The organism is Rhodococcus sp. Leaf278, assembly GCF_001426085.1.
Lineage (GTDB): Bacteria > Actinomycetota > Actinomycetes > Mycobacteriales > Mycobacteriaceae > Rhodococcoides.
Window position 1 is genome coordinate 1 of sequence record NZ_LMRR01000044.1, and the last position, 115343, is coordinate 115343.

General features: G+C 64.7%; 105 protein-coding genes and 1 pseudogene (1 of these 106 running past the window's edge). 50 read left to right on the top strand and 56 right to left on the bottom strand.

Features of this window, described 5'->3' with window-relative positions:
• From ASG84_RS24415 to ASG84_RS24425, 3 genes are all read left to right on the top strand, one after another.
• The coding region (locus ASG84_RS24415; RefSeq protein WP_057476391.1) for an acyl-ACP desaturase at window positions 1-264 on the top strand (264 nt) is incomplete at its 5' end.
• 28 nt (window positions 265-292) lie between these two features.
• A complete protein-coding gene (locus tag ASG84_RS24420) occupies window positions 293-997 on the top strand; it encodes a M50 family metallopeptidase (protein WP_032405193.1) in 705 nt (234 codons plus the stop codon).
• Between the two features lie 20 nt (window positions 998-1017).
• A complete protein-coding gene (locus ASG84_RS24425) occupies window positions 1018-1980 on the top strand; it encodes an SMI1/KNR4 family protein (protein ID WP_057479557.1) in 963 nt (320 codons plus the stop codon).
• A gap of 218 nt (window positions 1981-2198) precedes the next feature.
• On the opposite strand, the gene ASG84_RS24430 is transcribed toward ASG84_RS24425, so the two are convergent.
• Window positions 2199-2495, bottom strand: a complete 297-nt coding sequence (locus ASG84_RS24430) for a hypothetical protein (RefSeq protein WP_057479558.1) — start codon at window positions 2493-2495, stop codon at window positions 2199-2201.
• A gap of 171 nt (window positions 2496-2666) precedes the next feature.
• Here ASG84_RS24430 and ASG84_RS27685 point away from each other — a divergent pair.
• Window positions 2667-2792 (top strand): annotated as a pseudogene (locus ASG84_RS27685) (M50 family metallopeptidase); the annotation flags it as partial.
• A 21-nt stretch (window positions 2793-2813) separates the two neighbouring features.
• Here the strand turns inward: ASG84_RS27685 and ASG84_RS24435 are convergent.
• Together ASG84_RS24435 and ASG84_RS24440 are read right to left on the bottom strand one after the other, a co-directional pair.
• Window positions 2814-3668, bottom strand: a complete 855-nt coding sequence (locus ASG84_RS24435; protein WP_057479559.1) for a type IV toxin-antitoxin system AbiEi family antitoxin domain-containing protein — start codon at window positions 3666-3668, stop codon at window positions 2814-2816.
• Between the two features lie 99 nt (window positions 3669-3767).
• Entirely contained in the window at window positions 3768-5171 is a 1404-nt protein-coding gene (locus tag ASG84_RS24440; protein ID WP_057479560.1) for a GntP family permease, read from the bottom strand.
• A 137-nt stretch (window positions 5172-5308) separates the two neighbouring features.
• Here ASG84_RS24440 and ASG84_RS24445 point away from each other — a divergent pair, with 137 nt between their 5' ends.
• From ASG84_RS24445 to ASG84_RS24465, 5 genes are all read left to right on the top strand, one after another.
• A complete protein-coding gene (locus ASG84_RS24445) occupies window positions 5309-6265 on the top strand; it encodes a lysophospholipid acyltransferase family protein (RefSeq protein WP_057479561.1) in 957 nt (318 codons plus the stop codon).
• 96 nt (window positions 6266-6361) lie between these two features.
• A complete protein-coding gene (locus ASG84_RS24450; RefSeq protein WP_057479562.1) occupies window positions 6362-7357 on the top strand; it encodes an ABC transporter ATP-binding protein in 996 nt (331 codons plus the stop codon).
• The gene (locus ASG84_RS24455) at window positions 7354-8109 is read left to right on the top strand and encodes an ABC transporter permease (RefSeq protein WP_057479563.1); all 756 of its coding nucleotides are present in this window, start codon (window positions 7354-7356) and stop codon (window positions 8107-8109) included. Before ASG84_RS24450 ends, ASG84_RS24455 begins: the two co-directional genes overlap by 4 nt.
• 15 nt (window positions 8110-8124) lie before the next feature.
• Window positions 8125-8862: a 1-acyl-sn-glycerol-3-phosphate acyltransferase gene (locus tag ASG84_RS24460; protein WP_057479564.1), complete on the top strand. Its 738-nt coding sequence runs from the start codon at window positions 8125-8127 to the stop codon at window positions 8860-8862.
• Window positions 8863-8929: 67 nt separating this feature from the next.
• A complete protein-coding gene (locus ASG84_RS24465) occupies window positions 8930-9688 on the top strand; it encodes an SDR family oxidoreductase (RefSeq protein WP_057479565.1) in 759 nt (252 codons plus the stop codon).
• Between the two features lie 77 nt (window positions 9689-9765).
• Here ASG84_RS24465 and ASG84_RS24470 read toward each other — a convergent pair whose 3' ends face one another.
• The 4 genes from ASG84_RS24470 to ASG84_RS24485 all read right to left on the bottom strand — a co-directional run bounded on the left by ASG84_RS24470 (window position 9766) and on the right by ASG84_RS24485 (window position 13677).
• Window positions 9766-10728 carry a glucose 1-dehydrogenase gene (locus ASG84_RS24470; RefSeq protein ID WP_082521201.1) on the bottom strand — a complete coding sequence of 321 codons (963 nt, stop codon included), beginning with the start codon at window positions 10726-10728 and terminating at the stop codon, window positions 9766-9768.
• A 142-nt stretch (window positions 10729-10870) separates the two neighbouring features.
• Window positions 10871-11719, bottom strand: a complete 849-nt coding sequence (locus ASG84_RS24475; protein WP_327213127.1) for a 3-hydroxybutyryl-CoA dehydrogenase — start codon at window positions 11717-11719, stop codon at window positions 10871-10873.
• Window positions 11720-11724: 5 nt separating this feature from the next.
• Window positions 11725-12882: an acyl-CoA dehydrogenase gene (locus ASG84_RS24480; RefSeq protein ID WP_032378347.1), complete on the bottom strand. Its 1158-nt coding sequence runs from the start codon at window positions 12880-12882 to the stop codon at window positions 11725-11727.
• A gap of 147 nt (window positions 12883-13029) precedes the next feature.
• A complete protein-coding gene (locus ASG84_RS24485; protein ID WP_057479567.1) occupies window positions 13030-13677 on the bottom strand; it encodes a TetR family transcriptional regulator in 648 nt (215 codons plus the stop codon).
• A 90-nt stretch (window positions 13678-13767) separates the two neighbouring features.
• On the opposite strand from ASG84_RS24485, the gene ASG84_RS24490 reads away from it, so the two are divergent.
• Complete coding sequence (locus ASG84_RS24490; RefSeq protein WP_057479568.1) at window positions 13768-15186, top strand: xylulokinase; 1419 nt, start codon at window positions 13768-13770, stop codon at window positions 15184-15186.
• Between the two features lie 63 nt (window positions 15187-15249).
• Here the strand turns inward: ASG84_RS24490 and ASG84_RS24495 are convergent, their stop codons facing one another.
• Genes ASG84_RS24495 through ASG84_RS24525 form a run of 7 tightly spaced genes read right to left on the bottom strand, consistent with a single transcriptional unit; the run spans window position 15250 to window position 22610 of the window.
• Window positions 15250-16323 carry an SDR family oxidoreductase gene (locus ASG84_RS24495; RefSeq protein ID WP_057479569.1) on the bottom strand — a complete coding sequence of 358 codons (1074 nt, stop codon included), beginning with the start codon at window positions 16321-16323 and terminating at the stop codon, window positions 15250-15252.
• Window positions 16324-16369: 46 nt separating this feature from the next.
• Entirely contained in the window at window positions 16370-17107 is a 738-nt protein-coding gene (locus ASG84_RS24500; RefSeq protein WP_082521202.1) for a sulfite exporter TauE/SafE family protein, read from the bottom strand.
• The gene (locus ASG84_RS24505; protein WP_057479570.1) at window positions 17107-18102 is read right to left on the bottom strand and encodes an ABC transporter ATP-binding protein; all 996 of its coding nucleotides are present in this window, start codon (window positions 18100-18102) and stop codon (window positions 17107-17109) included. Before ASG84_RS24505 ends, ASG84_RS24500 begins: the two co-directional genes overlap by 1 nt.
• Complete coding sequence (locus tag ASG84_RS24510) at window positions 18095-19114, bottom strand: ABC transporter ATP-binding protein (protein WP_057479571.1); 1020 nt, start codon at window positions 19112-19114, stop codon at window positions 18095-18097. Before ASG84_RS24510 ends, ASG84_RS24505 begins: the two co-directional genes overlap by 8 nt.
• Window positions 19111-20097 carry an ABC transporter permease gene (locus ASG84_RS24515; RefSeq protein WP_057479572.1) on the bottom strand — a complete coding sequence of 329 codons (987 nt, stop codon included), beginning with the start codon at window positions 20095-20097 and terminating at the stop codon, window positions 19111-19113. The genes ASG84_RS24510 and ASG84_RS24515 overlap by 4 nt, the downstream gene beginning before the upstream one ends.
• A 4-nt stretch (window positions 20098-20101) precedes the next feature.
• Window positions 20102-21031: an ABC transporter permease gene (locus ASG84_RS24520; protein WP_032377499.1), complete on the bottom strand. Its 930-nt coding sequence runs from the start codon at window positions 21029-21031 to the stop codon at window positions 20102-20104.
• Between the two features lies 1 nt (window position 21032).
• Window positions 21033-22610: an ABC transporter substrate-binding protein gene (locus ASG84_RS24525; RefSeq protein ID WP_057479573.1), complete on the bottom strand. Its 1578-nt coding sequence runs from the start codon at window positions 22608-22610 to the stop codon at window positions 21033-21035.
• Window positions 22611-22948: 338 nt separating this feature from the next.
• Between ASG84_RS24525 and ASG84_RS24530 the strand changes: the two genes are divergently transcribed.
• The 4 genes from ASG84_RS24530 (at window position 22949) to ASG84_RS27690 (ending at window position 25130) form a co-directional block, all read left to right on the top strand.
• Complete coding sequence (locus ASG84_RS24530; RefSeq protein WP_082521203.1) at window positions 22949-23944, top strand: 2-hydroxyacid dehydrogenase; 996 nt, start codon at window positions 22949-22951, stop codon at window positions 23942-23944.
• Entirely contained in the window at window positions 23941-24336 is a 396-nt protein-coding gene (locus ASG84_RS24535) for a universal stress protein (protein ID WP_057479574.1), read from the top strand. Before ASG84_RS24530 ends, ASG84_RS24535 begins: the two co-directional genes overlap by 4 nt.
• A 297-nt stretch (window positions 24337-24633) precedes the next feature.
• A complete protein-coding gene (locus ASG84_RS24540) occupies window positions 24634-24969 on the top strand; it encodes a hypothetical protein (RefSeq protein WP_057479575.1) in 336 nt (111 codons plus the stop codon).
• Window positions 24966-25130: a hypothetical protein gene (locus ASG84_RS27690; RefSeq protein ID WP_156399697.1), complete on the top strand. Its 165-nt coding sequence runs from the start codon at window positions 24966-24968 to the stop codon at window positions 25128-25130. The genes ASG84_RS24540 and ASG84_RS27690 overlap by 4 nt, the downstream gene beginning before the upstream one ends.
• 141 nt (window positions 25131-25271) lie before the next feature.
• On the opposite strand, the gene ASG84_RS24545 is transcribed toward ASG84_RS27690, so the two are convergent.
• Window positions 25272-26165 carry a LysR substrate-binding domain-containing protein gene (locus ASG84_RS24545; RefSeq protein ID WP_057479576.1) on the bottom strand — a complete coding sequence of 298 codons (894 nt, stop codon included), beginning with the start codon at window positions 26163-26165 and terminating at the stop codon, window positions 25272-25274.
• Between the two features lie 170 nt (window positions 26166-26335).
• Here ASG84_RS24545 and ASG84_RS24550 point away from each other — a divergent pair, with 170 nt between their 5' ends.
• Window positions 26336-27844, top strand: coding sequence for a SulP family inorganic anion transporter (locus ASG84_RS24550; RefSeq protein ID WP_057479577.1), 1509 nt, complete (start codon window positions 26336-26338; stop codon window positions 27842-27844).
• Window positions 27845-27878: 34 nt separating this feature from the next.
• Window positions 27879-28286: a MerR family transcriptional regulator gene (locus tag ASG84_RS24555; protein WP_057479578.1), complete on the top strand. Its 408-nt coding sequence runs from the start codon at window positions 27879-27881 to the stop codon at window positions 28284-28286.
• An 8-nt stretch (window positions 28287-28294) separates the two neighbouring features.
• Here the strand turns inward: ASG84_RS24555 and ASG84_RS24560 are convergent, their stop codons facing one another.
• Together ASG84_RS24560 and ASG84_RS24565 are read right to left on the bottom strand one after the other, a co-directional pair.
• Complete coding sequence (locus ASG84_RS24560) at window positions 28295-29551, bottom strand: lipase family protein (protein WP_057479579.1); 1257 nt, start codon at window positions 29549-29551, stop codon at window positions 28295-28297.
• Window positions 29552-29672: 121 nt separating this feature from the next.
• Window positions 29673-31382 (bottom strand): ribonuclease J, encoded by a 1710-nt coding sequence (locus ASG84_RS24565; RefSeq protein ID WP_057479580.1) that lies wholly within the window; start codon window positions 31380-31382, stop codon window positions 29673-29675.
• 142 nt (window positions 31383-31524) lie between these two features.
• Here ASG84_RS24565 and ASG84_RS24570 point away from each other — a divergent pair, with 142 nt between their 5' ends.
• Genes ASG84_RS24570 through ASG84_RS24580 form a run of 3 tightly spaced genes read left to right on the top strand, consistent with a single transcriptional unit; the run spans window position 31525 to window position 34501 of the window.
• Window positions 31525-33015 carry a flavin-containing monooxygenase gene (locus tag ASG84_RS24570; RefSeq protein ID WP_057479581.1) on the top strand — a complete coding sequence of 497 codons (1491 nt, stop codon included), beginning with the start codon at window positions 31525-31527 and terminating at the stop codon, window positions 33013-33015.
• Entirely contained in the window at window positions 33012-33854 is an 843-nt protein-coding gene (locus tag ASG84_RS24575; RefSeq protein ID WP_057479582.1) for an SDR family NAD(P)-dependent oxidoreductase, read from the top strand. The genes ASG84_RS24570 and ASG84_RS24575 overlap by 4 nt, the downstream gene beginning before the upstream one ends.
• Window positions 33854-34501, top strand: a complete 648-nt coding sequence (locus ASG84_RS24580) for a TetR/AcrR family transcriptional regulator (protein ID WP_057479583.1) — start codon at window positions 33854-33856, stop codon at window positions 34499-34501. Before ASG84_RS24575 ends, ASG84_RS24580 begins: the two co-directional genes overlap by 1 nt.
• Before the next feature lie 7 nt (window positions 34502-34508).
• On the opposite strand, the gene ASG84_RS24585 is transcribed toward ASG84_RS24580, so the two are convergent.
• From ASG84_RS24585 to ASG84_RS24595, 3 genes are read right to left on the bottom strand one after another with little or no spacing between them, the layout of a single operon-like run.
• Window positions 34509-35777 (bottom strand): glucarate dehydratase family protein, encoded by a 1269-nt coding sequence (locus ASG84_RS24585; RefSeq protein ID WP_057479584.1) that lies wholly within the window; start codon window positions 35775-35777, stop codon window positions 34509-34511.
• Window positions 35777-36703: a 5-dehydro-4-deoxyglucarate dehydratase gene (locus ASG84_RS24590; RefSeq protein WP_057479585.1), complete on the bottom strand. Its 927-nt coding sequence runs from the start codon at window positions 36701-36703 to the stop codon at window positions 35777-35779. Before ASG84_RS24590 ends, ASG84_RS24585 begins: the two co-directional genes overlap by 1 nt.
• A gap of 31 nt (window positions 36704-36734) precedes the next feature.
• Window positions 36735-38333, bottom strand: coding sequence for an aldehyde dehydrogenase (NADP(+)) (locus tag ASG84_RS24595; protein ID WP_057479586.1), 1599 nt, complete (start codon window positions 38331-38333; stop codon window positions 36735-36737).
• Window positions 38334-38619: 286 nt separating this feature from the next.
• On the opposite strand from ASG84_RS24595, the gene ASG84_RS24600 reads away from it, so the two are divergent.
• From ASG84_RS24600 to ASG84_RS24610, 3 genes are all read left to right on the top strand, one after another.
• The gene (locus ASG84_RS24600; protein ID WP_057479587.1) at window positions 38620-39966 is read left to right on the top strand and encodes an enolase C-terminal domain-like protein; all 1347 of its coding nucleotides are present in this window, start codon (window positions 38620-38622) and stop codon (window positions 39964-39966) included.
• Window positions 39966-40919 carry a 2-hydroxyacid dehydrogenase gene (locus ASG84_RS24605; RefSeq protein ID WP_200936669.1) on the top strand — a complete coding sequence of 318 codons (954 nt, stop codon included), beginning with the start codon at window positions 39966-39968 and terminating at the stop codon, window positions 40917-40919. The genes ASG84_RS24600 and ASG84_RS24605 overlap by 1 nt, the downstream gene beginning before the upstream one ends.
• Before the next feature lie 128 nt (window positions 40920-41047).
• On the top strand, window positions 41048-42190 hold the full coding sequence (locus tag ASG84_RS24610; protein WP_327213128.1) for an L-talarate/galactarate dehydratase: 1143 nt from the start codon (window positions 41048-41050) through the stop codon (window positions 42188-42190).
• 16 nt (window positions 42191-42206) lie between these two features.
• On the opposite strand, the gene ASG84_RS24615 is transcribed toward ASG84_RS24610, so the two are convergent.
• The gene (locus ASG84_RS24615) at window positions 42207-43475 is read right to left on the bottom strand and encodes a sensor domain-containing phosphodiesterase (RefSeq protein ID WP_057479590.1); all 1269 of its coding nucleotides are present in this window, start codon (window positions 43473-43475) and stop codon (window positions 42207-42209) included.
• A gap of 287 nt (window positions 43476-43762) precedes the next feature.
• On the opposite strand from ASG84_RS24615, the gene ASG84_RS24620 reads away from it, so the two are divergent.
• Both ASG84_RS24620 and ASG84_RS24625 read left to right on the top strand, forming a co-directional pair.
• Window positions 43763-45076 carry a TrkH family potassium uptake protein gene (locus ASG84_RS24620; RefSeq protein ID WP_057479591.1) on the top strand — a complete coding sequence of 438 codons (1314 nt, stop codon included), beginning with the start codon at window positions 43763-43765 and terminating at the stop codon, window positions 45074-45076.
• Window positions 45069-45734 carry a potassium channel family protein gene (locus ASG84_RS24625; protein WP_057479592.1) on the top strand — a complete coding sequence of 222 codons (666 nt, stop codon included), beginning with the start codon at window positions 45069-45071 and terminating at the stop codon, window positions 45732-45734. The genes ASG84_RS24620 and ASG84_RS24625 overlap by 8 nt, the downstream gene beginning before the upstream one ends.
• Here ASG84_RS24625 and ASG84_RS24630 read toward each other — a convergent pair.
• Window positions 45718-47193, bottom strand: a complete 1476-nt coding sequence (locus ASG84_RS24630) for a mannitol dehydrogenase family protein (RefSeq protein ID WP_057479593.1) — start codon at window positions 47191-47193, stop codon at window positions 45718-45720. The two genes, ASG84_RS24625 and ASG84_RS24630, sit on opposite strands and share 17 nt — an antisense overlap.
• Entirely contained in the window at window positions 47190-48212 is a 1023-nt protein-coding gene (locus ASG84_RS24635; RefSeq protein ID WP_057479594.1) for an NAD(P)-dependent alcohol dehydrogenase, read from the bottom strand. The genes ASG84_RS24630 and ASG84_RS24635 overlap by 4 nt, the downstream gene beginning before the upstream one ends.
• A 115-nt stretch (window positions 48213-48327) precedes the next feature.
• Between ASG84_RS24635 and ASG84_RS24640 the strand changes: the two genes are divergently transcribed.
• The 5 genes from ASG84_RS24640 to ASG84_RS24660 are packed head-to-tail and all read left to right on the top strand — an operon-like array spanning window position 48328 to window position 53633.
• On the top strand, window positions 48328-49353 hold the full coding sequence (locus ASG84_RS24640; protein WP_057479595.1) for a sugar-binding transcriptional regulator: 1026 nt from the start codon (window positions 48328-48330) through the stop codon (window positions 49351-49353).
• Complete coding sequence (locus tag ASG84_RS24645) at window positions 49350-50702, top strand: ABC transporter substrate-binding protein (RefSeq protein WP_442971034.1); 1353 nt, start codon at window positions 49350-49352, stop codon at window positions 50700-50702. Before ASG84_RS24640 ends, ASG84_RS24645 begins: the two co-directional genes overlap by 4 nt.
• Entirely contained in the window at window positions 50699-51649 is a 951-nt protein-coding gene (locus ASG84_RS24650; RefSeq protein ID WP_057479597.1) for a carbohydrate ABC transporter permease, read from the top strand. Before ASG84_RS24645 ends, ASG84_RS24650 begins: the two co-directional genes overlap by 4 nt.
• Window positions 51649-52515 carry a carbohydrate ABC transporter permease gene (locus ASG84_RS24655; protein WP_032377530.1) on the top strand — a complete coding sequence of 289 codons (867 nt, stop codon included), beginning with the start codon at window positions 51649-51651 and terminating at the stop codon, window positions 52513-52515. The genes ASG84_RS24650 and ASG84_RS24655 overlap by 1 nt, the downstream gene beginning before the upstream one ends.
• 11 nt (window positions 52516-52526) lie before the next feature.
• Window positions 52527-53633, top strand: coding sequence for an ABC transporter ATP-binding protein (locus tag ASG84_RS24660; protein ID WP_032374789.1), 1107 nt, complete (start codon window positions 52527-52529; stop codon window positions 53631-53633).
• On the opposite strand, the gene ASG84_RS24665 is transcribed toward ASG84_RS24660, so the two are convergent.
• Window positions 53630-54103 carry a DUF3995 domain-containing protein gene (locus ASG84_RS24665; RefSeq protein WP_200936671.1) on the bottom strand — a complete coding sequence of 158 codons (474 nt, stop codon included), beginning with the start codon at window positions 54101-54103 and terminating at the stop codon, window positions 53630-53632. The genes ASG84_RS24660 and ASG84_RS24665 overlap by 4 nt on opposite strands.
• A 77-nt stretch (window positions 54104-54180) precedes the next feature.
• On the opposite strand from ASG84_RS24665, the gene ASG84_RS24670 reads away from it, so the two are divergent.
• Window positions 54181-55896 (top strand): AMP-binding protein, encoded by a 1716-nt coding sequence (locus tag ASG84_RS24670; RefSeq protein WP_442971035.1) that lies wholly within the window; start codon window positions 54181-54183, stop codon window positions 55894-55896.
• A gap of 177 nt (window positions 55897-56073) precedes the next feature.
• On the opposite strand, the gene ASG84_RS24675 is transcribed toward ASG84_RS24670, so the two are convergent.
• The 3 genes from ASG84_RS24675 to ASG84_RS24685 form a co-directional block, all read right to left on the bottom strand.
• Window positions 56074-56859 carry an alpha/beta fold hydrolase gene (locus ASG84_RS24675; protein ID WP_200936672.1) on the bottom strand — a complete coding sequence of 262 codons (786 nt, stop codon included), beginning with the start codon at window positions 56857-56859 and terminating at the stop codon, window positions 56074-56076.
• 64 nt (window positions 56860-56923) lie between these two features.
• Window positions 56924-58525 carry an ABC-F family ATP-binding cassette domain-containing protein gene (locus ASG84_RS24680; protein WP_057479600.1) on the bottom strand — a complete coding sequence of 534 codons (1602 nt, stop codon included), beginning with the start codon at window positions 58523-58525 and terminating at the stop codon, window positions 56924-56926.
• A 133-nt stretch (window positions 58526-58658) separates the two neighbouring features.
• On the bottom strand, window positions 58659-59204 hold the full coding sequence (locus ASG84_RS24685) for a hypothetical protein (protein WP_057479601.1): 546 nt from the start codon (window positions 59202-59204) through the stop codon (window positions 58659-58661).
• Between the two features lie 91 nt (window positions 59205-59295).
• Between ASG84_RS24685 and ASG84_RS24690 the strand changes: the two genes are divergently transcribed.
• From ASG84_RS24690 to ASG84_RS24700, 3 genes are all read left to right on the top strand, one after another.
• A complete protein-coding gene (locus ASG84_RS24690; protein WP_057479602.1) occupies window positions 59296-61125 on the top strand; it encodes a penicillin-binding transpeptidase domain-containing protein in 1830 nt (609 codons plus the stop codon).
• A gap of 108 nt (window positions 61126-61233) precedes the next feature.
• Window positions 61234-62895, top strand: a complete 1662-nt coding sequence (locus ASG84_RS24695) for an NTF2-like N-terminal transpeptidase domain-containing protein (RefSeq protein ID WP_200936697.1) — start codon at window positions 61234-61236, stop codon at window positions 62893-62895.
• A 36-nt stretch (window positions 62896-62931) separates the two neighbouring features.
• Window positions 62932-63678 (top strand): sulfite exporter TauE/SafE family protein, encoded by a 747-nt coding sequence (locus ASG84_RS24700; RefSeq protein ID WP_057479603.1) that lies wholly within the window; start codon window positions 62932-62934, stop codon window positions 63676-63678.
• Here ASG84_RS24700 and ASG84_RS24705 read toward each other — a convergent pair.
• Window positions 63663-64391: a TetR/AcrR family transcriptional regulator gene (locus ASG84_RS24705; RefSeq protein ID WP_057479604.1), complete on the bottom strand. Its 729-nt coding sequence runs from the start codon at window positions 64389-64391 to the stop codon at window positions 63663-63665. The genes ASG84_RS24700 and ASG84_RS24705 overlap by 16 nt on opposite strands.
• Complete coding sequence (locus ASG84_RS24710) at window positions 64388-65299, bottom strand: fumarylacetoacetate hydrolase family protein (RefSeq protein WP_057479605.1); 912 nt, start codon at window positions 65297-65299, stop codon at window positions 64388-64390. The genes ASG84_RS24705 and ASG84_RS24710 overlap by 4 nt, the downstream gene beginning before the upstream one ends.
• Window positions 65300-65393: 94 nt before the next feature.
• On the opposite strand from ASG84_RS24710, the gene ASG84_RS24715 reads away from it, so the two are divergent.
• Window positions 65394-66746, top strand: a complete 1353-nt coding sequence (locus tag ASG84_RS24715) for an alpha/beta hydrolase family protein (RefSeq protein ID WP_057479606.1) — start codon at window positions 65394-65396, stop codon at window positions 66744-66746.
• Between the two features lie 30 nt (window positions 66747-66776).
• Here the strand turns inward: ASG84_RS24715 and ASG84_RS24720 are convergent, their stop codons facing one another.
• From ASG84_RS24720 to ASG84_RS24780, 13 genes are all read right to left on the bottom strand, one after another.
• Entirely contained in the window at window positions 66777-68093 is a 1317-nt protein-coding gene (locus ASG84_RS24720; protein WP_057479607.1) for an FAD-dependent oxidoreductase, read from the bottom strand.
• A gap of 6 nt (window positions 68094-68099) precedes the next feature.
• Complete coding sequence (locus ASG84_RS24725) at window positions 68100-69152, bottom strand: ArsO family NAD(P)H-dependent flavin-containing monooxygenase (RefSeq protein WP_057479608.1); 1053 nt, start codon at window positions 69150-69152, stop codon at window positions 68100-68102.
• Window positions 69153-69157: 5 nt separating this feature from the next.
• Window positions 69158-69574: an arsenate-mycothiol transferase ArsC gene (locus ASG84_RS24730; protein WP_057479609.1), complete on the bottom strand. Its 417-nt coding sequence runs from the start codon at window positions 69572-69574 to the stop codon at window positions 69158-69160.
• Window positions 69571-69993, bottom strand: coding sequence for an arsenate reductase ArsC (locus ASG84_RS24735; RefSeq protein ID WP_057479610.1), 423 nt, complete (start codon window positions 69991-69993; stop codon window positions 69571-69573). The genes ASG84_RS24730 and ASG84_RS24735 overlap by 4 nt, the downstream gene beginning before the upstream one ends.
• The gene (gene arsB, locus ASG84_RS24740) at window positions 69993-71072 is read right to left on the bottom strand and encodes an ACR3 family arsenite efflux transporter (RefSeq protein ID WP_057479611.1); all 1080 of its coding nucleotides are present in this window, start codon (window positions 71070-71072) and stop codon (window positions 69993-69995) included. The genes ASG84_RS24735 and arsB overlap by 1 nt, the downstream gene beginning before the upstream one ends.
• Entirely contained in the window at window positions 71069-71419 is a 351-nt protein-coding gene (locus tag ASG84_RS24745) for an ArsR/SmtB family transcription factor (RefSeq protein WP_057479612.1), read from the bottom strand. The genes arsB and ASG84_RS24745 overlap by 4 nt, the downstream gene beginning before the upstream one ends.
• A gap of 31 nt (window positions 71420-71450) precedes the next feature.
• The gene (locus tag ASG84_RS24750; protein ID WP_057479728.1) at window positions 71451-72698 is read right to left on the bottom strand and encodes an APC family permease; all 1248 of its coding nucleotides are present in this window, start codon (window positions 72696-72698) and stop codon (window positions 71451-71453) included.
• Window positions 72699-72750: 52 nt separating this feature from the next.
• The gene (locus ASG84_RS24755; protein WP_057479613.1) at window positions 72751-73848 is read right to left on the bottom strand and encodes a serine hydrolase domain-containing protein; all 1098 of its coding nucleotides are present in this window, start codon (window positions 73846-73848) and stop codon (window positions 72751-72753) included.
• Window positions 73849-73889: 41 nt separating this feature from the next.
• Window positions 73890-75137: a Na+/H+ antiporter NhaA gene (gene nhaA / locus ASG84_RS24760; protein ID WP_442971036.1), complete on the bottom strand. Its 1248-nt coding sequence runs from the start codon at window positions 75135-75137 to the stop codon at window positions 73890-73892.
• A 221-nt stretch (window positions 75138-75358) separates the two neighbouring features.
• On the bottom strand, window positions 75359-75733 hold the full coding sequence (locus ASG84_RS24765; protein ID WP_082521226.1) for a DUF3054 domain-containing protein: 375 nt from the start codon (window positions 75731-75733) through the stop codon (window positions 75359-75361).
• 181 nt (window positions 75734-75914) lie between these two features.
• Window positions 75915-76466, bottom strand: coding sequence for a YceI family protein (locus ASG84_RS24770; protein WP_057479616.1), 552 nt, complete (start codon window positions 76464-76466; stop codon window positions 75915-75917).
• A 109-nt stretch (window positions 76467-76575) separates the two neighbouring features.
• Window positions 76576-77706, bottom strand: a complete 1131-nt coding sequence (locus ASG84_RS24775) for a TIGR00374 family protein (protein ID WP_057479617.1) — start codon at window positions 77704-77706, stop codon at window positions 76576-76578.
• A gap of 9 nt (window positions 77707-77715) precedes the next feature.
• The gene (locus tag ASG84_RS24780; RefSeq protein ID WP_057479729.1) at window positions 77716-79191 is read right to left on the bottom strand and encodes an adenylate/guanylate cyclase domain-containing protein; all 1476 of its coding nucleotides are present in this window, start codon (window positions 79189-79191) and stop codon (window positions 77716-77718) included.
• Between the two features lie 73 nt (window positions 79192-79264).
• Between ASG84_RS24780 and ASG84_RS24785 the strand changes: the two genes are divergently transcribed.
• The 4 genes from ASG84_RS24785 to ASG84_RS24800 are packed head-to-tail and all read left to right on the top strand — an operon-like array spanning window position 79265 to window position 82580.
• Window positions 79265-80512, top strand: a complete 1248-nt coding sequence (locus ASG84_RS24785) for an AI-2E family transporter (protein ID WP_057479618.1) — start codon at window positions 79265-79267, stop codon at window positions 80510-80512.
• Window positions 80499-81668, top strand: coding sequence for a MacS family sensor histidine kinase (macS, locus tag ASG84_RS24790; RefSeq protein WP_057479619.1), 1170 nt, complete (start codon window positions 80499-80501; stop codon window positions 81666-81668). The genes ASG84_RS24785 and macS overlap by 14 nt, the downstream gene beginning before the upstream one ends.
• A complete protein-coding gene (locus ASG84_RS24795) occupies window positions 81665-82324 on the top strand; it encodes a response regulator (RefSeq protein WP_057479620.1) in 660 nt (219 codons plus the stop codon). The genes macS and ASG84_RS24795 overlap by 4 nt, the downstream gene beginning before the upstream one ends.
• Window positions 82325-82361: 37 nt before the next feature.
• Window positions 82362-82580: an autophagy-related protein 2 gene (locus tag ASG84_RS24800; protein ID WP_082521205.1), complete on the top strand. Its 219-nt coding sequence runs from the start codon at window positions 82362-82364 to the stop codon at window positions 82578-82580.
• Between the two features lie 2 nt (window positions 82581-82582).
• Here ASG84_RS24800 and ASG84_RS24805 read toward each other — a convergent pair whose 3' ends face one another.
• A complete protein-coding gene (locus ASG84_RS24805; RefSeq protein ID WP_057479622.1) occupies window positions 82583-82972 on the bottom strand; it encodes a hypothetical protein in 390 nt (129 codons plus the stop codon).
• Window positions 82973-83082: 110 nt separating this feature from the next.
• Here ASG84_RS24805 and ASG84_RS24810 point away from each other — a divergent pair, with 110 nt between their 5' ends.
• From ASG84_RS24810 to ASG84_RS24820, 3 genes are all read left to right on the top strand, one after another.
• Window positions 83083-84195 carry a glycosyltransferase gene (locus ASG84_RS24810; RefSeq protein WP_057479623.1) on the top strand — a complete coding sequence of 371 codons (1113 nt, stop codon included), beginning with the start codon at window positions 83083-83085 and terminating at the stop codon, window positions 84193-84195.
• Window positions 84196-84216: 21 nt separating this feature from the next.
• A complete protein-coding gene (locus ASG84_RS24815; protein WP_057479624.1) occupies window positions 84217-84855 on the top strand; it encodes a DUF1707 SHOCT-like domain-containing protein in 639 nt (212 codons plus the stop codon).
• Between the two features lie 78 nt (window positions 84856-84933).
• Window positions 84934-86829, top strand: coding sequence for a DUF2339 domain-containing protein (locus ASG84_RS24820; protein WP_200936676.1), 1896 nt, complete (start codon window positions 84934-84936; stop codon window positions 86827-86829).
• Window positions 86830-86908: 79 nt separating this feature from the next.
• Here the strand turns inward: ASG84_RS24820 and ASG84_RS24825 are convergent, their stop codons facing one another.
• The 4 genes from ASG84_RS24825 to trmB form a co-directional block, all read right to left on the bottom strand.
• Window positions 86909-89062, bottom strand: a complete 2154-nt coding sequence (locus ASG84_RS24825; protein ID WP_057479625.1) for an MMPL family transporter — start codon at window positions 89060-89062, stop codon at window positions 86909-86911.
• Window positions 89063-89196: 134 nt separating this feature from the next.
• Window positions 89197-92367 (bottom strand): MMPL family transporter, encoded by a 3171-nt coding sequence (locus tag ASG84_RS24830; protein ID WP_057479626.1) that lies wholly within the window; start codon window positions 92365-92367, stop codon window positions 89197-89199.
• Complete coding sequence (locus tag ASG84_RS24835; RefSeq protein ID WP_235581850.1) at window positions 92368-93054, bottom strand: NYN domain-containing protein; 687 nt, start codon at window positions 93052-93054, stop codon at window positions 92368-92370. It abuts the gene before it with no gap.
• 14 nt (window positions 93055-93068) lie between these two features.
• Window positions 93069-93827, bottom strand: coding sequence for a tRNA (guanosine(46)-N7)-methyltransferase TrmB (gene trmB, locus ASG84_RS24840; RefSeq protein ID WP_032377552.1), 759 nt, complete (start codon window positions 93825-93827; stop codon window positions 93069-93071).
• 208 nt (window positions 93828-94035) lie between these two features.
• Between trmB and ASG84_RS24845 the strand changes: the two genes are divergently transcribed.
• The 4 genes from ASG84_RS24845 (at window position 94036) to ASG84_RS24860 (ending at window position 99036) form a co-directional block, all read left to right on the top strand.
• On the top strand, window positions 94036-95085 hold the full coding sequence (locus ASG84_RS24845; protein WP_057479628.1) for a hypothetical protein: 1050 nt from the start codon (window positions 94036-94038) through the stop codon (window positions 95083-95085).
• A 17-nt stretch (window positions 95086-95102) separates the two neighbouring features.
• Window positions 95103-96560, top strand: coding sequence for a hypothetical protein (locus ASG84_RS24850; RefSeq protein ID WP_156399699.1), 1458 nt, complete (start codon window positions 95103-95105; stop codon window positions 96558-96560).
• A 34-nt stretch (window positions 96561-96594) separates the two neighbouring features.
• Window positions 96595-96897 carry a DUF6802 family protein gene (locus tag ASG84_RS24855; protein WP_327213132.1) on the top strand — a complete coding sequence of 101 codons (303 nt, stop codon included), beginning with the start codon at window positions 96595-96597 and terminating at the stop codon, window positions 96895-96897.
• Window positions 96898-97206: 309 nt separating this feature from the next.
• Entirely contained in the window at window positions 97207-99036 is a 1830-nt protein-coding gene (locus ASG84_RS24860) for a phosphoenolpyruvate carboxykinase (GTP) (protein ID WP_057479631.1), read from the top strand.
• A gap of 57 nt (window positions 99037-99093) precedes the next feature.
• Here the strand turns inward: ASG84_RS24860 and ASG84_RS24865 are convergent, their stop codons facing one another.
• Together ASG84_RS24865 and ASG84_RS24870 are read right to left on the bottom strand one after the other, a co-directional pair.
• Window positions 99094-99972: an ROK family protein gene (locus ASG84_RS24865; protein ID WP_057479632.1), complete on the bottom strand. Its 879-nt coding sequence runs from the start codon at window positions 99970-99972 to the stop codon at window positions 99094-99096.
• A 9-nt stretch (window positions 99973-99981) separates the two neighbouring features.
• Window positions 99982-100752: a class I SAM-dependent methyltransferase gene (locus ASG84_RS24870; RefSeq protein ID WP_235581834.1), complete on the bottom strand. Its 771-nt coding sequence runs from the start codon at window positions 100750-100752 to the stop codon at window positions 99982-99984.
• A 70-nt stretch (window positions 100753-100822) separates the two neighbouring features.
• Here ASG84_RS24870 and ASG84_RS24875 point away from each other — a divergent pair, with 70 nt between their 5' ends.
• Window positions 100823-102037 carry a glycosyltransferase family 4 protein gene (locus ASG84_RS24875; RefSeq protein ID WP_057479634.1) on the top strand — a complete coding sequence of 405 codons (1215 nt, stop codon included), beginning with the start codon at window positions 100823-100825 and terminating at the stop codon, window positions 102035-102037.
• Here ASG84_RS24875 and ASG84_RS24880 read toward each other — a convergent pair.
• Entirely contained in the window at window positions 101984-103720 is a 1737-nt protein-coding gene (locus tag ASG84_RS24880) for a hypothetical protein (RefSeq protein ID WP_057479635.1), read from the bottom strand. The two genes, ASG84_RS24875 and ASG84_RS24880, sit on opposite strands and share 54 nt — an antisense overlap.
• Before the next feature lie 25 nt (window positions 103721-103745).
• On the opposite strand from ASG84_RS24880, the gene ASG84_RS24885 reads away from it, so the two are divergent.
• Entirely contained in the window at window positions 103746-104957 is a 1212-nt protein-coding gene (locus ASG84_RS24885) for a lipopolysaccharide biosynthesis protein (protein ID WP_200936678.1), read from the top strand.
• 51 nt (window positions 104958-105008) lie between these two features.
• On the opposite strand, the gene ASG84_RS24890 is transcribed toward ASG84_RS24885, so the two are convergent.
• The gene (locus ASG84_RS24890) at window positions 105009-105452 is read right to left on the bottom strand and encodes a hypothetical protein (protein WP_057479636.1); all 444 of its coding nucleotides are present in this window, start codon (window positions 105450-105452) and stop codon (window positions 105009-105011) included.
• A gap of 111 nt (window positions 105453-105563) precedes the next feature.
• Entirely contained in the window at window positions 105564-106697 is a 1134-nt protein-coding gene (locus tag ASG84_RS24895) for a DUF3068 domain-containing protein (protein WP_057479637.1), read from the bottom strand.
• Window positions 106698-106865: 168 nt separating this feature from the next.
• On the opposite strand from ASG84_RS24895, the gene ASG84_RS24900 reads away from it, so the two are divergent.
• A complete protein-coding gene (locus ASG84_RS24900) occupies window positions 106866-108014 on the top strand; it encodes an acyltransferase family protein (RefSeq protein WP_057479732.1) in 1149 nt (382 codons plus the stop codon).
• On the opposite strand, the gene ASG84_RS24905 is transcribed toward ASG84_RS24900, so the two are convergent.
• The 3 genes from ASG84_RS24905 to ASG84_RS24910 all read right to left on the bottom strand — a co-directional run bounded on the left by ASG84_RS24905 (window position 107992) and on the right by ASG84_RS24910 (window position 113003).
• Window positions 107992-112239, bottom strand: a complete 4248-nt coding sequence (locus ASG84_RS24905; protein ID WP_057479638.1) for an alpha-(1->3)-arabinofuranosyltransferase domain-containing protein — start codon at window positions 112237-112239, stop codon at window positions 107992-107994. The two genes, ASG84_RS24900 and ASG84_RS24905, sit on opposite strands and share 23 nt — an antisense overlap.
• A 22-nt stretch (window positions 112240-112261) precedes the next feature.
• On the bottom strand, window positions 112262-112432 hold the full coding sequence (locus ASG84_RS27240; RefSeq protein WP_080730504.1) for a DUF2613 domain-containing protein: 171 nt from the start codon (window positions 112430-112432) through the stop codon (window positions 112262-112264).
• A 103-nt stretch (window positions 112433-112535) separates the two neighbouring features.
• Window positions 112536-113003 carry a universal stress protein gene (locus ASG84_RS24910; RefSeq protein WP_057479639.1) on the bottom strand — a complete coding sequence of 156 codons (468 nt, stop codon included), beginning with the start codon at window positions 113001-113003 and terminating at the stop codon, window positions 112536-112538.
• Window positions 113004-113156: 153 nt separating this feature from the next.
• Between ASG84_RS24910 and ASG84_RS24915 the strand changes: the two genes are divergently transcribed.
• Together ASG84_RS24915 and ASG84_RS24920 are read left to right on the top strand one after the other, a co-directional pair.
• Window positions 113157-114332 (top strand): glycoside hydrolase family 3 N-terminal domain-containing protein, encoded by a 1176-nt coding sequence (locus tag ASG84_RS24915; protein WP_057479640.1) that lies wholly within the window; start codon window positions 113157-113159, stop codon window positions 114330-114332.
• A gap of 62 nt (window positions 114333-114394) precedes the next feature.
• Window positions 114395-115015, top strand: a complete 621-nt coding sequence (locus tag ASG84_RS24920; protein WP_057479641.1) for a TetR/AcrR family transcriptional regulator — start codon at window positions 114395-114397, stop codon at window positions 115013-115015.
• Window positions 115016-115135: 120 nt separating this feature from the next.
• On the opposite strand, the gene ASG84_RS24925 is transcribed toward ASG84_RS24920, so the two are convergent.
• Window positions 115136-115343 carry the end of a MaoC/PaaZ C-terminal domain-containing protein gene (locus tag ASG84_RS24925; RefSeq protein ID WP_032405280.1) on the bottom strand. Its footprint extends 650 nt past the window's final position, so 208 of the gene's 858 nt are visible here — the last part of the coding sequence; its start codon lies off the right edge, out of view — the gene reads right to left on this strand; it ends in the stop codon at window positions 115136-115138.

Here is a 115343-nt window from a genome sequence, read left to right on the forward strand (position 1 = left end):
ATGCCGAACTTCCGCCGCAACGGTGTGCTCATGGCCAAGCACGGCATCTACGACCTGCGTCAGCACCTCGAAGACGTCGTCTGGCCGGTCCTGCGTAAATGGAACGTCTTCGAGCGCACCGACTTCACCGCCCGCGGCGAGAACACACGCGAAGAACTCGCCGCATTCCTCGAAGACCTCGAACGCCAAGCCACCAAATTCGAGGAAATGCGAGACCGCTCCCTGGCCCGCGAACGCGCCAAGGCCGAAGCACGCGCGTCCTAGTGCCTGCGGCGAAGCCGCATACTTGGGTGTGAACGAATTCTGGGACCGCATCTCCGCGGTGAGTCCTGATCCACCGGTGTGGATCGTCCAAGTTGCGGCTCTGGTTGCGCTCGTCATCGTCGTGTTGCCGCAGACGTGGCGGATCGCGCGCAACGTGGTCACCATTGCGCACGAGGGCGCGCACTTGTTCGTCGCGCTGATCACCGGTCGGCAATTGATGGGGTTGCGTCTGCACTCGGACACCTCCGGCGTCGCGATCTCGAAGGGAAAGCCCACCGGCCTCGGCGTCATCGCGATGACCTTCGCCGGCTATGTGGGGCCGTCGCTACTCGGACTCGGTGCCGCCTTCGTGCTCGGCACCCAACATGCGGTGGCGGTGCTGTGGATCGGCGTCATCTCGATTGCGTTGATGCTGTTGATGATTCGCAACATCTACGGCTTGCTGTCGCTCGTCGTCGTCGGTGCTGCCCTGTTCGTGGTGTCCTGGTGGGGCACCGGTGAGCAGCAGGTCGCGGCGGCGTACTTCATCACGTTCTTCCTGTTGATCGCTGGGCCGAGGCCCGTTCTCGAACTGCAGAAATCCCGCAGCGCCGGACGGGCACGGGACTCCGATGCCGATCAACTCGCCCGACTGACCTTCCTGCCCGGCATCGTGTGGGTCGGGTTGTTCCTGCTGGTCACCGTCGGCTCATTGGCACTGGGCGCGTGGCGAATTCTGGTGCCGGTGCAGTGAGGTTCGTCTAGGTTCGAGTCGTGAACCTCACCGAGGTATGGACGGCATACATGGCGACGCTTCGAGAACGCGCGCCCGTCACCGCTGCGTCGATTCGGCCGCCACGAACTGCGGGCGAGCGTGAAGCCGCCGAACGTGCGACGACCCCGTGGACGGAGGAACTGCGCGAGTTCTACGGGTTGCACGACGGACAGCACGAAACTTACGGCGAGGAGTACGTGCCGGTCGGTTCCGTCTTGCCGTACTTCACTCTGTACTCGCTCGACCGGGCGGTGGATCGGCACAGGTTCAGTCTCGAAAATCCGCATCCGATCGATGATCTGGGTGAGGACTGGCCTGTCGAAGTCCTTGCCCAGGAGGCAGGTGAGACGGCGGAGATGTTCGTCCCGGCGTATGTTCCGTTCGCCGAAGACGGTTCAGGCGGAACACTTTACGTCGACACACGCCCGGGTGCCCGGGGAGGTTGTATCCGCAGCTTCTCGTACGATTCCGCTGACCAGGGTGCGCCCTGGTTCGACTCACTGACCGAGTTCATTGCAGCGTTGCACCGCAGCGTCGAAACGGGATCTGCGATTTACGACGACGTGACGCCCTCGTTCGTGGACGGCGTGCTCGAATGGGGCGACCCGGCGTTCTCGGAGGGGTCGATGGCCTACGCCGCTACTCTGCCGGTCGTTCGAGTACCTTTCCCGCTCATTGATTTTCGACCATCGCAGCTGTCGGACGACGACGACCTCCTCGATCTCGACCACGTGCGCCGTACCGTTGTCGATACCGCGCGGAGGCTGCACCCCGGTGCTTTCGTCGGAGACGCCCGAGCGGTATATCGGCAGGTGCCGCGTGTTCGTGGGGCGAACATGAATTGGTGGGTGTCGATGGGTGGAGCGGAAACGGTCTTCACTGCAATCGTCACCGGAGAGGGACACGACGTGATCGTCCTGGAGCTTCCGCCAGGGGGATGCGTGCTCGAGGCCGACGAGTGAACCGAACTGCACGGGCATCTACTTGCGCCCTCGGTATCTGTGCACGACGGTCAGGATGTCCATTCGATGCTGCCGGTGTCGAGGCTTGCTCGATAGCGCTGAGCAAACGGAGTCCGGCCCTCCCATGCACTGTGTAGTTCGCCAAGGAGATCCGCCAGACCGCTCCGACGAACGCTTGATTCTTCGAAGAATGCGCCCGTGTACTCACTGGTGCACCCCTACAACGGCCCGGGTCTGGTGTCGACGGCCAGCGTTGCACCATCGAGGTCCGCTACCGGCACGAAACGGCGGTCGTACGTGCTTGCCCATCCGCCTGCTGTATCGACTTCGGTCGATCCTGAGGGCTTGGGCTCCTCGGGTGAGTCTTGTTCGACCCGAATCCACAGCCGGGGTATGTCGACCCTCCCCGAGGGGCTGAGCGTATCGGTCGACGGTAGAAGGCCCGGATATTTCCAGCAGTCGTGGGTGAACCAGAAGGCGACGGCAGGCAGCGACACCGTCTCGACGAAAATCATTCCTGCAGCGTCGACGTGTTCGATTCCGAATCGCCCGGGCCAATACCATTCAGCCGCAGCAACTCGGTGATCCGTGCCCAGACGGGCTTGTATTCGTCCGGATTCACCGTCACGAACCCGCCCTAACCGACAGCGCCTAGGGCACCACCCCTAGCATCAATGCGACAACGAAGCGGCCCGCGCCCCGTTTTCGAACTCCAGAAATCGCGCAGCGCCGGACGGGCGCGGGACTCCGATGCCGATCAACTCGCCCGACTGACCTTCCTGCCCGGCATCGTGTGGGTGGTCGTCGCGCTGTTCGGGTGCAAAATCCCTCGCTCAGTGAGGGATTCTGCACCGAATCTGGGCCAGGACAGACTCGGGTCGGTCCACCAGATCAGCCCAGGTATACCGCAACACCGTCCAGTCGCGGCTGAGCTCGTTCTGGCGGTGTCGGTCACTCTGAAACGCGGTTGCGTCGCTGTGGAACGCCCACCCGTCGATCTCGATTGCCAACCGCACGGCGGGGAACGCGACATCGATGACGAAACTGCCATAGCGGAAGTTCGCCACCCAGCCGGTGATACCTGCGTCCGTCAGCAGCCGAACGATAATTCGCTCCGCCTCGGACCGAGCGCCACTTTCGGCTGCCTTCAGCAACCGGCCGGCGGCCGCTGAACCGCGCCGGCCCGAATTGCGAGCATGTGCGGCACGAAGCGCGCCGATGCTCGTGTGACGCCCGAGCGCCCGATCCATGACGCCGACGCCGCCCGCTGCACCGACCGCGGCCTCCAGGACGGTGAGCGCAATTGCCGTGACGCGTACGCCTTTCCGGACGATCACATCGGAGAATGCCAGGTTCCGTCGTCGCACACAGGTGCCGGGTAGTGCGTGTGACCGTCCTCGACGTGGAGTGGTGACCTCGAGGATTCCGGGCAGTCTCGGTTCGAGGTCGAGCCAGAAGGCTGCGGTCATCCCGGACGCTGCGGCACCTGCTCCGGATCCCCACACCGCGCACCGCACTCGGGCGCGGTCACTGAACTCACGATCGCAGACGAAGTAGACGTTCGGGGCTCTGCGTTCCCACGAGCCGGAGCGAACGCGTCGCGCCACCTGCTGCCGTGACAGTCCGCATGCGATCGCCTGGGTGCCGGTGATCACGCCGTCCTGGGCACTGAGAACATCGTTGAGCATGTGAGTATGACGGTGTAGTGGCCGCGACGGTTCCCTGACCGGAATTGGGTGCAGAAACCCTCGCTGATCGAAGGTTTTTGCACCGAAGATCCGAGTGGATTAGAACACCACCCACAGCAGTGATGCTACGGCGAAGATAGCCAGTCCCAGTGTCGTTTCCATGACGGTCCACGTCTTGAGGGTCGTCTTCTCGTCCATGCCGAAGAAGCGGCTGACGAGCCAGAAGCCGGAATCGTTGACGTGGGAGAGCACGGTGGCTCCGGCGGCCAGTGCGAACACCAGCAGCGCAATCTTGAAATTGCTCAGATCCAGTTCGGCCACCTGGGTCGAGATCAGTCCGGCGGTAGTGGTCAATGCGACGGTAGCGGATCCCTGTGCCACGCGCAGTGCAGTGGCAATCAGGAAGGCCTGCAGCAGAATCGGCAGTCCGAGGTCCGACAACGAGGCAGTCAGGGACTGCCCGATGCCGCTGGCCCGCAACACCCCGCCAAACATGCCGCCGGCACCGGTGATCAAGATGATCGAGCAGATGGGCCCGAGGGCCTGATCCATGTATTTTGCACCGTCGGCCACCGGGAAGCGTCCGGGCGCGAGGATGAACAAGGCCAGCAGCAGGGTAATGAGCAAGGCGATGGGCGTCTGGCCGATAAGCGTCAGGGCAGCGGCCCAGGTTTCGTCGCCGGTCAGTACACCGGAGGTGGTCAGCGTGTTCACGACGGTGTTGAGCGAGATGAGTACCAGTGGTGTCAGCAGGATGAAGAGCACTGCGGCGAACTTCGGCGCCGGGTCGCGCAGAGCGGCCATCTCCTTGTCGTGTGCCTCGGAATCGGCTGCGCCGTCGGAGAACAGATCGGCGGGTACGGGATTGAATCTCTTCCCGAGTTGGGTACCGACGAGGTACGAGCCGACGAACCAGGACACGATGGCGACGGGAACGCCGACGAGAAGGACCGATCCGATGTCGCCGCCCAGCAATTCGGTGGCAGCGACCGGGCCCGGGTGCGGTGGGACGATGGCGTGCATCGCGGCAAAGGCACCGGCGGTGGGGAGGGCGTACAGCAGAACCGATCCGCCGAATCGTTTGGCAACGGTGAAGATGATCGGCAGAAAGACGACGAGACCGGCATCGAAGAAGATGGGAAAGCCGAAGATGAGCGCGGCCACGCCGAGCGCGAGAGGCGCGCGTTTCGCCCCGAAGCGATTGATCAGGGTATCGGCCAATACTTGAGCGCCACCGGTGATTTCGAGCAGTCTGCCGACCATGACACCGAGGGCGACCAGAAGTGCCACCGACCCGAGCGTGGAACTGAAGCCCGAGAGCAGCGCCGACGGTACATCTGCAAGTGGGATGCCCGCGGCGACGGCGGTGACCGCGCTGACGAGGACAAGCGAGACGAAGGCGTGCAGTTTCACCTTCATGATGAGGAAGAGCAGGATTGCTACGGCAGCGGCGGCGATCAGTAGTAGTGCCGTCGTGCCGTAGGCCGGTTCGATCGGATCCATCGGTGTACCTCGTTCGTTCGGCTCGAATTTCGACCATAACGGACAGGTAAGACGTCGCGTGGGGTAACGAGCGCTGGTTGTCGGTCGCCGGTGGGCGGGTGGAGTACCGTGCGGGTATGAGTGATGGGGATCACGTAATGGGTGGGGACGACACCGGAGGTTCGACGGGGGACCAGGCGAAGGTCCAATTGCGCGAACAGGCACAGCGCTACGCGGCGGCGGCCCGGCTGAAGATGAAGGAACGTCGCGAGAAGACGTCCGGTGGCCTCGGGGCGGTCGTTGCCGAACGCGCGGGCGGCTGGGACCTCGACGATCAGAACACCGTCGCGATGGACCGTCAGCAAAAGCTCTGGAACGGGGTGATGGACCGTTATTTCCGAATGGAGATCGACGGGTGGGAGACCATTCCCGAGTCGCCGGTTCTCGTCGTCGGCGTGCATTCGGGTGCGCCGTTCGTGTGGGATGCGTGGACCGTCGGCGCGCAGTGGTGGCGACACTTCGGCGAGAAGCGCATTCTGCACGGCACCGCGCACGACGCTCTGATGGCGTTCCCGCTGATCGGCAAAGTCTTTCGATCCATGGGTGTGCTTCCTGCCGCCCCGGACTCGATGTCGACCGCATTGGCCGAGGGACGGGACGTCATCGTGTGGCCGGGCGGTGAGGTCGATTCACTGCGGCCGTGGAGCAAGCGCGACGAGGCAACGCTGGGCGGGCGAACCGGCTTCATCAAGCTCGCCATTCGGATGGGCGTACCGATCGTGCCGGTGGCAACAGTGGGCGGTGCCGACGCCATGCCGGTACTCATTCGCGGCGACAAGCTGTCGAAAGCGCTGAAGCTGGACAAGATTGCGCGGTTGAAGGTCTTTCCCATCGCGATCTCACTACCGTGGATCATTGCGCCCGCGGCGCTCCCACAGATTCCGTTGCCCGCAAAGATCCGTACCCGATTCATGCCTCCCGTCGAACTCGACCACGATCCGGCACGATGCGACGACGAGGCCTACATCGACGCGAAGTACGAGGAGGTGCGCGCGAGCATCCAGTCCGGAATGGACGAACTTGCGCGCAAACGTAAGTTCCCCGTCTTCGGCTGATGTCGGGAGTCGTGGCAACGCGGACCGACGCTGACCGCGATCGTTTTTAACGTCTTCGTCGTACGGATTCACTCAGTGCGACGAGGGGCGTCACAGATGATCGAAACATCGGAACTGACCAAGACTTTTCGGCAGGGCAAGAAGACCGTCGAGGCGGTGCGCGGCATCGATCTGGCGATCGGTGAGGGAGAGCTGGTGGCTCTGCTCGGACCGAACGGGGCCGGTAAGTCGACCACTCTGCGCATGCTGACCACGCTGCTCGAACCGACGTCGGGTTCGGCGCGTATCGCCGGATTCGATGTGGCGAAGGATCGGGACCGTGTTCGACGCAGTCTCGGCTATGTCGGCCAGGGCAACGGTGCGGGCCACAATCAGCGGGTCCGAGACGAACTGGTGGTGCAGGGGTTGTGCTACGGCATGACGCGTCGACGATCACGCACTCGCGCAGACGAATTGATCCAGGCACTCGAACTACGCGAGCTCGCGGCTCGCACCGTGTCGACGCTGTCCGGCGGGCAGCGGCGTCGACTCGACATCGCCTTGGGCTTGGTGCACCGCCCACCGTTGCTGTTTCTCGACGAACCGACCACCGGTATGGACCCGCAGAGCCGAGCGAATCTGTGGGATCACATTCTGCGGCTCAGGCGGGAGATGGGCACCACCATCGTGCTCACCACGCACTACCTCGACGAGGCCGATTCGATGGCCGAGCGGGTGATCGTCGTCGATCGCGGCACTGTCATCGCCGACGACACGGCCACGGCGCTCAAATCGGAACTGGCCGGCGACCTGATCGTTCTCACCGTGTCCGACGCGTCAGCTCTGGGTGCGCTCCTCGGTGGTATCGAAGGGGTCAGAGACGTGACGGTTGCGGGTTCGCGATTGAACATTCGGGTCGAGCGGGCTGAGGTGGTTCTTCCGGATCTACTGCGGCTGAGCGGGTCTCATGGAATCACGGTGCACACGGCGGACATGACGCGACCGACACTCGACGACGTGTTCCTCGGCCTCACCGGGCGCAGTCTTCGCGAGAGCGCCGCAGGGGACAGCTCTTCCCTCGAAACTGCAAGCGCAGCCGGAGAACTCCGATGAACGTACTCTCGGGAAGCGTTTTGGTGATGGGCCGGGAACTGCGGCCGATGAAGCGCGATCCGTTCACCGTCATATTCAGTCTCGTGCAGCCGCTGATACTGCTGGCACTGTTCGGCCCGCTTCTCACCGAGGTGCCCGGTCTGGGTAGCGGAAGCGTGTGGGACTGGTTCGTTCCAGGGGTTCTTGCGATGATCACGATCTTCGGAACGTCGATGACGGGCTCGAATTTGCTGGCCGAACTGCAGCAGGGTTCCCACGAACGGATGTTGGTGACGCCGTTACCGCGAGCGGCTCTGCTCGTCGGGCGCGCGTTCAAGGAAATGGTGCCGCTTGCTGCTCAGGCCGTCTTGATCATTCTGGTCGCATTGCCGCTCGGTATGTCGGTGAACGCGATCGGCGCGGTCGTGGGGGTTGTGCTCCTCGGCGTGTTCGGCGTCGGGCTCGGCGCGTTGTCCTACACGCTGGCTTTGGCTGTGCGCGGTCAGGATTGGGTGTTCTGGTCGGTCCAACAGACCCTGATGTTTCCGCTGCTCATCCTCTCCGGCACCATGCTTCCGCTGACCGCGGCCCCGGGATGGATGCAGTTCTTGGTGAACATCAACCCACTCGGATATCTGGTCGACGCCGAACGTGCCCTGTTCGCGGGCGACTTCACGAGTTCGACGGTGACGGCCGGTGTCACTGCCGCCGTAGCTACCGCGGTGGTCGGACTCTGCGTCGGGATCCGGGCTATGGGATCCTCACGGGCGTGAGGCTAAGCTCGCGTCATGGAGCGGCCTGCGGTAATTCTCGAGAACGATGTGACCGTGTACGACTTCTATCTGCGTCACCAACAGAATCGTCAGGTCGCGAGGCTGGCATACGCGGCCCTCGCCCGACGTTTTCGCCCACGCGTGTCGTATCCCGACGGTGCCCGGGAGGAATTGCGGCGTCTGGTGTACGACAACACTCGATTGCTCATCGCGGTCAATCACCTCACCGAGAGTGATCCGTACACCCTCGCAGCGGCGGCGTGGGCGTCGCCGCTGCGTCCGGTGATCGGCCGTACGAGGGTATTGGCCAAGGATGAGTTGTTCCAGGAACCCAAGCAGCGCAAGCGAATCGACATGATGGGTGGCATTCCCGTCTTCCGTGGCAAGAATCATGGAATGCGCGCCGTCAGTGCTGCGGGCAACCGCATGATGGATGTCAGTGCCGAGCGCATGAAGCGGGGCGACGACCTCGCAGTGTTCCCCGAGGGCACCTGCAACCTCGAGGATCCGACGACGGTGCAGCACGTCGGCAGCGGAATCGGCCACATCGCGATGCGAGCCCGGAAACTCGGCGTCGAACCGGTGCTGATCTGCATCGGATTGAGCTACGGCCCCGGCTCGGCGAAAGTGAAGCAGGCGAGCGTCTACATCGACACCCCCGTCACCGATCTGCCCCAGAAGCCGATCGACATCACCCGGGTGGTGGCGGAAGGAATGCAGAAGGCACTCGACGGGGCGGTGGCTGCGTACTGACCGTGTCTTGTGTGTTGGTAGAAACAGATGACAGGTTATTTGGTTCGGCGTCTTTTAGGAGATATTCGTGAGTGATCAGATCAAGACGGCCATCGTCACCGGTAGTGCGCGTGGAATCGGCGCAGCTGTGGCGAAGCGGCTGGCCAAGGACGGTTTCGGCGTCGCCGTGGTGGACCTCGACGAGGCCGCATGCAGCGACACCGTCGGCGCGATCGAGGCCGCAGGCGGGCAGGCAGTGGCCATCGGAGCCAACGTCGCCGACGAGGAATCGGTCCAGACCGCGGTCGATCGCATCGCGAGCGAGTTCGGTGCGCCGACCGTGTTGATCAACAACGCCGGCATCACTCGGGACAATCTGCTGTTCAAGATGACGGTGCAGGATTGGGATTCCGTTCTCGGCGTGCACCTTCGTGGATCGTTCCTCATGACACGCGCGGTGCAGAAGCACATGATCGACGCCAAGTGGGGCCGAATCGTCAACCTGTCGAGCACGTCTGCCCTCGGTAACCGTGGCCAGGCAAACTACTCGGCCGCCAAGGCCGGCATGCAGGGATTCACCAAGACCCTGGCTATCGAACTCGGCAAGTTCGGCGTCACCGCGAATGCCATCGCCCCGGGATTCATCGAGACCGAAATGACGGCGGCGACCGCAGAACGCGTCGGAATGTCGTTCGAGGATTTCAAAGCTGCTGCAGCGTCGCAGATTCCGGTCAATCGTGTCGGACACCCCGACGATATTGCGCACCTCGCCTCGTTCTTCGTGAGCGAGGGAGCCGGCTTCATCTCGGGCCAGGTCGTGTACGCCGCCGGTGGTCCGAAGGACTGATTTCTCCAGATGCGTGAATGGACCATTCACGAGCCCGGACGGGTGTGAACGGTCCATTCACGCAGAACGGGTGCCGACTACGGCGTCGGCATGCCGCCGTTGACGTTCAATGTCTCGCCGGAGACGTAGCCCGATTCGGCCGAGGACAGGTAGACGTAGGCACCGGCGATCTCGGCGGGTTGCCCCGCGCGTCCGAGCGGTGTCTCCTTGCCGAATTCCGGCAGTGCCGAGGTCGGCTGACCGCCGGCTGCCTGCAGTGGCGTCCAGAAGGGGCCCGGCGCAACAACATTGACGCGAATTCCCTTGGGTGCCAACTGCTGGGCAAGAGCCTTGCTGATCGTGTTGATGGCCATCTTCGTCGTCGCGTAATCCACCAGACCGGGCGACGGTGTGTACGCCTGAATGGAACTGGTGTTCACGATCGTCGAACCGGCAGGCATGTGCGGCACAGCTTCCTGGATGATCCAGAACAGCGCGTACACGTTGGTTTTGAACGTCTGATCGAATTGCTCGGACGACAGGTCGGCCAGATCCTCGACGAATTGCTGCTTACCGGCAACGTTGATCAACAGGTCGAGGCCGCCGAGCTCGTCGACAGCGGTGCGCACAATTCCGCGCGCTGCCTGCTCGTCGGTGATATCTGCCGGAGCCAGGACTGCGGTGCGTCCGGCGTCGCGTACCAACTGCGCAACTTCCTGGGCGTCTTTTTCCTCCGACGGCAAGTAGTTGAGAACCACGTCTGCACCTTCGCGGGCGATGGCAATTGCAGCTGCTCGACCGATTCCGGAGTCGGCACCCGTGACGAGCGCTTTGCGGCCGGTCAGGCGACCGGAGCCGCGATAGCTGTCCTCACCGTGATCGGCGAGAGGTTGAAGGTCTGCGGCCAAACCGGGTGGATCCTGGTGCTGCTCGGGGAATCCGTCCTGGCGGTACTGCGTGACGGGGTTGGTGAAAGTGTACTGATCGCTCACTGTCGAATCGTCTCCGAATGCGGTGAAATGCGTGAAGAACCTCTGCTCGATTCCGTGTCCTCCACGCATGCCCCGAACCGTTCGGCCACAAACTGTGACCGATCGAAGCTCCTGTTCACGCCACCCCACCAACGAATGAATGTGGCATTCAGCTTCTCCAAGAAGCTGAATGCCACATTCATCCAAACGGGGGGCTGGGGGCTGGAGGCTGCTACGAGTACGTGTAGAAACCCTTGCCGGTTTTACGGCCCAGCATTCCGGCGTCCACCATGCGCTGCAGCAGCGGCGGCGGCGCGTAGTGCGGTTCCCGGAACTCGGCGTACAGCGACTCTGCCACCGCGAGGGTGACGTCGAGGCCGACGGTGTCGGTCAGGCGTAGCGGACCCATCGGATGAGCGCAGCCGTTGACCATGCCCTCGTCGATATCCTCCGCGCTGGCGAAGCCGGACTCGAGCATCCGAATAGCAGAGACCATGTACGGGATGAGCAGTGCGTTGACGATGAATCCGGCGCGATCGCCGGCGCGAATCGTCTTCTTGCCCAGGGTGTTGCCCGCGTAATCCGTCACCGCGGATACCGTCTCTTCGCTGGTGAGCAGGCTGACGACGATCTCCACCAACGGCAGCACCGGCACGGGGTTGAAGAAGTGCACGCCGACGACCTTGTCGGGACGCTTCGTCGCGTTGGCCATCTTGATGACCGGAATCGACGAGGTATTCGTGGCCAGGATTCCCTCGGGTTTGACGATGGAATCGAGCTTGCCGAACAGATCGAGCTTGAGCGACTCGATCTCCGGTGCCGCCTCGACCACGAGGTCGCGGTCTGCGAAATCGTTGATGTCGAGCGTCAACGTGATTGCAGCGCGGGCCTTCTCGGCCGCGTCGGACTCGATGCGGCCGGATTTGACGGCGCGCGCGAACGACTTGTCGAGGCGGGCTTCAGCTGCGTCGGCCGTCGCCTGGCTCGTCTCGAGAATCAGTACGGAACTGCCGGAGCGAGCACACATCTCGGCGATACCGGCACCCATGGTGCCGCCGCCGATGACGCCTACGAGTTGGATGTCGCTCATTTGAGCAGCGCCCGCGACATGACGACACGCTGAATCTGGTTGGTGCCCTCGTAGATCTGGGTGATCTTGGCGTCGCGCATCATGCGCTCGACCGGGAAGTCGGTGGTGTAGCCGGCACCGCCGAAGAGCTGCACCGCGTCTGTGGTGACCTCCATGGCCACGTCCGAGGCGAAGCACTTCGCTGCTGCCGAGATGAACCCGAGGTTCTTCTCGCCGCGCTCGGCGCGGGCTGCGGAGCTGTAGACCATCAGGCGTGCGGCTTCGACCTTCATCGCCATGTCGGCGAGCATGAACTGCACGGCCTGGAAGCTCGAGATCGCGGTGCCGAACTGCTTGCGGTCCTTGGTGTACGCGATGGCTGCGTCGAGGGCACCCTGTGCCAGGCCGACGGCCTGCGCGCCGATGGTCGGACGGGTGTGATCGAGGGTTTCGAGAGCGGTCTTGAAGCCGGTGCCGGGCTCGCCGATGATGCGATCGCCGGGGACCTTGCAGTTCTCGAAGTACAGCTCGGCCGTCGGGGAGCCCTTGATGCCGAGCTTCTTCTCCTTGGGGCCGACGACGAATCCCTCGTCGTCCTTGTGCACGATGAATGCAGAGATGCCGTTGGCACCCTTGTCGGGATCGGTCACCGCCATGACGGTGTACCAATCGGACTTGCCGCCGTTGGTGATCCAACACTTGGAGCCGTTGAGGATCCAGTCGTCACCGTCGGCCTTGGCGCGGGTACGCATGCCCGCTGCGTCGGATCCCGCTTCGCGCTCGGACAGGGCGTACGACGCCATCGCACCGCCGGCGAGGGACGGCAGGACCTGCTTCTTGAGCTCCTCGGAGCCCTTGAGGATCAGTCCCATCGTGCCGAGCTTGTTGACGGCGGGGATCAGCGAGGACGAGCCGCAGACGCGAGCGACCTCTTCGATGACGATGCAGGCGGCAACCGAGTCGGCACCCTGGCCGTCGTACTCCTCGGGAACGTGGATGGCGTTGAAGCCGGAGGCGTTGAGAGCCTTCAATGCCTCTTCCGGGAAGCGTGAGTCCTCGTCCACCTCTTTGGCGTAGGGAGCGATCTCCTTCTCCGACAGTGCCCGAATGGCTGCGCGCAGTTCGTCGTGCTCCTCGGGCGATTGATACAGATCGAAGTCGGGATTTCCGGCCATGTCGGCCACGCTCCTTGAATGTAGGGGGTCGGCACTACCCAATGAGGGCACTCGGTGCCAAGGATGACCCCATGTTACGTCCGTATCGCTCCTGGTTCAAGAGCGGGTTCTCGGAAAGCGGCACTGAGTGCCACGCCGTCGGGCGGGTCAGTCTGTTGTGTGATCGGCCAAGGCGTCGACGATTTTGGCGACGGACATGCCCCGGGGGAACGACGCGACGACGATCTCGCCGAGGAATTGCGCGCGTACCTGCGCCAACGCAGACCGCAGGTCGCTGACGGACGTGGGCAGGCCGTCACGAATCATCCGCCGAAGAATGTAGTTGTGTGTCGCGGTCACCGACGCCGAGAACTGCAGTATCTCCAGGTGGGAATGATCCGGCCGCACTCGCTGCAGATATTCGACGAAAAGTCGGTCGTACCGAAACACGGTGACGATCTCTCGATCGCGCAGCGCAGGGTTTCGGTGCACCACCTGGTAGCGCAGGCGCGACATCTCGATCCAGTCGGAGAATCGCTCGTACACCTGCTGCGCGGCGTCGCACACCGCCTGCCACGGGTCGCCTTGGTTGGAGTCGAGGAATGCGCCTGCCTGCTCGAGCAGTATTTCGTGATCGGCGAAGACGACGTCTTCCTTGGCGCGGAACTGACGAAAGAATGTCCGTCGCGAGATTCCGGCGGCTCCGGCGATGTCGTCCACCGTCGTCGACTCGTAGCCCTTGACCGAGAAGAGGTCGAGAGCCGCCGTGGCCACGGTCAGCCGGAAGTCGGTGGATTCGTCGGGTTCTCCGCGCATGTCAGTGAAGGTAGCTCGAGTCCGTCCGGTCGTGGGTCTCGCGCGGGTAGGGTCGTAGATCACACTTGCGTAGGAAAGGACCAGCTCACCGTGGCTCTCGTTGCCGGAATCGACTCCTCTACTCAGTCGTGCAAAGTTTTCGTTCGTGATGCCGAGTCGGGGGAGTTGGTCCGCCAGGGCCGAGCCGGTCATCCCGACGGCACCGAGATCGATCCGCAGCGCTGGAAAGACGCGCTGGACGAGGCGGTCGCCGATGCAGGCGGGCTCGACGACGTGGACGCTGTGTCGGTCGGTGCGCAGCAGCACGGCATGGTCTGCCTCGACGACGCGGGGGCCGTGGTCCGTAAGGCGCTGCTGTGGAACGATACTCGGTCGGCTCAGGCCGCAGACGACCTGATTGCGGAATTGGGCGAACAGGCCGGCGGCGACGGCGGGCAAGCCTGGGCCGACGCCGTCGGAGTGGTTCCGTTGGCCTCGATCACGATTGCCAAATTGCGGTGGCTGGCCGACAACGAGCCCGACAACGCCGATCGCACTGCGGCAGTGTGCCTTCCGCACGATTGGATCGGTTGGCAGCTCGGCGGCGCATCGGGGCTCGACGCGTTGGCTACCGATCGCGGTGACGCCAGCGGCACCGGGTATTTCTCGGCGGCGTCCGGTGAATATCGAACGGATCTGTTGCAGTTGGGCTTTCGTGGGCGTAACCCACTGCTGCCGCGCGTCGCTTCGCCGAACGAGGCGATCGGCCGTACACCGGCCGGGGCACTGATCGGACCCGGGACGGGGGACAACGCCGCGGCGGCGCTGGCTCTCGATGCGCAGCCCGGTGATGTGGTCGTCTCGATCGGTACGTCCGGTGTCGTCTCCGCGGTGACGTCCGTTGCGGCAGCCGATGGTTCGGGACTGGTCGCCGGATTCGCCGACGCCACGGGCCGTCAACTGCCGTTGGTGTGCACCCTCAACGCGGCTCGGGTGTTGGACGCTACGGCGCGTCTGCTGGGCGTCGACCACGACGAGTTGTCTCGGTTGGCACTGTCGACGGCAAGCGAGGGACTGGTGTTGGTGCCCTACCTCGAAGGTGAGCGCACCCCCAACCGTCCCGATGCGTCCGGTGCGATTCATGGTCTGCGCCTGGGTAATTCGACGCCGGGTCACTTGGCGCGGGCGGCCGTCGAAGGTCTCCTGTGCGGTTTGGCGGACGGTATCGACCACCTGCGAGCGCAGGGGGTGGAGACGAAGCGGGTGCTGCTCATCGGCGGCGGCGCAAAATCGGCTGCGGTGCGCGAGCTGGCCCCGGCGATCCTCGGCGTTCCGGTGATCGTGCCCGAGCCGGGAGAGTACGTAGCCGACGGCGCAGCGCGCCAGGCGGCGTGGACCCTGGCCGGAACCAGCGAGCCGCCGAACTGGGCGCAGGCAGCGTCGAAGACATATGAGGCAGACCCGACCCCGGCGGTGCGCGAACGCTACGCCGAGGTGCGGGATCTGACCGAGGGCACCACCCCCATGTGAACGGAACTTCGTAGCCCACTACGAATTGTCGTGCACGTGCGGCGGAGCCGCTCCGGCGCTCTCTCAGGGAATCAGGCGCGCATCTCGGTACCGCTGAATCACCGAGGCGATGGCATCCGGCGTGGATCGGAAGCCGAGGAAGCCGGCCTTCTTCGACTTGTTCATGTCCGTCAGGCATTCCATGTCGCGGCCGAGGTCGCCGTCGGTGTGCCACCACGATGCCAGGCGGGAGACGTCGCTCTCCACCAGATCGTGCTTCTCGGCGATGCGCTTCCACGCGGCAGCCGCGTCGGACATGCGGGGTTCGAGGGGGCGCGGTTCCTTATCGAAACCTTCTGGCTCGACGCCGAACATCTCGGCGAGCTGCGGCCACAGCCAGCGCCAGCGGAAGACGTCACCGTTGGCGATGTTGAACGCTTCATTGTGCGCATTGTCATCGGTTGCAGCCCAGAGCATCTGCTCGGCGAGCAGGTCGGCGTCGGTGAGATCGGTGAGCCCGTTCCACTGGGTCTCGGAACCGGGGAAGACGAACTTCTCGCCGAGTTCCTTGCAGATCGACGCGTACACGGACAGCGTCAGCATCATGTTCATCGCGTTGCCGACTGCGAATCCCGAGATGGTGTGCGCGCGATGCACGCTCCAACCGAATCCGAACTTCTCGGCACCGGCGAACAGTTCGTCCTCCTGCGCGTAGTAGAAGTTCGGGGTGTCGAGGCGGTCCTCGGTCTCGTGGAACGGCGTCTCGGCCATCACTGCCTCACCGTAGGCATCGAACGGCCCGAGGTAGTGCTTGAGTCCGGTCATCAGCGCGACGTGCTTCACCGAATCGAGGGGACCGAGAACGTCCAACACATTGCGTAGGGTCGCCGAGTTGACCTCGATGTTCTCCTTCTCGGAGTCCTTCTTCATCCACGCCGTGAAGAAGACGATCTCGGGTCGAATGTCGGTCAGAGCGTCCTGCAAGGATTTCGGGTCGAGTAGATCCGCAGCTACCGGCAGAACGCCGTCGACTGGGGTACTTCCGCTGCGACTCAGTCCATAGGTGGTCCAGCCTGCTTCGAGTGCGGCGTGGCACAGGGCCTGCCCGGAAATTCCGGTGGCACCCACGACCAACGCGCGCATGGTGTTCGTAGTCATCGTGACGGTGTACCCACCGCGGCCGATGCAACACGTGACACGGCCCTCACATCAGGGTGAGTACCTGTTGACCGACGAGCACGAGTGCGCCGACGGCGGAGACGGTGATCGCGACGATGCGTAGGCGTCGACGGTCGAGAACGCGATTGACCACTCGCGAGAGCAGGAAACCGAGCACGGTCGCCGGGGCCAGGAACACGAACAGCGTCGCGGTATGGGCGTCCACTGCGCCGGCCACCGCCAGTACCGCCAGCGAGATCAGCGAGCCGACGAGGAAGAAGCAACTCATCGTGCTGCGCAGTTCGGCTCCGGTGTTGCGCTGCCACACCAGAGCCATCGGCGGTCCGCCGATGGACGTGGCCGTTCCCAGAATTCCCGACACGGCCCCGGCCACCACCAGATTTCGTCTGTGCGGCAACGGGACCCAGCCGAAGGAGGTCAGGGCGACGCCGCCCAACACCACGAGTGCGAGCAGGATGGCCAGCCCGCGCTCGGGCAACAGGACCAGCAGCAGTGCTCCCACTGCCGATCCGGGTAGGCGACCGGCCAGCGCCCACCCCGCGCCCGAGAGGTCGAGAGCCGTGCGATCACGAACCAGAACGAGCACACTGACGACCACGGCGAGCATGATCAGCGTCGCGGGGATGAGGCCGGGGTCGACGATGGCCACGATGGGTGCGGCGAGCATGCCCATGCCGAATCCGATGGACGCCTGCATCGCCGATGCGAAGAAGATGGCCAGGGCGACGACGACAAATCCGGTGACGCTCAGGTGTGTCGCCATCACGTCCCGGCAGCAACGAGGCCGAGATTGCCTGCGACGAGCGGATAGTGGCATTCGGCGATGTGATCGGCCTCGTTGGCGTCGAGTGCGACCGGGGGTGCCTCACTGGCGCACAGATCGGTCGCCTTCCAGCAGCGCGTGCGAAAGCGGCATCCCGACGGCGGGTTCAGCGGCGACGGTACCTCGCCCTTCAGCAGGATCTTCGTCCCGCGGGTCGACGCGTCGAGGGTGGGTGCGGCCGACATCAACGCCGCGGTGTACGGGTGCGCGGGACGGTCGAATACTGCTTCGGTAGCACCGGATTCGACGATCCGGCCCAGGTACATCACCGCGACGCGATCGGCGACGTGCCGCACGACCGACAGATCGTGCGAGATGAACACGTAGGAGATGCCGAGCTGCTTCTGGAGGTCGTTGAGTAGGTTGAGCACCTGCGCCTGAACCGAGAGATCGAGTGCCGACACCGGTTCGTCACAGATGATCACGTCGGGGTTCAGTGCCAGGGCCCGGGCGATGCCGAGGCGTTGGCGTTGACCGCCGGAGAATTCCTGCGGGAATCGATTCTCGTCGCTCGGTCGAAGGCCCACCAGATGCAGCAGCTCACGCACTCGTGCGGAGCGATCGCGTCGAGTCTTGTACAGGCTCTTGTGTGTTCGCCACGGTTCGCCGATGATGTCGCCGGCCGTCATCCTCGAGTTCAACGAACCGTATGGGTCCTGGAACACCATCTGCACCCGCCGACGCCACGCGAGGAGTTCCTTGCCGCGCAACGAGAACGGATCGATGCCGTCGAAGGCCACGGTGCCCGAGTCGGGTCGCTCGAGCATCATCAGCGTACGCGCGAGAGTCGACTTGCCGCAGCCGGATTCACCGACGAGGCCGAGGGTCTCGCCGCGTCGTAGATCGAGGTCGATGGCGTCGAGGGCACGGAGCTTGCCCCTGCCGACGTCGAAGGTCTTGTTCAGTCCGCGGACGGTCAACAGTTGCTCAGACATGGCTGGATACCTCGTTCGGGAAGTGGCAGGCCGACATCCGGCCGTTGCCGACGGATTCGAGCGGCGGGCGAGCACTGATGCAGATGTCGCGGGCGATCGGGCAGCGTGCCTGATACACGCATCCGTCGGGGATCGAATGGAGGTCCGGCGGGGTGCCGCCGATCGACTTCAGATCCTCACCGCGGACGGCGTGGACGGGGACCGAGTCCAGCAAGCCTTTTGTGTACGGGTGGCGTGGCTCGCCGAACACCTCGGCCACCGGTCCGGTTTCGACGACGTTGCCCGCGTACATGATCGCGACCCGATCGGCCTCCTCCGCCACCAGGGCGAGGTCGTGGGTGATCAGGACGACGGCCATGTCGTGTTCGGTGCGTAACTCCTTCAGCAGAGCCATGATCTGTGCTTGCACCGTCACGTCGAGGGCGGTGGTGGGTTCGTCGGCGAGCAGTACCGACGGGCTCAGTGCCACGGCCATTGCGATCAGCAGGCGTTGACGCATGCCTCCGGAGAACTGGTGTGGGTACGAGTCGGCTCGCGATTCGGGCTCGGGGATGCCCACTCGGGCCATCAGCGCGATTGCTTCGACTCGCGCCTGTTTCGCAGACATGCCGCGGTGGATCCGAAATGGTTCGGCCAGTTGAGTTCCCACGGTGTAGACCGGATTGAGTGCCGTCAGCGCATCCTGGAAGACGATGGCCAGTTCGGTGGCCGCGATGGTGCGGCGAACCTTGGTCTTGGCGGTGACCAAGTCCACCTCGCCCATTTCGACCGAGCCGCCGGTGATGTCGGCGATCGGTTCGAGCAACCCGACGATGGCCTGTGCCGTCATGGACTTTCCACAGCCGGATTCACCCAGCAACGCAAGGGTTTCCCCGCGACGGGCGCTGAAGGTGACGTTGTCGACGGCGCGGATGACGCCCGACGGCGTCCGCAGATCGACGGTCAGTCCGCGGACGTCCAAGGCGACACTGCCGGTATCGGGACGCTGAGGTGCAGTTGCCGGTGCGCTCATGAGACGACCTTTCGTGCGGGGAGCAGGCGAGACCGCTTGGAGCGTGGGACATTGAGCCGCCACCGCTGTGCCGGGTCGGTGGCGATGCGCGCCCAGGCGGCGAGTACGGTGGCCGAGACCGTCGTCAACACGATGGCCAGGCCGGGGAAGAACGAGAGCCACCAGGCGGTCTGCAGGTAGGTACGGCCCTGCGACACCATCAGGCCCCAGGAGACGTCCGGTGGCTGAATGCCGATGCCCAGGAAGCTCAATGACGATTCGGCGAGAATGACGAAGCAGAAGTCGAGGGTGGCGACGGTGAGCAAGGTCGGCAGCAGAATCGGGGCCACGTGGCGTCGGATCACCGAGCCGCTCTTCGCACCGAAGGTACGGGCGGCATCGACGAACAACCGGCTCTGCAGCTCTGCCGACTCGGCGCGGGCGGTACGCAGGTAGATCGGGATACGGGTGACCGTCAGGACCAGAACGATATTGGCGGCACTGGGAGAGAAGACGTAGAGCACCACGACGGCCATGAGCAGCGACGGGAAGCTGAGGATGACGTCGGCGACGCGCATCGCCGCGGTCTCGCGCCAACCGCGATGGAAGCCGGCCCACATCCCGATGAACGAGCCGATGATCGCCGAGAGGATCACGGCCGGAATGGCTACCGAGAGGGTGGTTCTGCTGGCCACGATCAACCGGGCCAACATGCTGCGACCCAGGGGATCTGTGCCGAGGATGTTCATCCACCCGGTGTCGAGCGTGAACGGCGGCAGGTTGGAGCGGTCGAGGTCCTGATCGGTGGCGGCGTCACCGACCAGCATGGGGCCGAAGATCGCGGTGAGGAAGACCAGCACCAGGATCGCGGCGGCTACGGTGGCCACCCTGTCTCGCAGGAGCAGCTTCCACAGTGGGGCCGACGCCTTGCGGGCTTCCACCGGAACCGTCGGTGGAACATCCTCGGGCTCGGATGTTTTCGGTGCTTCGAAGTCGAGTGACATGTTCTTAGACCTTCACCTTGTCGCGAACCCGGGCGTCGAGCAGTGCATAGCAGGCATCGATGACGATGTTGAGCACGAAGATGCTCACCGCCGTCAACAGCACGGCCGCCTGCAGAACGGCGAAGTCGCGCTGCAGGATGGCGTCGATCATCAGTTTTCCGATACCGGGCCAGCCGAAGATGGCCTCGACGACCACCGCGCCGTTGACGAGTCCGACCATCAGGTCGCCGGCGACGGTCAGCGCCGGTGCGGCGGCGTTGCGCAGAGCGTGGTGGGTGACGACCCGAAGATCGCCTGCCCCTTTGCTTCTCGCGAGTCGAACGTACGGTGCAGACAATGCCGAGACCATCGCACCTCGTACCACCTGGGTGAGGACCCCGAGCGGACGAATGAGCAGCGTGGCGATCGGCAACACCCAGGAGAGCATTCCGCTGTCCACGCCGGAGGTGGGCAGCCAGCCGAAGACGATGGCGAAGACGTAGACGCCCATGATGGCGAACCAGAAGTCGGGGATGGACGCGGCCGTCATCGACAGCAGGCTCGAGATGCGATCGGCCAGCGAGTTCGGTCGGTACGCAGCCCAGCAGCCGATGATCACGGCGCCGAGGATGGCGAGGAACATCGTCGCGAAGGCGAGCTGCAGCGTTGCGGGGAAGGCGCGCAATGCCATTGCCGACGCGTCCTCACCGGTACGGAGCGACTGCCCGAAGTCGAGTTGCACGACGCCCTTGAAGTAGTCCAGTAGCTGCGTCAGCACCGGCTGATCGAAGCCGTTGGTGGCGCGAAACGCCTCGCGCTGTGCCTGGGTGGCCGACTCGGGCAGGTACAGGCTGGTGGGGTCGCCGGTGAGCCGAGCGAGGAAGAACACGCCCAGCAGGACGACGAACAGCGGAATCAGGCTGGTGTAGATCCGTCGGCGCAGAAATCTGAACATGTCAGGGCCTCTCGGTATCGGCGCGCGTCATCGCGGCCAGGTGCATTTCGTCGACCGTGGCCGAGTCCGGCGTGTAGTCGACCGAGGCCGCCTTGGCGAGTACCCCGTTCATGTGTGCGATGTAGGCCATCTGCATGATGTCTTTCGGTTCGTCCGCGAACACCTGGGCGTACGCAGCCTGCCTGTCTTCACCGGTGAGGGCACCGGCTGCGGCAATCTCCTTGTCGAAGTCCGCTGTGCCGTAGGCACTCTGGAATCCGTCACTGGTGAAGTACTGGTCGACGGTGAACGCGGAGTCGCCGGCCTGGTTGCCGTGCTGAATCACCAGTAGATAGGGCCCGACGTTCGGGAACGGACGTTCCTGGTATTCGGCGGTACCGGCGGCGTCCATCATCTCGATCTTGACGTTCATGCCGATCTTGGACAACGAGTTCTGGATGACTTCCACTGTCTCGTTGATCTTGGGGAACTGTCCGGTGCGACCGATCAGACGGATCTCGGTGTCCACCGGTACCCCGTCCGCCCGCGCCTCGTCGATCAGTCTGCGGGCCTGGTCCATGTCGTAGGGCCACGGCGTCAGGTCCTCGTTGAATCCCACAACACCCTCGGAGATGAGTTGTGCTGCAGGCGAACCGAGTCCGCGGAAGAGTGCCTTGACGATGCCGTCGCGATTGATCGCGTAGTTGATCGCCTGCCGCACCCGCATATCGTCGAGTGGCGGTTGAGCGGCCTGGATGCGCAGCGCTGTTGTTTCGTTGTTGGGGTACGCCACCCCGAGTTCGCCCGCGCCGTCCTCCGGTCCGACCGACGTAGCGATCTCGGCCTCGCCGTTGGTCACCATCGACGCGCGGACGCTGCCCTCGCTGCGCCACTGGTACTCGGCCCGGGCGTACTCGGGCTTCGGGCCCCAGTAGGTCTCGTTCCGTACCAGGGAAAGCTTCTGGCCGTAGTCCCAGCGTTCGATCGCGAACGGTCCCGTTCCGATGGGCTCCCGTACCCGCTCGGTGTAGCTGGTGGTGCGCGGAACCATCTCCACGAACGAGAGGCGAAGCGGCAGAATGGGATCGGGCTCCGGAGATTGCACGGTCAGCGTCATCGGGTCGACCGCCGTGACCACCAGGTTCGCGTCGCCGAAGACATACCCCTCGACGTTGCATCCCAGCTCCGAATTGACCGTGCGGTCGATCGAGAACGCAGCGTCCTCCGCTTCGAAGGGGCTCCCATCGCTGAACGTCACGCCGGGGTGGATGGCGAACGTCCACTCGGTGTCGGAGGTCTGCTCCCAGGCGTCGGCGAGCTTCGGTTCGAGATCACCGGTGCTGGGGTTGCGCTCCATGAGCGGCTCGGTGATGTTGGATCGAGTAACGACCCCGACCGACGTCAACGACACGTCGCAGGCTTCCAGGGTGGGCGGCTCCTGGGGAAGGACGATGCGAAGAGTATCTGCGCGAGCAGCTCCGCCGTTGTTGGAGTTGGCGACGGTGCACCCGCTGGCGATCAGTGAAAGTGACAGTGCGCCAACGGCAATTGCAGCGACGCGGTGGGTCCGTCCCTGCTGCACGGAGAGTGCAGGGCTCATGGTGGCCTCCAGTGGAAAAAGGATCCGCGTCTGCGAGTTGCAGCCGAATCTGTGACGGTAGACACACGGTATGAGCGTGCGATCTCTACCGTCAACCGGACGAAATCGACTTTTGAGCCAGTTTTGTAGGTCACACCGGGCGCTTTGTTGGGGCTTGGATCACAGACGCACCGGGCTGACCAGGTCCGATGTCGGACGGGAGGGCCGAAGCAGCATCGGCAATGCGTTGTTCATGCCGTTTGGGTATCGGTCCATGTTATTTCCGTGTTGGACAGGTATTCGAGAAGCGGCATACCGTACAGGAAACGCGCACGTTCCACCATCTCGCGAGGAGAACAATGGTCACCGTCAGCTCAGAGAAACCGTCTGTGTCGCAGCAGGATTCGCGTGGAAACGGCCGGGTGCTCCGAGTGGGTCCGCTCAAGCCGTCGCTGATGGAGACCCTGGTCGCGGACTATGACGCGCTGGAACTGCCGGAAGGCGACGAGCGCGAGGCCTTCCTCTCCGAACACGGCGAGTCGATCACCGCGGTTGTCACCTCCGGTCGCACCGGGGTCGATGCCGCATTGATGGAACGGTTGCCGCAGCTCGGAGCCGTGGTGAACTTCGGTGTCGGATACGACACCACCGATGTCGACGAGGCGGCCCGGCGGGGCATCGCGGTCAGCAACACCCCCGATGTGTTGACCGACTGTGTGGCGGACCTCGCCGTCGGTCTGGTGATCGACACCATGCGTGGGCTGCCGGCCGCCGAGAGATTCGTGCGCGCCGGGCGATGGCCGGCCGAGGGCAATACACCGCTGATGCGTCAGGTCACCGGCAAGCGCGTTGGAATCATCGGACTCGGTCGCATCGGTTCGGCAATTGCCGATCGGCTCAACGGGTTTCGTTGCGAAATCTCGTACCACAATCGCAACGAGATCGACGGTTCGCCGTACGTCTACGCGGCCGGCCCGACAGCGCTCGCCGAGAACGTCGACGTCTTGATCATCGCCGCGTCGGGCGGCTCGGGAACTGCCCATCTGGTCGATCGTGCAGTGCTCGAAGCGCTGGGACCGCAGGGGTATCTGATCAACGTCGCACGCGGAAGCGTCGTCGACGAGGAGGCGTTGATCGAGTTGCTTGCCGCCGGGCAGTTGGCCGGTGCCGGTCTGGACGTGTTCGCCCACGAACCGAACGTGCCCGACGCCCTGCTGGCGATGGACAACGTGGTGCTGCTGCCGCACGTGGGCAGTGCAACGGTGGAGACGCGGGCCGCGATGGAATCTCTCACGCTGGAGAATCTCGATCGCTTCCTGGCCGACGGCACCCTCGTCACTCCGGTGACGAAGTGACCGTCGTCGTCGGCTACTCGCCGACCACCGAAGGAAAAGGCGCGCTGCCCTTCGCTTTTCGCGAGGCCCAGATGCGCGGGACCGACCTGCTCATCGTCGCCGAGGACAACAGCGCGTCCGACGCCGAGTTCGGTGCCACCGTCGAATCTGCTCGCGAGGAGGCATCGGCCGCCGGTGTCACGACGAAGATCCACGACAACGAAGCCGGTCGTTCGCACGCCGACAATCTGATCGACCTGTCGTTCGACGAGCAGGCTCAGCTGGTCGTCATCGGTATCCGACGTCGATCACCCGTCGGAAAGCTGTTCATGGGCAGCATCTCTCAGCGTGTTCTCCTCGAGGCGCACTGCCCGGTGACGGCCGTCAAGCCGCCGGTGGGGACGCCGCGGTAGTTCGGTTGCGTGTGCGGCGGAGGATGTCGTTGAGGACGTTGCAGCACGCCGCCCAGAAACTCGTAGGCACGAAACTTTGGGCGGTTACGCGCTGATCCATCTCTCCAAGAATTTGGCGTAGCGGTTTCTAGAATTCAGTGGTGCTCGAACTGGCATGTCGATTTCGTGTCGGTGGGTCCGGGCACGGTTTCAATACTCGCGGGGAAAGCATGGCGGGGGTGTCGGGCCGTCTGAGGCCAACCACTCGGCAAGGTCCCCACCCGCATGTCTCGACCGCACCCGAAAGGAACCCGGCCAGTGCCAGCAGAAGCCTGGATCACCCTCATCGTCGGTTTGATTGCCGTCGTCGGCGTTGTGGGAACCGTCAGCCAGCGCACTCGGGCGGACAACCGTTCTCAATCCTGGCAACGCATCACCTGGTGCCTCGAGAGGACCGTCAGCGAGAACGACGACGAAGCCGCACTCGGCTGGAAAGTGTTCGGCACCGTTGCCACGACTCCGTTCATCGCGCGCACCGATCGCGACACGCTGCAGGCGATCGCAGATCTCACCGTGAAGCCACAGGACGACCTGGCGGAACCTGCCGAAACCGGCGACAATGAAAACGACACAGAGACGGAGGACCCCCGATGACCACCACCGAGAACCGCCCCGCGGGCCGTGGACGCTCGATGAAAGTCCGGTCCGCAGCCGCCGAAGCATCCATCAAGCTCCGCGAGTACGACAATAAGCCCGTCCCGCAATGGCTCCGTGACGTCGCAGCTGGCAAAGACACCAAGCCGCCCAAAGATTGAGCAACCCACGAACCCGACAAGGCCCGCTCCCAACCAGGTGCGGGCCTTCGTCGGCCTTCGAGGCGCGCCGTATTCACACGAGCACTCGACCGAGACCGGCTTGGGGCACTGTCGAACCACGGCTCGATCAGCAGGAAAAAATCACGACCACTCCCGCGTCGGCAGCACATCGGTCATGAAGCGGTGCAATGCCGGGTTGTCGTTGTCCACGCGCCAGGCAGCGTCGAGTTCGACGGGGCGTTCCTTCACAGTCCGAACCGGCCGGAACACAACACCTTCCGGCCGCATCGTCGACGACGACTCCGGCACCAACGCCAATCCGATGCCGGAGCGAACGAGCACCAGCATCGTGTGCACCTGGGTCACGTACTGCACGTAACGCGGAGACACCCCGACGATGGTGAAGGTGCTGATCAGCAGCTCGTGGAAGTACCGGGCATCGACGGGTGAATACATGATGATCGGCTGGTCCTCGAAGTCCTCCACCGACAGCTCGTCCTTCTCGGCAAGCGGGTGGTCGTGGGGCATCGCCGCGATCAACGACTCGTGCAGCACTGGTCGGGACGCTATCCCCGGTCGCTTGAGAGGTGGCCTGGCCAACCCGAGATCCAGATCGCCGACGGCCAACGATTCCATCTGTACCGCCGAGACCATCTCGCGCAGAACGATTTTCACGTCCGGTAGCTTCTCCCGCGCGGCGTCGAGCAACTGTCGCAGCACTGCATGCGCCGATGCGCCGGTGAATCCGACGACCACGGTCCCCAAGTCTCCGGTGGGAACGCGTCGCACCGTCAGCAATGCGCCCTCGGCGAGGTCGAGGATGCGTCGGGCCTCGGGTAGGAAGGCCAATCCCGCGGCCGTCAGGGTCACCGACCGGCTCGTGCGGTCGATCAGCTGCACGCCGACTTCGCTCTCGAGCTGTTGAATCTGCCTGCTCAGAGGGGGTTGCGTCATATGCAGCCGTTCGGCGGCACGGCCGAAGTGCAGTTCCTCCGCGACGGCGATGAAGCAGGACAATCTGTTGAGCGAGAACATCGATTCATTCCTTGCATCGCACGGACAGTCTCGTTGGCCTTTTGCGTATAAATCTAGCGCACGAGCCGCCGCCCGACGATTGACAACCTTCTCTCCGGTAAGAGTAGAGTTGCACGCGGAGTGGACGCCGCACCGGTCGCAGTCCCTCGCACCCATCGAACGGAGTCCTTGTGTCCAGAGCTGTCCAGGTGCCCGCCACCGCCGTCGAAGACGTCTCGGTTCTGGGTGCGTTGCGCTCGCCGAGGCGGCTCAAGACCGAGGTCTTGGCAGGCCTGGTCGTGGCGCTCGCGCTGATACCGGAGGCCATTTCGTTCTCGATCATCGCCGGAGTCGATCCGCGGGTCGGGCTTTTTGCATCGTTCACGATGGCCGTCACCATCTCCATCGTCGGCGGCCGACCGGCGATGATCTCCGCGGCGACCGGAGCGATTGCCTTGGTCGTCGCCCCCTTGGCGCGTGAATACGGACTCGACTACCTCATCGCAGCGGTGATTCTCGGCGGAGTATTACAGGTTGTGCTCAGCCTGCTCGGCGTCGCCAAACTGATGCGTTTCATCCCGCGCAGTGTCATGGTCGGATTCGTCAACGCGCTGGCGATCCTGATCTTCACCTCGCAGGTTCCGTATCTGATCGGCGTGCCGTGGTTGGTCTACCCGATGGTCGCCGTGGGCCTGGTCATCATGTTCTTTCTGCCCAAGCTCACCACCGTCGTGCCGGCTCCGCTGATCGCGATCGTGATACTCACCGCCGTCACGCTCGTCTTCGCGCTGGCTGTGCCGGATGTGGGTGACGAAGGCGAACTACCGTCCTCGCTGCCGTCGTTCTTGATCCCCAATGTGCCGTTCACCGTCGACACACTGAGCATCATCGCGCCGTTCGCACTGGCCATTGCGCTGGTCGGTCTGCTCGAATCGCTGATGACCGCCAAGCTCGTCGACGACATCACCGACTCGCACTCCAACAAGACCCGCGAGGGTTGGGGACAGGGCGTGGCGAACCTGGTCACCGGATTCACCGGCGGCATGGGCGGCTGCGCGATGATCGGCCAGACCATGATCAACGTCAAGGTCTCCGGTGCCCGTACTCGAATCTCGACGTTCCTCGCCGGTGTCTTCCTACTGATTCTCGTGGTCGGTCTCGGTGACATCGTCGCGCTGATCCCGATGGCCGCGCTCGTCGCGGTGATGATCATGGTTTCCGTCGGGACGTTCGACTGGCACAGCATCCATCCGAAGACGTTGCGCCGCATGCCCAAGAGCGAAACTCTCGTCATGGTGGCCACGGTTGCGGTCACCGTTGTCACCCACAATCTCGCGTACGGAGTGGTCGTCGGAGTGATCACGGCGATGGTGCTGTTCGCTCGCCGGGTCGCCCATCTGACCGAGGTGATCGACGTGGCTCATCCCGACGACGACACCCGTATCTACGCGGTGAAGGGCGAGTTGTTCTTCGCGTCGAGCAACGACCTGATCTACCAATTCGACTACGTCGGAGACCCGAAGAACATCGTCATCGACATGTCCGAGTCACACATCTGGGATGCGTCGACAGTGGCAACCCTCGACGCCATCACCACCAAGTACGCGGCCAAGGGAAAGACGGTGGAGATCATCGGCCTGAACGCGCCGTCGACCGAGCGGCACGATCGTCTCAGTGGAAACCTGGGCGGCGAGCACTGACTAGGGTGGTTGGTCGGGCGAAGAGAGGCGGCACATGGCAGACGACGGCGTACACATGCAGATCGGGCAGGTAGCTCAGAAAACCGAGCTGTCCATCCGCACCGTCCGTCACTACGACGACGTAGGCCTGGTCACGCCCTCTGCCCGCTCCGCAGGCGGATTTCGGCTGTACACCGAGAACGACGTCGAACGCCTGCTCGTCATTCGCCGGATGAAGCCACTCGACTTCACCCTGGCCGAGATGAAACAGCTACTGGAATCTCTCGACGTTCTCGGCGACGAGAACGCGACCGACGACGCGAGGTCGTCAGCCGCGGCGTTCGTTCGCGAGTGCCACACCAAAGCCGAGGACAGCTGCCGCACGTTGCGGCGGCAGCTCGCCTACGCAGAAGAGCTGACCGAGGTGTTGTCGACTCGCGGAGCCGCAGCCCGGAGCGAGTAGGTTCGGGTTTATCGGCCGAAGCTACTGCATCCGGGTCGAACCGGAATTCCCGCGAGGCGGTCGTCCAACCACGCGAACGCAGCGGGAGCTCCGCTGCCGGCAACGATGCTGTGCTCACCCAGATATTCCTCGAGGCGGACGTCGGCTCCGCGAGAACACCACTTGTCGAACACGGCCTCGGGCCCTTCCTTCGGAATCCAGAACTCCTGCTGTCCGTGATACAGGAACACCGGTGCCGTCGGGGTTCCGCCGTCTCCCAATCGATTCTGATCGGCAACCGCGAGCGCCAGCGGCGAATTGAAGGCATCGGGAGTGATGGACAGTGACTCGATGCGGATCGGAGCAACGACTGCGAGCGGTGCAATCCCGACGATGCACAGGTCCTTCGACGCCTGTGCGAGCCGCCACCCGTCGTCGTTGTAGAGCGAGAGCATCTCGGGGTACTCGCGCGCCACGCCCATCGCCGCGGCGAGGAACACCGACGCCGCCAAGTTGCCGTTCATGGACTGACGTAGCAGCGCGAAGTCGGTGGGCGTTCCGCCGAACGCTGCGCCGACAATGTTCAGTTCGGGGGCGTAGGCCGGAGCCTCCTGCACGGCCCAGCCCGATGCGATCGCCCCACCCGAGTAGCCCGTAAGACCCAGGGGCGCAGTCGGATCGAGGCCGACAGCGGCGGTCGTGACCGCGCCGCGCAGACCGTCCAGTACGGCGTGCGCCGCCATCGGTCCGACGGCGTACGCATGGCGTGGCCCCTGATGGTCGGTGACTACGACGGCGTAGCCCCGCGCCAGAAGCAGCTGCACGGGTGCCAATTCCGGAGCGATACCGCGTTGCATGGTCCACGATGGCTCACACGTGGCGCCGAGCGAATCGATGGCCATGTTGTAGGCAACAACAGGGCGCGGACCCGGCGAGGTCCAGGGTGCGGTCGGGACGATGACGCTGGTGACGATGGCAGCGGGGCGGTCCTTCGCGTCGGTCGAGGCAACCAGCAGTTGGGTGGTGGTGACCGGGGTGACAAGTGGTCCGACGGTGACGCTGCGGGTCCGTAGAACTGTTCCGGGAGCAGCTGTTTCGTATCCAGGCGGCGGAACGACCCACGGATCGTCGAGCGGTGTTGCGGCGATCGATTCGGCGGTGCGCGGCGGATTCTGGAAATCGCCGAGTGGATCGGCACCCGCCGACCCCTGCCCGCCCGCCACCACCAATGACACCGCAGCGACCATCGCCGCATACCGACGGCCGAACTTCGCGTACTTCCCCATTTAGACCCCCCGGTCGAAGTTCCGGATCGTTACCGGAGCTTTCCAAACGACTCTAGGGGCCGGAACCATCTACAGGGGCCGAACGCAAAATTTGCTCACCTCGCCACTGGCAAATTCATGCTCAGCCGTCGACGACCACCGGGACGATGAGGGGCTGACGGCCCAGGGTCTGCTTGGCCCAGCGGGCCGATTCCTGCACGATGCGCTTCTCGATGTTCTCGCGAGAAGCAACCTTGACGTCGCTCTCGCGCGTGAGGGTCTTACCGATCGCCTTGGCCAACGAGTCGAAAGCGTTGGCCTCGTGCGCGAATCCGCGTCCGATGAAGTCGACGTCGTCGACCAGCAGGCCGGTGTCGGGATCCACGATCGCAATGACGGTCAGTACGCCCTCGTTCGCCAGCAGGCGACGGTCGGCCAGCGAATCCTCGGTAACACCGCCGACGGCACTGCCGTCGACGTAGACGAGCTCGATGGGGACGGAGCCGGTGATCTGGGCGACGCCGTCGAACAGATCGATGACGCTTCCGTTCTCCGCGATCAGGACGCGATCGCGAGGAACACCGGTCCTGATCGCGAGATCGGCGTTGGCGCGCAAATGTCGCGACTCACCGTGTACCGGAAGCACATTGGCGGGTTCGAGGATGTTGTAGCAGTAGACCAATTCGCCGGCGCTCGCGTGACCTGACACGTGCACCTTGGCATTTCCCTTGTGTACCACCCGCGCACCCTTGTCCACGAGACCGTTGATGACGCGGTAGATCGCGTTCTCGTTTCCGGGAATGAGACTGCTCGCCATCAGCACGGTGTCGCCGTCGCCGACCTTGATCTGGTGTTCGCCCGACGCCATGCGTGACAGCGCGGCCAGTGGCTCGCCCTGTGATCCGGTGCAGATCAGCGTGATCTTGTTCGCCGGAAGACGATTGAGCTTCGGCAGGTCCACCACGAGTCCGTCGGGCACGTCGAGGTAGTTCAGATCGGTTGCAATCTTCATGTTGCGCACCATCGACCGACCGACGAATGCCACTTTGCGTCCCTGTGCATGCGCGGCGTCGAGTACCTGCTGAATGCGGTGGACGTGACTGGCGAAGCTCGAGACGATCACGCGTCCCGTCGTTTCGCGGAACACCTTCTCGATGGCCGGGACCAGATCGCGTTCCGAGACCATGAAGCCGGGAACCTCGGCGTTGGTGGAGTCCACGAGGAGTAGATCGAGCCCCTCCTCACCGAGGCGCGCGAAGCTACGGAGGTCGGTGATCCGACCATCGAGCGGAAACTGGTCCATCTTGAAGTCGCCGGTGTGCAGCACCAGCCCGGCGTCGGTCCGAATGGCGATGGCCAGACCGTCGGGGATCGAGTGGTTGACGGCGATGAACTCGAGCTCGAACGGGCCTTCCTGACGCGTCTGTCCCGCCTCGACCTCGATCAGCTTCGTCGAGACCTTGAACTCCTCGAACTTGGCGGCCAGGAAATGCAGAGTCAGCCTCGACGAGATGACGGGAATGTCGCCACGCTCGCGGAGCAGGTACGGGACGCCGCCGATGTGGTCCTCGTGCCCGTGCGTCAGAACGATGGCGACAACGTCGTCGAGGCGATCCCGGATGCAGCTCCAGTCCGGGAGGATCACGTCGACGCCCGGCTGGTGCTCTTCGGGGAACAGCACGCCGCAGTCGACGATGAGCAATTTCCCGTCGAATTCGAAGACGGTCATGTTCCGGCCGATCTCGCCGAGACCGCCGGTTGCGATCACGCGAAGGTGCCCTGCCGACAGCGCTGAGGAGGATCGCTTTCGAGGTGCGGCGGGGGATCGGCGTTGGCGCGGTGATCTAGACATGGTGTCAACGCTACGGGGGCCTCCCCACCTGGCTTCGACCCCGGTCCGAGTATCCAGGAAACCATTGCGGAATCACGTGTCATCACTTTAAAGTGATGACGCGCGTCATCGGATCGCGTGTCGGCCGGGAGGGGTTCGAGAGATGCACATTCACACCGTGGTGATCATCGGAAGCGGGTTCGGAGGCCAGTGCGCCGCCAAAGCGATGCTCGATCGCGGCATCGACGACTTCGTCGTCCTCGAAAGACGACCCTTCCTCGGCGGAACGTGGAAGCAGAACCGCTACCCGGGGGCAGCCGTCGATGTTCAGAGTCCGCTGTACTCGATCGCGTCGGAGCCTTTCGAGTGGTCGCGCATGTTCGCCGAACGCGAGGAACTCGAGCGGTACACCGACCACGTGCTCGAGTCGAACGGCCTGCCGGCACGCACGCATCTCGATACCGACGTCCAGAAGATCGAATGGTCCGGAGACCACTGGACCATCTCCACCTCGCGGGGTGACTACGCGGCCACGTTCGTCGTCAACGCGTCCGGGCCACTCAGTACGCCGGTCATACCGCCGTTCCCCGGACGCGAGAATTTCCAGGGCACCCAGTTTCACACCAACGACTGGCACACGGATTACGACCACGCGGGCAAGCGCGTCGCCATCGTCGGCAGCGGTGCCAGTGCCGCGCAGGTGATTCCTGCGATCCAACCCGACGTCGAGCAGCTGCACGTCTTCCAGCGAACTCCACACTGGGTGATGCCCCGACACGATCGCGAGTTCACCCCGCTGCAGCGCAGGCTTTTACGAATGGAACCGATCCGCAGACTGGTTCGCGCGGGCATCTACTGGAGCCTCGAGACTCGCATTATCGGGTTCAAGTACTCGCGGAGAATGTTGAAGGCGGTCGCACAGCGAACTGCTTTGAAGCACATCGAGTCTCAGGTTCCGGATTCCGAGCTTCGAGCGAAGGTCACCCCGGACTACGTCATCGGGTGCAAGCGGGTTCTGCTGTCCAACACGCTCTATCCCGCGCTGGGGCAGGGGAACGTCACCCTGCACGAAAAGAACGACGGCATCGCCGAGATCACCGAGACCGGAATCGTCACCACCACAGGCGAACACGTCGATGTCGACCTTCTGGTGTGGTCCACCGGATACGACGCGACCGACGGCGTGATCTCGTACCCGGTCATCGGCCGTGACGGACGGGCACTGTCCGATGTCTGGGATCCCTACCCGCGCGCCTACCTCGGCACCACGATCCCCGGCTTCCCCAACCTGTTTGTCGTCACCGGACCGAACACCGGAATCGGGCACACCTCGGCCATCTTCCTCATCGAGGCGCAGATGGAGTACATCGTGCGAGCCGTAGACGCCGTTCGTAATTCGGGCGGGCTGGCCATCGAAGTCACAGAAGCCGCCGAACAGGCGTACACCGAGAAGATTCACCGCGATATGGAGGGCACCGTCTGGAAGGACGGCGGCTGCCACAGCTGGTACCAATCGAAATCCGGACACGTGGTGGCAATGTTCCCGGGATTCAGCTTCACGTTCCGTCGGTGGGCCAAGCGTTTTCGGCCCGAAGCTCATCGCATCCACATGGCACCGACCGTGACCACCACATTGGACGAGGTTTCGGCATGAGCAGGCACACTGGGCAGGTAGCACTGATCACGGGAGCCGCAGGAGGAATCGGTTCCGCCGTGGCGACCGCACTGCACCGACGCGGTGCGTCGATCGTTCTGGTCGACGTGGCGTCGACCGATCTCGAGTCCGTGGCCGCGAAGTTGGGCAACCAGCGTGTGGCGATCGCCTATGCCGATGTCACCGTGCGGGAGCAGCTCGATGCGGCCGTCGCCACCGCGATCGACAGTTTCGGCACGCTCGACGTCGTGATGGCCAATGCCGGGATCTCCAGCGGTGCACAGGCATCGACCGTCCGTTCCATCGACGACGGAGTCTTCGAACGCGTCATCGGTGTCAACCTGATCGGCGTGTGGAACACGGTGCGTGCCGCGCTTCCTCACATCGTCGAGTCCGGGGGCTACGTGCTGATCACCTCGTCCACATACGCGTATCTCAACGGACTGGCGAATGCGCCGTACGCGGCATCGAAGGCAGCCGTCGAACAACTCGGCCGTGCACTGCGTTCGGAGCTGGCCGGCACGAAAGCGACTGCGGGAGTGCTGTATCCGGGGTGGGTTGCAACCCCGATCGCCGAAGTCGCCTTCGGCGGCGATGACGTCGCGACGGCCATGATCGCCCGCGCCTTTCCCACTCCGCTGCTTCGCCCGATCACACCGGACAAGCTGGCCCGCGTGGCCGTTCGCGGTATCGGACGGCGAGCTGCGCGCATCGCTGTGCCCGGTCGCTGGATTCCGATCTCGATCTTGCGCGGCATCGTCAACCCGATCATGGATGCCATGATGGAGCGCGACGCCGAATTGATCCGGCTCACTGCCGAACTGAATGCCCGACGTTGATGAGTACAGTGTCCGAAGCCGCCGGCCGAGCCTACGGCGGTGAGACCGCGGTGGACCGCGACGACCGCAGGCGGCGGCAGCTGCTGGACGCCGGACTGCGAGTGTTCGGAAGCAGCGGGTACCGCGCCGCGACGGTCCGCGGACTGTGCCGCGAGGCCAAGATCGCCGATCGGCACTTCTATCAGTACTTCGACAAGACCGAAGATCTCCTGCTCGCGGTCTACGCCGAATGTATTGCCCACCTCACCGATTCGGTGTCCGAGGCGATTGTGCAGGTGGACCGGGACGTTGATCTCAGGGAGGTTGCGAAGCAGTTGCTCGACCCGTTCTTTCAGGTCATCGAAGATCCGCACCTGGCCCGAGTGGTGTGGATGGAGGTGCTCGGGGTCAGTCCTCGCGTCGAGCAGACATACCTGACGGTGATGCAGGAATTCGGGACACTGCTGCTCGGCTACCTCCGCACGTTCGCCGGCGACGTACCGTCGGGCCCCGATCTGGATGCCGACCTGCTTGCCACCGCCGCGATCGGCGGAATAAGCCACACCGCGATGACCTGGTATCAGAGCGGCTACGCCGCGGAGCGACGCATGGTCGTCGCCACCATCGCGACCATGCTCGCCAACATCGTTGCCCCGCTGAATCCGTAGCGGCGAATCACCAGCGCGGGCAGGTGTTCTCGAAGCTCGGATCTATGCTCTGCATGTACCCCGTGTCGTCACGATCGCGAATACCGCAGTCGAGGTACTGCTGATGCAGCGCCGCGAGCGCGTCCTCGTCGATCTCGACGCCGAGGCCGGGCCCGGTGGGAACTGCCACCGCGCCGTCGACGAAGTTCAACACTCCTGGAACGACGACGTCCTCGTGCTTCCACGGCCAGTGCGTGTCGCAGGCGTAGGTCAGGTTCGGTGTTGCCGCAGCGAGGTGAACCATTGCGGCCAGACTGATGCCGAGGTGGCTGTTCGAGTGCATCGACAGTCCGAGCTCGAAAGTGTCACAGATTCCGGCGAGCAACTTCGAGCGCTGCAGGCCGCCCCAGTAGTGATGATCGGACAGCACCACCTGCACCGAGTCCTGCGCCACGGCAGGCTTCAGGTGATCGAATGCCACGACGCACATGTTGGTCGCCAGTGGCATCTTCGCCTCGCGCGCGACCTCGGCCATCCCGTCGAGTCCAGGTGTCGGGTCTTCGAGGTATTCCACGATGCCGTCCAGCTCGGAGGCGACTCGGATGGAGGTGTCGACAGTCCACGCGGCGTTGGGGTCGAGCCGCAACGGCAGCTCGGGGAACGCCTCCCGGAGCGCCTTGATTCCGGCGATCTCCTCATCGGGTGGAAAGACGCCGCCCTTGACCTTGATGGCCCCGAAGCCGTACTCGTCGATCATCTTTCGAGCCTGCCGTACGAGGCCGGCCGGATCGATCGCCTCGCCCCACTCGTCCGGCTGCGCGCCGGGATGCGCTGCCCACTTGTAGAACAAGTACGCACTGAACGGAACCGAGTCTCTCACTGTGCCGCCGAGCAGATCCGACACCGGTCGCCCCAGCACTTTGCCCTGAACGTCCAGGCACGCGATCTCGAACGGCGAGAACACTCTGTCGGTGGTGCTGGCGGTGGTGATCATTCCGGCGACGCCGTCACCGCCGGTGATCGAGAGCGTTCCCAGAACGGTATCGATGGCGTCCCGAATTGCGTTGAGGCCGAACACGTCCAGTCCGGTGATGGCCTGTCCGGCCGCCTCGAGGCGAGCCAGATGTGCCGTGTCCGCGTAGGTTTCGCCGAGTCCGACGACGCCGATAACGGTGTCCAGTTGGATGATCGCTCTCAGCGCGTAGGGCTGATGCACCCCCACCGTGTTGAGCAACGGGGGATCGACGAATGCGATCGGAGTGATCCGGGTGCCGGTGATCAGAACCGGATCCTGCATCAGTGCACCGCGAGCTCGTCGGCCAGCACAGCCCGGCCGGCAGCGACGATCGCGGTCAGTTCCTCGAGGTGCGGCGCGCTGATGTCCACCAGCGGCGGACGAACGGGGCCGGCCTCGATTCCCTCCATCGTCACGCCCGCCTTGATGAGCGAGACGGCGTAACCGGGGACCTTGTCGCGCAGGCGCACCAGCGGGTGGAAGAACTCGCGAAGCAATGCCGCAGTGAGCTTCTCGTTCCCGCTGTCGAGCGACCGGTAGAACGCCAACGCCAGCTCGGGCGCGAAGGCGAACGTCGCCGAGGAGTACAGCGTGACACCGATCGCTCGGTACGCCTGCTGCGAGACCTCGGCGGTGGGGAGGCCGTTGAAGAACTGGAAGGGCTTGCCCGACGGCTCCAGGGCATCGAGAACTGCACGGACGATGCGTCCGACCTGATCGAGATCACCTGTGCCGTCCTTGAACCCGACGACGGTGGGTAGCTGCGCGACCTCGACTGCGGACTCCTCGGTGAAGCGTGCGTTGCCGCGGTTGTAGACGATCAGCGGCAGATCCGACGCGGCGGCCACGGCCTTGGTGTAGTTGACCAGACCGGCCTGCGGCATCGTCACCAGGTACGGCGGCAGCAGTAGGATGCCGTCGGCTCCATTGGCCTCGGCAGCCTCGGCGAACGCCTTTGCCTGCGCCACGGATCCGCCCGCACCGGCGTAGACCGGAACACGACCCGCGACGACGTCGACTGCGGTGCGGACGATCTTGCCGAACTCTTCGAGTTCGAGGGCGTGGAATTCGCCGGTGCCGCAGGCGATGAACACTCCACCGGGTCCGGCGTCTACACCCTTCGCGATATGAGCGGCCAGCAGGTCGTAATCGACCTCACCGGAAGCGGTGAACGGGGTGACGGGGAAGAACAGGACTCCGTCGAGCATGGGGATCTCCTCGAAAATTGGGTGGGGTGAGTCAGTCTTGGGTGAGCTGGCCGTCGATGCGGCGGAAGATCCCGTCGGGATTGCCGTCGGCAATGGCACTGGGTAGCAATGAAATCGGCACGTCCTGGTAGGACACGGGACGCAGGAAGCGTTCGATGGCAAGTGATCCGACCGACGTCGTGCGGGAGTTGGAGGTGGCGGGGAAGGGGCCGCCGTGCACCATCGCGTGACCGACCTCGACGCCGGTGGGCCAACCGTCGAACAGGATGCGGCCGGCCTTGAGTTCGAGCACCGAGAGCAGCTTGCCGGCATCCGCGTGATCGGACTCATCGGCATGGATGGTGGCGGTCAGCTGCCCTTCGAGTAGCGCCGCGACGTCGCGAACCTGTCGTGCGTCGGCGCAGCGAACGATGAGACTCGATGCGCCGAACACCTCGGCCTGCGCCGCCTCGGACGTGAGGAACGTATCGGCGTCGGTCTCGAACAACGCTGCGCGGCAGGCGTTCGGGGCCTCGGAGTCGGTGCCTCGGGCGATCTCAGTGACCGCGTCGGACAGCGTGGCGACGCCGTCCGCGTAGCTCGACGCGATGTTCGGGGTCAGCATCGTGGTGGGGGCGGATTCCTGTACCGCTGTCGTCGCTGCCTGGGTGAAGGACCGCAGTCCGGGCCCGTCGACGGCGATGACGAGGCCGGGGTTGGTGCAGAACTGACCCGAGCCCATCGTCAGCGATGCGACGAAAGCGCGGCCGAGTTCGGCTCCACGGGTGTCGAGAGCGCCGTCCATGACGAACACCGGGTTGATGGAGCTCATCTCCGCATACACCGGGATGGGCTCACGCCGACCGGCTGCTGCGGCGACCAGAGCTGTTCCACCCGAGCGTGATCCGGTGAATCCGACTGCCTTGATGCGAGGGTCGGTGACCAGAGCGGTGCCGAGTCCGCGGCCGGAGCCGAACAACAGAGAGAATGTGCCCGAGGGCATTCCGGTGGAGGTGACGGCATCGGTGATGGCGCGTCCCACCAGTTCGGACGTTCCTGGATGCGCATCGTGCGCCTTGACGATCACCGGACATCCGGCAGCGAGAGCAGAGGCGGTGTCGCCGCCGGCGACGGAGAAGGCGAGCGGGAAGTTACTGGCTCCGAACACGGCAACCGGTCCCAACGGAATCTGCCGCTGGCGAATGTCGGCGCGGGGGAGTGGCGTGCGGTCGGGCTGGGCCGGATCGATGCGGGCACCGTTCCAACTACCCTCGCGCAGAACCGAAGCGAACAAGCGGAGCTGCCCGGTGGTGCGGCCGACCTCGCCGGTGATGCGAGCCAGCGGCAGTCCCGATTCGGCGACGGTGCGCTCGATCAGCGTGTCGCCGAGGGCCGCGATGTTGTCCGCGATGGTTTCGAGAAATTGTGCCCGGGTCTCCGATGAGGTCGCACGGTAGTCGGCGAATGCTTCGGCTGCGGCGGCACAGGCCTTCTCGACGTCCGTATTGTCGCCGTGACCGTAGGCGGGTTCGAGCTTCGCGCCGGTGCTGGGGTCGATACCGTGAATCTGCGTGCCGCCACCGAAGACCGGCACACCGGCGATGATCATCCGGCCGGTGAGATTGGTGGACTGTGTCGTCGACGCTGTCATGCGGTCACTCCTAGGGCTGTGATGCGGTGCGTGCACTGACGCCAGGCCGTGACCTGGCTCATAGCTCACCACGGTAGAAGGCCCATCGATACATGTCCAAGTCAAAAGATGTCGCCTTTGATTCAGCATCGGTATCGATCTCACTGCCTGGGTCGATGAGCCCGCGCTGACGCCAGCGATACCGCTACTGCATCACTCGATGCGTAGATGGTCTTGGACAGGAATCGATCAGGACTTCTACTGTCGTGTGAGTCGAGTCACCGATGGCGTACGAGAAAGGCCGGACATGAACGTCCACACCAGCACACCCGTCGTCACCGAGATGCGCGTGATTCCGATCGCGGGGCACGACGACATGTTGCTGAACCTCAGCGGCGCTCACGCCCCGTACTTCACCCGCAATCTGGTCGTGCTCACCGACTCGGACGGGCGTACCGGCGTCGGCGAAGTGCCGGGCGGAGAGGCGATTCGCCAGACTCTCGAGGACGCTCGTTCGTTGGTCGAGGGCCAGGGGATCGGCCGCTACAACGCTGTGTTGGCCGAGATGCGTCGTGCGTTCGCCGACCGTGACTCCGGCGGCCGCGGAGCACAGACCTTCGATCTGCGGGTCGCGATCCATGCGGTGACCGCGGTGGAATCGGCCTTGCTCGACCTGTTGGGTCAACACCTCGGCGTCAGCGTCGCAGCGCTGTTGGGAGACGGTCAGCAGCGCGACAAGGTCCAAGCTCTCGGCTATCTGTTCTTCGTGGCCGATCGGAACAAGACCGACCTCGCCTACCGCGGTGCAGCCGACGAGGCCGCTGGGGCCGATGACTGGATGCGTATCAGGCACGAGGAGGCAATGGATCCCGAGTCGATCGTGCGCCTCGCCGAGGCTGCGCAGGCGCGCTACGGATTCCAGGACTTCAAACTGAAGGGTGGTGCGCTGCCGGCAGCCGAGGAGGCTGCCGCGGTGCGCGCTCTGGCCGAGCGATTCCCGGAGGCCCGAATCACGTTGGATCCCAACGGTGGTTGGCTGCTGAAGGACGCGATCGAGACGTGTCGTGGACTGCGCGACTTGCTGGCCTACGCCGAAGACCCCGTCGGGCCGGAGGGTGGCTTCTCCGGACGTGAGGTGATGACGGAATTCAAGCGCGCCACCGGATTGCAGACCGCCACCAACATGATCGCCACCGACTGGCGCGAGATGGGCCACACCATCCGGTCCGGCGCCGTGGACATCCCACTTGCCGACCCCCACTTCTGGACGATGGCCGGTTCGGTCCGCGTTGCTCAACTATGCGATGCGTGGGGTTTGACGTGGGGTTCGCACTCCAACAACCACTTCGACGTCTCACTGGCCATGTTCACCCACGTTGCGGCAGCCGCGCCCGGGACGATCACCGCCATCGACACTCACTGGATCTGGCAGGACGGGCAGCGAGTGACCAAGGAGCCGTTCGCAATCGAGGACGGCTACCTCACGGTGCCCGACAAACCTGGCCTAGGTGTCGAACTCGACTTCGAGCAGATCGATGCGGCGCACGAGCTTTACCAGAAGGAAGGTCTCGGCTCCCGTGACGATGCCATCGGTATGCAGTACTTGATCGAGGGATGGACGTTCGACAGCAAGCGGCCGGCCCTGGTGCGCTAGTGAAGATAGTCGTCGGAGACCGCAATGTGCTCCCGCATCGGGAGCAGTTCGAGGCGGGCCTGCCCGCCGAGGCTCAGGTGATCTGGTGCGTGCCGTTCGACGAGGGTCGGGTCATGGAAGAACTTTGTGACGCGGACGTGTACGTCGGCGGCAAATTCAGTGCGGCGATGGGTGCCGCAGCGCCGAAATTGCGTATGGTGCACGTCGCCGGTGCCGGAACGGACAACGTCGATCGTTCTGGATTGGGCCCCGATGTGCAGGTGTGCAACACCTTTCATCACGAGCAGTCGATCGCCGAGTACGTCGTGGCGGCTACGGTGATGTTGCGACGTAAGTTCCTGGAGCAGGATCGCGCGCTCCGTACAGGGCTGTTCGCCACTGCTGTGTACGACCCGAGCATTCCGCAACCGTTGTCGCTGAGTGGTGCTCGCATCGGCTTCGTCGGGTTCGGTCACATAGGCCGGCGAACCTGGCAACTGTTTCAGGCGTACGGGGCCACCGGTGCTGCGGTCACCGGGAGCGGGCGGGCTCCGGACGAAGGGCTCGAGTGGGTCTCGGATACAGGGGATTTGAGGAAACTTGCCGAGTTCGCCGATGTACTGGTGGTGTCCGCGCCGCTGAACGAGCACACCAGCGGCATGATCGGTGCCGAAGAACTGGGCAGGTTCGGCGGCGACGGGGTGCTCGTCAACGTCGGTCGTGGACCCCTGGTGCAGGAACAGGCACTGTTCGACGCGTTGTCGCGCAACGAGATCGCCGCGGCGGCCATCGACGTCTGGTACCGCTACCCGGGCCCGGACGGGGTGGGGGAACCCAGTTCCTTACCCTTCCGCGACCTGGACAACGTGCTGATGACTCCTCACTCGTCGGGCGTCACGCATCACACGTTCGTGGGCCGGGTCGCCGATATTGCGTCGAACATCGATGCACTGGCGGCATCGATTCGCCGGTAAATGGTGTTGGACCGGCATTGGTGATCGAAATAGTCTGGGGGTCAACGTAACCGACGATTCAGGAGTTGCAGATGACCATCGGCACAGACAAACCGACCAGCGGCCTCACTGCCCCGAATGCTGCCATGATGGCACTCTCCCCCGGGGTCGCGAGCATCGACCGTATCGCCGAGGTCACGCTGTCCTCGATCGTGCTACCGCTGAAGAATCCGATCAGCGACGCCAAGGTGCTCACCGGCCGTCAGAAGCCGATGAGCGAGGTGGTGTTCCTGTTTGTCGAAATACGTACCGAACAGGGCCATGAGGGAATCGGTTTCGGATACTCCAAGCGCGCAGGCGGTCCGGCTCAGTTCGCTCATGCCCAGGAAATTGCCCCGGTTCTCATCGGCGAGGACCCGAACGACATCGGCAAGATCTGGACGAAGCTGGTGTGGGCCGGAGCCTCGGTGGGCCGCAGCGGCGTTGCGACGCAGGCGATTGCCGCGATCGACATCGCGCTGTGGGATCTCAAAGCCAAGCGGGCCGGGCTACCACTGGCGAAGCTGATCGGCTCTTCGCGCGATTCGGTGCAGACGTACAACACTTCCGGCGGCTTTCTACACACCCCGATCGAGGAGGTCATCGAGAACGCTGCGATGTCGCTGTCGAACGGCATCGGGGGCATCAAAGTCAAGGTGGGGCAGCCGGATTGGCGAACCGACATCGACCGCGTCACCGCGTTGCGCGAGTTTCTCGGCGACGACGTCCCGCTGATGGTGGACGCCAACCAGCAGTGGGACCGCCCGACGGCCCAGCGCATGTGTCGAATACTGGAGCAATTCGATCTCGTCTGGATCGAGGAACCCCTCGACGCCTACGACGCCGAGGGGCACGCACAGCTCGCTCGCAGCCTCGACACCTCCATCGCGACGGGGGAGATGCTGGCCAGTGTCGGCGAGCACGTGCGGCTCATCGAGGCCGGATCGGTCGACATCCTGCAGCCCGACGCTCCCCGCATCGGCGGCATCACGCAGTTCCTGAAGTTGGCCGCACTCGCCGAGCACCACAACCTGCAACTGGCCCCGCACTTTGCGATGGAAATTCACCTGCACCTCGCCGCGGTGTATCCCCTGCAGACGTGGGTGGAGCACTTCGATTGGTTGGACCCGCTGTTCGACGAGCACCTCGAGACCCGAGACGGCCGGATGCATCTGTCTGCGCGCCCGGGTCTGGGTTTCACGTTGAGCGAGCAGGGACGTGCCTGGACCGTTGCGAAGGCTGTGGTGCGGTAGCCGATACCAACCCCGGTCACACGGGAATTATGCGGCGCATGAGCGATCTGGCTGCGGCGACGACGAGTTGCCGATTGTGCGTGTGCACGAACTCGAATCGACGGTCCGCGTCGGCGCAGTCCGTATCGCCCAGATCGCGGGCAATGAGCGCCGAGAAGTAGTGCTGACCTACCGCGGTGATCGTCCACTCTCGGGTGAACTCCTCCGTGGGGTCGAGATCTGCTCCGCGCACACCCGGCGCAGGTTCACCTCCCAAACCGACGCCCACGGCCGCGACGAATGCGTGCTTGGTGGCCAGCCGCGCGTACTGCTCGGCGACGGGCGGGCTGAACCATCGCGTGTGCTGGAAGGTGGACATGAGGGCCAGCGAATCGTTGGTATCGCGGGCGTGGTCCTCGATTTGGCGCGAAATGGCGCGGATGAAGGCTTTGGTACCGATCGACGGAGCCACGAGCTCGAACAGATCCGATGGCAGGTTCGGGACCAGACCGGAGTTCGCAACGGGCTCGCTCAGAATCGACAGTGCACCCGGTGCGGTCCGCACCGACTCGGGCAGCGGACCGGGCCTTCCGAACAGCCATCCCTGGCCCAGTGCCGCCCCGAGCGAGTGAGCGCGGGCGAGGTGTTCGTCGTTTTCGATGCCCTCTGCGAGAACAGTTGCCCCGGTCGCCTCGGAATGCGCACGTACCGCGGCGATCACGCGCGCCTGCGCGCGATTCGGATCTTGCTGGACCAACGAACGGTCGAGCTTGATGATGTCCGGTGCGACGAACTCGAGCATGGTGACCGTGTCCGGATGCACGCTGATGTCGTCGAGAGCAATGCGGCATCCTGCCCGCCGGCCGTCGGCGACCACGGCCAACAACACTGCGGGATCGGCCAGCAGAGACCTCTCTGTCAACTCGAGCACCACGGAAAATCGGCCTTCGGCTGCTGCGAACGCGCGCTTGGCGGCGTCGGTCGGTCCGGTCGCGGTATGGGGTTCCACGTTGACGAACAAACAGAGTTCCTGTGCCATCCCTGCAGCGAGTGCTGCGTCGACCGCGCCGGTGCGACACGCCCAGTCGAGATCGTCCACCACACCCAGATCTGCGGCCGTCGAAAACACGGAATCCAGGTCCAGTACGGGCCACTCGGGCCATCGCGCCAGAGCCTCGTATCCGAGGACTGTTCCGGTGCCGAGTTCGATGACGGGTTGGAACACCGGGCGGACGGCGTTCACATCGGCGAGGGCAGAGGAAATCGCCTCGTGCGAGGAACGCTCGCGCACAGCGTCGTCCGGCATGAAGGTGTCCTTCGTCGCGATCGAACAATCAGTTTCAGCTCGATTTCGACGGTACCCGCCTGGTGGCCGTTCGACCCGACGACGTGCAGATCACCACCGGGTGGGCTCGTGCCATAAGCAGTGGTGCGGTTGGGTGACCCTGGCGGCACCTAGGAGTGGAGCTTGCGGAACAACCCGCGGGTTTCGCCACACCACATCGCGGAGCGCACAGTACTGTCTCCCGAGTGACAGACGCTCTCCCGGCATCGCGATGGTCCGCGATCTTCAGACCGACGCCGCTCCGGGTCATGGCGACAGGTTTCGCACTCGCCATGGTCGCCGGTGCAGGCGTGCTGATGATTCCGGCGGCCACCATGCCCGGGTACGACACCGATATTCTGCAGGCGTTGTTCACCTCGACATCGGCCGTCAGTCTGACGGGACTGATCGTGGTGGACACCCCGGTGTACTGGTCGGGCTTCGGGCAGGGAGTGATACTCGGTCTGATTCAGATCGGTGGATTCGGGATCATGACGATCGCGTCGTTGGTCGGACTGATCTTGGCCGATCGAATCGGGTTGCGAGGCAGGCTCAACGCGGCCGCCGAGGTACGCACCTCGGGGCTGGGCGACGTCAGGAGTGTTGTCGTCGGGGTGTTCCGCACCAGCCTGATCATCGAGAGTGTGGTCGCGCTCTGTTTGGCCGCGCGCTTTGTCATCGGCTACGACGAGCCGCCCGGTCGCGCACTGTGGCTGGGGGTCTTTCATGCCGTATCGGCTTTCAACAACGCCGGATTCGCTCTGTTCAGCGACAACATGATCGGGTTCGCCACGGACCCGTGGATCTGTGTGCCACTGCTGATCGCGGTCGTGTTGGGCGGCATCGGATTTCCGGTTCTCTTCGAGATCGCGCGTCACCTCCGCGCGCATGCCCGCGGCGTCCGGTCCCGCAAGCGCTGGACGCTGCATACCCGAATGACGCTGTCCGTCACCGGTGTTCTCCTGGTCGTCGGACCGACGGTGGTGCTGCTCTTCGAGTGGTCACGGACGCTGGGCGGATTCGGCTTCTGGGACAAGATGCTCGTCGCGACGTTCCAGGGGATCATGCCGCGCACTGCAGGATTCAACAGTGTCGACTATGCGGATGTGGACAACGCGACCCTGTTGGTCACCGACGTCCTCATGTTCATCGGTGGTGGCAGCGGCGGTACGGCGGGTGGCATCAAGGTCACGACGTTCGCACTGTTGCTGTTCGTCATCCTGGCCGAGATCCGGGGTGACCGGGAGGTGTCGGTGTTCGGTCGCCGAATCGATGCGCGCGTGCAGCGTCAGGCGCTGACCGTCGCATTGATCGGGGTCGCGTTGGTCATGCTGCCGGTGATGGCGCTGTTGGCCGGCACGAACTTCGATCTCGACGTGCTCCTGTTCGAGGTCGTCTCGGCATTCGCCACGGTCGGCCTGTCCACCGGAATCACTGCACAGTTGCCGGGCTGGGGTCAGGTGATTCTGATCGTCCTGATGTACCTGGGCCGCGTCGGTTCCATCACTCTGGTCAGTGCCCTCGCCGCCCGCGATCGCGGACGGCGCTACACGCTCCCCACGGAAAGGCCGTTCATTGGCTAGGAAACCGTCCTCCGATGTCGTCGTCGTACTCGGTCTCGGCCGCTTCGGAAAGTCTCTGGCCCTGGAGCTGAAGGACCAGGGAGTCGAGGTGCTCGGTATCGACAGCGACGAGGCCGTCGTGCAGCGCGTCGCAGACCGATTGACGCACGCCGTGGTTGCCGATACCACCGACGAGGAGTCGCTTCGGCAACTGTCGGTGCACGAGTACGACCGCGCCGTCGTGGGTATCGGGTCCAATCTCGAAGCGAGCCTGCTCACCGCATCGGCTCTGGTGAACCTGTCGATGTCGACCATCTGGGCCAAGGCCCTGAGCAACGCGCACGCCAAGATTCTCAACCAGATCGGCGTCCACCACGTTGTCCGGCCCGAGCACGACATGGGTAAGCGAGTAGCTCACCTGGTACGTGGACGGATGATGGACTACATCGAATTCGACGACGGCTTCGCGATGGTCAAGACATCACCGCCCGAGGCGGTCATCGGTAAACCGTTGGGCGAAACGGTGATCCGCACCAAGTATCACGTCACAGTCGTGGCGATCAAACGACCGGGCGAAGGATTCACCTACGCCACGGCCGACACGGTCATCGCCGCGGGAGATACCGTCATCGTCTCCGGCCAAGTCCGCGACACCGAACGATTCAGTGAGCTGACCTGAGCGACTCGAGGGTTGCTCGAGCGCCCTTCTCCTGCAGTGATGCAAGCTGTGTCGTGTACTCGGCGACGAAGCGTTCGTTGTCGATCAGGTCTCCGAACACTGCGCGGTTGGCGATGAACGCCGTGGGGTTCTCGCGCTGACTCTGCGCGATCGGTACCAGTGAATCTTTCAGCTGATCGACGATCTCGATGGGCTCGCCGGACTCGTCGACGGCCTCGGCGTAGCGGGCCCAGCTCGCCACGACAGCGGTGGAGCGGGTGATCTCGCCGCCGGTCTCCAGATTCTTGCGGATGACGGGCAAGAGCCACTTGGGGATTCGATCCGAGGACTCGGCACACAGACGCGCGACGGTATCGCGGATCTCGGGGTTCGAGAACCGCTCGATCAGGGTGCGCTTGTAGTCGCCGAGATCGATGCCGGGGACCGGTTGCAGCGTCGGCGTCGCCTCGTTGTCCATGTATGCGAGCAGGAAATCCGAGAACAGCGAATCCTGGCATACCTCGTGGACGAGGCGATATCCGCTGAGGTAACCGAAGTACGCGAGCGCCTGATGACTGGCATTGAGCAACCGCAGCTTCATCAGCTCGTAGGGGGTGACGTCTTCCACCACCTGCACGCCCACGTCCTCCAACGGCGGACGACCGAGGGTGAAGTTGTCCTCGAGCACCCATTGTGTGAAGGGCTCACCGGCGACGGGCCACTGGTCGTCGATCGCGTATCGCAGTGAAAGCTGTTCGGTCACCTCCGGTGTCGTGACCGGCGTGATGCGATCGACCATCGAATTGGGGAACGCGCCTTCGGTCTCGATCCACTCGGCCAACGCCGGGTCCTTCAGGCGCGCGAACGTCGTGAACGTCGACTGCGCCATATGACCGTTACCCTCGATGTTGTCGCAGGACATGATGGTGAACGGCTTCAGTCCGCGATCCTTGCGTCGAGCCAGCGCCTCGATGACAAGTCCGAAAGTGGTTGCCGGAATGGCTCCGTCGGAAAGATCGGCGACGATGGCCGGATTGTTCGAGTCGAACTCGCCGGTGGTGGCGGAGAAGTTGTAGCCGCCCTCGGTGATGGTGAGCGAGACGATCTTCGTGGTGTCGGCCGCCATCTTCTCGATCACGGCCTCTGCGTCGTCCGGAGCGAAGAGGTACTCGACGATGGAACCGATGACGCGGGTGTCCCAGGTTCCGTCGGAATGCTTGAGCGCCAACGTGTACAGGCAGTCCTGTGCGTGCATGACGTCGTTCATGCGACGGTCTCCGGGCAGTACCCCGACACCACAGATTCCCCAGTCCATCGCTTGCCCTTGCTGCAGCAGACGGTCGACGTACATCGCCTGGTGCGCTCGATGGAAGCCGCCGACACCGAAATGCACTATGCCCACCGTCACCTCGGACCGATCGTACGTCGGAACCGCGACGTCCTCGATGAAGTCTGCGAGGTTCTGCGAGTTCAACTTCATGCGTTTGTCTCCTTCGAAAGTCCTGGAATGACCACGGCTTTGATGCTTCCGGGTTCTCTGTCGGCGTTCAACGCGTCCTCGACGCCGTCGAGTCCGAACCGCGCCGTCACCATCGCGTCGAGATCCACCATGCCCGACGCCACCAGCGACCGTGCGATCGGCCAGGTGTTGGCGTATCGAAATACGCCGGTGAGCACCAGTTCTCGGTTCTGAATCACCGAGATAGGCAGAGGGTAGTCGGATCCGCCCATGCCGACGAGGACGACTGTGCCGGCCGGCCGGACTGCGTGGATGCCGTCGAACACGGCGCGCGCGGCACCGGATGCGTCGACGAAGGCATCGACCGACAGGGCACGGACGTCCTCCGCGGCGGGGTCGACCACGCGCGTCGCTCCGAATCTTGTGGCGTTGGCCCGGCGGGACGCGTCGATGTCGGTGACGATCACCTCGGTGGCACCGAATGCGCGGGCCACCTGCGCAGTGACGATCCCGACGGGACCCGCGCCCGCGATGAGCACGCTCGAACCGGCCGAGATACGCGCCTTCTGCGCCGATGCGATGCCCACGGACAGGGGCTCGAAGAGCGCTGCGGCCTCGTCGGAGATGGTGTCGGGAACGTCGTGGGCGAAGGTCGATTGGATCAATGCGTACTCCGCGAGCGCGCCGTCGATGGGCGGGGTCGCGAAGAACTCCATGGCCGGGCACAGGTTGTAACGGCCTGCGCGGGATGGGGCGCTGGTGGGATCGGGTCGTTGCGGCTCGATGGAGACGCGCCGGCCGACGCGAGTGTCGGAGACGTCGGAGCCCACGGCCACGATGACGCCCGCAGCTTCGTGTCCGAGTACCAGGGGGCCGTTCACGACGTGGTCGCCGATCCGTCCCTCGCGGTAGTAGTGCGCATCGGAACCGCAGACTCCCACCGCCGTGACCTGCACGAGGACCTCGTCGGACGCAGGTGTGGGGACGGGTCGCTGTTCGAGTCGGATCTCGTGCACGCCGGTGAGCACGCTGGCCTGCATGGACTGTGGCACGGGTCGCTGATCGCGAGGGGGTGTTGTGTGGATCACACCTTAATGTTAGCTTAGTGAGCAGATGAACACGAGCTGAGCATCTGCTCACTATTCAGGAGGCGTCATGGACGGATCGGAGCCCGGCGGGGCGAAGTCCGCGCGGTCCGGAGAGGATCTTCGGCTGGCTCTGCGCGCCGCAACCATGTACCACCTCGAAGGTGCCACGCAGGCCGAGATCGCCGTGAAGCTCGGAGTTTCGCGTCCGACCGCAGGACGGCTGGTCGCTCGTGCCCGTTCCCAAGGGCTCGTGACGATCGAGATCAACGTCCCCGACGATCTGCAGGGCACCGTCCATGCTGACATCGAGCGAGAGCTCGAAGCGAAGTTCGGCCTGACCGAGGTTCTTGTCGTCTCGGACGTCATCGACGGTACGGACTCCGGTTATGGATCCCTCGGCCGCGCGGCAGCGACGTTGCTCTCCCGTCGGCTCAAGGATCGTGACGTTCTCGGGTTCACGTGGGGGCCCGAAACGGTGGCCGTCGCGAGTTCACTCAAGACCAGGTCCACCAAATGTGCTGCAGTGGTGCAACTCGACGGTTCCATCACCTCGGCCGACTATCAGACCGGTGTCGAGTACACGCTCGGCCGGTGCGCTGCCTACCTGCAGGCGACGCCGATCAGGCTCAACGCTCCGCTGTACGCCGATCAGGCGACAGTGGTTGCGTTGGAGCAGGATTCGGTGATCTCGCGCGCCCTCAAGTCCGGGACCGATGCCGATGTGATGATGTACGGCATCGGTCCCGTCTCCACGTCCACCACGCTGTTCGAGGGCAGCTTCATCGACCTCGAGGTGCTCGACGAACTGCGCCGCCTCGGTGCGGTCGGCGAGATCGGCGGACGGTTCTACGACGCAGACGGCAAAGACACCGGGGGATCGCTCCCCGGCCGAACCGTGTCGGTAGGGCTCGATGCCATCAGAGCCTGCGATCGGGCCGTGCTCGTCACCGGCGGACAACGCAAACACGAAGCGCTGCTCGGTGCGTTGCGCGGTGGCCTGGCGTCGATCTTGGTCACCGATATCGAAAGTGCACGTTGGCTCGTTGCGCACGCTCCTGCAACGGCGACCTCCAATGGAAAGGTATTTCAGTGAGGGTTTTACCGAAAGTGGCTGTCGCGGCGTCGCTCGCGACAACCTTGGTGCTGTCCGGATGTGCCGGTGCCGGCTCGTTCGGTGGTGACGGTGATGGCAAGACGATCACCGTTGCGATCGTCTCGAATTCGCAGATGTCCGATGCCATTTCCCTCGCTCCGGAGTTCGAGGCGGAGAACCCGGGTATCAATCTGAAGTTCGTGTCGCTGTCGGAGAACGAGGCTCGTGCCAAGATCACGGCCTCGGTGGCGACCGGCGGCGGTGAGTTCGACGTGGTAATGATCAGCAATTTCGAGACTCCGCAGTGGGCCGAGAACGGTTGGTTGACCAACCTTTCCGAATATGCCGACGCCACGCCGGGTTACGACGAGGACGATTTCATCCCGACGTTGAAGGAATCGCTGTCCTACGAGGGCAGCATGTACTCGGTGCCGTTCTACGGTGAGTCGTCGTTCCTGATGTACCGCAAGGATCTGATGGAGGCCGCAGGCATCACGATGCCCGAGGAGCCCACCTGGCAGCAGGTCGCCGACGCCGCAGCGAAGCTCGACAGCCCGGACGTCTCGGGTATCTGCCTGCGCGGAAAGCCCGGTTGGGGTGAGGTTCTGGCACCACTCGACACCGTCATCAACGCCTTCGGCGGACGGTGGTTCGACGAGAACTGGAACGCGCAGCTGAACAGCCCAGAGGTGGAACAGGCCGTGCAGTTCTACGTCGACCTGGTCCGTGAGCACGGTCAAGCCGGAGCAGCGACAAGTGGTTTCAGCGAGTGCGGTACGCAGCTCTCCCAGGGAAACACCGCGATGTGGTACGACGCGACGTCGGCAGTGTCGGTCCTGGAGGACCCCACGTCGAGCAATGTCGTCGGCAAGATCGGCTACGCCAAGGCCCCGTCGGCGGTCAAGGGTGACAACGGGTGGCTGTACTCCTGGGCACTCGGTATCCCGAAGACGTCCGAAAACCCGGACGACGCATGGAAGTTCGTCTCGTGGATGACCAGCAAGGAGTACCTGAACAAGGTGGGCAACGAATTGGGTTGGGAGCGAGTGCCTCCCGGTAGCCGGCTGTCGACCTACGAGATTCCCGAGTACGAGGAAGCCTCCGCGGCCTACGGTCAGGTCACCCTCGATTCCATCAACGGTGCCGATCCCAACAATCCGACGGTCGATCCGGTTCCGTACACCGGAGTGCAGTTCCTGACCATTCCCGAGTTCCAGGACCTGGGAACCCGCGTCAGCCAACAGATCAGCGCCGCAGTGGCAGGGCGAATCAGCGTCCAGGACGCGCTCGAACAAGCGCAGCAGTACGCCGAAGTGGTCGGCAAGACGTACCAGGAGGGCCAGGGATGACCACCACCGAAACACGATCGGCGCAGACCGATTCCGAGGAATTCGTACCGAGACCGAGAACGATCTCGAAGGCGGAAGGGTGGCGTCGCCGCGGCCCGCTGCTGCCGGCCATGGTGTTCGCCATTCTGGTCACCCAGGTCCCGTTCCTGTTCACGCTGTACTACTCGACGCAGTCGTGGAACCTCGTTCGACCGGGTTCTCAGAAGTTCAACTGGCTCAACAACTACGTCGCGGTATTCCAGGACAGCCAGTTCCGTGAGGTCGCCCTGAACACGGTGATCATGATCGTGGGAACCGTCATCATCTCGGTGGTTCTCGGGCTGTTCCTGGCGCTGCTCCTGGACCGTAAGTTCATCGGCCGCAGTCTGATCCGCACATTGCTGATCACTCCATTCCTGATCACCCCGGTGGCCGGCGCATTGATCTGGAAGACCACAATGTTCGATCCCGTCTTCGGCCTCATCAACTTCGCACTGAGCCCGTTCGGTGTCGATCAGATCGACTGGGTCTCGCGTTACCCGCTGCCTGCCGTCATGGCGAACCTCATCTGGCAGTGGACCCCGTTCATGATGCTGCTCATCCTCGCCGGCCTGCAGTCCATGCCGAAGGACATTGCCGAAGCGGCACGGGTCGACGGTGCGGGCCCGATCAAGCTCTTCCGTGAGCTCACCCTCCCGCACCTGCGCCGATTCATCGAGCTCGGTGCCGTTCTCGGAGCCATCTACCTCGTCAACACTTTCGACGCCGTCTACATGATGACCTCGGGCGGACCGGGTGTGGCGAGCGCGAACCTGCCCTTCTACATCTATCAGCGAGCGTTCCTCGGCTTCGACATCGGTCAGGCCGCGGCCATGGGCGTCGTCACTGTGGTCGCCACCATCATCGTCAGCACCCTGGCGCTGAGACTGATCTTCAAGAGCTTCAGCGGAACCGAGGAGGCAGCGTGATGAGTACTGCAACCGTAGAAAAGTCGACCGACGCCGCGCCGATCAAGCGCAAGAGCAAGTGGGGCCCGGGTTCCATCTGGTCCTTCGTGGCCTGGGTCGCCGGCATAGCGTTCTTCTTCCCGGTGCTGTGGATGGTCCTCACGGGCTTCAAACAGGAGGCCGACGCGTACTCCGATCCGCCGAAGCTGTTCTTCACCCCGACCCTCGATCAATACCGCGGTGTACTCGAGAGCGGCATCGGCACCACGTTGCTGAACTCGGCATTCGCGACGGTCGTCTCGACGATCTTCGTTCTGCTGCTGGGTGTTCCGGCCGCCTTCGCGCTGTCGCTGCGTCCGGTCAAGAAGACGAAGGACGTGCTGTTCTTCTTCATCTCCACCAAGATGCTCCCGGTCGTCGCGGCGATTGTCCCGCTGTACGTCATCGTCGGCGACATCGGAATGTTGGACAACATCTGGACCTTGGTCGTGTTGTACACCGCGATGAATCTTCCCATCGCCGTGTGGATGATGCGCTCGTTCTTCCTCGAGGTGCCGAGCGAGCTGCTCGAGGCCGCGAGCATGGACGGTGCGTCGCTGTGGACCTCGGTGCGTGAGGTGATCCTGCCGCTGGTCTCGCCCGGTATCGCGGCGACGTCGTTGATCTGCGTGATCTTCTCGTGGAACGAGTTCTTCTTCGCCGTCAACCTCACTGCCGTTCAGGCCCAGACGATTCCGGTGTACCTCGTCGGATTCATCACCGGTCAGGGCCTGTACTGGGCCCAGCTTTCCGCTGCTGCGACGTTCGCAGCACTTCCCGTCGTCCTTGCCGGATGGTTCGCGCAGAACAAGCTCGTGCGCGGTCTGTCCTTCGGCGCAATCAAGTAGGAGAAAGTCTCATGGCTGCAATCACGTACAAGAAGGCATCCTGCGTCTACGAAGGTGCCGACAAGCTCGCCGTCGATTCACTCGACCTCGACATCCAGGACGGCGAATTCGTCGTGCTGGTCGGGCCTTCCGGCTCCGGCAAGTCCACCGCGCTGCGGATGCTCGCCGGCCTCGAGGAGATCGACGGTGGTGCCATCGAGATCGGTGGCAAGAACATGGTGGGTGTGCCGTCGAAGGACCGCGACATCGCGATGGTGTTCCAGAACTACGCGCTGTACCCCAACAAGACCGTCGGGGAGAACATGGGTTTCGCGCTGAAGATGCGCGGTGTGTCTCTCGAGGAGCGTACGAAGAAGGTGGCCGAGGCCGCGAAGATCCTCGACCTCACCGAGTACCTCGACCGAAAGCCCGGCAAGCTCTCGGGTGGTCAGCGTCAACGAGTTGCCATGGGTCGCGCAATCGTTCGTGAACCGCAGGTATTCTGCATGGACGAGCCGCTGTCCAACCTCGACGCGAAATTGCGCGTCCAGACGCGTACGCAGATCGCGGCGTTGCAGCGTCGGCTCGGCACCACGACGGTCTACGTCACTCATGACCAGGTCGAGGCCATGACGATGGGTGATCGTGTTGCGGTGTTGCGCGGCGGCAAACTGCAGCAGTTCGCCTCTCCCACAGACCTGTACGACAACCCCGTCAATGCGTTCGTCGCCGGTTTCATCGGTTCGCCGGCGATGAACCTGATGACGGTTCCCATCGGCTCGGGTGGCGTACAGATCGGTAGCTTCCTGCTTCCCCTCGAACGCGACGAGCTGACCAAGCTCGCGAGCCTGGGTCTCGACAACGTCACTGTCGGGCTACGCCCGGAGCAGCTCGGCATCGTGCACGGCGGCGGTGAAGGCTTCGAGGGCAAGGTCGATCTGATCGAGGAACTCGGCAGCGAGTCCTATCTCTACGCCCACCTGGACGACCCGAAGGTCAAGGGTCTCGACGGGGGACCCGTGTCGTTGGTCGCGCGTTCGGCAGTGCGTGCACCGGCCAAAATCGGCGAGAGCATCGGACTGACGCGACTCGACGGTGCGATCCATCTCTTCCACCCGGAGACGGGCGAACGGATCTAGCGCGGTTGGTACGCGGCTTTTCTGGACAGGATCAGTGCCGTCAGAAGCGCTGCGCCCCAGAGCAAAAAGATGCCGTCGAAGAACAGGTGACCGAATTTGACGCCTCGGTTCTCGTCCGAGACGACCAACCCGATCACCGCCCCGACGAACGATGCTCCGCCCCAGAGAATCAGCAGTACCGAACCGGGCCAGGATATGCCGAGAACCAACGACGGCACCCTGGCCCGGTTCTGTGCTGCCAGCCGTGGGCGGTTCATGTATGCGAGGGCCGGAAGAATGGCCGCGGCGAGTTTGACCAGTGCAAGGACCAGCAGTGCCGTTCGTGCCGTTGCCGGTTCGGAGTCGACCCACTCGGTGGCGAAGGCACCGACGGTGTCGAGCATCCAACGTCCACCTGCGGCCCAATAGCCGGAAAACGCGGCGTGGACTATCCCCAATGCGCATGCGATCGCGAAGTATCTGATGGCCACGGGAATCGAGGCTAGCGGAGTTGTTACCCCCGTTCAGGGGTAGCGATGGATTGTTCATCTCCCCTACCGTGGCGGTGATGGGCATCACAGGCGCAGGAGGAAACATGGTCGACACGGCATACACGGCATTCAGGAACGCTCGCGATCTACTGCTGGACGCGTACGGCGAGTACGACCGAGCCGTGTCGACCTTCGAGTGGCCGTCGTTCGGTGAGACGTTCAACTGGGCGATCGACTGGTTCGACGCGATCGCCCGCGGCAACGACGGCACTGCGCTGTGGATCGTCGAGGAAGACGGCAGCGAGGCCAAATACAGCTTCGACGACATCGCTCGTCGCTCCGACCAGGTGGCTCGGTGGCTCGAGCAACAGGGAATCGGTCGCGGCGACTCGGTGATCCTGATGCTCGGTAACCAGGTGGAGCTGTGGGAGTCGATGCTCGCAGTGATGAAACTCGGTGCCGTGCTGATGCCGACCACCACGGCCATCGGGCCCGCTGATCTGACCGATCGAGTGGTGCGCGGCAATGCCCGCGCCGTGATCGTGAACCCCTCGGACACCGGCAAATTCGACGACGTTCCCGGCGACTACCTGCGTATTGCCACGTCGGCCTGTGAAGGTTGGGTCGACTATGCCGAGGCTCGTTCTGTCGAGGCTCGGCCGTTCGAGTCCGTCACTGCGCCCGACGACCGCCTGTTGATGTACTTCACCTCCGGCACCACCAGCAAGCCCAAGCTCGTCGAACACACTCAGATCTCGTATCCCGTAGGACATCTGAGCACGATGTACTTCCTCGGGCTTCGCCCCGGCGATGTGCACCTGAACATCAGCTCACCCGGTTGGGCCAAACACGCGTGGAGCTGCTTCTTCGCGCCGTGGATCGCCGAGGCCACCATCTTCATCTACAACTACGGCAAGTTCGACGCGAAGGCGCTGCTCGAACAGATCCGCCGCGCCGAGGTGACGACCTTCTGTGCACCACCGACTGTGTGGCGCATGCTGATTCAAGCTGACCTTGCCGGTGGTGGCGGTTCACTCCGCGAGGCAATCGGTGCCGGTGAACCACTCAATCCCGAAGTGATCTCCACGGTGCAACGGGAGTGGGGCCTGAATATTCGCGACGGATTCGGGCAGACGGAAACCACTGCGCTGGTGGCCAATACGCCCGGCGCGGTACTCAAGTCCGGTTCGATGGGCCGGCCACTGCCCGGCGTTCCCGTCGTGATCGTCGACCCCACCACCGGCGAACTCGCCGACGAGGGTGAGATCTGCCTCGACCTGGCACAGCGGCCGTTCAACCTGATGACCGGCTACCTCGGTGACCCCGAGCGCAACGCCGCCGTCATGGCCGACGGTTACTACCACACCGGTGACGTCGCCTCACGGGACTCCGAGGGGTACATCACCTACGTCGGCCGCACCGACGACGTCTTCAAAGCCTCCGATTACAAGATCTCGCCGTTCGAGCTCGAAAGCGTGCTCATCGAACACCCCGCAGTGGCCGAGGCTGCAGTGGTGCCCGCCCCCGACGAGACGCGACTGGCCGTTCCCAAGGCATACGTGGCATTGGCGTCGGGCTGGGAACCGAACGAGGACACGGCATTCGAGATCCTGAAGTATGCCCGCGAGCACCTGGCACCGTTCCTGCGCGTTCGGCGTATCGAGTTCTTCGAGCTGCCGAAAACCATCTCGGGGAAGATCCGCCGCGTCGAGTTGCGCGCCCGTGAGGACGCGGCCGTCGGACCGCTGGAAACCGAGTGGCGTGACGACCAGTTCCCCGCGCTGAAGAAGTGATGTGAGCGCCCACTATTTGCTGTGGGAGGCGGGATCCCGATTCTCGAGGCAAATTGTGGGCGCTGAGGTCAGTTGGTACGGGCGCGCAGGGTTCGGTTGGCGTAGGTGATGTGAGTGTCCACTATTTGCCTGCGGAAGCGGGATCCCGATTCTCGAGGCGAATTGTGGACGCGGAGGTCAGTTGCCCCAGAACCGTTCGAGGGCGCTGAGCACCTCTTCAGAGGCGGCCATCGTCGTCGCGTGGTCGAATCCGCGGATGACGTGCAATTCGGAGTCGGGCACAAGAGCGGCCGCGGCACGAGTGTCGTCGAGCCGGGTCCGGTCCTCGCTGCCGACGTAGAACAGCGACGGCTGAGTGAATCTCTGTAACGCCTCGTCCGGTAGACCGGGATCGGCGTCGGACGCTCGGATGTACGCGGCCATGGCCAGAGAATCGTTGGCGGAGAACACTGCCCGGGTTCCTGCATCGATCGGGAACATGCGGTGGCTGCTCCACACGTCGAGGAATCCGTCCATGCCGCGCTGCTCCAACACATCCGCGCATCCCGGGAAGAACAGGCGATCGAACGCGCCTGCCTGAGCGCCGTGACTACCGCCGCCGACGGCCAGTGATCGCACTCGTCCGGGCGCTGCCGCCGTCAACGCCAACCCGGCCCGTGCCCCGAACGAGTATCCGAGATAGTCGACGGTCTGCGCACCCACCGCATCGAGTACCGCAGTCAGATCGCCGACGATGTTGGCCATCGCATAGGCGTCGGGAGTATGCGGCTTGTCGCTGCGGCCGTGTCCGCGACTGTCGATCAAAATCAACTGCCGACTTCCGCGCAACGCCTTGACATAGCCGAACGTCCGCCAAATGGTGTGCGTCAGAAAACTGCCGTGCACCATCAACAACGGCGGCCCGGACCCCACCACCGTGTAGGCGATCCGTGTCCCATCGTCGGCATTCGAGGCGTACTCCACCCTCCGATTGTCTTCCTTCGAGTCCACTCGACGTGACATTGACCCCCGAAAGGGCCACCAGATGTCACATTGACTCCTCCCGGGTGTGCGCTTCTTCGGCGGACTCGGCGATCGGGGTGAGGTCGATGGTGCGGGTGGGACCGATGGCATCGAGGAACGGCCGATCGTGGCTCGCGACGATCAGTGCACCCTCGAATGTCTCCAAGGCTTCGATGAGGTGTTGCCGGCTGGCGATGTCGAGGTTGTTGGTCGGCTCGTCGAGCATCAGCAGTTTCGGAGCAGGCTCTGCCAGCAGAATTCGTGCCAGTGCAGCCCGCAGTCGTTCGCCTCCGGAGAGGGTGGCGACGACGGCATCGGCGTCGGCTCCGCGGAACAGGAATCGGGCGAGTTGTCCCCGGATCTGTTCGGCCGTCGCGTGCGGTGCCACGTCGGCAACGTTCTCGGCAACGGTTCGCGATTCGTCGAAGACGTCGAGTCGCTGCGGCAGGTACTTCCACGGCACCTCTGCGCCGGCAGCATGCAGTGTGCGCAACAGGGTGGTTTTGCCACTCCCGTTCGGCCCGATCAGGGCGATGCGCTCCGGTCCTACGATGCGCACGTCCTCGTGCACCAGAACCACCTGCCCGGGATGAACTTTCGTCGCCGGCAGGTCGACGCGTATCTCGCGATCGTCACGCAGCAGATCCTCGGCGGCCGAGAGCGATGACCGGGCGTCGTCGACGCGATCGGTGTGGGTGCCGCGTAGCTTTCCGGCCGATTCTTGTGCGGCGCGTTTTCGCGCACCCATGATGATCTTGGGTTCGCGCTTCTGCTCTTCCATCTTCTTGCCGTAGCGCAGACGTCGGTCGAGTTTGATTCGTGTGTCGATCAATTCGCGTTCCTGCTTGCGGACGTCGTTCTTCGCATCGCGGATGGTCGCCCGTGCCGCGTCCTGCTCGGCGTCGATCACTGCTCGATAGTGCTGGTAGTTTCCGCCGAACATGCGAAGTCGCGAGACGCCGCTGCGTTCTGCGCGCACCTCGGCGATGGAGTCGACCCGCTCGAGCAGCTCGAGGTCGTGCGTACAGACGATCAGCACACCCGCGTAGCCGTCGATGGCTGTGTACAGCCGTTCTCGCGCAACATGATCGAGGTTGTTCGTCGGCTCGTCCAGCATCAGAACATCGGGTTCGACCAACAACTGCGCGGTGAGAGCCAACAGCATGGCTTCGCCGCCCGACAAGGTGCCGACCGCCCGATCCAGGTCGCCGATCGAGCCGACGATGGTGCCGAGTCCGAGCTTGTCCAGCAGCGCCAGTGCGCGTTCCTCGACGTCCCAGGAAGACCCGACGACTACAAAATCCTCCTCAGTCGACGTCCCGGATTCGATGCGATGCAACGATTTTCGGATCGAATCGATAGCCAGCACGCGATCCACCGGGAGATCGGGATCGAGTGCGACGTCCTGACGCAGATGGCCCAGTACGCCGGGAAGCGAGATCGAACCGTGTTGCGGCGTCAGATCCCCGGCGAGCAACCGAAGCAGCGTCGACTTTCCGGCACCGTTGGAGCCGATGAGACCTGTTGTGCCACTTGGAAATGTAACCGACACGGCGTCGAACACGGGGTCGCCGTCGGGCCAGGTGAACGTCAGATTCGAGACAGAAAGGGAGGATGAATGAGGCATGGGCGCTCCAAAGGTAAGCGTGCGGACGATCAGCAGGCGTCTAGAACCTTTGGAAGAGCAATGGCCTCTCCGAATCTGTGGGCAACAGGGCGAATGCCACGCTAACCCCGAACCCGACGGGTACGCAATCGAATTAGATCGACGGGCCTTTCTTGCGTAGCTCGTCGACCGTCTCCATGGCCCCGCGGAGCTCGTCAAGCCATTCCTGAGTGTGTTCACCGACCAGCTTGACCGCCCAGGCCAAGGCGTCCGCGCGGGAGCGAGCGACGCCGGCATCGACGAGGGTGTCGAGGACGCGACGCTCGGGCTGACGCAGGCGTGTCATCACCGGAACCGCGAGATGGGTGAACAGGATGACCTCCGATTCGGTCCGAACGCCCCACGCGACCTTGCGGCCGTAGCGCTTCTCGGCCTCCGCGGCGATCTGCATGCGGTCACCGCGGGTGGTCTCGCGGAAGCGGGCGATGCGGCCCTCGAGGGCCGCGGGTGAACTGTCCTGTTCGGTGGGCAGGGTGCCGACGACGACGATCTCCTCACGATCGACCTCGACGGATGCGTCGCCGTCGAACCAGGAGTCGGGGAGTCGGCCGCCGAACCACTCGGCTGCGTCCGTGGCATTCGGGATGTCTGCGTGCTGCCAGCCGCCGGGGCGTCCGAACGAGCGTCCGTTGGGTTTCATGATGACTCCTCATGTTGTGTTGTAAGACTGATTACATGATTACACCTAGATCTGGAAACGCGCCACCAGCAGTTCGGCGGAGGGCTGAGGCATGATCGACTCCGTGCGCACAACGAGAAGACCGACGACTCTGGCCGCGATGGTGTCCGTACTGGCGATGGTGCTCGCTGCCTGCGGAAACAGTGGTCCCGATCAGCCGCAGACCGTTGCGGAGCAGTTCGCGGAGGCGGTCAACAGCTCCAATATCGATCAGGCGGCTGCCCTCACCACCGATCCCGCCGGAGCGACCGCGGCGCTCACCGCGTTGTACGACGGGCTCTCGGGCGGCGGAACGGTGACGGCGACTCCTGATTTCGAGGCTGTCGACGCCAACGAGGATGCCGGTACGTTCACGCTGAACGCCGGCTGGCGTTTCTCGACGACCACCGACGGCACCGCCGAACCGGACGGTGAGCCGAAGGAGTGGAACTACACCACCTCGGCAACTGCCGCCGAGACCCAGCAGGGATGGAAGATCACCTGGGACCCGGCAATGCTGGTGCCCGGGCTGACGGCCGATTCCTCCGTGCGGTTCACCCCGACCGACGCGCTCGTCGCGCCTCGGATCTTCGATGCCAACGGCAGCGAGCTCATGTCGCAGCAGGTCGTCACCCTTGTCAACGTCGATGCGACGGCCGATCCGGTGGCCGTCGCAAATCTCGTCGGACCCGTCGTTCCGGGGATCACCGCCGAATCCATCGCGTCGAGCGTTGCTGCCGCGCAGGGGAATTCAGCAACAATCGTCTCGCTCCGCCAGGCCGACATCGACCCCATCGGCGCGCAGCTCGCGACTATCCCCGGAGTCACGCTCGCCCCGCAGACGCGACTGTTGGCCACCGATCGCGACCTCGTCTCGCCGGTACTCAGTGACCTGACGACGCTGTGGGAGCACGAGCAAGCCGCCAATCGTGGCTGGGCGATCCAAGCGGTCGCGGCCGATGGCACCGTCACCCAGCTCGCCGGACGCGATGCGAGCACCGGTGAGGACATCGCGACCACCGTCGATTCGGCGCTGCAACTCAAAGCCGAGGACGCCCTGGCCTCGGTGCCGCAGCAGGCGGCGATCGTTGCGCTTCGGCCGTCGACGGGAGATGTTCTGGCCGTAGCGCAGAACGCCGCCGCGGATGCCGAGGGCCCGATTGCCTTGACCGGCCTGTACCCGCCGGGGTCGACCTTCAAGACGGTTACCACCTCGGCTGCTCTGCAGTCCGGAGCCGTCACCCCCGACACGGTGTTGCCCTGCCCGGCGACCGAGAACATCGAAGGCAGGCAGATCCCGAACGACGACAACTTCGCTCTCGGCGACGTGCCGCTCCACACCGCCTTCGCCAAGTCCTGCAATACGACGATGGGCCGGCTCGGTGTCGCTCTCCCGCCGAACGGTCTGACCGACGCGGCTGCTCAGTACGGCCTCGGCGTCGACTACGTGACCCCGGGCCTGACCACCGTCACCGGCTCGGTGCCGTCGGCCGATACCCCGGCGCAGCGCGTCGAATCCGCCATCGGCCAAGGCCAGGTGACCGCGTCGCCGTTCGGTATGGCGCTGGTGGCGTCGTCCATTGCCAACAACGGATTGCGTGCGCCGACGGTCGTCGCCGGTGAGCCCGGCGTGGGCAACATGCAGCCGGCAGCGGTGAACCCGCAGGTCACCGAGCAGCTGAAGACGATGATGCGCGAGACCATCACCGGCGGCACGGCCACGGCGCTGAACGACATCCCCGGGTTGCTCGGCAAGACCGGCACCGCTGAATTCGGTGCCAACAACGAAGGCGCTCACGGTTGGTTCGTCGGGATTTCCGGCGATCTCGCGTTCGCGGTCTTCGTGAACAACGCGGGTAGCTCGGCACCCGCCATCGAGGCTGCGGGTCGCTTTCTGAGGTGACCGGCCTGCGGTCGACCGACCGCGACGTATCTCAATCGTGACCGGCTCGTATGAATACCGTGCTTGTTACTCGTGTGACTACAGTGAATATTGTGACTCATGAGTTCTATGAGTCGTCTCCGTCGTGGCCCGCGCAAGGTTCGCGGTCGCTACCTCGTCGCCGTGGCAGCCTCGGCGACATTGACGGTCTCGGCCGTGTTCTGGATGGTCGATCGGCCACCGAGCGAGGCCGAAGTGTTGGTCTCGAACTTCGTCGATGCGCTGGACAACCGCGATGTGGCAGCCGCCGCCGCGCTGACGACCTACCCGAACGCCGCGGCAGCGGCTCTGAACCAAATGTTCGACGGCTTGTCGGCCGGCGGCACGTCCACCGGCGATTTCGACCTGACCCAGTACATGGACCTCTCCGACGAGAGCGGCTTCTTCACTCTCGCGTCCGCGTGGAACTTCGGCGAGGGCAAGGATTGGAAGTACAGCGCACAGGGCTCGACCAAGAAACTCAGCGTGGGCTGGCGCATCGCGTGGGATCCGGCCACGCTCGTACCCGACCTCACCTCCGGTGGGTCGGTCCGCTACACCCGCACCGACGCTGCGCCCCCGTTGATCTTCGACGCCGCGAACAACGTGCTGATGAGTGAGCGGACCATCAACGCCATCTCCCTCGACCCGGCGCAGACCAGTGATCCGGTTGCGTCCACCCAGCAACTCGCCGACATCATCGATGTCGTCGCTCCGCTCATCACCTCCGAATCGATGATGGCAGAGCTGAATTCGGCCGGCGGTGCACCGATCACCGCAGTGACCCTGCGCGACGACGACTTCGCCGTTCTCGAGGACGATCTGCGGGCCGTGCCGGGTGTGGTGGTTGCCCCGCAACCGAAGCTCATCGTCGACGACCGGCGTATCACGTCACCGGTGCTCGATTCTCTGCGTGCCGCATGGCAAGCCGGTCGCGACGCCACCGCGGGATGGGCCGTCGACACGTACACCGTCGACGGAACCGGCGAGCGCCGCGTCGGATTCCAGGGACCGGGTGGGCCGGATCTGCACGCCACGCTCGATCCGCGCGTGCAACTCGCGGCCGAGAACGCAGTGGTGATGGCAGGGACGTCCGCGTCGATCGTGGCCTTGTCCACCTCGACCGGCGCGATCATCGGTGCGGCACAGAACAGTTACGCGAACGAGCAAGGCGACGTGGCCTTCGGCGGTTCCTACCCGGCCGGCACCGCGTCGGATCTGATCAGGGCTGTGCAGTCCGATCGTGGTGACGACAGCGGCGAGGACGCAGCCGCGCGGCTCGGCCTGGGAATTCACTACTCGATGCCCGGTCTCGACGCCTACACCGGGACTCCCGCGGACAGTCGTAGTGCAATCGACGGCATCCGCACCGTGTCCACGGCCTCCGGTGACGAAGCGACCGTGACGCCGTTCGGACTTGCCCAGATGGCGGCGGCAATCTCGCGGGGCAGCGCACCGATTCCCACCATCGTCGCCGGACAGACCGCCGTCGCCGACCGCGAGTCGGAGCCGATCGGAGCGGACGCGTCGAACCGGTTGCGCGGCATACTCGCCGACTCGTCGAGCAGCAGCGGCCTCGACACGTTCGACGGTGTCCAGGGTTTCGCCGGGGAAAGCGGCGACGATCGGTTCGTCCTCGCCACCAGTGGTGACGTCGCCTTCGCGGTGTACATCGAGGACGCAGACGGTGGGGATCAGGCAGTGCGGATGACGAGCCGTTTGCTGCAGGAGATGGCGAACCCCGTCGAGTGATGTGGACCAGATAGTTAGGCACGGTAGTTTTATTCGGTGACTGTGCTCGATTTCGGACTTCTGGTGGTGGCCGGGTTCTTCGCTGGGCTCATCGGGTTCGTCACCGGGCTCGCCTCGCTCGTCTCCTATCCGGCGCTGCTGGCGGTCGGCTTGCCCGCAGTGTCGGCGAACGTGACGAACACCGTGGCTCTGGTAGCTGCCGGCGTCGGAGCGACTGCGAGTTCCTCGGCCGAGCTGGCCAAGGACGGCAAGCAGTTGGTTCGGTACGCGATCTATTCCGCACTGGGCGGTAGCACCGGCGCCGTTCTGTTGCTCGTGACCCCGGACGGATCGTTCGAGGCGGTTGTCCCGTTCCTGGTCGCGATGGCTGCGGTTGCGCTCTTGTTGCAGCCGAGAATTCGAAAGTTGTCCGGGGACAAACAGTTTCCGACGCTCTATCCCCTGGCGCTGTTTGCCGTCGCGATCTACGGCGGCTATTTCGGCGCCGGAGCAGGCGTCATATTTCTTGCGCTGGCGTTGATCTGCACCGCAGATACCTTCTGGCGTGCAAGCGTTCTGAAGAGCTTCTTCCTGGGTATCGCCAATCTCATTGCCGCCATTATTTTTTCGTTTTCCGGTCAGGTCAATTGGCTGGCCGCCCTGGCGCTGGCGATCGGCTGCTTCGTCGGCGGGGCCTGCGGGCCACCGACCGTCAAAGTGATCTCGCCGATCGTCCTGCGCGTCGGAGTCGGGATTCTGGGACTCGTGCTCGCCGGATGGCTGGGGTATCAGGCTTTCGGCTGAGTGGCTGCTTCGTCGCGGTACAACGGTGAGTCGGAGGCAGAACGAGTCACCGTCGCGGTGATGCCCCCTTCGGCGAAGCGCAGCAACGCTCTATGGCGTTCGTCCATGTCGCGTGCATGCATTCGGCCCCCGGTGAGACTGTCGAGCCGGAGATTGTTGGAGTAGGTGTGCATCGCGGCGGCGACCAGATGCAGGTACGCGTCGTGAATTGCCACCTCGTTCGCGTGTGGGAACAGTGTGCGCATCTGGGTCATGAAATCGGTGGCGATGGCGTTGAAGTCGTCGACGATCAGGCGACCGATCGGGTTGCCCGAGTTCGAGAGTTGGGCGATGAGCCGAAAGTAGTTGTCCCATCCAGGGTCACCGGCACGGCGGCGCATCGGTTCGGTGAACGCGTCGATCAGTGCATGAAGACGTGCGGGCCGGGTTCCACGCGTCGGTAGCGCCGACAGATGAGCGCGTCGATCGTCGTTGAGAGGGCGGATGCGTCGCGCCAGCACGGCTTGAAAGAGCGCTTCTTTACCCCCGAATTGCTCACTGACCGAGGCCAATCGGGTGTGTGCGCGGTCGGTGATATCGCGGACACCGACACCGAAGTAGCCGCGGTCGGCGAAAAGTTCCTCGGCTGTGTCGAGCAAGCGGGTCTGCAATTCTGCGCGATTGGCGTCCCGTTTCGATCGAGCAGGCGGGTCTTCGGGGGCGGAGAACGTCACGAATCGAGTATGACGTGGCTGATGCTGCCGATCCCGTCGATGGCCAGTTCCACGGTGGATCCAGGTGTGAGCCAGTGTCCGGTTTCCATCCCGCTGCCGCCGGGCAGGGTGCCGGTGGCGAACAGTTCACCGGGCCGGAGTGTCTCACTGCGGGAGGCATGCGCCAGTACTTCCCCGATGGTGTGCTGCATCCCGGCGCTCGAGACGGTGGACACGATGGTGCCGTCGATGGTGACCGTTCCCCGCAAGGAGTCGATCGTGGGCAGGATCTCGTCGGCGGTGACGGCCACCTCCGAGAGCGAGGTCGCGAAGTGTTTGGACTTCTGTGGCCCGAATCCGCTGTCCATCTCGGAGCGCTGAACGTCGCGGGCACTGAAATCGTTGAGGACGACGAACGCTCCGATGGCGTCGAGAGCCTCGTCCACGGTGGCGTCGAACAAGCCCCGTGCCAGGACGAAGCCGATCTCGAGTTCGTAGTCAAGCGCTTTCGCATAGGACGGGGCGGCGAGCGCAGTCCCCGAGGGGACGAAGGTGAGCGCGTTGGACATGTAGTAGATGGGTTGGGTGTAGAAAAGCGGCTTGGGGCGCAGCAGCGGAAAAGGCCGTCGGGTGAGCGCCTCGACGCCGGCCACTGCCCGGCTCTGCTTCGGATGGAAACGCCGGAGCAAGCCCCGACTCGCGTCGAGAACATGTTGTTCGTAGAGCATGAAGTCCCGGAACGAAGCCGGCTGGAACGGCAGCACCAGCGCACTGTGCTGGAGGTGTTCATCGGCGCGGGCCAGTTCCCACTCGGGATCGAAAACGCGGCCGCCCAAGGCCGACCGGTCGAGTGTCGGTTGCCAGGACTCACCTGTGGTCGAGGTCTGTAACTGCAGCCCGTCCGCGGTCCGTATCCGTCGCAGTTTCACCGCACGATTCCTTTCAGTAACGGAACGAGTGTTCCGTGTAGCGTGATTCGATGTTAGCGTCGGAACGATCGTTCCGAAAGGGTGGGAAGTCATCGTGCGCGAAGTAGGTTCCGAGGTGTCTGTGCTGCAGAAGATGTTCGTCACTGCCTGCGCCATCACGCGCACCACCGATGTTGCGGCGCGAGCGACCGGCGTCGCACCGTTTCTGCCCGCGTTGTTCGCCCTGCGCTACGCCAACATGGGTGGTCTCGACCGCACCGCATTCGCCCACCAGTTGAGTGGCATTCGCTCGTTCCGCGACGACCGCTGGTGTGGTTACTGGAACAGCATCGCGTCGAGCCATGCCGATCTCGCCACCGGGCTGCTCCGCGACCTCGCCGTCGGAACCGTCCCGAATATCGGCGGACCCGCAACCGCGGCCGACGGTGAGGCCCTCGCTGATCTGATCGCTCCCGCAGCAGCACTGTTTGCCGACCACGGTCCACAACCGAGCGCAGGCGCAATCACCGACCTTGTCGCCGCCCACGCACCCGCGGCCGATCGACTCCGGGTGACGACCGCCTTCCGGGCACTCGACGCCTGGGTGAAGGCCATGACCTATTACCAGGTCAGCGCCTTTCCCGGCCACAGTGAGCAGCGCATGCAAGCCTATCGGCGCTCACGAGAACTGTTCGACGTCCTCATCGGCGCCGTGGCCCCACTGCTGAACCTCAACGTCGAGTTCGTCGAGATGGCAGTCTCCGGCGGCGAAACCGTGGCGGGCTATCTCGTTCTGCCGCCCGGACCGGGACCGCACCCGATTGTGCTGACCACCAATGGGCTCGAGGGCACCGCCCAGGAATTGGCGATACCGCAACTGCGATACCGCGACTCGGACATGGCGATGTTCCTGATGGAGATGCCCGGCAGCTACGCCTACACCAAGCCCATGGGCCCGGAATCCGAAGCGGTTTACCACGAGGTCATCGACCACCTGGTGGCCGACGATCGCCTGGACTCCCAACGGATTGCCATGGTGGGGGTCAGTTTCGGTGGATATTGGACTGCCCGCCTGGCCGCCACCGACCACCGGATCGCCGGTGCCATCGCGTGCGGCGCTCCAACGCACCGCTCTTTCACCGGTGGGGCGCTGGGAACCCCGCAGATCATTCTCCACGCCCTCGCCCAGACACTCGGCGCGCGACATCCGCTGGACCTCAAGCGCAAACTGTCCGCTCTGTCCATTCGGGACCGATACGCCGACATCTCGATACCTCTGCTGGTGATCAACGGCGACCACGACACTTTGATGAGCACCCAGGACAGTGTCGACCTCGCCGACGCCGCTCCAAACGGCACTGTGATCCTTTATCCGGACGACGATCATTGCGCGATGGGGCACTACCGCCAGTGGCTCGACGAATCACAACGCTGGCTCACCGAACTCTTTCTCTCCCAGAAGGTGTAGTCGACTGTTTCACCTCCCGGAGGGCTCGCGTCAGATCAGTTGCGCCACAGCTTCTCTGGGGGCACTGCAGCAACCGCCGGTCGACGGTGCGTCGGGCTCGTCGAACAGGCCTGCGCCACCGCAGACGCCGGTGTCGGGAAGCGTCAGCTCCACCTTCCGTGCGCCCTCGTGGTCGCCGGCGAGTTCGGCTGCGATGCTGCGTACCTGCTCGTATCCGGTCATCGCCAGGAACGTCGGCGCGCGGCCGTAGCTCTTCATGCCGACCAGGTAGAAGCCGGGCTCGGGCTGGGTGAGTTCGTCGACGCCGTGCGGGGACACCGATCCGCACGAGTGCATGTTGGGGTCGACCAATTCCGCGACGAATCTCGGTGCCTGCAGGGTGGGGTCGAGATCGAGGCGAACCTCGGACAGCCAGGACAGATCGGGGCGGAACCCGGTAAGCGCGACGACGCGATCGACGTTCTCGATGCGGGCACCGGTGTCGCCGATCAGCACGAGCCAACCATCCTCCACCGCAACGGTTTCGGTACGGAATCCGGAGACGACGGTGAGGTATCCGTCGTCGACTGCCTTCTTCGCACGTTGGCCGAGCGCGCCGCGGGCCGCGAGTTCGTCCGCTTCGCCGCCGCCGAAGACCTCCGCGGTGACGCCTCGGCGCACGGCCCAGGTGAGTGTCGTTCCTGGTTCCTCTGCGGCGAGTTCGGCGAAGGTGATGATCGCGGTCAGGGCCGAGTGGCCGCTACCGGCGATGACGACGTGTTTGCCCGCGAATGCGGATCGAGTCGTCGGGTCGGTCAAGTCGGGCACCCGGTAGTCGATCCGGTCAGCGGCGGCCTTCTCGCCGATGGCCGGAAGTCCCTCGCTGCCCAGTGGATTCGGTGATCCCCACGTGCCCGACGCGTCGACGACCGCGCGGGCGAGGATGCGTTCCTCGCCGCCGTCGGAATGCCGGATGTGCACCGACAGCGGTTCGGTGTCGCGGCCGGCGTCGACCACGCGGTCGCGTCCGCGGCGGGCGACGCCGACCACCTCGGAGTCGACTCGGACGGCGTCGCCGAGGACAGCTGCGAGGGGCGCGAGATACTGCTCGACCCATTCGCGTCCGGTGGCATAAGTGGCGCCGTCCGGCGCGGTCCAGCCGGTGGGTTCGAGCAGCCGGGCAGCAGCGGGGTCGACGACCTCGGACCACGGGGAGAACAGCCGAACGTGATTCCACTCTGCGACGGCCGCACCTACGGACGAGCCTCGTTCGAGAACCACGACGTCGGAACCGGTTTCGGTCAGATGAGCAGCGGCGGCGAGACCGATGGGCCCTGCGCCGACCACTACTACGGGGTATTCGTTCATGACTGTCTACCTTTCCTCGTTCTGAGTCAGGATTCGGGCAAGTTCTTCCACGGCGGCGCGCGCGGTGCGTCCGACGCCGATCAAGGTCGCCGACGCAAGGCCGGTCCAGTCGCCGTAGCCGAGGAACACCACTCGGGGCTCGTCCCGAACATGCCAGCGATCCAGGGCGATTCGATCATTGCTCAGGTGCAGCGGCCCAAGATGTCGGAGCGCGGGCCGAAATCCGGTGCACCAGACGATCGCATCCAGTTTCTCCGTCGTGTGCCCGTCAGTCACGCCGTCGGCTGTGATCGTCGTGAACATCGGCCGGGCCTGCAGGACACCGCGATCCCTGGCCTGCTTCACCGGCGGGACCATGACGATGTCGCCCAAGCCTGCGACCCCGCCGGTATCGGTGTCACCCGCTGCCAGCGCTCGGGCGCGGTCGCTGGCGACATCGAACAGCACTCGGCCGTCGACATCGTCGGGCAGAAACCTGGGCTCGCGGTTGGTGAACCACAGGGTCTCGGCGACGGTAGAGATCTCGGCGAGGATCTGCGCCGCCGAGTTTCCGCCCCCGACGATGCCGACACGCCTGCCTGCAAACACATCCGGTGATCGGTAGTCGGCGGCATGCAGTTGGATCCCGCCGAAGTCACGCATACCGGGGTAGCTCGGCCAGAACGGCCGAGACCACGTTCCAGTGGCATTGATGACGGCTGCGGCAGAATAGGACGCGCCGTCGGTGTCGATTCGATAGCCGTCCTCGACGCGATGCACGGACGTCACCTCGACGGGTCTGCGCACCGGCAACTCGTACTTCTTCTCGTATACCCGGAGGTAGTCCACGACGTGCGATGCCGAAGGAAAACCGTTGGGCCACGGCGGCATCGGCCAGCCGGGTAGTCGCGAGTACTCTGCCGGTGAGAACAGGTGCAGCGACGGCCAGTAGTCCTGCCAGGAGCCTCCGGCATGGGTCTGGTTGTCGAGGATGACGAAGTCGAGCCCGGCTCGTCGCAGGTAGTAGCCGGCGGCCAGTCCTGCCTGACCGCCGCCGATCACCACCACGTCGTACTTCATTCGAGTCAAGCGTCGGTGCCGCGCATGCGAGATGCGAGTTCCTCGACGCGAGCGGCAATATCGTGACGCACCAGACGCATGCGTTCGATGCCGTCGATACCACGTTCGGACGGCTCGTCGGTGTTCCAGTTCTCGAACGTCGGACCGTCGACTGGATCGACGTTTGCCTCGCTGCCGAGAGTGATCACATAGTCGATGCGAGACACCAAGTCCGGGTCTATCGGCTTCGGCTGTTCGCCGGAAAGGTCGACGCCGACTTCGAGGAGAGCCTGGGCCGACAGTGCGTTGACCGTTCCAGCCGGCTTGGTTCCCGCCGAGTGCACCTCGACCGAATCGCCTGCGGTCTTGCGCATCAGACCGGCCGCCATCTGAGACTTGCCGCCGTTCTTGACGCAGACGAACAGCACGCTGGGTCTTGTCATGAGGCCGAACTCTGCTTCGCTGGAACCAGTTCCGCAATCAATTCTTCGATTCGGCTCTTGATCTCGTCACGAATCGGGCGGACAGCTTCGACGCCCTTGCCGGCCGGATCGGCCAGTGCCCAGTCGCGGTAACTCACACCCGGGAACACCGGGCACGCGTCGCCGCAGCCCATGGTGATGACGACATCGGAGGTCTCGACGGCCTCCGGAGTCAGAATTTTCGGAGACTGCGTCGAGATGTCGATGCCGAGTTCGGCCATGGCCTCGACCGCCGCGGAATTGATGGTCTCTGCGGGTGCGCTACCGGCGGACCGCACTTCGACGGTATCGCCGGCGAGGTGGGACAGAAAACCGGCGGCCATCTGAGATCGACCGGCGTTGTGGACGCAGACGAAGAGAACGCTGAGTGTGTCGGACATCAGTTAACCTCTGTGGGTTCGGTTTTCGGAGAGAAGCGCTTACGCAGTGCGAGCGAGACGTAGACGAGGCCGACCAGTACCGGCACCTCGATGAGTGGTCCGACGACTCCGGCGAGCGCCTGCCCGGATGTCGCGCCGTAGGTGGCGATGGCGACGGCGATCGCAAGCTCGAAGTTGTTGCCTGCGGCGGTGAATGCGAGGGTGGTGGTGCGTTCGTAGCCCAGACCCATCGCAGCTCCGAGGGCATAGCCGCCACCCCACATCACTGCGAAGTACACCAGCAGTGGCAGCGCGATGCGCACCACGTCGAGTGGCTGTGAGGTGATCCGATCACCCTGCAGCGCAAAGAGAATAACGATGGTGAACAGCAGGCCGTAGAGCGCCCACGGGGCGATCCTGGGGATGAACTTCTCCTCGTACCACTCGCGGCCCTTGGCGCGTTCGCCGAAGAAGCGAGATGCGAATCCGGCTATCAGCGGGATTCCGAGGAAGATCAGCACCGATTTCGCGATCTGCCACGGCGAGGCTTCGATGGTGGTCTGCTCGAGTCCGAGCCAACCCGGAAGCACCGAGAGGTAGAACCATCCGAGCACCGCGAACATGAACACCTGGAACACCGAGTTGATCGCGACCAGAACCGCGGCGGCTTCTCTATCTCCGCAGGCGAGGTCGTTCCAGATGATGACCATCGCGATGCATCGAGCGAGTCCGACGATGATCAGGCCTGTTCGGTACTCGGGCAGATCGGGAAGGAAAAGCCATGCGAGAGCGAACATCAGGGCCGGACCGAGGATCCAGTTGAGGACCAGCGATCCGATCAGCAGTCGCTTGTCGCCGGTCACGGTGTCCAGGCGGTCGTAGCGCACCTTCGCCAGCACCGGGTACATCATGATCAGCAGTCCGATGGCGATCGGGAGCGACACCCCGTCGATGGAAATGGACGACAAGGCGTCGTTCAGTCCGGGGATCATGCGCCCCAGGAACAGACCGACGACCATCGCCACGCCGATCCAGACGGGCAGGAACCGGTCGAGGGTGGACAGCTTGCCGACCACGGCAGTATCGGTCGTCGTACTCATGCCATGACCTCCGTGGACTCCGCGGCGCTGAGCACTGCCGACAGTTGTTGCAGCGCAGCGGGAACGACCGAGTAGTAGACCCAGGTGCCGCGTCGTTCACAGTCGAGCAACCCCGCCTCGCGCAAGACCTTGAGGTGGTGGGAAATGGTGGGCTGCGACAAGTCGAAGGCGGGGGAAATATCGCAGACACATGCTTCGCCGCCTGCGTGGCTGGCCACGAGGCTGAGTAGGCGAAGGCGCACCGGATCGCCCAGCGCTTTGAACATGCGGGCAAGATCTCCGGCCCAATCCGCGTTCAAGGGTTCGCGGATCAGCGGCGAGCAGCACTCCTGGTCTTGATTCGACATGCGTCTATATTGACGTTCATCAAATCAATCGTCAAGTGAACAGTTGCCGAACTCGAACGAGGCGGTACAGAACACCGAGCACGACCACGACGGTTCCGACGACGATGGACGAGGCAGGCAGCGTGGCAATCAGGACGACGCATCCGATGCTGCCGATGATCTGCAGAACCTTGGGGTACCGCCGGTTCTCGGGTCCCTGCGTACGGGCGCTCAGGTTCGCAACCAGGTAGTACAGCAATACCCCGAACGACGAGAATCCGATGGCGTTCCGCAGATCGACGAGGAGAACGAGGATGCAGACGATTGCGGCAAGAGTGATCTCGGCGCGATGCGGAACCGAGTAGCGGGGGTGGACGGCGGTCAGATACGACGGCAGATCGTCGTGTCTGGCCATTGCCAGTGACGTGCGGCCGATGCCTGCGATCAGCGCGAGCAGTGCTCCCAGCGCCGCCAGGCCGGCACCGACGCGCATCACCGGCGACGCCCACGAATGTCCCGATGCCACGACGAGATCGACCAATGGCGCAGTCGACGAGGCCAGTAGGTCGGGTCCGAGAACCGACAGCAGGGTCAGTGCAACCACTGTGTAGACGACAAGTGCGATACCGAGGGCGGACACGATGGCACGGGGAATGGTGCGTTCCGGTCGGGTGACTTCCTCACCGAGCGTGGCGATACGCGCATAGCCTGCGAAGGCGAAGAACAGCAGACCGGCCGATTGCAGAATGCCGTACCACCCCTTCTCGGTGAACTCTGCGAGGCCGCCGACGGGAGGCCCGGAAGATCCGGTCAGCCCCACAACCACTCCCACGACGAGGACGGTCAGTACGGCAGCGACCAGGATCTTCGTCAGCAGCGCCGTGCGGGTGATGCCGAAGTAGTTCACAGCTGTCAATGCAACAACAGCCAGGGCGGCAACGACTTTCGTGTAACCGGCAGGTGCGACGTAGGCGGCGAATACGAGTGCCATGGCCGCGGAGCTCGCGGTCTTGCCGATGACGAAGCTCCAGCCGGCCACGAATCCTGGCCACTCACCGAGGCGCTCACGGCCGTAGACGTACGTGCCACCCGACGTCGGATACTGAGCGGCGAGCTGAGCCGACGAGGTGGCGTTGCAGAACGCCACGAGGGCGGCAATGGCAAGACCGATCAGCAGACCCGCTCCGGCGACGGCCGACGCGGGGGCGAACGACGCGAACACCCCGGCTCCGACCATCGAGCCGACACCGATGACAACGGCATCGACGAGGCCGAGTCGACGGGCCAGCGGGTGTGTCACGCCGGACACCGGTTCTCGTTCACGGCGACCACTGTAGGTGCCGTCGTCGGACTCAGCTCAGTTCCTGGAACTCCGACAGCAACGCGAAGGTGGCTTCGCTCAATTCGGTCTGCGTCAGCAGGATGCCGACCGTCCCGTCCGGGTCGACGAAGAAGTCGGTACCCTGCCCACCGGACCACCCGTAACGGCCGAGGTGATCTCCCTCGGTGACGACGGAAACGCCGAATCCCCAGCCCGTTGCCGCCCAGAATCCCGGGTAGAAACTGTCGTCGGTCTTGATCGACGCGGGTATTCGGTCGTGAGTCATCAGGTTCAGGTGTTCGGTGGAGACCATCGTCGCGATCCCACGAAGAAAGCTGTGGAAATCGGCCACCGTGGACACCAACTCGCCGTGGCTGACGTCGGCAGGGGGCGGTCCCGCGTAGGCCCCGCCTGCTGCGGGTTCGGTCTCGATCAACGACCCGTCATCCAACCGGTAGGCCGCCGTCAGGCGATGACACCGGTCGCTCGGAACCCACAGTCCGGTGTCGGGCATGTCGAGTGGCTCGAACAAATCGTCGCGGAGGTGATCCTGCAGAGGTCGACCGACGATGCGCGAGATGAGGACGCCGAGGATCGCAAAACCGTGGTGGTAGCGCCACCCGGCACCGGGCTGAAAAGCCAGAGGAAGTTCCGCCATCTTCGCCAGCCATTCGTCCGCGCCGAGGGGAGACGGTGCGGGACCGGCTTCGGTGTCGTTGGCCGTCATCGCGCGGGCAAGCGGTGTGTCTTCGATCTGAATTCCGTACCCACTGGTGTTGGTGAGCAAGTGCCGCAACGTGATCGGTCGGTCCCGAGGAACGGTGTCGTCGAGCTCGGCATCGGGGCGGGTGAGCACCGGGCGGGCGGCGAGCTCCGGAAGCCAGGGCACGACGTCGTCGTCCAGCGTCAGTCGGCCCGCCTCCACGAGTCGCAGAGCGGCCACGCTGGTGACGATCTTGGTCATCGACTGAATCCGGACGATGGCGTCGACTGTCATCGGTGGACCGCCCACCGCCGACGACCCGACCGCGATGGGTTCTGCATCGGGGCCACCCAGCAGCGCGACCGCCCCCGGCATCAGTCCGGCGTCGATGTGGCGCGCCAACAGCTCTCGCACGGTTTCGCTCACGGACCCATCGTGTCACCGAGCGGTCCGGATTCCAACGATCGTTACGTCTTCTTCTGCTGGTACACGTCCGGGATGCCGTCGTGATCGTCGTCGCGGGTCTCTTCGATGTAGAAGTCCCGGTACGCCTTGTTGCGGGTTCGCAGAATGATCGAGGCGATGGCGGCCGCAATGATCGAACCGGTCAGCACACCGACCTTGACGTGGTCGTCGCGCTCGGTTCCTTCACCGAACGCCAGGTCGCCGATGAGCAATGACACCGTGAAGCCGATACCGGCGAGCATTGCGACACCGAAGACGTCGAGCCATTTGAGTCCGGCGTCCAACGTCGCCCGGGTGAAGCGTGAAACCAGGTAGGTGGTGCCGAAAATTCCGATGGCCTTACCGATGACGAGCCCGGCGATGATGCCGATGGCGATCGGATCGGTGAGAGCGCTTCGCAGACCGGAGAATCCGCCGACGGTCACGCCGGCCGCGCAGAAGGCGAAGAGCGGCACCGCGATACCCGCGGAGATGGGCCGAATCTTGTGCTCGAAGTGTTCGGCGAGTCCGGGACCCGCATCGGGGCCGCCGTTGGCCTTGCTGCGGATCACCGGGACGGCGAAGCCGAGCAGAACGCCCGCGACGGTGGCGTGGACGCCGGACTCGTGCATGAGCACCCAGGTCACGACCGCGAGCGGGATGAGAATCCACCACGAGCGGACGCGCATCTGCACGGCGACGGCGAACAGCGCCAGCGGAATCAGCATCAGTCCGAGCGCGATGAAGTTGATGTCGTCGGTGTAGAAGATTGCGATGACGCTGACGGCCAGCAGGTCGTCGACCACGGCCAGGGTCAGCAGGAAGGTTCGCAACGCAGTCGGAAGGTGCGTGCTGATCACGGCGAGAACGGCGACGGCGAACGCGATATCGGTTGCGGTGGGAATGGCCCAGCCGAGCAGAGCGCCGTCACCCGTGCCGAGATTGAACAGTACGAAAATGACTGCGGGAACCGCCATTCCGCCTACGGCCGCGGCTACCGGCAATGCGGCGCGTGCCGGATCGCGCAGATCGCCGGCGACGAATTCGCGTTTGAGTTCGAGCCCGACGACGAAGAAGAAGATGGCCAGTAGCCCGTCGGCGGCCCATGTCGAGAGCGTCAGGTCCAGATGCAGTGCCGAGGGACCGACGCGGGTGCTCATCAGCGTGTCGTATGCCGCGGACCAGGGCGAGTTGGCCCAGATCAACGCGACGAGAGTGGCTACGAGGAGCAATGCGCCGCCGACGGTCTCCTTACGCAGGATCTGCGCCATGCGGTCTGCTTCTGACCAGGAGCCGCGGGAGAACAGCGGCAATCGCGTTGTGGGAGTTGGTGAATCAGACACAGTGACAAGGCCTTTCGGTAGCAACGTTGTGCCGAGCGAACCCGTCGAGTGGACGGGCATGTGCGCAGCACAGAGCAGTTGCCGACCAGACTTCCCGGCGCACCGTGGATGATCCTATCGCGCCGAGGCCGTTCCCGACGAACTCGGCGTCAGCGGGCGCTGGGTACGAATTTCGCCAACGCGCGCCAGCCGAGCAGCAGAACCGCGGTGGCCAGGGTTGCCACGATGATGAAAGACCCAGCAGTTCCTTGCCCGGTCACCGCACGCAGGACCATGCCCAGAGCGACCGTCATCACCCACACGACGATGCCCGTCGGGACGATGAGAAAAGCGTCGAACTTGTTGCGGTACAGCGCGAACGTGACGACCCAGCCGATGGCGGCACCGACCACGAACGGCCAGGCGGTGTGGAACAGACCGGACAGTGCGGTGGCCTCGGCATGGCTGCGGCGACCGATCGCGGCGAACAGCACGACCATCAGAAGGTCGAGGACGGCAGCAACTGCGGGGGATCGAAACTTCACGCGCCCCACTGTAGACACCCACAGCGAACGGCCCGCACCGCGAATGCGATACGGGCCGTTCGGTGGTCCACCCCGGGCCGTTCGATGGTGCACCCCGGGCGGATCAATGTGGGTTTCAGTCGGTCAGAGTGCAAGAAAGCGACATTGATCCGGAATGGGGGGCGGGGGGGACGCGAAGGAATTACGCCTGCAGTCCGGCTTCGATTTCCAGGTTCAGCGTGATCTTGTCGCCGACGACTGCGCCGCCGCCCTCGAGGGGCATGTCGATGCTGATGCCGAAGTCCTTGCGGTTGATGACGGTGCTGGCCTCGAAGCCGGCGACCGGTCCGTTGCCCATACCGGCGTTGACGCCGTTGAACTCGAGCTTCAGGTCGATGGAGTTGGTGACGCCGTGGAGGGTGAAGTCACCGGTGACGATGAAGTCTCCGCCGTCGGCCTTCACCGAGGTGGACTTGAACGTTGCGGTGGGGAACTTCTCGACCTCGAAGAAGTCGGCGGTCTTGAGGTGGCCGTCACGCTGAGCGTTGTCGGTCGTGATCGAGGTGACGTCGATCTCGGCGTCGACGGACGGGGTGCCGTCGGCGTCGACGGTGATGGTGCCGGTGAAGGCCTGGAAACGGCCGCGGACCTTGCTGACCACCAGGTGGCGGACGGTGAATCCGACGGTGGAGTGGGCCGGATCGATGGCCCAGGTGCCTGCGGTGAGCTCGGGGAGGGCGATGGCGGTGGTCATGGTGACTCCTATTGGGTTGAAGTTTCAATGCTCATAGTACACAAGCGGACCGGGGTCCGTATATATTCCGGATGAACAAAAAGTGACGAGCGCCACTGAAGTCGGGCGTTTACGCCTGCTCCGGCTCGCCCTTCGGGTCCCGGATGTTGTCGGTGCGTCGCAGCTCGGCGGTCTCCTGCTGTTCGAGTGCGATATCGAATTCGAGATCGGCGTGCTGATGCTTACGAAACAGCACCAGAAACACGATCCACCCGACAATGGCGACGAGGATGAAGCTGACCCCGCGGTAGACCAGCGCCGACGCGACGGCCTGCGACGCGGTGATCGATGCAGCGCTGGTCAAGAACGCGATGAGGGTCGCGTCGACCACGACGAGCCCACCGGGTGCGAGTGGAACGGACCCGACGGCCTTGCCCGCCGCGAACGCGATGAGCAGACCGGACAGTCGTGGATCCGCGCCGACGGCAAAGCACGCGAAGGCCAGGCACGCCACGTCGCCGAGTCGATGCACCGCCGACCACGACAGCGTGAGTGCGCCGTCGCGTTTACCGAGCTGAACGGACTGAATCTGACCGATGATCTTGTCGATGCCCTCGGCCCCGGCGTCGAGCTCGTGGTTTCGGAACGCGTTGTATTTGCGCAGTCCCCAACGCGCGACTGTCTTGATCGACTGAGGATGATTCGAGATGTAGCGGACGGCGACGACGATCGAGATGACTCCGGCGATCGGTAGCACCACGGTGAACGTGTTGATCGAACCACCGACCACAAGTCCGCCTGCGACGCCCAGAACGGCCAGTCCCGCCGCGGCGATGACGCCGGAGATGGCGAGCTGCCACGAGGCCACCACCGGGCTCGCGCCCCAGCGACGGGTCTCGCGGTAGGTGAACGCCGTCGAGAAGACCTGTCCGGCGGGAAGGGTAAGCGCCATCGCGGTACTGCCGTAGATGACGGCAACGGACTTTCGCTGACGTACTTTCACGCCGCCTGCATCGAGCAATTGTTTCTGGACTCGGCCGAATGCGCTCAGTGACACCGCTTGAGCAACAACGCAGGCCGCCAGCCAACCCCAGTGGATTTCGCGGACGGCGGTCCAGGATTCGTGCAGCCGCGGCCACAGGTAGATCGCCTCGCCCACCAGCAGCGCCACCAGGGCGATTCCAGCTATCCACTTGACCCACCGGAGTCGGTTTCGCGGACGCCGCTCTACCGGTCCGCGGGTGGAGCTGGGGTCGGGCACCTTGTCAGACTAACTGTGGCCGGGTGCGGCGTCGGGATACTCGACCGGCCAGGCCAGGTGGGTGGCCCGTCGTCGACCACGCAGTTGAACCTGGTCTCCCAACTCCCACTGTTCCTGTTCCTCGTCTTCGGCGAAGTACAGGGCCGAGGTCGACGCCAGGACGCGTCCAGGACGCAGTTTCGCCAGCTCGGTGAGTCGCGAGGCCTCGTTGACGGGGTCTCCGATGACGGTGTACTCGAAGCGTTCGGCCGCGCCGATGTTGCCGGCGACGGCCAGGCCCGCCGACACGCCGATGCCGATGTCGAGGCCGGTGATCTCGTTCAATGCGAATCGCAGTTCGCGGGCCGCGGCGAGCGCGGCGGTGGGGGCGTCCGGACGATCGAGAGGGGCTCCGAAGATTGCGAGGGCCGCATCGCCCATGAATTTGTTGACGAAGCCGTGATGACGCCCGACGACATCGACGACCACGCGGAAGAACTCGTTGAGCAATACCACTACCTCGCTCGGCGGGCGCTCGGAGGCGGTGGCAGTGGAGCCGACCATATCCACGAACAGCACCGCGACGAATCGTGTCTCGCCACCGAGTTCGGTTCCGAACTGCAGAGCGCGTCGCGCCACGTCCTCGCCGACGTGCTGGCCGAACAGCTCACGCAACACGCGTCGTTCGGCCGATTCCTCCATCATGCGGTTGAAGCCGACCTGCAGGCGGCCGATCTCGGAACCGTCGAACACGTCGACCTCGACGTCGGTCTCGCCGCGCTGAACGCGTTCGATCGCGCGGTGCAGCTGGCTGATCGGGTCGGAGATCTGGCTGGCGGTGAGCATCGACAGGACGAAGGCCTGCACGATGGCCAGCACACTGAGCAGGATGATGGCGATGGCCAGCGCGTTGGGGGAGAACACCAGATCGGTGGTCAGCTGGGTGGCGCACAGCAGAATGATGCCGATGACGGGCATCAACGTGCCCAGTCCCCACGTCATGGCCATGCGGGTACCGACGCCGGGCGTCATCGTGCGATCGAAGCGGCCCTCGCTCAATGCCATGGCCGCGACCGGCCGCAGGATGCGCTCACCGAGCATGTAGGTGAACCCGAAGGTGACCGTGGCGGCCATGCCCACGGTGACGATCACCGCGATCGACAGGGACGGCATCTCTGCGATGGTCAGCAGCACGAAGATGATGCCGCCGATGATCCACAGAATCAGGTGCACGATCGCCTGACGCAACGGCGCGTGCAGCGTCGTCATCTGTTCCTTGCGGGTGGGCGGGCCACCGCGGAGCTGCCATCTGATGACCGAGCGCAGCATTGTGTACGCGTAGATCAGGCTGACCACCAGGGCGACACCCAGATACGCACCGAAGATGTACACGTTGCGGACGCGGTCGGCGACGATCGATTGCGATTCGGGGATGGGCAGGCCGTACCGCACGAACGCGAAGACGAGCACGGCCCCGAAGACGTTCGCGATGAGCATCGAGAACATATAGAGCGGCCAGCGACTCTTCAGAGTGAGCGAGACCGCTCGGAAAGATGCCAGCACGGGTTAAATTTAGCGGGTGAGCACCGACGAGTTGCGGGCGCAAGGTACGGGGGCGTCCCCGGGCCCCACTTCGGCGGCAGATTCGGTGCACCCGCTGGTGCGGGTCGGGGCGGAATGGACGTGGCGAGTCCTTGTCCTGTTCGCCGGATTCATCACCTTTGCGTATGTGGTGGCGAAACTGAGCACTGTCGTCATTCCCCTGGGTCTCGCGCTGTTGGCGGCCGCGATGCTCGTACCGATCGTCGACTGGATGCATCGACGCGGAGTGCCGAGAGCCGTCGCGGTGATCATCGTGATCATTGCCAGCCTCGGGGTTGTCGCCGGGATCATGACCTTCATCGTCGAGCAGTTCATCGAAGGTCTGCCACAGGTGGGCGATCAATTCACTCAATCCATCAACAGCGTCGAGGAGTGGCTCAGCAACGGACCGCTGCACATCAGCGAGGACCAGATTCGGCAGGCCACCGACAATCTCGTCAAGGTCATTCAGGACAACCAGGAAGCAGTCACCAGTGGGGCGCTCACCACGGCGACGGTGATCGGCGAAATTCTGACCGGCGCGTTGCTGACCCTGTTCACGCTGATCTTCTTCCTGTACGGCGGCGATCAGATCTGGCAGTTCGTCACCCGACTCGCGCCGAGCAAGGCTCGCAGGAAGATTCGCACAGCAGGCATCCAAGGGTTCGGGTCGCTCGTGGGTTATGTCCGCGCGACGGTGGCCGTGGCGGCCGCGGATGCCGTCGGCATCGGTGCCGGTCTCGCCATTCTCGGTGTACCGCTGGCTCTTCCGCTGGCCTCGTTGGTCTTCATCGGTGCGTTCATCCCCATCATCGGTGCCGTGCTGACCGGATTCGTCGCCGTGTTCATCGCCCTGGTGACGAAGGGCCTGATCACGGCCGTCATCACCCTCGGCATCGTGGTCGCCGTCATGCAGCTCGAAGGACATGTGCTGCAACCGCTTCTGCTCGGACGCGCAGTACGGCTGCACCCACTGGCGGTGGTGCTGTCCATCACCGTCGGAATTCTGCTCGCCGGCATTGTCGGGGGCCTGCTCGCTGTACCGATCGTCGCAGTTCTCAACACCGCCGTGCGGTCGCTGCTGGCCGACGATCCGGAGGAGGTCTACGAGGAACCGGAACCGACCGACCCGCTGTACGCGGCCGAAGCGAGTGATCCGCATACCCCTCCCGGTGCCGACGAGCCCGATCGGCTTGCCAAGGGAGAGCTGAAGATTCCGGACCAGAAGAACGATGCAGACGGCTGATCGGGCGCGGACCACGCTCACCTCGTCCGATCCCGACACCCCGCTGTGGCGGGCCTCGCAGGCATTTCGCCTGATCACCCTCGTCTACGCCGTCAGCTACCAGGTCGCCACCGTCGACAACTACACCAACCCACGGTTGAGCTGGGTGTTCGTTTCGCTGATGGCCGTGTGGTCCGGGGCATCGGCGTTGCTGCTCGCGCGCGCATCGCTTCCGCGCTGGCAGGTGGTACTCGCCGATCAGATCATCGTCGTCGCACTGATGGCGTCGACGCGACTGGTGGCCGAATACGACTGGTACAGCACCCGTCAGACCCTGCCGACCACGCTGTGGGCCACCAATGCCGTCATCTCCGCCGCAATCCTGTTGGGCCCCAAGGGCGGGATTGCATCGGGTGTCGTGATGTCGGTGGTCAGCGCGCTCGTTCGCGATCGCTTCGACTCCGACCTGTGGTCCGACGCCACCGCCCCGGTGTTGCTCTCGGCCGGGCTGGCACTGGGCATGGCGTCGAACACTGCTCGACGCGCTCACGAAGAGCTGCGTCGCGCAGCCCGATCGGCCGCCATCACCGAAGAACGTGAACGACTCGCCCGGCAGGTGCACGACGGCGTGCTGCAGGTACTGGCCCTCGTACGCCGGCGGGGGCTCGAAATAGGTGGTCCCGCTGCCGAACTCGCGAATCTTGCCGGTGAGCAGGAAGTTGCTCTGCGGGTCCTGATCTCGGAACAGGCCGCTCCACGCGGCGATCACACCGGCTCGATCGTGGATGTGCGCGCGCTGCTGCGCACGCAAGCGAGTACCACTGTCTCCGTGTCGACTCCGGCGGATCCGGTGCTCGTCGAATCCGAGGTGGCCGAGGATCTCGCCGCGGTGGTGGCAACAGCGCTGTCCAACGTCGAACTCCATGCCGGTGCCGAGGCCAAGGCCTACGTGCTGCTCGAAGATGTCGACGGTGAGTTGATCGTCAGTATCCGCGACGACGGCCACGGAATTCCCGCCGGACGGCTCGCCGCCGCCGAAGCCGAGGGCCGGATGGGCGTCTCGAAATCGATACTCGGCCGCGTCGAATCCCTCGGTGGCACAGCCATACTCGATACCGCAGAGGGTGAGGGGACCGAATGGGAGATTCGTCTTCCTCGAACGAAAGGACCGGGATGACAGAGGAGACGAATGCCGAGATCTCGGTGATGGTCGTCGACGATCACCCGATGTGGCGTGACGGCGTCGCCCGCGATCTCGAGGCCGCCGGATTCGGAGTCGTCGCCACTGCGGACGGCGTCGCCGCTGCCGGACGCCGCGCCCGGGCCACCACTCCCGACGTCGTGCTGATGGACATGCATCTGCCCGACGGCAACGGGGCCGACGCCACCGTTGCCGTCCTGGAGGGCTCGCCCGAGACCAAGATCCTGGTTCTCTCGGCCTCTGCCGAACGCAGCGACGTGCTCGACGCGATCAAGGCGGGCGCGACGGGCTACTTGGTCAAGAGCGCATCGGCGGAGGAACTGTTCGACGCCGTCCGCGCCACCGCAGCGGGACAAGCGGTGTTCACTCCCGGTCTCGCAGGCCTGGTCCTCGGGGAGTTCCGGCGGATGTCGTCGTCGCCCGAACCGGAGTCCGACACGCGCCCGACGCTGACCGATCGGGAAACCGAGGTGTTGCGGCTGGTGGCAAAGGGGCTCAGCGCCAAGCAGATTGCGACGCGGTTGACGCTCAGTCACCGCACCGTCGAGAACCATGTGCAGGCGACGTTGCGGAAATTGCAGCTGGCCAACCGCGTCGAACTGACTCGCTATGCCATCGAGAAGGGGCTGTAGGGGTTTGCGTCCCGGGCCGACGGGCACTCTTGACCTCATGACCGACAACGAAGCAGTGGACAGCACAGTCGACCCGGCGAAGCACTCGAAAGGCGTCGACGCCGACCGCGATCAGACCGGTGCCGAGCGCGACGAGGCGATCGACGAGTTCGACGGCCATCTCGACGGATCGGGTGAGGAGCCTTCCCTACCGACGCCCGAACCGACTGACGTCGCCGACAAATCCGACGAGAAGACCGTCACGCGCTCCGAGTAGCGCTACTGCGCACACAATTTGCCGAGTGCGAACTTGGCGACCGGTACGTACGGCAGGACCAGGGGCAGCGGGCCGTCGATCGTCAGCCAGGCCCTGGTTCCGCTCGGCCGCGAGACGACCCCGTGCGTCAGGTCGACGCCGATCGCCTGGTTCTGAAACCACGCCGACCATGCCCACGTCCACGAGTGCTCGTCGACCGCATGAACCCGAAAGTCGATCGGTAAGCCCAGCGGCCCCAGCACTCGACCGGTGCTGTCCGCGGTGAGTCGCTCCCCGCGGTATTCGACGCCCATGATCTGGGGAGCCCAGGTCTTCCAGGCCGTCGGCTCCATGTAGCGCTCCCAGACCTCGGGCGCTGCGGCGTTTCCGGTGGATTGCAGTGTCACTCGCATTCGATGTGCCTACCCGCTGGTAGCGATCCCCACACAGAAATTTCGCGAGGGTTCGGCCACTGTCCATCGCTGCGGTGCCCGGCGGACGTTCGGGTGGGAAGACTGGTCGGGTGCACATCGTGCAGGTGGCCAACTTCTACGGACCGAGGTCCGGCGGTTTGCGGACGGCCGTCGACCAGCTGGGTTCGGGTTACGTGGCGGGCGGCCATGACGTGACGCTGATCGTGCCGGGAGCGCAGTGGAGCGAGGAACTGCTGCCCTCGGGGGTGGTGCGCATTCAGGTGCCCGCTCCGCAGATCCCCTGTACCGGCGGCTACCGGGTTGCCGACCCGCGTCGAGTGTCGGCGGTGGCGTCCGGGCTGCGGCCGGATGTCATCGAGGTATCGGACCGGCTGACGCTGCGCGGCATGGGTAGCTGGGCCGCGCGGCGGGACGTACGCAGCGTGATGATCTCGCACGAACGCCTCGACCGGCTGCTGGCTCAGACGATGCCGATGCGCTGCGCTCGCCCCATTGCCGACCTCGCCAACCGGCGCACCGCCGAGCAGTACGACGCGGTCGTGTGTACCACCGAGTTCGCGCAACAGGAGTTCGAGCGCATCGGGGTCCGCAACGTGCATCGGGTGCCCCTCGGGGTGGATCTCGACCTGTTTCATCCGCGGCGTCGGCACGTGGGTGATCGCTCGGCATGGATGGGCAACGCGGATCGTCTGCTGGTGCACTGCGGCCGGTTGTCGGTGGAGAAACATGTCGAGCGAAGTATCGATTCATTGGCTGCACTGAATGATTCGGGCATACGTGCACGATTGGTCATCGCCGGTGACGGTCCCCGCCGGGCCGGCCTCGAACGACGCGCCCGGGGCCTCCCGGTGGATTTCCTGGGCTTCGTCACCGGCCGGTCGACCGTGGCATCCTTACTCGCCTCGGCCGACATCGCACTGGCACCCGGTCCACACGAGACGTTCGGACTCGCCGCGCTGGAATCTCTCGCAGCAGGCACACCCGTCGTCGTCTCCGAGACCTCTGCGCTGGCGCAGATCGTCACCCCACACTGCGGTGGATCCTCCGAGAACACTGCCGACGGGTTCGCTGCGGAGATCGAGCGAGTGCTCCAACTGCCGGTGGACGGACGGCGCATCGCCGCCAGGTCGCGTGCCGAGGAGTTCGGCTGGCCCGCATCGGTGACCGGAATGCTGTCGGTTCTCGGCGGTCGCGCAGCCTGAGATCTTCGCTACCCTGAGTGCATGGAGGCGAGGGATCTGCGAGTGTCCGATGCCGAACGTGAACACGTCGGGCAATTGCTGCAGCGAGCCGTGGGGCAGGGCATGCTCTCGCTCGGTGAGTTCACCGAGCGAATGGACACCGCTCTGGCGTCGAAGACCCGCGGTGAACTGAACTCCGTACTCGCCGATCTGCCCGGGATGCAGATCGCGGAGGAGCATCGCCCATCGGCAAAGCCTGTCGCCGGGCCGACTCCGCATCGTGTGGTTCAGGAGCATTGGGGCCACGGCAGTGGAACGTCGGACACACTGCGCGGCACCATGTCCACCGTCACGCGCAAGGGGCCGTGGAACGTACCGCCGAGCCTGCGCGTCTCCACCCGCATGTCCACGGTGACGCTCGACTTCACCCAGGCCGTCATGTCGACGCAGGTGGTCGAGATACACGTCGACGACTACTGCAGCACCGTGACACTGATCGTGCCCACCGAAGCGACCGTCGACCTCAACGGTGTCGACACGGTCGCGGGCAGCGCCACCAACAAGGTCCGCACCGGCCCGCCCTACGGCCCGCTGCATCTTGTCGTGTCGGGCAAGGTTCGTTTGGGCTCGGTGACCGCGAAGCATCCCTTCGGCAGTTCGATCCGCAGGATGTTCGGCTAGAAGTTCGGCTGTTCTACTCGAGCGAACCGAGTAGCACTACTCACGCTTTTCGACGGCGATGCTCGCAGTATCTAACCCATGACTTCTCCCCAGAACTCCGCGCTGGATCCGCAACTCGTCGCGCGACTGTCCAGTCGATTCGATTCCCTGGGCGACCACATGCGTCAGGTGGCCGTCGATCTGCAGACCCTGCAGTCACAACTCGGTGCCGCTCGCCCGGCTCCTGCCGCGCCTGCTCCCTCTCCGGCGTCCTATGCACCGCCTCTCGTGCCGCATCAGCTTCCGCCACAGAACTACGGTCAGCCGCTGTACCGAACCATGGGACAGCCGGCGGGCCAACCGATCGGTCGGACTCAGCCGACAGCCCCTGGTCCGGTCGCACCGCCGCGTGGGCCGGTCGTTGCGCCGCGTCCGCCCGCCCCGCCGAGGGCACCCTGGTGGCAGCGCGACGGGGTCATCAGTCGTCTGTTGGCCGTCGCCGGGGCCGGCGTCACTCTCGTCGGCGTCGTGATGCTGTTGGTGCTCGCGGCGCAGGCCGGGTGGTTCGGTCCGCCGCTGCGGGTCGCGGCCGGAGCCGTCTTCTCCCTCGCGCTGATCGGCGCAGGAGTTCGGGTGTTCGGGCGATCCGGTGGACGGGTCGGCGGAATTGCTCTCGCTGCCACCGGCATCGCGGGCCTGTACCTCGACGTGCTGGCGACGTCCGTTCTGTACGGCTGGCTCGATCCCGTGATCGGGCTGATCGTTGCGCTCGGAATTGCTGCTGCCGGAACAGCTCTGGCGGTGCAATGGAAGTCGCAGCCGATGGCAGTATTGATTCTGGCCGGCGTTGCGGTGTGCGGCCCGGTACTGACCGATGGCCTCACACTCGCGTTGATCGCATTCTTCATCGCCACGTACGTCGCGAGCTTCCCCGCCCAGATCGGTCGGAATTGGCAGATCCTGCAGGTTGTTCGGACCGTTCCCCTCGTCGGCGCGGTGTCGGCTGCGGTCGCTACTGCCGACATGAACGGCTCGACCGATAATTACTGGCTGCTCCTGGCCATCGTGCTCACGGCAGTGCTCGGTATTGGAATGTCACTGGAGCTGTTGCGCCGCAACGTCTCCGATGTGGTGGCGACCGTGATGATCGCCCTGCCGGCGCTGCCGGTCCTGCTCTCCGTCGACATCTTCGACCGCGGCATCGCCGTCACCCTTCAGCTGGTCCTTGCCGCTGCGGCAGTGGCGATCGTGGCTGTGGTGCGCTGGTTGCCGGGACACGCTCGCATCACGGTCGCGGTGATCGGTGCCCTCGCCACGTTGCAGGCTGCTGTCGAGTCGACGACGCTCGAGATCCGTCCGGTCGTGCTGTTCGCTGTCGCCCTCGCTCTGCTGGCCGTGGCGCACAGCGCTCGGTCGACATTGGCATACCTGATCGGTAGTGGATTCGGCGTGATCGGTGCACTGATGTTCGTCTCGGTCAGCCCACCCCAGGCCATGCTCGACTCCGATTTCGCCATCGGCAGTGCCGGTATCGTTATCGGCGGAATCCTGCTGGCAGCAACGGCTTTCGCCTTCGCCTATGTTCTCGCCGAGTTGAAGCTGGTCGACGACGGAATGCAAACCCTCGCCATTGTCTCCGGTGTACTCGCCCTCTACGGACTGACGTCGGCAACGGTCACCCTCGGTATCGGAATAGGCGGCGAAGCAACAGGATTCACTGCCGGCCACACTGCCGCGACCATCGAGTGGATGATCGCAGCCTTCTCGCTCCTGGCCTTCGGGTTGCGTAGCGTCACGCACGCCCATGCGGCACTGGTGGGCGGGCTTGCCCTGACGGCGGCGGCCATCGCAAAACTGTTCCTGTTCGATCTGGTTGCGCTGGACGGGCTGTTCCGCGTCATCGCCTTCATCGCAGTCGGGCTGCTGCTGCTGATCGCGGGCACCCGATACGCCAAGGTGTTCGCCGATCGGGAGACTGCGGCAGTGTCCTCCTGACCACCTCTGCTGCGTGAATGGACCGCTGCATACGTCTCGGCGGTGCAGTGGTTCATTCACGCGTTGTGGGGGAGGTGCGTCAGGAGTCCTCGGGCACCGTTTCACCGAGTCCGAGCTTGCGCTGCATTCGCTTCATTCCCGCCGGTGCCCACCAGCTGGCGTCCCCGAGCAGTTTCATCGTCGCAGGGACCAGGAACATGCGGATGACGGTCGCGTCGATGATCAGAGCGGCGATCATGCCGTAGGCGATGTACTTCATCATCACCAGATCCGAGAACGCGAACGCCCCCGTCACGACGATGAGGATCAAGGCTGCAGCAGTGATGATGCGTCCGGTGTGAGAACTGCCGATATGGATGGCTTCGCTTGTGCTGGAGCCTTTTTCCCGTGCCTCGACCATCCGGGAGAGTAGGAACACCTCGTAGTCGGTCGAGAGTCCGAAGACGATCGCCGCGATCAGCAACAGAATCATCGCCATGATCGGTCCGGGTGTGAAATTCATCCACCCGGCTCCGTGGCCGTCGATGAATATCCACGTCAGTATGCCCATCGTGGACCCGAGTCCGAGTGTGGTCATCAGTACCGCCTTGATGGGCAGCACCAGCGATCCGAATGTCAGGAACATCAACACCGTGACGACGATGACGACCAGTACCGCCATCAGAGGTAGGCGGTCGACCATCGCATCGATCGAATCTCGTTCGATCGCAGGCGTTCCCGTCACCTGCAACGTGGTGCCGTCCGGAGTGTCGATGCTGCGGAGGAATTCGATGGCGGGCGCGCTGTCGTTCCGATCGATCAACCCGGCCTTGAACACGATGACGCCGTTCTTGCTGGCACCGACGGGCGTGAATTGCTCGATCAGACCGGGGGCGTTGTTCGCCTGAGTGGTGATGGCTCCGAGTGCGGCACCCTGCGCGTTCTGAATGACCAGCTCGAGGGGCTCGGTGCGCTGGCCGGGGAACAACTCGTCGAATTGTTCCTGCGCCACTCGCGTCGGATTGTCCGGTGGCAGATAGGTTTCGTTGATTCCGCCGAACGCGAGATTGCCGATGGGCACCGTCAGGGCCAGCAGTCCGAGAACGATGGTGACGACCACCTTGATGGGATTGCGCATCACCCAGTGCGTGAGCCTGCCCCACCTGCCGTTCTCGATCTCCTCCGAGGACTTCGTCTTGCGCATGAACGCGAGGCCGAGGGCATCGATACGCGGGCCGAGAATCGACAGAATGGCCGGCAGGATGGTGATCGCGTTCAGTGCCGCGAGAGCGACCGTCGCAATCGAACCCAGGGCGACCGACCGCAGGAATCCGTGCGGAAACAGGAGCAGGCCACCGAGGCACGCGACGATGATCGTCGCGGAGAACGCCACCGTGCGGCCGGCCGTCATCACTGTTCGACGCACCGCATCGGGCGTCGATCTGCCGTCGCCCAGCTCCTCTCGGAAACGGGAGACGATGAACAGGCCGTAGTCGATCGCCAAGCCGAGCCCCACCAGCGACACCACCGGTGCGACGAAGGTGTTGACCTCGGTGACGTGGGTGAACAGCTTCACGACGCCGTTGGCCCCGATGACCGTCAGCGCACCGACGATGAGGGGAAGCGCAGCAGCTACGACGCCGCCGAAGACGAAGAACAGCAGCACCGCGACGGCGGGGATGGCGAGGACCTCCATTCGATGGATGTCGTCGGTCATCGTCGACTGCAGGGAGGCCGCCACCGCCTGCTGCCCGGCGACCTGCACATCGATACCGTCGATGTAGAAGGCATTCCGGACGGCCTGGAAGTTCTCGGTCAGTTCGGTGTCGTTGCTCCCGACGATGGCGATGCTGGCGATCGCGTGCTGCTTGTCGGCGGTGCCGAGTGCCGCGAGCCTGGGTGCTTCCCTGGTTCCGAAATAGCTGCCGTTGATCTTCGCGATGCGGTCGGGGTGGTCGGCAACCAGTGAGTCGAGGTTCTGGACTATCGCCGCATCGAACGTCGGATCGTCGATGTCAGAGCCCTGGGGGGCGGTGTAGAGAACGACGACATCGCCCTCGGTGTCACGCCCGAACGTCTCGTTCGCAAGATTGCTGGCCGCGGCCGACTGCGACGTCGGATCGTCGAATCCGCTCTGGCTCAGATGCTCCGGTAGGTCCCAGCCGTACGCCGCCAAGATCGCGAGCCCGGCAACCATGACCCCGAGAACGCTGTACCGAAGACGGTGGACGAAAATTCCCCATCGAACGAACACGTGTGTGTAACTCCCCCTCGGTGCACGCGGCGTCGTTGCCACGTGAGTGAACAACGACCCCCGCTACGGGCGAGAGTGTAGCTTGCGCAACGAGTTGGAGAGAGGGGTCTACTCGCCTGCGCGGCGGTGCAGCATCAGCGTGAACGGTTGCGTTCCCTCGCGAGCAACTCGCTGACACTGAGTACCTGCCCGTTCTCACCGCCGCGATGACGGCCACTGTCGCCGTTGTCGGCAGCGGGTGCTGCCCGACGACCCGACGGCTTCTCGGACTCGTTCGACGCCGATCCGTTGGTGCCGTTGGTGCCGTTGCGTTCGGACCCAGTGTGCTCGGAGCCGTCGCGCTCGGATCCACGGTGTTCGTAGCCGTTGCTGCCGTTGCGCTCGGTACCGTTGCCGTTGCCGTTGCCGTTGCCGTTGCCGTTTCGGGTCGAGTGGCTCTCGCCGGACCCGTTCTGGCCGGACCCGTGCTGCGTGGATCCATTCTGGCCGGATCCGTTCTGCGCGGATCCATTCTGACCGGACCCGTTCTGCGCGGACCCGTTTGCTCCATGACCGTTGCGGGTCGAGCCGTTCTCGCCGTGACCGTTTCGGCTCGAACCGTTGACGGGCGTACTCGGCCGACTCGGGGGCGATGCGCTGGGCGCTCGCAGATCGGCCAGCCAGCTCTCGATGGACCGTGAATCCGGTTCTTCGGCTCGAGGTGCGCGAGCCGGGCGGGATCGGCTGGGCGGTGTGACCGGCGGGCGCGGGGCACTCGGTGCGCGTGGCGGCTCGGCCGGCGGAGCAGGACGAACCACCTCGGCGGCCTGGGTCGGTTCCGGCTCGACGGTCGGTCGTGGCTCGACGGTCGGACGTGGACGGGGCGCTGCCGGCTGACTCGGGGCAGACCTCGGGGCCTGCTGCGCCGGGGGAGTGGCCTGAGTGTCGCGGGTCGGCTCGGGTGGTGTCGCGGGCCGTCCCGTCACACTGCGCCTGGACTCTTCCTTCGCGGCGTGGGTCGCCCGGATGGGGCCCGAACCGTGCGGCGCAACAACAGGAATGGGCTCGGTGAGCGGTTCGCTCCGGCGCGGTGCCGGACGAAGCGGTGGCGCGACCGTGGTGGACGGTGCACCCCCGGCGAGGGCGAGCTCCGGCACGTCGGCAATGGGCAGGAGTTCGTCTTCGAGGATGGTCTCGCCGAGTCCGAGCTTGCGCTGAATTCGCTTCATCCACTGCGGAGCCCACCAGCAATCGTCACCGAGCAGCTTCATCGTGGCGGGCACGAGGAACATGCGGATAAGGGTGGCGTCGATGATGAGGGCAGCGATCATGCCGTAGGCGATGTACTTCATCATCACCAGATCGGAGAATGCGAACGCTCCGGTCACGACGATGAGAATCAGGGCCGCGGCGGTGATGATGCGTCCGGTATGTGAGGTTCCGATGCGGATGGCTTCGCTTGTGCTGGCACCCTTTTCGCGAGCCTCGACCATGCGGGAGAGGAGGAATACCTCGTAGTCGGTGGACAGGCCGAACACAATCGAGATGATCAGCACCAACACGGGAGCCATGATCGGACCAGGGGTGAAATTCATCAGCCCCGCACCGTTACCGTCGATGAATATCCACGTCAGAATGCCCATGGTGGCACCGAGCCCGAGGACGGTCATGAGCACCGCCTTGATCGGCAACACCAACGATCCGAACGTCAGGAACATCAGCAGCGTCACGATGAACACGACCAGGACGGCCATCAGTGGCAGTTTGTCGATGAGCGCACTGATCGAGTCCTGCTCGATCGCAGGTGTGCCGCCGACGAGCATCGACGCTCCGTCCGGCACGTCGATGCTGCGGAGGAAGTCGATTGCGGGCTTGGAATCGTTGCGATCGACCAGTCCGGCCTTGAAGACGATGATGCCGTCCTTGCTGGCACCGACCGGGGAGAACGGCTCGACCAGTCCGGGAGCGTTGTTGGCCTGAGTGGTGATCGCGGCGAGGTTCGGCCCCTGCGCATTGCTGATCACGAGTTTGATCGGCTCGGTGCGCTGACCCGGGAACAGCGTGTCGAACTCACCCTGCGCTTCGCGGGTGACGTTGTCGGGAGGAAGGTAGGTCTCGTTGATGCCACCGAATTTGATGTTGCCGACGGGCAGCGTCAGCAGCACCAGGCCGAGCACGATGGGCACGGTGACCTTGACCGGATTGCGCATCACCCAGCGGGTGAGGCGGCCCCACATGCCGTTCTCGATTTCCTCGCTCGACTTGGTCTTGCGCATGAACTTCAGACCCAGCGCGTCCACGCGTGGGCCGAGGATCGCAAGCATGGCGGGCAGGATCGTGATGGCCGTCAGGGCGGCGAGTGCGACGGTGGCGATGGAGCCGTAGGCCACCGACTTCAGGAAGCCCTGCGGGAACAGGAGCAGCCCACCGAGGGACGCAACGATCATCGTCGCGGAGAACACCACGGTGCGACCGGCCGTCATGACGGTGCGGCGCACGGCCTGTGGCGTCGAATAGCCGTCGCCCAGTTCTTCTCGGAATCTCGACACGATGAACAGCCCGTAGTCGATGGCCAGGCCGAGGCCGACGAGCGAGACCACGGGTGCAACGAACGAGTTGACCTCGGTGAAGTTGGTGAACACCTTCACGATGCCGTTGGCTCCGACGACCGTGAGGCCACCGATGATCAGCGGAAGTGCGGCTGCGACGACGCCACCGAAGATGAAAAACAGCAGCACCGCGACGGCGGGGATCGCCAGCAGCTCCATGCGGTGGATGTCGCCGGCCATGGTCGACTGCAGTGCGCCGGCGACTGCCTGTAGGCCGGTGACCTGTACGTCGACGCCGTCTATGTAGAAGACGTCCTTGACGGCCTGATAGTTGTTCGTCAGTTCGGTGTCGTTGGCACCTTTGATCGCAATGCTGGCAATGGCGTGTTGCTTGTCGGTGGTTCCGAGCGCGGCGAGGTTCGGCGCACCCGTCCCGGGGAAGTAGGTGCCGTTGATCTTCTCGATCTGGTCCGGATGGTCGGCAACCAGAGAGTTCAAGTTGTCGGTTATCGCCGACTGGAACGCCGGATCGTCGATGGTCGAGCCGTCGGGCGCGGTGTAGAGGACGATGACGTCACCCTGCTTGTCGCGACCGAACGTGGTGTCCGCCAGACGGGCAGCCTGGGCCGATTCCGAGGTCGGATCGTCCCAACCGCTCTGACTGAGATGGCTGTTGAGATCGAGACCGTAGGCTGCGAAGCCCAACAGCCCGGCAACCATGACACCGATAACGGTGTACCGCAGCCGGTAGACGATGTCTCCCCATCTGGCGAACACTTAAGAAACTCCTTGGCGCCCGACGAGCAGGGCGGACAGCGGTCGGAAGGGCTGCAGCCACGCGCCCTCGTCGGGGAGGGAATCGAGACTCACCCGTGGCAGTGGCTCACGGAAGACGCCCGGAATATCCTCGAGATCGAGAAATTCCAGGATGTCCGACGTGACAGCCCAGCTTGCGTGCTCCCGGAAGCCCAGTACCTGGACCGGCACTCCGGTTGCTGCGATGGCCTCCAGTGGGCCCTTGAACGCTTGACCGTCGGCGGACGCGACCATGACTCCGGCGAGGCCGCCGTCACGGTTGCGAGAATCGATGTGGTCGAGCATGTCGGCGTCGACATCGCTGTCTTCGTCGACCTTGGGCTTGGCGAACACCGCGAACCCCACGTTACGCAATGCTTCGACCCAGGGTCGGACGACATCGGCGCTACCGGGAGCAATATTGGTGAATACCGTCGCCTCGGGTTCGAGAGTCGCGGTGCCTGAGGTGGAGAGTTCCGCGGTGCGGCTGAGCAGCCAACGGCCCAGCGCATCGAACCGTGGACGGTAGGCGGCGGTGGGTCTGCCACCCAGAATTGCACCGAGTCCCATGTCCAGGTTGGGCGCGTCCCAGACCAGCAGGACTCGCTTGCTGTGGCGCGATTCACCGATTGCGCCGAGTTCTGAGGGGTTGACCACGGTGTCGCGCATGTCCGTACTGACGCTCATGCTGTCTTCTTTCCCCAGATCAATTCCGTCACCGAACTGCCGACCAGCTGTGCCTTGCCCTCGAACTTGGTCACCGGCCGCTCGTGCGTCATGGGCGATTCCCAATCGAGAACGGTCAAACCGGGTTCGGCGTTCCCGGCCTCGGCAATCCACTCAGCGTATTCGGCATGGTCGGTGGCCACGTGCAGAACGCCGCCCGGCTTCAGTCGATCCGCGATCATTGCGAAGGTCGGCCCCTGCAGCAGTCGACGCTTGTGGTGGCGAACCTTGGGCCAGGGATCGGGAAAGAAGACCCGGACTCCGGTCAACGACTCCGACGAGAGCATGTTCTCGAGCACGTCCATCGCGTCACCGCGAAGCAGCCGAATGTTCTCGATGCCTTCTCGTTCGATTTGTTGCAGCGTCTGTGCCAGGCCGGGGCGGTAGACCTCGACGGCCATGAGGTTGACGTGCGGCTCGGCCGAGGCCATCGCCGTGGTGGCCGTGCCGGTACCCGACCCGATTTCGAGAATTGCCGGTCCGCTGCGGCCGAACCAGGCGTCGATGTCGATCTGCTCGTCGGCGACATCGCGGCCGATGCGCGGCCACAGGCTGTCCCAGGTGGTCTGCTGAGCCTCGGTCAGCGCTCCACGCCGAGAGCGGAAGCTCGTCACTCGTGGGTACAGCCGCGAGCCCCGTTCGTGGGTCCGCGCTGCGTTCTCCTCGGTGTCGACAGAGGTGTCCTGAGACTCGTTCACGGGTCCATTGTCGCGCATCGACGGGCCGTGTGACACGTGGGTCTCGAGTTGAAGTTGAGACTTGGCGTCCTACCGCTGATCAGGGGCAAGAAGTTCGCGACTAATTACATCGGTGCAATTCTCCGGGGCGGGTCGTACGGCTCACCGATGTGCCAGAATCGGTGCCGCAGCAGGGGGCTGTACGCCGCGTCAGGGGCAGACGGCGGTCGTTCTGGGGGGATCGAACATGGGCGTGGCGAGTTTCGGCCGACTGCGTGACCGCACCGCGGCGAGCTCGTGCGGGGTACCGGTGAGCGATGACGCCCGCAAGGCCGTCGACACCGCGCTGCAGGATCGCCTGCGGCCGGTGATCGTGCGCGTGACGGGTCGAACCGGAGTGGGCAAATCCGCAATTGTCGCGATCGTCGAGTCGACGCGCCTCGACGCGGACGGCCTCGAGGTGCGGGTGCGCGAAGACAGCGGCGTCGACGGCACGGATTTCGACGTGCTCGTCTATGTGATCGCAGGCGCGGTGTCGCCGGTCGACACAGAGTTCTTGGCTTCTGATCCCGGCGGGATGCCGAACGGAACCGTCGTGGTGCTCACCAAGGCGGACACCCTCGACGATCCAGCGGCATCCGCAGCGGCGGCCTCCCGACAGCTCGTGCGGACGGTACTGCCGGTGATGGGTGCGACCGCAGCGGGATTGCGTGGCACTGGGCCGTCCGGGGCCTCGCTCGTCATGCCCGACGCTCGCGCCGTCGCTGCGAGCGACGTCGGCCCGGCAGACCTGTTGACCGTGGACCGCTTTCTCGCGGCCGACATCGCCGTCTCGACGCGTCGCCGGGAGGCTCTGATCGAGTGCATCGAACTGCGCGGCGTGGCTCTGCTGATCGACGTGCTGCGGCAGCGAACCGCTCTGTCCGACGGTGATGCGCTGCGTGCGCTGGCCGAGGTCACCGGTGTCGACGAGGTGACGGCCTCGGTGTCGACGGCGGTGTCGACGGCCGCGGCGGGCCGCGACGCAGACCTGCACCGGAGCCTGCAGCAGATCTGTGCGCGGTATCGGCAGGTGCGCGGGGCCGTCGAGTCGTACCTCGCCTCGGATGAAGCCGTGGCTGCGGATATGCGTTGCGCTGCAATGCATTTGGGGGTGCCGATCGAGACCGGTTCGGAGCAGGCCGTAGTGGAGCAGGCAGCCCTGTGGAAGCAGCGCGCGGCTGCGGCCGAGGAGTCGGAAGTGCGTCGGTCGGCACTCGCGTTGTGTCGGGGCTACGTGCGGATGCTGCACAAGTGATGCCACTGTCCGAGGACATGAAAAGCGTTCTCCGGCGCTGGAACTCGGATGCCCTCGACCGGATCGCACAGGCGCGCGAGAGCCGACCCGCCGGGGTGCACCTCACCGGCACGGCCGGATCGGGCAAGTCGGAGCTGCGGCGTGAGCTGTCGCGGCTCGGTGGCATTGAATTCTCGGATTCGGTGGCCGACGCAGCCGTCGTGGTGATCGTCGTCGACGCGTCGGCTCCGGTCGGTCGCTTCGAAATCGAGCGCTGGCGAGGGGCACTCGAATCCACGCCGGTGGTGTTCGTGGTGAACAAGATCGACGTGCACAGGCATTGGCGCGAGGTGGTGATAGCCGACAGTGACCTGGTTGCCGAGCGCGTTCCGCGAGCGGTGGAGTGCACGTTTCACCCGATCTCGGTCCGGCTGGCGCGGGTGGGGAGGGACACCGGCGACGCGGCACTGTGTGTCGAATCGGGCCTCGGGGCGGTGACGGACCGGCTCGGCGTGCTGCTGCTGGACGCCACGGCACTCGGGGCGCGGCGCAAATACGCTGCGGCGGTGCATGACTGCGCTGCCGGGGCCAGAGCGTCGATCGTGGCGAGAGCTCGCGACGTGACCGGGGGAAGCGATTCCGTCCCTCTTCGAGCGCGACGCGCCGCGCTGATCGGCGAACGAGAGAACCTCGGTGGTGATCGACGTGCGCTGTTGCACAATCGGATTCAGCGGGTCCGGGTGGAGTTGCTCCATGCCGCCGCCGAGGACCTTCGCGAACTGGGCGTCGAGGTGAGGCGGTCGATCGACGGGGCCCGACGGGCCGAGCTGAATCACCTGCCCGCGCACGTCGCCGAGTCGGCGCGAGGTGCGCAGAGTCGAGCCGACGCCGCGCTGACCGCGGGACTGCGAGCGGTGGAGTCCGACCTGGGGCTCGTCCCGACGGTGGCTCAGGCGAGCGCCGAGGACGCATCGCTCGACATCGGGGCACCGTCTCGGCGTCGCGGTATCGAGGACGCCATCATGATCGTGGTCGGGGCATCGGCGGGTGTCGGCCTCGGACGCCTGATCGTCTCTCCGATGGCGCTGGTGCAGGCGTGGGCAGTGGCCAACACCGTGATCACCCTTGTTCTGGGCGGAGCGCTCGCATGGTGGTTGACGCGGTCGAGAGCGTTGGTGTCGGATCGGGCACACCTGCGGAGCTGGACGCAGGAATGCCTGGCCCGGGTGAAATCCGTGGTGGAGCAGCGGCTGCTCTCGCGCATTCTCGAAGCCGAGTCCGCTCTCGCGGCCGCCGTCGCGGTCGCGGACCGGGAGGCTGCGGCCCGCATCGACGGAGATATCGCCGAGGTGGATGCCGAACTGCGCAGGCTCGCCGACCACCGGTCGGCGTTGCTGTCGGCGTGCGATCGCGATCTCTCTGCACTCGAACGGGGGCTGGAGCGATTCCGCGGCCCGGTGGAACCGATCGTTGCGTCCGTGCGTCGGAGTCAGTAGGTGCAGTGTCGGTCGAACCAGGTGAGGGGTGTCGATGATCGCGGTGGATGGCTTCGCGGCGGAAGTAGTTCCCACGGATGACGTGGCGCAACACGAGTTCGATGCGGACGCGCCCGTCGTCGCGGCTGACCTCTTGGATCTCGACGGCGACGGTCACTACGAGACCACCGTGCGGCATACCGATGCCGGGATCACGGTGGCGACCGACGTCGACGGGGACGGTGTGACAGACAAGTTCACCGCCTTCGGACGTGACGGCCACTACCGAAGCTGGGAGATTTTTCGCGAAGCGAACGGTATTGGTCGGGGCGAAATGTCCGAATCAGGAGAGCTGTAGCGAGAAAGCGGGGACGCGGTATCGCCCCTGCTCGAGGGCTTCTTGCGCAGATCTTTCCCAATCTGAATCGGTCTTGTGACCAATCGGACAACACCCTGTTTCTGGATTCGCGTCGCTCGGCGTTAACCTGATGAACAGGACATCCGGCGCTCGGTCCTCGGCTTGCCGTACCCAGTAACATGGTGTACTGCAGCTCGAACGGTCGAGCAGCGCCCCGCCGAGAGGGGAAAACCGAGATCTACTCGTGCGTGCTTGCCCACAGCGATCGTGCGAATTCTTCCCGGTTCCGGCTAACCCCAGGAGAGTTAGATGACCTCAGCGACCATTCCCGGTTTGAGCGGCACCGACAGCGTGCCGACTCGACACAAAGAACTGCTTGCCTGGGTTGCTCAGGTAGCCGAACTGACCGAACCGGACTCCGTGGTGTTCGCTGACGGATCCGACGCCGAATGGGAGCGCCTGACCGACAAGCTGGTCGAGGCAGGCACCTTCACTCGTCTCAACGACGAGAAGAAGCCCAACTCGTTCCTCGGCAACTCCGATCCGTCGGACGTCGCCCGTGTCGAATCGCGCACGTACATCTGTTCCAAGGAAGAGATCGACGCCGGTCCCACCAACAACTGGATGGACCCGTCCGAGATGCGGACGCTGATGACCGATCTCTACCGCGGTTGCATGCGCGGACGCACCATGTACGTCGTTCCCTTCTGCATGGGCCCGCTCGACGCTGCGGATCCGAAGCTGGGCGTCGAGCTCACCGATTCCGAGTACGTCGTCATCTCCATGCGCGTGATGACCCGCATGGGCCAGGCTGCGTTGGACAAGATCGGCGAGGACGGGTTCTACGTCAAGGCGCTGCACTCGCTCGGCGCACCGCTCGCCGAAGGCCAGGCCGACGTGCCGTGGCCGTGCAACGACACCAAATACATCACGCACTTCCCCGAGGATCGCGAGATCTGGAGCTACGGATCCGGCTACGGCGGCAACGCTCTGCTGGGCAAGAAGTGCTACTCGCTGCGCATCGCCTCGGCGATGGCCCACGACGAGGGCTGGCTCGCCGAGCACATGCTGATCCTCAAGCTGATCTCGCCCGAGGACAAGGCCTACTACATTGCGGCGGCCTTCCCGTCCGCATGTGGCAAGACCAACCTCGCGATGATTCAGCCGACCATTCCGGGCTGGCGCGCAGAGACCATCGGCGACGACATCGCGTGGATGCGATTCGGTGAGGACGGTCGTCTCTACGCCGTCAACCCCGAGTTCGGTTTCTTCGGTGTCGCGCCCGGCACCAACTGGGACTCGAACCCGAATGCGATGAAGACCATCGATCAGGGCAACTCCGTCTTCACCAACGTCGGCATGACCGACGACGGAGACGTGTGGTGGGAGGGCCTCGAAGGCAAGCCCGATCACCTGATCGACTGGAAGGGCAACGACTGGACCCCCGAGTCCGGAACCGATGCCGCACATCCCAATTCGCGTTACTGCGTACCGATGGCGCAGTGCCCGTCCATGGCTCCGGAGTGGGACGACCCCAAGGGTGTGCCGATTTCGGCGATTCTCTTCGGTGGACGTCGCAAGACCACCGTTCCGCTGGTGACCGAGGCTCGCGATTGGCAGCACGGAGTGTTCATGGGAGCCACCGTCGGCTCCGAGCAGACCGCCGCCGCCGAGGGCACCGTCGGCACCGTCCGACGCGACCCGATGGCAATGTTGCCGTTCCTCGGTTACAACGTGGGCGATTACTTCCAGCACTGGATCGACCTCGGCAAGAACGCCGACGAGTCCAAGCTGCCGAAGGTGTTCTACGTCAACTGGTTCCGCCGCGGCGACGACAAGCGCTTCCTGTGGCCCGGATTCGGTGAGAACTCGCGTGTGCTCAAGTGGATCGTCGAGCGCATCGAGCACAAGGCAGCGGGCGTCGAAACACCGATCGGCGTGGTCCCCACCGCCGAGGCACTCGACATCGACGGTCTCGACACCACCGTCGACGACGTGGCCGAGGCACTCGCGGTGAACACCGAGGAGTGGAAGGCCGAGATCCCGCTGATCCAGGAGTGGTTCGACTTCGTCGGCGAGAAGCTGCCCACCGGAATTCAGGACGAATTCGACGCCCTGAAGCAGCGTTTGGGCGCGTAGTATTCACGACACGGAACGGGGCTCACCGAGGGGTGGGCCCCGTTCTGGCTGTGTGGGTCAGGCAGTGAGTGCGGCTGCCCCGGCCAGGGTTCCCAGGCCACCGAGCGCCGCGGGCACCACCTGTAGACCGTCGAGAAATTTCAACCGCGCGTGTAGTGCGATCGACTCTCGAATCGGGTCCCACAGCGGCGGGCCGGCCTGAGCGAAGCCGCCGCCGATCACCACCATGCGTACATCGGTCAGTGCGACGGCCGACGCAATGGCCTGACCGAGCGCGACTCCGGCTCGTTGCAGCGCGGTGATGGCGCGCGTTTCGCCCGCGGCGGCGTCTGCGGCCAATTCGACACCAGTGCTCCCCGGCCACCCCTGTTCGCGCGCCCACCGCACCGCCGAGGGCCCACTCGACACCGTTTCGACGCACCCGATTCCGCCGCACGCACAGGGCGTCGTCGAACCGGGAACGACGATGTGGCCGATGTGCCCGGCGTTGCCGCTGGCCCCGGCGACGATCTTTCCGCCCAGCACCAACCCACCGCCGATGCCGGTCGACACCACCAGGCTCAGCACGTCGGGCACACCCACGGCAGCACCGAAGCGGTACTCGCCCAGAGCCGCTGCGCTGCCGTCCATCGCCAGCCGTATGTCGGCGTCGGGAAGCACGGCGGAGATGTGATCGCGTAGACCGAAGCCGTTCTTCCACTCCTCGATGTTGATCGGTGCGACCGATCCGGTCTCGAGGTTCACCGGCCCGGAACAGGCGACGCCGATGCGGTCGATGTGCTGTCCAGGAGCGATCTTCCGAAGCAGCGAAGCGCATGCCCGCCACACTCCGGACTCCGGGGTCGACGTCGTCACCGGGTTCTGCGGCCGACCGTCCTCGCCGACGAGTGCCGCTGTCATCTTGGTGCCGCCGATGTCGAGCGCGAGTGCCGTCATCGGCCCAGACTATCCAGTTGGTTTCAGAACGAGGACGAGGTTGCTGCCCAAGAACTCGCGGAGTATCGGAACGCGCATCATCCACCATGCCCAGCGCGGGTGATAGCGCGGAAAAGCCGCCAGTAACGTTGCGTTGGGAGTGCTTCGCGCCCAACGTAATCCGTCGGAGGCGCTGATGTCGAACAGTGATTCGCCGAAGCGATTCTTCGGTTCGTGTCCGGTGGTGCGAGCGTAGCGGCGGGCCGCGTATTCGCCGCCGAGGTAGTGCCACGGGCGGGTCTCGTGACCGCCGAACGGGCCGAACCAGATGGTGTACGAAAGCACTGTCAGGCCGCCGGGCTTGGTGACACGGAGCATCTCCTCGGCCATGGTCCAGGGCTCGCGGACGTGTTCGGCGACGTTGGACGAGAAGCAGATGTCGACACTGTCGTCGCGAAAGGGCAGTGCCATACCGGAGCCGCGTACCGAACCGGGGATCTGCAGTCCCGCCGCGTGCATCTCGGATGCGTCGGGTTCGACGGGCAGGTAGCGCGCACAACTCGCGCCGAACACCTCGGCGAAGTAGCCGGGGCCGCCGCCGACGTCCAATACCGTCGCTGCGGACATGTCGGTGCCCGTCAGGCCTCGGTACAGGTCGCCGATCAGCTCGACGGAATCACGCGCCAAAGCCCCGTAGAAGATGTCCGGAGCGCTCTGTTCGTGGCCGAAGTCCTTCAGCAGACTCACCGAACGGCGCAAGGTCGCGCGGGAGGCGAACAGACGTGTCACGGCGGAAGTCACGAAAACGAACCCTAGCGGTTACTGTGGCAGCGGTAATCGACGAGCATGCGGAAATTGGGTGAAGCGAGCTGTGCGCGAGGTTCTGTTGCTGTGCTGGCGCGATACCGGGCACCCGCAGGGCGGCGGCAGTGAGCGTTACCTCGAGCAGGTCGGCGCAGGTCTGGCTCGACGCGGCGTACGCGTCACGCTGAGGACGGCGTCGTACCCCGGAGCTCCCGCCGAGGAGATCGTCGACGGCATTCGCATCAGCCGCGGTGGTGGCCGCCTGTCGGTGTATCCCCGCGCATTGGCCGCCATCGCAGCCGGGCGACTCGGTTTCGGCCCGCTCAAGGGCATCGCGCCTGACGCGGTGATCGACACCCAGAACGGCATTCCTTTCTTCTCGCGCGCAGCACTCGGCGTTCCGGTGACCCTGCTTGTGCACCACTGCCACCGTGAGCAATGGCCGGTCGCCGGCCCGATGATGGCCAAGCTCGGCTGGTGGCTCGAATCGACGGTTTCTCCCCGAGTGCACCGTCGCAATCAGTACCTGACGGTGTCCCTGCCGTCTGCGGACGAGCTGATCGCGCTCGGCGTCGACCGCGAGCGCATCGCTGTGGTCCGCAACGGAGCCGACGAGATCCCGCAGTCGGTGCCGGAGGGCGACGAGAGCACCCGCACCGCGCACCCGTCGCTCACCGTGTTGTCCAGGTTGGTTCCGCACAAGCAGATCGACGACGCTCTCGACGTCGTCGCGGCGCTGCGAGGCCGAGTCCCCGACATCCACCTCGACGTCATCGGTGGCGGCTGGTGGGAGCAGAACCTCCGCGACTACGTGAGTGAACTGGGGATCGAGCAGTACGTCACCTTCCACGGCCACGTCGACGAGGAGCGCAAGCACGAGTTGCTCGGCCGTTCGTGGGTGCACGTCATGCCCTCGCGTAAGGAGGGCTGGGGTCTCGCAGTCGTCGAAGCCGCTCAACACGGCGTGCCGACCGTCGGCTACCGAAGTTCCAAGGGCCTCACCGATTCGGTCATCGACGGCGTGACCGGCATTCTGGTGGGCGGACAGTCGGTCGACGACCGGGACGTCTCCGGCCTCACCCAGGCCGTCTCGGAGCTGCTGCAGGACGCCGAAGCTCGCACTCGCCTGGGCGAGAAAGCGCGTGTGCGCGCGGGTGAGTTCTCGTGGGAACAGTGCGCGGACGGTGTGTACTCGGTGCTCGACGCGACGACGCGTGGAACGTGGTCGTCAGGGCTGGTGGGTGCGCCGCACTCGGAATCGGCCCAGCAGTCCTACCGCTAGTCCCCCGAGAAGCAGCAGTGCCCACGCGAGGTGGGCGACGACGACGGCCGTGTTCGAGCGGCTCTGGATGATTATTGGATCGGACACCCGATAGAGCGTGAGCTGCTCGTCCGAGTACACGGCATCCAACCGGTTCAGCGTCCGCGCGGAGTCGCCGAGCTCACCGGGGGTGGTGTTCTCCACCAACACCCACCCGACGCCCAATTCTGCGAGTGTCTCCGCGGATTCGCCTGCGAGCAAAGCATTCTGGACTTCGGTGGCCCGGGTTCCCTCGCCCCGCACCGTGCCGCCCGCGACGATGAGCTCGCCGGTCTGTAACACGTCCAGTGGCAGCATCCGCGGTGCCGGATCGAGAACCGGCGCAGTGCCGCTGTAGGGGAAGCGGCGAAACATGCCGGCCGGTAGAACTGCGACATCGCCTGTGCTGCCCTGCAATTGCGCTGCGACCGCCTGCCAGGACGCCGGGTACGTCACGGGCCGCATCGAGTTCCCGACGCCCCAGGCCAGGTCGGGTAATGCGATCAGCAGGGCCACAATCGCGACGGCGCTGCCGAATCGGGTGCGCTGAACCGCGCTCAGCGCGGTTGGCTGCACCGGATTCGGTCGACGCCGGGGAGTAAACGCGGCCGCGGCGGCCAACGCGTAGATCGGCATCGCCAGGGCCACCCACTTCTGAGAGTCGCGGAGCAGTCCAGCACCGGGAACGGTCTCACCCAGTGCGCGAGCCATCGCGAGGCCCGGTCCCGTCGCAGCCAGTGCGGGAACGAATACGGCAAGCAGCGCAACAACACCGAGTCCCAGAATCACCGGATTCCTTCGACGCCTGACCAACGGGCGCACCCCCAACGCAACCACGGTCAGCAGCAGCGCCGTGCCCACGAACGCGAAAATGCCGGTACGAGAAGCGGGTACAGCATCGGAATTCCAGATCCCGCCGAGGCCGGCCAGGGAGCCGAGCGTGCCGAGGCCCGGCTCCGCACGAGCCGCGAACGCTGCCCACCCGGCCGGATCCGCCTGCTCGACGCCACTGCCGGACACGGCTGTTGCCACCAGCCACGGCGCCGACGCCACCGCCGCCAGCAGAAGGGCCGTGACCACGCGCAGTCCGCGTCGGGCACCCCCGGGGAGCGCAAGAATCACCAGGGCGACGGTTGCAGCAAGCAGCGCGCCGGTGGGGGTGAGGCCGGCGGCGGCTGAGCAGACGGCAAGGGCCCACCAGGAACGACCCTGCCTGACCGCGAGTGCGGCAACCACGGTCCAGGGGAGGGCGGCGTACCCGACGAGCAGACTCCAATGTCCCTGCAGCAGACGCTCGGCGACGTACGGGTTCCACATCGCCACGGTCGACGCGACGAGCAGCGCCGGCAGCGGAGCCGTCGGTAACACCGCACGAGCCATGACCGCCGCGCCCCAGCCGGCCAGCCACAATGCGAGCAGCAGGATTGTCTTGACGACCAGGCCACCGTCGAACACCGTCGTCAATGCTGCGATTGCGGCGTCCTGCGGGACGGCTCGCGCGGCCGCGTCGGCGATTCCCCACGCGGAGTCGGTGAAGTAGGAACGGGGAGTGCTGACGGCGTCGCGCAGCAAGAGGTAGCCGGGGCCGAGAAGAGGCCCGAGAATCACCAGTGCGAGCAGCAGAGAGTAGAGCGGTGGCGTCCACCTCGACCTCGACCGCGCCATGCTCGGCACCCTATACCGTGGGCTCATGTCTTTCCGCGCCTCGTCCGAGGCAGACCACACCGCGGGTGCGTCGGCCGCCGGGATGGGGATGGTGACGGCCGGTTCGATGTTCGCGAACGTGGCGGCGTATCTGCTGCAGGTGCTCGCGAGCCGGATGCTCGGCGTCGAGGGGTACGGCGAGTTCGCGAGTCTGCTTGCTGCGCAACTGGTTCTCGCAGTCCCGGCGTTGGCGTTGCAGTCCGTCGTTGCGCGTGAAGTGGTGCGCGGGCGCAGTTCTCGAGAGTTGCGGACCGTCGGGTATCGGTGTGCAGCGGTCGTGGGTGTGCTGGCGGTGGCGCTCGCTCCCGCACTGTCCGCGGCCATGAATGTCTCGATGACAGCAACCGTGTCCGCGGTCATCGCGGCACCGGTGCTGGTGCTGCTGGCCGCCGAACAAGGATTGTTGCAGGGGCGGGGGCGTTTCGGCGCTCTGAGTCTCGTGCTGGCTGCGGCCGGTTTCGGCAAGGTGGTGCCCGCAGTGGTGGTGCTCGCACTCGGCGGCGGACCCGGTTCGGTCCTGCTGGCCACGGCGGCCGGAATCGGCGCGGTGGCCATCGGTGCGCGGTGGACCGCAGGCGTGCCGGAGAACTCGGTGTCGGAAACCAAGGTCACCGTCCTGGCCGTACTGCAGGCATCGCAGGTGCAATTGGTGCTCATCGCGATGTCGGCGCTGGACCTGGTCCTTGCGCGCACTCTGCTCAGCAGCAACGAGGCCGGGCTGTACGCCGTCGGTGCCGTCGCGTCGAAAGCGGCGTTCTGGTTGCCGCAGGCCGTGGGGGTGGTGCTGTATCCGCGGATGGCGAACCCCGCGCATTCTGCGGCCGCGGTGCGCTCGGCCCTGGCCGTCGTCGCCGGTCTGGGCACGGTGCTGGTGATCGGCGGGGCACTGGCGTCGCCGTTGCTGCCGTTGGTGGTCGGCGATACGTATTCCGGTGTGCAGAACTATGTCTGGCTGTTCGTGCTGCAGGGCGCATGCCTGGCCGTATTGCAGAGCGCGCTGCTGTGGGCCATCGCGGGTGAGCGCACCCACCTTGCCTTCGTCGCCTGGTTCGCCCTCGCGGCGGAGGTGTTGCTGTTGGTGTTCGTGGCCTCGACGCTGGCGCAGTTCGTCACCGTCGCCGCGGTCACCGCTGCAGTGACGATGGTCGTCGTGTGCGGATTGGTGTTGTGGGGCAACCGCGTCACGGCATCGTCGTGACATCACCGCTGCCACCCGATGATGTCGACTGCCGGTCATCTCGGTGATCGGTCACGAGATGTGTACGGCACCGTCGGCCCGCCGTGTGCGATGTCCCCACACCAGCAAGCCTGTTCGTAGATCTTCCTGCCAAATCGAAAGGCACACGGCCACAATGGAATCAGGAGAATCCATCGGATAGCCGGAAAAGTCGTCCTCGGATCGAGGAAGCTGCAACGTCATCGCGAACGTAGTCGGATTCTCTGCCCAACGAAAATAGACGCAGACCTGATCCTGCTCGACGTGGACGCGGATGGGGCGAAACCTGCTGGCGACTCGTCCGCGAACCCGCACCCTCCGAATCAGACTTCGCGCGGTAGCGGCCGCAGGCGTCGGGAGACTTTCTGTGTCCGCACCGGTGATGTGGAGACGCCATCCGCCATCGGCCTCGGTATTCGGGTCGCGGATGGCGGCGGTCTCGAAGAATGGACCCACGGCCTCGAGATGCGCTGCCACAGCAGAGGATGTCCCCACACAGACGAGTGGCGTGGTTGCGTGCCCTCACGGGCACTCAACCACGCCACTGTCATCTGGGTCGTTCCGCAGGCTTCACTCCTGCGCAGGCATTTACTCCTTGTTGAGGTTCGTCCTCGGAATCTCTTCCGTGCGATCCGTCGTCCAATCACGGTTGCTCGAAGGAGCGGGAGCAGCTCCGCCGGCGGGGTTCGGTCGCGGAGCATTGTCGACCCGTGCGGGCTGACGGTGTCCACCGGTTCCGCCGCGCAGGAGCAAGAACACTCCGGCGATCAGCGAGATGACACCGAGGATGCCGGCAACGATCGGAACGGTGCGGCCGAAGAGCGAGAGCTTGTCCTGGCCGTCCTTGGCCTGCTGGATCTGGTATTCGACGGTGTTCTCGTCGAAGGTGATCGGTGCGTTGAGCACGTCGACCTCGGGCTGGCCTGCCTCACGTGCGTAGTACTGGTGAATCTGCTCTTCGCCCTTGACGACGACACCGGTCTCGGGCTCGACGTACAGGGTGCGGGTGTTCTCGTACCAGCGGGTCATCGTCACCGGCGCAGCGCCGCCTTCGACGCCCCAGGTGTCGGCGGGCAGGGTCACCTTGTTGGTCGGCAGGTTGACCACCGTCGACAGGTCCACCGGGCCGACGGTCTGCTGGTACTGGTACACCGGCGTGCCGTTGATCTCGGTGGCCTCGACGAAGTCGATGTCCTTGGACGCACGAGCGTTGACGTCGAAGTACGGGTAGCTCTTCTGCTCGGAGTTGAACGGGAACTTGTACTGCAGACCGGTGTGCGCAACTTCCTCGGCGGGCTTGTCGCCGGCCACCTGGATGGTGCCGATCGGGCTCTCGACGGGCATCGAGGTCACGCGATCGATGGTGACGCGGTCGACGCTGGCGGTCAACAGTCCGGTGTCGGCCTGCTTGTCGCTACGTCGCAGGGTCTGACCGGCCTGCAGCGTCATGATGTCTGCGTCGGCGGGATCCTCGACGGTGACGAATCGCTGGGAGACGAGCGGAACGTTCTGGTCGACGACCGCGCGACCGGCGGCGAGGGAGCTGGCGTTGAGCACACTGCCTTCGCCGGTGGAGACGGTGGTGACCTCGAGGTCCAATGGCGTCTTCTCGAGTGCCGAGACCGTATAGGTCGGAATGAGGATGGCGGCGACCACCAGAAATGCACCCAAGCCGATGAGTACAAGAGCCAATATCCGGCTCGGCCCTGAGCGCTCCGCCATGCTGATTCTCCTTGTTCGACCGCTTCACTGGAAGACACCGCAGGCGGGACCTACGTTCGCCCCCGACCCGATGCCCGATTTCTTACGACACGTCGCAGGTGACAGTAACAGTCGACAGTGGTGCCGGTCTCGTCCACGCCGGTTCGACACGGCACACTCGAGGGCACCATGAGTCAATCCACAGAACCGGCATCCGTCGTGCCGTTGCGCGGTTTCGTCCCTGCACTCGAGGGAATGCGCGCGCTGGCCGCGATCGGCATCGTCGTCACACACGTCGCGTTCCAGACCGGTGCGGCCAATTCGCCGCTCATGGGACGTATCTGGGGCAGGTTCGATCTCACGGTGGCGATCTTCTTCGCGCTCTCGGGATTCCTGCTGTGGCGTCCCCATGCCGCGCAGGCGCGCGGACTCGAGCAGGCTCAGCCCACTCGCCGGTACTTCTGGTCGCGTGCCGTGCGGATCCTGCCCGCCTACTGGGTGGTCACAGTGCTGGTGCTGCTGTTCCTGCCGCACGCGGGCGGGGACTACCGGGTGTGGTTGGCCAATCTCTCGCTCACGCAGGTGTTCGTACCGTTGACGCTGACCGAGGGTATGACACAGATGTGGTCGCTGTCGGTGGAAGTGGCCTTCTATCTGTTACTGCCGGTGTTCGCGTGGCTGATGGTCCGATTGCGCGGGGCCTCGGCCCGGCACCGAATCTCGGTACTGCTCAGTGCATCCGCGCTGACGCTGTCGTGGGCGTTCCTGCCGATCACGACCGCCGATGCCATTCACCACGACAACTGGCTGCCCGGGTACCTCCCCTGGTTCGCAGCCGGGATGGTGTTGGCCGAGGTATCCGTCGGACCGCAGACCTGGGTGCATCGGTGGGCTCGGCGCAGATGGGTGATGCCGTCGATCGCCGTGACGGCCTTCGTACTGTCGGTTACTCCACTGGCGGGCCCGCAGGGATTGGTTCGGCCCGAGCCGTGGCAGTTCGAGCTCAAGATCGTCTTCGGTGCGGTTCTCGCATTCGCGATGCTCTCGCCCCTGGTACTCGCCGACACCGGCCGCAGGCACCGAGTGTTCGAGCATCCGGTGATGCTCACGCTGGGTCGTTGGTCGTACGGAATCTTCATCTGGCACTTGGCTGTTCTCGCGGTGGTGTTCCCGGTGTTCGGCATCGTTCCGTTCTCGGGCGGAATGTGGTTCGTGCTGACGGTGACACTTGCGCTGTCGATTCCGGTGGCCGCGGCCAGTTACGCACTGGTCGAAGAACCTGCTCGACGGCGATTCGCTCCGAAGAAGAAACCTCTCACGGTCGCCGTATCGCACTGATAGCAAGCGCGACGATCCCGATCAGCGCTGCGAGCTGAACTCCGTAGGATCCGCCCACGTACCCGTCGGGCGATCGCCATGGACCGAGCGACAGTAACGCAGGGCCGAGCATCGCGAATCCGCCTGCGATGCAGACCAATACACGTGACGACAGGGCGCGATCGAAACGGCGATCCAGATACACCGCACCTACTCCGATCACCGCGACAGTGATTGCGCCCGCAATTCCGGCCAGTACGGTCGTCGCCGCGAGCAGCGCCACGAATGCGACTGTGGTACCGCGCCACGTGCGCGGCGGCGGGCCCGGATTCGAGACTGTGCGGGGCGCGCGGATCGCCGCGATCAGCAACGGGATCAACAGCAGTAGCCCACCGAAGATGCCCAGTCGATACCAGCGGTCGGTGGTGAAATCCAACGAGACCGTGCCCGACGCCCCCGCCGGAACCATCCAGGCCTGCTGCCAGCCGTCGACCACCACAGGAGAGAGTTCGACGCCACCGGGCATCGTTGCGTGCCAGCCGATGTTGTTGCTCTCCGGGATCACCAACAGTCGATCCTCGTCCCGCGAGGTGAGCGTCACCTCGCGGTGATCGGGGCTCCAGGCCGTGGTCCTCGCCGCCTGTGGTGCCGAGCTTTTCGGCCAATCGGCCGGAACAGGCATGGTGCGCAGTCGAATACCGTCGACGAAGAACGACGCTCCAGGCTCCACCACCACGTCCTGACGGCCCTCGGGCAGTGACACCGGGTTGACGAAGTTCTCGTTCACCGGGGTGGCGGCGTCGCACACCGACGCCTTCAGCGGCTCACCGGTGCGGAATCGGTCGGCGGTCGCGGTCACCGACGTGCGCACCGTCTGCCCGGCAATGGAGACGAGGGGACCGTTGAAACAGTCCACCGTGATCTCACGGTCGCCGTCGTACGGGGCACCGATCGGCTCGCCGGCGGACAGCGGAGTGACCTCGGCAAATCCGGGTGGTTGAGATTGGATGAAGCCCAACGAGTTTCGATCCAAGACGCCGTCCCAGTCCACGATGGACAGCACGATCCTGTCGGTCACCTGCGGTGCCAGCTCGAGTGTCGTCGAACCGTCGGTGTCGACGTCGCGGACCATCGGGCCGTTGCCGAGGTTGACCGCGACCCGGGTGGGGTGGGCCGGTAGTGCGCCGAGGCTGGGGCTGAGCTCGATCCCGTCGACCATTGTGGGAGAGGGCAATTGGATGGTCAGAGTGGGATTGGTGCCGGCACGGTCGGTGATCGACTTCTCCGGTGCGGCCCATGAGGTGCGCGGGTCACCGTCGGTGGCGGCGAAAGCCGAACCCTCCAGGTCTGCGACGTCCGATGCCCCGCTGGCCAGCGGTCGACCCGGCTGAGCCAGCAGTGCCTCGAGCTCGGGTGACTGCCGTGTACGTACCGTCAGATCGGGGATGACCGCGGTACCCATCGGCACCTCGATCGTGCGCGAGAAACGCCCGAGTTCCTCCGGAGCTTTGGACAATCCACTGCTGCAACGGATTCGATCGTCGGTGTCGAGGCATCCCGAGCGCCCGGGAAATTCCTGGCCGAGTTCCCACGCGTCGACGCGTGCCCCGTCCGGAGTGTCCGGCAACACGGCACGGTGCACGATCGGCACCGGGGTCGGGTTGTCTCGATCGGAATAGTCGTCCACCGAGACCTCGCTGATGCCGAATTGGCTTCCGCGGGTTCCGTCGACCGTGGACTTGGCGGTGATGCGCAGCCACGGCGTTTCGCCGCCCGGCAAGGACACCGTCATCGGGTCCCCGGGCTTGTCGACCCGAGCCGCCGTGGAACCGTTCGGGGTGGTGACCTCGACCCATTTCACCGGGTCGCCGATCGTCCCGGGGCTGGTGCGCAGGTGCAGCAGACCGCCGCGGACCGGGGTGTCGAAGTCCAACTGAAGCCATTGCCCCACAGCGCGTTCGATGCCGTTGCTGATCCAACTGGTGGCCAGATCTCCGTCCACTGCCGCCGCGACACCGCTACCGGGGGCGCTGCCACCGATCTGCGTTGCGTCCGATGCCGAGCTCGACGCCGTCAGCGTCGCACCCTCCCACTCGGCGTCCACGGTCTCCGCCCCGTACACCGGGTAGTCGGGAACCTCGTTCAGTGATCGCCGAGGCTCGTCCGCGGCCCGCAGTGCGGAGTTGTGATTGTCGACCTGGCCGAAGTCCGTCTCGCGGTTCATCGGGGTGTCCGTCACCGTCACCGCGTCCACGGGTAGGCCGGCGGCCGCTGCGTCCGACGCCAGCAAGGTCGGACCGGCGGGCACAGGAAGGCGAATCCCGTTGTTGCGCAGTTCGTTCGAGCGCAGAATCGACTCCGGTCCGCCCTGTACCACCGGGACTCGATCGAGATCGACCGTGTAAGGGCCCGACGCGGGGGTATCGGCCGCGCCGTTCACCGAATAGATCTCGACAGCGGGATACGGTGGCCGCAGATCACCGTCGAGCACAACGCCGTCGACCTGACCGGGAGCGACGTCCTCGCCGAACTGGGCCACTCGGTCCAGCCCCGGCGAATCGTCGAGCACCTGGTGCACCGATGCCGGACGGGTGGACCGAGAATTCTCTGGGTCGAGGTCGTTGCGTACGACGACGTAGCTGATGCCCTGCCCTTGGAGGGTGTCGGCCAGTCCGCTGGACGGACGCCCGTCCGCAAAGAGTCGCTGCACGGAATCGAGGGCGCGAATTGCTCCGGGCGGGGTCAGCGGCACGGCGTCGCGGACTGCCCACGGCGTCGTGGCGAGAGCCTGCAACGGCTCGTCGCGGGTCAGTCCCCAGGTCTGCAAGGCGAACGGTGCACCGGGCACGATCAGGGCACGCTGCGCATCGGACCCGTCGGGACTCGACCCGGACGCGTGGGCGGTGAGCCAGTCCGCGGCGTCGTGCCAGTACTGCGGAACGGCCTCGTAAGCTCCGCGAGGCGCGAGCTTGCCCGTCCACGCCAGCGAGGTGGAGAGCGCCAGCGCCACGAGTGCGAGGGCGGTCACAGCCACCATCGGCTGCTTTTCCGGATGCGCGACGGCCGATCGCCACTGCGGCCGCGGCACCGACCCGGGCAGCGGAACGCGGCCCAACAGGTGAGCCAAGCCCAGTACCAACGGGATTCGAATGACCGGCTCGAGTTTGTGAATGTTGCGGAGAGGCGCGCCGGCCGAATCGAGGAACACTCGCACTGTTGCCGCGAACGGACCGTCCAGATCGCCGACGAACCCGGCACCGAGCCCGACGAGACCGACGAACAACATGATCGTCAGCCGTCCTCGGGCGGGCATCGATCGCATCGCCAACCCAGCGATTCCGGCGGCCGCGATCAAACCCGTTGCGATGACGGCGGCAGGCTGGGTCACCAGAACGGCACCGGCGACGCGCTCGGGTGAGACGAACGGCGTCCAACTACCGGTGCCGCGCAACACTTCCGTCAACGACGTCCACTGGGTGGTGGTGCCCGAGGACTCTATGTAGTCGAGAAATGGTGGAGAGACCCTGCCCAGCAACAGCAGTGGAACAATCCACCACAGCGTTGCGAGCACGAGGAAGCCGGCCCACCAGGAACCGAACACGAGCCAGCGCTTGTTCGGCCGATGGGACAACATCCAGATCACGGCCACCAGAACTGCGGCAGCGGTCGCGACTGCATTGACCGAACCCATGAGCGCCACGGCGAGTGCCGATTGCGCCGCCGATCGCCGAACCGTGTATCGCTCGGACTCTGTGTTCAGGCAACGAACGATGGGGATGAGCACCCATGGCGCGAGCATCATCGGCATCGTCTCGGACGAGATCGACGCGAGGGTGGTGATCACTCGCGGAGACAGAACGAATGCAGTTGCCGCGATCAGGCGAGAAGTGCGGCTGCCGATGCCGAGGGCCTCGGCGAGTCGGACGAGGCCCCAGAACCCGGCGATGAGCAGCAGTGCCCACCAGATGCGCTGCGTGATCCACGGAGGGATGGAGAGAAGGTCACCGCCGGCGAAGAACGCTCCGTGTGGGAAGAAGTAGCCGTAGGCCTGGTTCTGCACCTGGCCCAAAGGTGCCGCACTGTTCCACTGATGCGAGGCACGTGCGAGAAATCCGAGGGGGTTCTGCGCCAGGTCGTATTTGGTGTCGGCGACGGTGAAGCCGGGGACCTGCAGAAAAGTGAGAAGAAATGCCAGAGCCGAGACGCCGAGAAGCCATTTACGGCCGAGCGGCTCGGCCGAGATCATCGATCCACGAATGCGACCAGCGTCAGCGGCTGCCGTACTCAACCTGGTTCAGCAAGGACGAGTCGGCGTTTCCGGTGCGATCGATATCCGGACGAGAGTTGTCGGCTGCAGCGGCGGTGACTCCGAAGACGACGCCTGCACCCAGTACGGCTCCGACGACGGCGGCAATGACACCCGGGACAGCGAACTTCATCTCGGTTCTCCAGTCAGTCGGCTCACGGATCGAACAGGTGAGGTGGACCCCCACGCGGGCATCACGGTATCACTCGAACCCGCCGAACAAGCCGCCGGACGCTCTACTTGCCGGGGGGAACGATCAGGACGGGGCGATGACTGTGTCGCAGCACGTGTTCGGCCACCGAACTCTGCAGTAGTGCACGCAGCCCGGTGGTACCGCGGGTGCCGGTGACGATGATGTCGACGTCCATCTCGTCGGCTTTCTCGACGATCGCGCTCCAGATGGCGGCGGAGCATTCGGTGCACTGACCTTCCACCTTCAGGCCTGCGGCCTCGGCCAGCGCGACGCCCTCACTGTTGGTGACTTTCGCGTCGGTGAGCGCAACGTCCTCGGCCTCGTCGTCGGGCACCCATTCGGGCTGCATGACGCCGGACAGGCCGGACATTCGAGCTGCTTGACGAACCATCGGTTCCCACGCCGTGACAACGATCGCGCGGGAGGTGGTGAGAAACCGTCCCGCATAGTCGATGGCTCGTTTGGCGTTGTCGGAGCCGTCGTAGGCAATCAGGATGAGGTCTGCGGTCATGGTCGAGCTCCTCCTCATGTCGCTTTCGCCCAGATTACCCCGCCCCCTCCCCGGATCAATGTGGGTTTCAGTCGGTCAGAGTGCAACAAAGGGACATTGATCCGGACCGGAGGGGCGGCGGCGATACGGACGATCTCGGCTACCGTCGCTTCCATGCGACTTCGGTTTTCTGTTCGGTCCGCAGCGGTGATGACGGTCGGTGTGGGGTTGTTGGTCTCGTGCTCGAGCGAGTCGACCCCGGTTGCGTCGACGCAGGCAGCGCCCCCTGCTTCTACGACGACGGCAGCGGACACGACTGTCGCGCAACCTCTGCCGCCCGTCGACGGTTGCATCGCCTTCGTCGACGGTTTGACCGAGCGGCAGCGCTTGGCCCAACTGCTCACTGTCGGAGTTACCGGGACGCAGGATGCGGTCCAGATCATGTCCACCGAACAGGTGGGTGGCATCTTCGTCGGCAGTTGGACCGACGAGTCGATGCTCGCCAATCGGGAGGTACCGCAGGTGCTCGACGCGTCCGCGGTGGCTCCGATGGTCACGATCGACGAGGAGGGCGGGCGGGTTTCTCGGGTCGCGGATCTGCTGGGGGAGGCACCGTCGGCGCGGGTCTTGGCACAGACGATGACGGTGGACGAGGCGTATCAGGAGGCGTTGACGCGTGGCCGGGGCCTGAAGGATCTGGGGGTCACCGTCGATTTCGCTCCGGTGGTCGATGTGAGTGCACAGCCCGATGATTCCGTCATCGGCGATCGGTCGTTCTCCGACGACCCGCAGGTTGTCGTCGAGTACGCGGGGGCGTATGCGCGCGGCCTGGAAGATGCGGGAGTCAAGCCTGTCATCAAGCACTTTCCCGGGCACGGCTCGGGCTCGGGCGATTCGCACACCGGTGCCGTCACCACTCCGTCGCTCGACGAGTTGAAGACCGCGGATCTGCTGCCGTTCGCGGCGCTGAACACCACCGGAGTCGGCGTCATGGTCGGTCATCTGGACGTGCCAGGACTGACCGACCCCGGAGTCCCCGCCAGCATCAGCCCGGCGGCGATGGCCTTGCTGCGCGACGGCGTCGGATATGGGGCAGCTCCGTTCGACGGTCCGATTTTCACCGACGATCTCAGCGGCATGGCGGCGATCACGGCGCGGCTCGGAATCGTCGACGCGGTGGAGGCGGCATTGGTTGCGGGTGCCGATGTGGCGCTGTGGCTCACTACCGATCAGGTGCCCGCGGTGCTGGACAATCTCGAGGACGCGGTCGCAACGGGACGCCTGCCGGCAGCTCAGGTGGACGATGCCGCAGCGACGGTGGCCCGGTTCAAGGGGGCGTGCGGAGCCTGATTGGGCGCTACTGGACCTTACTGTGGAGTAACGTCTAGTACTTCGTACGTATTGGAGGATCCATGGCTGGCGGCACCAAGAGATTGCCCCGCGCCGTCCGTGAGCAGCAGATGCTCGACGCGGCGGTGGATGTGTTCTCCGACAACGGTTTTCACGAGACATCGATGGATTCGATCGCCAAGAAGGCGGCCATCTCCAAACCGATGCTGTATTTGTACTACGGGTCGAAGGACGAGCTGTTCGCCGCGTGCATCCATCGCGAGGGCGTCAAATTCGTCGAAGCCCTGACTCCGGCCGCAGACCCGACTCTGACCCCGCGCGAGCAGTTGCGCAAAGCGCTGATCGGCTTCCTAGGATTCGTCGGTGAAAACCGGAAGTCGTGGATGGTGCTCTACCGTCAGGCCATCGGCCAGCAGGCGTTTGCCTCGCAGGTACAGAGCAGCCGAGACCGGTTGATCGAATTGACAGCGGGTTTGCTGGCAATGAGCACCAGGGACCCGGATCAGTCACATAATTTCGGGCTCATGGCCGTAGCGTTGGTCGGTGCAGGCGAGGCCGTGGCCGACAGGGTGGCGGGCGGCGAGATCGAGGTCGACGCGGCTGCGGACCTGTTGGAAAATCTGGCCTGGCGCGGCCTGGCCGGCAAGAAAACCGCCGCGACGGAGTCGGCCGTCACGACCTAGCGCTTCGGAACCAGCGCCCCCGAACTCGAAGTTATGGACGAAAATCCGAGGAAATTCGTCCACAACTTCGAGCTGGGCGCAGGAGTGGAGCCTGCGGAACGACCCGAGTTCGAGCAGTCGCTACCGCAGGGTTCCCGTCAGATGCGGGTAGCCCTTCTTCGGGTTCTTCAGCGACAGGTCCCATCCCGTACCGACGGCATCGGCGTAGGCGTTGATCGTCGCGGGCAGGATGATCGGCTTGCCGAAGCGGATGCTGTAGTTCACGGCCTCCGGGATTCGGCCCTCGACGGTCTGCAGTACTGCTGCCGCACTCCACATTCCGTGCGCG

What these genes read in the sequence shown, in the direction of transcription:
- ASG84_RS24650 (WP_057479597.1), top strand. Translation starts at nt 50,699, where the DNA reads ATGACCACCACCGAAACACGATCGGCGCAGACCGATTCCGAGGAATTC.
- ASG84_RS24800 (WP_082521205.1), top strand. Translation starts at nt 82,362, where the DNA reads ATGACCGACAACGAAGCAGTGGACAGCACAGTCGACCCGGCGAAGCAC.
- ASG84_RS24885 (WP_200936678.1), top strand. Translation starts at nt 103,746, where the DNA reads ATGTCTTTCCGCGCCTCGTCCGAGGCAGACCACACCGCGGGTGCGTCG.
- ASG84_RS24770 (WP_057479616.1), bottom strand. Translation starts at nt 76,466, where the DNA reads ATGACCACCGCCATCGCCCTCCCCGAGCTCACCGCAGGCACCTGGGCC.
- ASG84_RS24905 (WP_057479638.1), bottom strand. Translation starts at nt 112,239, where the DNA reads ATGATCTCGGCCGAGCCGCTCGGCCGTAAATGGCTTCTCGGCGTCTCG.
- ASG84_RS24495 (WP_057479569.1), bottom strand. Translation starts at nt 16,323, where the DNA reads ATGACTACGAACACCATGCGCGCGTTGGTCGTGGGTGCCACCGGAATT.
- ASG84_RS24455 (WP_057479563.1), top strand. Translation starts at nt 7,354, where the DNA reads ATGAACGTACTCTCGGGAAGCGTTTTGGTGATGGGCCGGGAACTGCGG.
- ASG84_RS24795 (WP_057479620.1), top strand. Translation starts at nt 81,665, where the DNA reads ATGACAGAGGAGACGAATGCCGAGATCTCGGTGATGGTCGTCGACGAT.
- trmB (WP_032377552.1), bottom strand. Translation starts at nt 93,827, where the DNA reads ATGCGCGACAATGGACCCGTGAACGAGTCTCAGGACACCTCTGTCGAC.
- ASG84_RS24695 (WP_200936697.1), top strand. Translation starts at nt 61,234, where the DNA reads ATGAGTCGTCTCCGTCGTGGCCCGCGCAAGGTTCGCGGTCGCTACCTC.
- ASG84_RS24880 (WP_057479635.1), bottom strand. Translation starts at nt 103,720, where the DNA reads ATGGCGCGGTCGAGGTCGAGGTGGACGCCACCGCTCTACTCTCTGCTG.
- ASG84_RS24735 (WP_057479610.1), bottom strand. Translation starts at nt 69,993, where the DNA reads ATGTCCGACACACTCAGCGTTCTCTTCGTCTGCGTCCACAACGCCGGT.
- ASG84_RS24500 (WP_082521202.1), bottom strand. Translation starts at nt 17,107, where the DNA reads ATGGCGACACACCTGAGCGTCACCGGATTTGTCGTCGTCGCCCTGGCC.
- nhaA (WP_442971036.1), bottom strand. Translation starts at nt 75,137, where the DNA reads ATGGCGCAGATCCTGCGTAAGGAGACCGTCGGCGGCGCATTGCTCCTC.
- ASG84_RS24450 (WP_057479562.1), top strand. Translation starts at nt 6,362, where the DNA reads ATGATCGAAACATCGGAACTGACCAAGACTTTTCGGCAGGGCAAGAAG.
- ASG84_RS24635 (WP_057479594.1), bottom strand. Translation starts at nt 48,212, where the DNA reads ATGCAGGCCAGCGTGCTCACCGGCGTGCACGAGATCCGACTCGAACAG.
- ASG84_RS24460 (WP_057479564.1), top strand. Translation starts at nt 8,125, where the DNA reads ATGGAGCGGCCTGCGGTAATTCTCGAGAACGATGTGACCGTGTACGAC.
- ASG84_RS27240 (WP_080730504.1), bottom strand. Translation starts at nt 112,432, where the DNA reads ATGAAGTTCGCTGTCCCGGGTGTCATTGCCGCCGTCGTCGGAGCCGTA.
- ASG84_RS24835 (WP_235581850.1), bottom strand. Translation starts at nt 93,054, where the DNA reads ATGCGCGACACCGTGGTCAACCCCTCAGAACTCGGCGCAATCGGTGAA.
- ASG84_RS24805 (WP_057479622.1), bottom strand. Translation starts at nt 82,972, where the DNA reads ATGCGAGTGACACTGCAATCCACCGGAAACGCCGCAGCGCCCGAGGTC.
- ASG84_RS24570 (WP_057479581.1), top strand. Translation starts at nt 31,525, where the DNA reads ATGCACATTCACACCGTGGTGATCATCGGAAGCGGGTTCGGAGGCCAG.
- ASG84_RS24720 (WP_057479607.1), bottom strand. Translation starts at nt 68,093, where the DNA reads ATGAACGAATACCCCGTAGTAGTGGTCGGCGCAGGGCCCATCGGTCTC.
- ASG84_RS24485 (WP_057479567.1), bottom strand. Translation starts at nt 13,677, where the DNA reads ATGCGCGGAGAACCCGACGAATCCACCGACTTCCGGCTGACCGTGGCC.
- ASG84_RS24440 (WP_057479560.1), bottom strand. Translation starts at nt 5,171, where the DNA reads ATGGATCCGATCGAACCGGCCTACGGCACGACGGCACTACTACTGATC.
- ASG84_RS24620 (WP_057479591.1), top strand. Translation starts at nt 43,763, where the DNA reads ATGGCGACAGGTTTCGCACTCGCCATGGTCGCCGGTGCAGGCGTGCTG.
- ASG84_RS24640 (WP_057479595.1), top strand. Translation starts at nt 48,328, where the DNA reads ATGGACGGATCGGAGCCCGGCGGGGCGAAGTCCGCGCGGTCCGGAGAG.
- ASG84_RS24920 (WP_057479641.1), top strand. Translation starts at nt 114,395, where the DNA reads ATGGCTGGCGGCACCAAGAGATTGCCCCGCGCCGTCCGTGAGCAGCAG.
- ASG84_RS24575 (WP_057479582.1), top strand. Translation starts at nt 33,012, where the DNA reads ATGAGCAGGCACACTGGGCAGGTAGCACTGATCACGGGAGCCGCAGGA.
- ASG84_RS24565 (WP_057479580.1), bottom strand. Translation starts at nt 31,382, where the DNA reads ATGTCTAGATCACCGCGCCAACGCCGATCCCCCGCCGCACCTCGAAAG.
- ASG84_RS24435 (WP_057479559.1), bottom strand. Translation starts at nt 3,668, where the DNA reads ATGCTCAACGATGTTCTCAGTGCCCAGGACGGCGTGATCACCGGCACC.
- ASG84_RS24730 (WP_057479609.1), bottom strand. Translation starts at nt 69,574, where the DNA reads ATGACAAGACCCAGCGTGCTGTTCGTCTGCGTCAAGAACGGCGGCAAG.
- ASG84_RS24860 (WP_057479631.1), top strand. Translation starts at nt 97,207, where the DNA reads ATGACCTCAGCGACCATTCCCGGTTTGAGCGGCACCGACAGCGTGCCG.
- ASG84_RS24630 (WP_057479593.1), bottom strand. Translation starts at nt 47,193, where the DNA reads ATGAAGTTGAACTCGCAGAACCTCGCAGACTTCATCGAGGACGTCGCG.
- ASG84_RS24660 (WP_032374789.1), top strand. Translation starts at nt 52,527, where the DNA reads ATGGCTGCAATCACGTACAAGAAGGCATCCTGCGTCTACGAAGGTGCC.
- ASG84_RS24515 (WP_057479572.1), bottom strand. Translation starts at nt 20,097, where the DNA reads ATGTCACTCGACTTCGAAGCACCGAAAACATCCGAGCCCGAGGATGTT.
- ASG84_RS24895 (WP_057479637.1), bottom strand. Translation starts at nt 106,697, where the DNA reads ATGGCGGAGCGCTCAGGGCCGAGCCGGATATTGGCTCTTGTACTCATC.
- ASG84_RS24505 (WP_057479570.1), bottom strand. Translation starts at nt 18,102, where the DNA reads ATGTCTGAGCAACTGTTGACCGTCCGCGGACTGAACAAGACCTTCGAC.
- ASG84_RS24745 (WP_057479612.1), bottom strand. Translation starts at nt 71,419, where the DNA reads ATGTCGAATCAAGACCAGGAGTGCTGCTCGCCGCTGATCCGCGAACCC.
- ASG84_RS24910 (WP_057479639.1), bottom strand. Translation starts at nt 113,003, where the DNA reads ATGACCGCAGACCTCATCCTGATTGCCTACGACGGCTCCGACAACGCC.
- ASG84_RS24555 (WP_057479578.1), top strand. Translation starts at nt 27,879, where the DNA reads ATGGCAGACGACGGCGTACACATGCAGATCGGGCAGGTAGCTCAGAAA.
- ASG84_RS24815 (WP_057479624.1), top strand. Translation starts at nt 84,217, where the DNA reads ATGGAGGCGAGGGATCTGCGAGTGTCCGATGCCGAACGTGAACACGTC.
- ASG84_RS24585 (WP_057479584.1), bottom strand. Translation starts at nt 35,777, where the DNA reads ATGCAGGATCCGGTTCTGATCACCGGCACCCGGATCACTCCGATCGCA.
- ASG84_RS24560 (WP_057479579.1), bottom strand. Translation starts at nt 29,551, where the DNA reads ATGGGGAAGTACGCGAAGTTCGGCCGTCGGTATGCGGCGATGGTCGCT.
- ASG84_RS24820 (WP_200936676.1), top strand. Translation starts at nt 84,934, where the DNA reads ATGACTTCTCCCCAGAACTCCGCGCTGGATCCGCAACTCGTCGCGCGA.
- ASG84_RS27690 (WP_156399697.1), top strand. Translation starts at nt 24,966, where the DNA reads ATGACCACCACCGAGAACCGCCCCGCGGGCCGTGGACGCTCGATGAAA.
- ASG84_RS24865 (WP_057479632.1), bottom strand. Translation starts at nt 99,972, where the DNA reads ATGACGGCACTCGCGCTCGACATCGGCGGCACCAAGATGACAGCGGCA.
- ASG84_RS24855 (WP_327213132.1), top strand. Translation starts at nt 96,595, where the DNA reads ATGATCGCGGTGGATGGCTTCGCGGCGGAAGTAGTTCCCACGGATGAC.
- ASG84_RS24530 (WP_082521203.1), top strand. Translation starts at nt 22,949, where the DNA reads ATGGTCACCGTCAGCTCAGAGAAACCGTCTGTGTCGCAGCAGGATTCG.
- ASG84_RS24445 (WP_057479561.1), top strand. Translation starts at nt 5,309, where the DNA reads ATGGGTGGGGACGACACCGGAGGTTCGACGGGGGACCAGGCGAAGGTC.
- arsB (WP_057479611.1), bottom strand. Translation starts at nt 71,072, where the DNA reads ATGAGTACGACGACCGATACTGCCGTGGTCGGCAAGCTGTCCACCCTC.
- ASG84_RS24430 (WP_057479558.1), bottom strand. Translation starts at nt 2,495, where the DNA reads ATGATTTTCGTCGAGACGGTGTCGCTGCCTGCCGTCGCCTTCTGGTTC.
- ASG84_RS24580 (WP_057479583.1), top strand. Translation starts at nt 33,854, where the DNA reads ATGAGTACAGTGTCCGAAGCCGCCGGCCGAGCCTACGGCGGTGAGACC.
- ASG84_RS24525 (WP_057479573.1), bottom strand. Translation starts at nt 22,610, where the DNA reads ATGAGCCCTGCACTCTCCGTGCAGCAGGGACGGACCCACCGCGTCGCT.
- ASG84_RS24545 (WP_057479576.1), bottom strand. Translation starts at nt 26,165, where the DNA reads ATGTTCTCGCTCAACAGATTGTCCTGCTTCATCGCCGTCGCGGAGGAA.
- ASG84_RS24680 (WP_057479600.1), bottom strand. Translation starts at nt 58,525, where the DNA reads ATGCCTCATTCATCCTCCCTTTCTGTCTCGAATCTGACGTTCACCTGG.
- ASG84_RS24470 (WP_082521201.1), bottom strand. Translation starts at nt 10,728, where the DNA reads ATGCGTGGAGGACACGGAATCGAGCAGAGGTTCTTCACGCATTTCACC.
- ASG84_RS24690 (WP_057479602.1), top strand. Translation starts at nt 59,296, where the DNA reads ATGATCGACTCCGTGCGCACAACGAGAAGACCGACGACTCTGGCCGCG.
- ASG84_RS24600 (WP_057479587.1), top strand. Translation starts at nt 38,620, where the DNA reads ATGAACGTCCACACCAGCACACCCGTCGTCACCGAGATGCGCGTGATT.
- ASG84_RS24520 (WP_032377499.1), bottom strand. Translation starts at nt 21,031, where the DNA reads ATGTTCAGATTTCTGCGCCGACGGATCTACACCAGCCTGATTCCGCTG.
- ASG84_RS24655 (WP_032377530.1), top strand. Translation starts at nt 51,649, where the DNA reads ATGAGTACTGCAACCGTAGAAAAGTCGACCGACGCCGCGCCGATCAAG.
- ASG84_RS24850 (WP_156399699.1), top strand. Translation starts at nt 95,103, where the DNA reads ATGAAAAGCGTTCTCCGGCGCTGGAACTCGGATGCCCTCGACCGGATC.
- ASG84_RS24610 (WP_327213128.1), top strand. Translation starts at nt 41,048, where the DNA reads ATGGCACTCTCCCCCGGGGTCGCGAGCATCGACCGTATCGCCGAGGTC.
- ASG84_RS24845 (WP_057479628.1), top strand. Translation starts at nt 94,036, where the DNA reads ATGGGCGTGGCGAGTTTCGGCCGACTGCGTGACCGCACCGCGGCGAGC.
- ASG84_RS24780 (WP_057479729.1), bottom strand. Translation starts at nt 79,191, where the DNA reads ATGTTCTCGATGCTCATCGCGAACGTCTTCGGGGCCGTGCTCGTCTTC.
- ASG84_RS24670 (WP_442971035.1), top strand. Translation starts at nt 54,181, where the DNA reads ATGGGCATCACAGGCGCAGGAGGAAACATGGTCGACACGGCATACACG.
- ASG84_RS24595 (WP_057479586.1), bottom strand. Translation starts at nt 38,333, where the DNA reads ATGACAGCGTCGACGACACAGTCCACCAATCTCACCGGCCGGATGATC.
- ASG84_RS24510 (WP_057479571.1), bottom strand. Translation starts at nt 19,114, where the DNA reads ATGAGCGCACCGGCAACTGCACCTCAGCGTCCCGATACCGGCAGTGTC.
- ASG84_RS24480 (WP_032378347.1), bottom strand. Translation starts at nt 12,882, where the DNA reads ATGGCCGGAAATCCCGACTTCGATCTGTATCAATCGCCCGAGGAGCAC.
- ASG84_RS24900 (WP_057479732.1), top strand. Translation starts at nt 106,866, where the DNA reads ATGAGTCAATCCACAGAACCGGCATCCGTCGTGCCGTTGCGCGGTTTC.
- ASG84_RS24590 (WP_057479585.1), bottom strand. Translation starts at nt 36,703, where the DNA reads ATGCTCGACGGAGTCCTGTTCTTCCCCGTCACCCCGTTCACCGCTTCC.
- ASG84_RS24615 (WP_057479590.1), bottom strand. Translation starts at nt 43,475, where the DNA reads ATGCCGGACGACGCTGTGCGCGAGCGTTCCTCGCACGAGGCGATTTCC.
- macS (WP_057479619.1), top strand. Translation starts at nt 80,499, where the DNA reads ATGCAGACGGCTGATCGGGCGCGGACCACGCTCACCTCGTCCGATCCC.
- ASG84_RS24915 (WP_057479640.1), top strand. Translation starts at nt 113,157, where the DNA reads ATGCGACTTCGGTTTTCTGTTCGGTCCGCAGCGGTGATGACGGTCGGT.
- ASG84_RS24725 (WP_057479608.1), bottom strand. Translation starts at nt 69,152, where the DNA reads ATGAAGTACGACGTGGTGGTGATCGGCGGCGGTCAGGCAGGACTGGCC.
- ASG84_RS24685 (WP_057479601.1), bottom strand. Translation starts at nt 59,204, where the DNA reads ATGAAACCCAACGGACGCTCGTTCGGACGCCCCGGCGGCTGGCAGCAC.